Genomic DNA, 108,314 nt, shown 5'->3' with positions numbered 1-108,314 from the left:
GAGAAATAGCTCTGACTCATGATTATAGAAATTCATTTGTTGTAGGTAATAGACCGAAAGTAAATGGTTCAAAATACAGGATGCGTTACCTTAAGAAGGAAAATTTATAGCAGAAAGATTGATCCTGCCTATAGGCAATTGATCCTAACCGAAGATATAATTGGATTAGCTTCCAATATATTTTTATTGTCTGGAAATGAATAAAAATCAGACAAACAATGCCTGATTAAACAATAAGTTATGATTAAAGTTCGGCAAGGGACAGCGCTAGTCAAAAAGTTTTACAAAATGATTGACATCCGAGCTGTCACTATATAGGTATCCTCAATCAGCTGCAGATTGATATTGTATTTCTCATCCACATTGAGTGATACCAGCCCTTCCTCATCAGGCTCGAAAGCAGCTATTCCTGTGTTCTTTTTTACTTCTGCTAAAAAGGCCCTGTAGGCATCCATGTTTGTCATTTATACTCCCCGGGTAAATTGAATATTATTCAGCTGTATAAAATAATGTGCACAGTTTAAGTATAAATCGTTTAAACAAAATTGCACTACAAATATTAAAGGTATTGTAAATTATGTGATCCCTGCCTGAATAAATAATTACAGCTAACAGCTCCACCATGTGGTAAATATTTGACCAGATCTGTGCTGCAGCAAAACTCTACTGAGAATCACACAATATTAATACAGTCGAAATTCTCTTTTTTTCTATTTTTCTGTACTGTTTTGGTGAGGTAAATCTCTTTTTTTTTATTACCGAGGTCAAAATGCAAAAAAGTCAATGGAGAATTAAAGAGAGCATTCTTATTTAGTTTTTTGAAAGGAAAATTGTTTTCACTTTTAGACCTAAATCTAACATTTAAGATTAAAAGTTATTTAATTAGTATCTAAAATGGAAAACACGTCCCATAAATGCTAAAATCATTGCGAACACTTGTCTGCATAGAAAATGTGATTTTTTTTAATAAAAAAAGATCATGTTTTTTTATGTCATCGGCATGTAGGTAACTAGGATAAGTCTCCTTAATTAAATTTATTGGAACCGTCTATGATTAACATCAAAAAAGGATTGGATCTGCCTATTGGCGGCAAGCCTGAACAGTCGGTGAATGAGGGACCACAGGTAAAGCATGTTGCTTTAATCGGCACTGATTACATTGGTCTTCGTCCATCAATGGCTGTTGAAGCTGGTCAGAAAGTCAAGAAAGGTCAGGTTCTCTTTGAAGATAAGAAAAATCCTGGAACCCGTTTCACCGCTCCTGCAGCAGGTACAGTTGTAGCTGTTAACAGAGGCGAGCGTCGCGCTTTCCAGTCTTTAGTAATTGAAGTAGATCCTAACGGTGAGAGTGTTGAGTTTAAGAAAACTTCCTCTGACAATCTGTTAGGCCTGTCCTCAAAAGAAGTTGTTGATGAGCTTGTTGAGTCTGGTATGTGGACAGCATTCCGTACTCGTCCTTTTGACAAGGTACCTGTAATCGGCTCATTACCTCATTCTATTTTCGTCACAGCTATGGATACCAATCCTCTTGCTGCTGATCCTAAAGTAATCATCGATGCAGAAGCTCAGGCTTTCGCTGATGGTCTTAAGGTATTAAGCCGCATAGGCGATTTCAAGGTATACGTATGTAAGGGCGCTTATGAGCTTCCTTCTGTAAACCTTCCAAATGTACAAGAGGAAACCTTCGTAGGTCAGCATCCAGCAGGTTTAGCTGGTGTTCACATCCACAACCTTGATCCTGTTTCAGAAACCAAGACTGTATGGCATATCGGCTATCAGGATGTGATCGCAATCGGTCACCTGTTTGTTGAAGGTGAACTGTATAACGCTCGCGTTATTTCAATTGCTGGTCCTCAGGCTAAGAATCCTCGTTTAGTAAAGACCCTGATGGGTGCATCAACTGCTGAATTAGTTGCAGATGAAATCCTACCATCAGCTTCAGGCGTTCGCGTAATTTCTGGAACTGTTCTATGGGGTAACATCGCAGTTGGTCCATATGCATACATGGGTAGATATCACCAGGGAATCGCTCTTCTGGAAGAAGGCAAGAACAACGAGTTCTTCCTTGCAAACTGGATGGGTCTAGGTGCACGTCGTCACTCAGCAACCCGCGCTTTCCTTGCAAACTTTATCAAACCAAGTTCTTACATTTTCAATACCGCTTTAAATGGCGGCCCTCGTTCAATCCTACCTATCGGCTGTTACGAGAAGGTTCTTGCTCCATATGATGTAGAAGCTATTATGTTATGTAGAGCTATCGATATGAACGATACCGACCAGGCTAAGCTTTTAGGTATTCTTGAATTTTCTGAAGAAGATATTGCATTGGCTACTTATGTTTGCCCAGGCAAAAATGACTTCGGTCCAATGCTTCGCAGAAGCTTAACCAAGATCGAAGTGGAGGGTTAATAAGTGTTATTAGATGCATTAAAGAAATTCTCCCTTCTATTTACTAAAGGTGGACTATTATCATGGTTCTATCCTTTATATGAGGGTACTTTCACTTTCTTATACAGTTCAGGCCGTGTAACAACTGGCAGAACCCACGTTCGTGATTTCGCTGAATTCAAGCGTATCATGATTATCGTTTGGTTCGCAGTTTTCCCTGCTATGTTCTGGGGTTTCTATAACATTGGTAATCAGACAGTAACCGCTATTGCCTCACTGCCAAATGCTATGGATATCGTTTCACAGAGCTACAGCCTGTTCAGCGGTGACTGGCACTATGCTATCGCACAGTTATTCGGTGCTTCTCTAGGTGCTGATGCCGGTCTGTATTCAAAGATGGTAATTGGTGCGGTTTACTTCCTTCCAATTTACATCGTTGTATTCGCTGTAGGCGGTTTCTGGGAAGTTCTATTCTGCCTGGTTCGTCACCATGAAATTAACGAAGGTTTCTTCGTAACTTCTATCGTGTTCGCTCTGGTTGTTCCACCAACCATGCCATTATGGCAGGCTGCTTTAGGTATTTCTTTCGGTGTTCTAATCGGTAAAGAAGTATTCGGTGGTACTGGTAGAAACTTCGTAAACCCTGCTCTATGCGGTCGTGCTTTCCTATTCTTCGCATATCCTGCTTCAATTTCTGGTACCAACTGCTGGATTCCAGTAGATGGCTTCTCAGGTGCTACTCCTCTAGCTCAGTGGGCTTCAGGCGGTGAAAAGGCATTAGTTGACGCAGCTGGTAATGCAATCAACTGGATGGACGCATTCCTAGGTAATATCCCAGGTTCAATCGGTGAAGGTTCAACACTAATGATTCTTGTTGGTGCTGCTATCATCCTTGCAACCGGTGTTGCTTCATTCCGCATTATGGCTGGTATCCTAATCGGCGCATTCCTGACAGCTACATTGTTCAACTCAATTGGTTCAGTAACCAATAACATGTTCTCAATGCCATTCGCATGGCACGCTGTTTTAGGTGGTTTTGCCTTTGGTACTGTATTTATGGCAACCGATCCTGTATCAAGTTCATTCACCAACAAAGGTAAGTGGGCATTTGGTGTACTGATTGGTGTAATGGTTATCCTAATCCGTACCGTAAATCCAGCTTATCCAGAAGGTATGATGCTTGCTATTCTGTTCGCAAACTGCTGGGCACCTCTGTTTGACTACCTAGCAACTTCACGCGATATTAAGAGGAGAGCTGCCCGTGTCAAAGCTTAATAAAGACTCAGTATTAGGTACCTTTGTTATCATTGTTACCTTCTGCTTGGTATGCTCAGTGCTGGTTTCATCTGCTGTTGTTGCACTAGATCCGTTCAAGGCTGCAGCTGTAGCAAATGACCGTCAGGTTAATATCCTGAAGGTTTCTGGCTTTGAGGTTAAAGGCTCAGTTGCCAAAACCTTCAAAGAGCATATCGAATCACATCTGATTGATGTTGAAACCGGTTCTCTTGCAGATGACGTTGTTCCTGCTTCTCAGATCGAGGGCTACAACTTCGCTTCATTAGCAAAGAAGCCAGCTTCATCAGTTAAGATTCCTAAGGACCGTGATGTTGCAGGTATCTTAAGCCGTGCTAAGTACATGCCTGTTTACTTCGCAAAGGATGAAAACGGCAAGGTTGCCCGTGTAATTCTTCCTTTCTATGGTCAGGCTCTATGGTCTACCGTATATGGTTATGTTGCACTATCTCCTGTTGATGCTAACACCATCCTAGGTGTTACCTTCTACTCACACGGTGAGACTCCAGGTTTAGGTGGTGAGATTGATAACCCACGCTGGCAGGCACAATGGGTTGATAAGAAGTTAACCAATGAGAACGGCGAGTACAAGTTCCATATTGTTAAGAATGCTGCTGATAAGAATCATGAAATTGATGCTCTGTCAGGCGCAACCTTAACTTCAGTTGGCGTAGATAAGACTGCTGCTTTCTGGTTGGGTGACGCTTACAAACCATTCTTAGAGAAACTAAGCAAAGGGGAGATCATTGTAAATGAGTAAGGGTCCAAGTCTAAAGGAGATATTCCTAACTCCAATCATTGCAAATAACCCTGTAATGATTCAGATCTTAGGTATCTGTTCTTCTCTAGCTGTTACCTCTAGCATGAAGACTGCTTTTGTTATGGGTTTATCTGTAACTGCTGTATGTTCATTAGCAAACCTTGCTATTTCAATCGTACGCAATTACATCCCTAACTCAGTACGTATTATTGCTCAGATGACAGTTATCGCATCACTGGTTATTCTGGTTGACCAGATTCTGAAAGCTTTCGCTTACGATCTGTCAAAGCAGCTATCAGTGTATGTTGGTCTGATTATTACCAACTGTATCGTTATGGGTAGAACCGAAGGTTTCGCTCTTAAGTCAGCTCCTCTTCCATCACTATTAGATGGTCTTGGAAATGGTTTAGGCTATATGCTGGTTCTATGCGTTGTTGCAACTATCCGTGAATTATTCGGTGCTGGCACTTGGTTTGGTATGACCGTATTAGAGTCCGTTAACAACGGAGGCTGGTATGTTCCATGCGGACTGTTAGTAATGCCACCATGCTCATTCTTCCTATTAGGTCTTCTAATCTGGGGTGTTAAGTCATTCCGTAAAGATCTTCAGGAACCTCTTGAGTACGATACTCACAGGGAGGATTACTAATAATGTTAGAACATTATCTATCCCTCTTTATTAAGAGTGTTTTCGTTGAAAACATGGCTCTTGCCTTCTTCCTGGGTATGTGTACCTTCTTGGCAGTTTCCAAGAAAGTTACCACTTCTGCAGGTTTAGGTGCAGCCGTTATTATGGTTCAGCTGTTAGCAGTTCCTGTTAATAACTTAATCAATACTTACATCCTGAAGCCAGATGCACTTGTAGTAGGTCTTGATCTTTCATTCCTAAGCTTCATTACCTACATCGGTGTTATCGCAGCCTTAGTTCAGATTCTGGAAATCTTCCTGGATAAATACGTACCTTCACTGTACGCTGCTCTGGGTATCTTCCTGCCTCTGATTACCGTAAACTGCGTTATCTTCGCTGGTGTATCATTCATGGTACAGCGTGAATATACCTTCACCGAATCAGTTGTATACGCTTTAGGTTCTGGTTCCTCATGGGCTCTTGCTATTATCATCTTAGCTGCTATTAACGAGAAGCTTAAGTATGCTAATGCTCCAGGCGGTCTGCGTGGTTTACCTCTAACCTTTATCACAGCAGGTCTGATGGCTGTTGCCTTCATGTCCTTCTCTGGTATTCAGTTATAAGGGGGATTCATGTTTACAATCGTATCTGGTGTTGCAATGTTCGTTGCTATCGTTGTTGTTCTGGTAGCATTGATTCTTGTAGCAAGAAAGTTCCTGGTTCAGTCAGGTGACATCACCATTGGTGTTAATGACGATCCAAAGCTGGACATGAAGTGTCCTGCAGGCGGCAAGCTTCTAAACGATCTATCTGAGAAGGGCATTTTCGTTTCTTCTGCTTGTGGTGGTCGTGGTGCTTGCGGTCAGTGTAAAGTTAAGGTTACTGAAGGTGGTGGTAACGTTCTGCCTATCGAGTACTCTCACTTCTCAAAGAGAGAGATTAAGGAAGGCTGGCGTTTAGCATGTCAGGTTACAGTTAAGAATGACTGTAAGATTGAGTTACCTCCTGAGGTATTCGGTGTTAAGAAGTGGGAATGTGAGGTTATTTCTAACCACAACGTTGCTACCTTCATTAAAGAGCTGCGCTTACGTATTCCAGAGGGTGAGGAAGTTCCATTCCGTGCTGGTGGTTATATTCAGATCGAAGCTCCTGCTCATACTGTTAAGTATGCAGATTTCGATATTGAGCCTCAGTTCATCGGTGCTTTCAAGCACTTCGGTTTTGATAAGCTGGTTTCAAAGGTTGATCATCCAACCATCAGAGCTTACTCAATGGCTAACTACCCAGGTGAGAAAGGTCTGATTATGCTGAATGTTCGTATTGCTACACCTCCATTTGGCAATCCATCAGCTCCTCCAGGAATCATGTCTTCATACATCTGGAGCTTGAAGCCTGGTGATAAGGTTACTATTTCTGGTCCATTCGGTGAGTTCTTCGCTCGCGATACCGACAATGAAATGGTATTCATCGGTGGTGGTGCTGGTATGGCTCCTATGCGTTCACACATTTTCGATCAGTTAAAGAGATTGAATTCAAAGCGCAAGATGTCATTCTGGTATGGTGCACGTTCATTGAACGAAGTTTTCTATGCTGACGAGTTTGATCAGTTAGCTAAGGAACATCCAAACTTCACATGGCATTTAGCTCTGTCTGATCCTCAGCCAGAAGATCACTGGACTGGTTTAACAGGCTTTATTGCTAACGTTCTGTATGAGCAGTACTTACGTGATCACAAGAATCCTGAGGATTGTGAGTACTACATGTGCGGACCTCCAATGATGTCTAAGTCAGCTGTTGATATGTTACATTCACTGGGTGTTGAAGACGAGAATATCCTATTCGATAACTTCGGTGGTTAATAATCACAGTTGCTTTAAAGCAATTTGAAACAAGGCTCAGGGGTAAAATCCTGGGCCTTTAGTTTATTTGATTTAATATTATATTTTGAAATATTATACTTGAAAATATTATATTCTAAAATATAATAATTATAGATATATTATTTAAGAGGTGCTCTATGAAATTCGTTGATAGACTGAACGAAATGGATACTTTGGATAATGAATATAGAAGAGATGGGGCATCTTTCGTTGTAGTTTATGGTCGCAGAAGAGTTGGTAAGACTGAGCTAATACGACATTTTATTAAGGATAAATCCGCAATATATTTTCTAGCAACCGAAGAGTCTGAAGCGATGAATCGTGAGGCTTTTAAAAGACAGGTTGCTGATTATCTAAATGATGAACTTTTACGAGAAGCTGTAGTAGAGCGTTGGGATTTGATATTTGAAAAGTTAGTTTCGTCTTCTAATTCGCAGAGAATTGTAATAGTAATTGACGAGTTTCAATATATTGGAAAGAATAATCCTGCATTTTTGTCTGTATTTCAACGTGTATGGGATAATCTTTTATCAAAAGAAAACGTTATGGTCATTTTGTGTGGCTCTTTAGTTTCAATGATGATGTCCCAAACTCTTAATTATGATGCTCCTCTGTACGGAAGAAGAACTGCACAAATTCGCCTTCGTCCTATCAACTTTGAATATTATAAAGAGTTTTTTGACAACAACTATTCTGAAGAGGAACTTGTAAAACGTTATAGCCTCACAGGTGGTGTCCCAAAATATATTGAAATGTTTCAAAATTCCTCTGACTTACAGAATGCTATTAAAAATAGCTTATTGAATGTTTCAAGCTTTTTGTTTGATGAGCCAAATTTTCTTTTACAGAAGGAAGTAAGCGATATTGGTAGCTATTTTTCGATTTTAAGAGTTATAGCGGAAGGAAATCATAAAATTTCCAATATAGCAGGATTGGTTCAACAGAAACAGACGAATCTTCCTCGTTATTTAAATGTGCTTATTGATCTCGACCTTTTGGAAAGAGAAGTTCCTGTTACTGAAAAGAATCCTGATAAAAGCAAAAAAGGTCAGTATCAGATACGAGATAATTTCTTACGATTCTGGTTTAAGTTTATTTATCCAAACCGTAGTTATTTAGAAATGTCTCATAGTGATGTTGTTTTAAACCTTCTTTCCAAAAATTTTGTAGATGGACATGTAAGTTATGTTTATGAACAGATCTGTCAGGAAAAGCTATGGAATCTTTCTGCAAAAGGATTATTCCCAGGTATATTAGAGCGGGTTGGTCGATGGTGGGATAATTCTCATGAGATAGATGTTGTAGGTCTTTCTGAGAAGGATGATTTAATGGTTGTTGGTGAATGTAAATTCTGGAAGGGGCCAGTTGGATCGAATATATTGTATCAACTTGAGCAGAAAACTACATTTGTTGAATGGCACAAGGCTTCGAGAAAGACAATTTACGTTATATTCAGTATCAATGGTTTTACTGATGATATTAAATCTTTAGCCCAGGGACGAGATGATGTCTTTTTGATCTGAGTTAACTATTAAAGGTTTGATTGATACTTTAATAAAAAATTAACTACATGTATAACTACTTATACAACAACTTATCCTGCTGAAAAATCTACTTTTTCTTATATTAAACATAGGCTGTTCATTGTTTCCTATCACCAAAAAGGGATTTTTTTCTGATTAAGGTATATAAACGTTTTCAATAGTAATATAATCTCTGCTGAACATTGAAAATTAACGCAAATACATATTCATATGAGGTTTCTTTCTTACTTATCTTTTCTGTTATTAACTGGAACAATCCAGGTATCTCAGGCTGCTAATATCTGGGAAGCTGGAGAGTTAACCTATCCAAATAACGAAACCGAGATAAGTGCATTTGTAAATACCGAAGGAAACACTCAGTTACAGGCTGTTCTCTGTACTAAAGATTCTTCCAATTCCTACCGCTTTACTCTTTTACTTCCAGAAAAACTTGATTCAGACTCTGTTATCAAGGTGATTATCAAGACAGACGATAATGAAGTTGAGGCTTATGCTGAAGTTTCTGGAAACAGCATGGATATTCAGATTGATGAGAGTCTGATGCTCTCCATTCCTGATTCCTCAAAGATGACCTTATCCTTTGACAAGGATGACGCTGATTATCTGAAGATCCCTGCAACTATTGAAGTAAATATGCATGGCGCAGATATGACCATCAGAAATGTAGCCTCTGAATGTACTGCTCTGTGTTTAGGAAACGGCTTTAAGTGTAATTACCCTTTACTGTCATCTCTGCTATGGCCAAGAGATCAGTACAGAAATGTTCAGATTGATGATATTGATGATCTCTGTACTACAGCAGTAATGCCAGGCTACTTTAAATTTAATCCTACAAAATCCTGTAAGCTTGCCTTAGACAGATTCTATAAGAAGGAAGGTGTTGGTCCTTTATCTTATGTTTATAAGATTTTTAAGGACAAGAATTCAATCTTCCAGCAGTATGTTAAAAACTGGAATGAAGCTGTAGCACTATGTCCTTATTCAGCATTAGATCTTCCTGTAACCGCCAGCGATAAGGAATGGTATTTGATTCTTTATTCTCTGGTTGGAAAGAATCACATCAGAGAATTTCCAAGCAGCTATTATTCAGTAAAGAAATACACAGATGATCCAACCACTCTGATTTACGATATTGATAACAGATACGAGATGGAGCTTTTAAAGTACTCATCTGTACTGTATCGAAGAGTAAAAGGTTCAGTATCTGCTGTAAATGCTGTAGAGAAGGCTTTAAAGACCTGGCAGGATTTCTACCGTCAGCTGGTTTCTGCTCTTCCTTCTATTCATCAGGCTCAGGCCGTAAGACCTGTTGTTTACAGAGAAATGATGCTCAGAGTCTGGAATCTGGCCGGAAAACCAACTGGACTTAAGATCCTGCCTGAGAACATGTTCCACCAGGGCACAAACGGCAGACCTGTAACCACTGAACCACTAGAGACACAGTGCTCCTTCTTTGAGGGCAGCGGTGGTGATCAGTTCTTCTTTGCTTCAGAGGACTGCATTAAGGGCTTCAATGATTATATGAGGACATCTCCTCTGAACAGCAAGCTGTATCAGAATGTGGTGGACTCTTGGAACAAGTTTGCCTCTAACTGGGCAGCATCTCAGTTCTACACTGATGGCATTGATGACGCGGTGGGCGAGCATCCTCAGGCTAATCTGGCTCTGACAATAATGTCTTTATTCAAGCTTTACGGCTTTGGAGACTATTTCCTGCTGCGTGAGTGTATCTCAAGTCGTGATGCTGATATCTGCGGTTATGAACAGCACAAGGCCTACAGCACCTATACCAAAGAGTTTAACAATCGTCTGGATTCAATAACCAATGCCTCTGATAAGGATGGCAGCAAGCTGAATGCCTTAAATGAGCTGTGGCTTGATTACTACCACAACCTTGAAGAGTACCTGAAAGATCTTGTACAGAGAAATATCATTCCTCTGTGGAGAGCTGAATTTGCCAAGGCTATTGCCTGTGTGGTTCAGACCAATGCTATTCTTAATTTCCCTTATGACAGGGAAGAGTTCCCTCAGTTATCTGATGATGAGGAATTTGAAGGTACCGATTCAGCAGGTAAGCGTTTCACTTTAGAGCAGAACAAACTTACTACTCCTGACGTGATCGAACCTGATCAGGACGAAGATGTCATCGACGATGACATCATCATTCCAGAATAATCATTTCTAATTAGATTTTATCCAGTGCAGCTTTCAGCTCTAATGAAAGCTCATTCTTCTGAATCAGAGAAAGTGGCAGGCCGTTGATATCGGTGATAGCAAAGTAGTCATCTGCTCTTTCACCGGTAGTGGTGATTCTGGCTGCGCTTATCTGGTAGCCAAGTTTTGCAAAGGTCAGGCCGATTCTAGCAAGCAGACCGTGTCTGTCCAGAGTGGAGATTTCAAGTTTTGTCTGCTTATCAGTTTCAGAATCCAGATACATGATTCTGGTAGGTACATCGAAAATCTTGCGCTCTGTTTTTTCTTTTGGCAGGACAAATTCGGTTGAGGTATCATCAATCTTGCTGAGAATGGTCTTTCTAAGACCATTGAGTCTCTCAGTATCAATCGGCATTCCCTGCTTATTCTGGAACATGATGGTACACAGAACATGAAGCTTGTTGGTTAGGAAAACCTGTGCACTTACCACATTAAGCTGTTTTGAGGCCATGGTCTTGGCAATATTGCCAAACAGCATTGGCGAATTGTTCTGTGAATAGATAAACAGTTCTGTACCGATGTTTGGATTCTGTGAAAACAGCAGTAAAGGTTTATTTGCAGAATCATATCTTAAGATATTCTTAAGATGCCAGGAGATATCTTCTGGCTGATAGTGCATGAAGTATTCGATAGGCAGCTGCCTTATGTATCTTAGAAGGTCTGCCTTGTTGCAGTCTTCCTGCAGCAGGGACATAACAGTCTTCTGCTTATCCAGCGCCTTGGTCTTGATACTTGCTGCAATATCGGAGCTTTCCTGACTTAAGGCAAATCTTACTGACTGGTATAGCTGTCTGAAGATGTTATCCTTCCAGGAATTCCAAACATTCTCATTGGTTGCGGAGATATCTGCAACTGTCAGACAGTAGAGCTGGTTTAGATGCTCTTCGTCTTTGACGAAATAGCAGAAATTCTTGATGACCTCGATATCCGTAATATCACGACGGGTAGCGGTGGTATTCAGCTGCAGATGTGATTCTACCAGCCATCTAACCATCTGGGTCTGATATTCGGAAAAATCATGCAGACGGCAGAACTGCTCTGCTTCTTTTGCTCCCTTGGCAGCATGACTTCCGCCACGACCTTTGGCGATATCGTGCAGAAGAGATGCTGTGATTAAGAGCTCGTGATCATTGATTCTTTTGTAGACGCTTCTGAAGAGCTGGTATTCTGGAAGTTTTGATTGGGACAGCTCATTAACATTCTTGATAACACGAATAGAGTGCTCATCCACACTGAAGAGGTGGAAACGGTCAAACTGGGCTAGCCCCTCAATTCTTGCCCACTGAGGCATATAGCTTGAGAGTACACGTGTTTCATGCATAAGATTAAGAATCTTATAGGCACTGTCGGTCATTGAAAGAATGGTTTTAAGACGATAGCGGCACTCAGGAATGGTAATCAGAGGCTCTTTGAGTTCTCGTCTTCCTTCTCTTAGGGCACGTAGACAGTTAACATGAATCTTCTCGATATTAGGCCTGGTAGCAATGGTAACAAACAGTTCCAGGATCTTGGTAGGATTGCTTTTGAAAAGCTCAGGGTCGAGAACATCGATATAGTGTCCGCGCTGAACAAAGTCTCTGTTGATAAATACTGGTTCAGCATAGTCTCTGCCTACATAGCCATGGGTCTGTAGCTGAATGAGCTGCAGAACAATATGATTGAGTTCCTTTACACGGTGGAAGGTTCTGTAAAGATCACGCATCATGGCTTCAACAGGAGAATTTCCTTCTTCACCGTAGCCCAGCATTGAGGAAACGGTCTTCTGGAAATCCAGTCTTAGGATATTGCTGTTGGAGTTGCAGTGAACCGCATATCTGACATCAAAGAGAAATCTCTGACAGGCCAGATACTCGTTATATTCAGATTTGGACAGAAGTCCTACTGAGAACAGTGTATCTGTTTCCTTAGCGTTCAGGATCTTGAGTGACAGCCACTGCATCACCTGAAGATCACGGAGTCCGCCTGGATTGTTTTTAATATCAGGCTCCAGTGAAAAGATTGTATCTCTGAAGCTGTGATATCTTTCATTCTGCTCATCATATTTAGCCAGGAAAAACTTCTCGTTATCCCAGAATCCATCTGTATCAATGGATTTTTTCAGATCATCATAAACCTCTGTTGCTCCTGCAATAAAGTGAGTTTCCAGAAGGTTTGAGCGAATGGTGATGTCGTTGCGTGAGGCAAGAATTGTTTCTTTGATGGTTCTGACAGAGGAGCCGATATCAAGTCTTAAATCCCAGAGAAAAGAAATAAAGGATTCAATTTTGCTTTTGGATTCAGCATCGATCTGATCTTCATTGCTCAAGATCAGAAGATCAATATCTGATCTTAAAAACTGTTCTCGTCGGCCATAGCCGCCAACAGCTATAAGTGCCAGGTGAGGGGAGTTCTCTCCAATAAAACTATTCCAGATGATTGTCATCAGTTCATCGATGATATCGGATGAATTTCTGATGATTTCTCGGATATCAAAGCCCTTTTTGAAACACTCGATCTGATAGAGTTCAAACAGGGAAACTCTTTCTCTGGCTTTCTTGATGTCATTAACATCGATGCCGGAGAAGGAAAATGGAAAAACTTCCTTTAGTTTTTCTTCATTGATTTTTCTTGGAATAGTTATTGATTCGAACATTAACAGCTACTTACTAGTGAGTAATTATTCTTGGGAAATCCTCATCCTTTCTTAAGGTAAGAACTTCAACACCGTTTGGAATAACCAGCAGGGTGTGCTCGTACTGTGCTGAAGGCTGCTTGTCTGCGGTTGTAACTGTCCAGCCGTCTTTTCTGTTTACCTTGACCTTGTGAGTACCCGCGTTGATCATAGGTTCAATGGTAAAGCACATGCCTTCCTCTAAAAGCAGGTTGTAATTGTTCTTGTAGTGAACAACCTGAGGTTCCTCATGGAAGCCTGCTCCGATACCGTGACCGCAGTAGTCTCTTACGATAGAGAAGCCTGCCTTGTCAGCAACCTTCTGAATTGCTGCTCCGATATCAGCCAGATTTGAACCAGGACGAACAGTCTTGATAGCCTCGTACATGCCTTCCTGAGCACATTTGCATAAAGCTTCATTTCTTGGAGAGGTTTTACCTACGATGTACATTCTGGAGCTGTCACCGTGGTACTTGTCTTTTAGAACTGTAACATCAATGTTTACGATGTCACCTTCTCTTAATTTGTGATTGTCAGGAATTCCGTGACATACCACCTCATTGATACTGATACAGGTGGCTTTTGGGTAGCCCTGATATCCTAAATCAGCACTCTTTGCGTTTTCTACCTGCTCTATATAGTCGTTCATAATCTTGTCCAGCTCGTTGGTGGTAACGCCTGGAACGATATATGGTTCGATCATTTCAAGAACACGGGCGGTTGCTGCGCCCACAATACGCATTTTTTCAATTTCACTTGGACTTTTTAAAGAGATGTTCATTGTTGATTCCTTACAAAATATTCGGTTCATTATAGTATTATTTGGCTTTAGATGCATGAAATTAGAGGGCTATTGAACAAAAATCGCACCTGTATACAGCCTTGAATATTCTCTTTTGTGAACTCTGATAGGAATGTAAGAAAAAGCCTTCAGAACAGACTGCACTGAAGGCTTGTGAGAAAAAAAAGATTCTACATGGAAATGGTTTCCAGATCCTTAGGAACAAAGATATTGCCGTTGAAATACTGTCTTCCTTCCTCAAGATAAAGCTCTTTTCTGTTTTTGATGTTCTTCTCTTCAGTATGGTAGAGGATGATGTTCTTTACGTTAAGCTCAGTTGCCAGTTCACAGGCGTCTTTAACTGTTGAGTGATGTTTCTCATATGGCTTGAAGATATCTGCCTGAGAGTACAGACAGAAGGCTTCGTGCATCAGCCACTCGGCATCTCTTGCCAGATCCTTTATTGAATCATTGCAAGGCTCATCTCCGCAGCAGACAAGTTTCTTGCCGTCAAGAGAGAAACCGAACTGTTTGGTTTTGGTGGAATGGATATCAAAGAAGGTTACGTCGTGGCTGCAGATTTTTACGGTTTCTCTGTCTGTAACCGGAATCAGCAGCAGAGACTTGCCGACAAATTTGAAATCTTTCTCTAAAAGCAGCATCTTTGCCAGATCGTAAATAGTTTTGATTACTTCATCATGACCGTATACGCGAACTACTCCGTCAAAGACTTTTTCACGGGATTTCTGGCAGATAAGACGGGTCAGCCAGACCATGCCGATAATATGATCAATATGAGTGTGGGTTACGAATATATCGTTAACCTGTTTCCAGTCTGTACCAGCGTGTTTCAGCTGACGCATGATGGTGTTGCCGCCGCCGGCGTCAACCAGAAAGTTGCCGTTTGAATCCTTCAGTAAAAAACAGGTGTTGTAGACTTCTGTAGTAAAGGCATTTCCTGTTCCTAATAGGGTAATATCCATGTGTTCACCTCTAATTCTTTTTCGTTCGGAGTATTATCGCATATTCCGACTAAAACTCTACTTTTGTGCGGTTCGGATCTGGAATAAGAGCATTCTCCTGTATACTGCAGCCTAGAAACCAGATTCTAACTCCTGCCTTGATGGCATCCCTGAAAGCTTTTTCAAATTCTGGATGAATTCTGCCGTTAGGTCGTACTTCTGTAACCTTTTGCATCTGAATGACAAAGGCCAGAGCACATATATATCCTCGCTTTTGAGCATCAATCAGTTCATATATATGTTTTACACCTCGCTGCGTAGGTGCGTCCGGAAAGTATCCTATACCGTCCTCTTCAAGAGTACAGCCTTTAACCTCAACAAGATATTTCTGGGCACCTTTTTCAAGATAGAAATCGATTCTGGAGTTGCCGTAGCTGTACTCTGGCTTTATCACATCGAATTTTCCTGTAAGCCACTCTTTCATAAGAGCATTAGGAGCCTGACTGTCGATATTTACAAGTCCGAGACCTGCTTTTTCAACGGCAATAAGATCATATTGAGTCTTACGCTCGGGATTATCAGATTTTGTCAGCACAACTTTAGAGTGAGGCAGGAGAAGCTCTCTGCAGCGACCGGTATTTTTGACATGGACGGTTTCTGTCTTTCCGTTTAAAAGCACTTTTGCAATAAAGCGGTTTGGGCGTTCAAGAAAGGTTGCCTGCACTGTGTTGGGGTACTGCATTTTTTTATCTCATATTTATAAGGTATAGCTTTGTCATGATTTTAGCGTAAAAGAGAGCCAGATTTGTATTTCTGGAAATACCAAATTGAATTTTAAGGATAAAAATTTTTCAAATTATTTTTAAAAACATGATAAAATAACGTGCCTTTTGTGTGGGTACATGAAAGGTAACTTAATACTCAGTGAGTATGGTTTTTATTTTTTTTAGAAAACGCACACTGTTTGTCAACGTCCATGACTGGGTGCCATTATATGGTTAGTCAGGCGGAACAGTGGAGGCTTAACCCTAATTTAGAGGATATTTAATATGTCTACCATCACTATGCGCGATATGCTACAGGCTGGCGTTCACTTCGGTCACCAAACTCGTTACTGGAATCCAAAAATGAAGCAGTACATCTTTGGTGCTCGCAACGGCATTCACATCATCAACCTAGAGAAGACCGTTGAGTGCTACGAGTCAGCATTGAACTTCCTGAGCAGCACTGTTGCTCACAAGGGCAAGGTTCTATTCGTTGGTACCAAGCGCGCAGCAAGCGATAAAGTAGGTCCTGCAGCAACCGCATGTGGTCAGTACTATGTTGATCACCGTTGGTTAGGCGGTATGTTAACCAACTGGAAGACCGTTCGTCAGTCAATCAAGCGTCTAAAGGAATTAGAGGCTCAGACTCAGGATGGCACTTTCGACAAGTTAACCAAGAAAGAAGCATTACTACGTACCCGTGAGCTTGAGAAGTTAAACCGTTCATTAGGCGGTATCAAGGATATGGGTGGTCTACCAGACGCATTATTCGTAATCGATGCTGAAGTAGAGCACATCGCTATCAAAGAGGCTAACAACCTAGGTATTCCTGTTGTTGCTATCGTTGATACTAACTCAAACCCAGACGGCGTAAACTACGTAATTCCTGGTAACGACGACGCAATCCGTGCTGTTGATTTATACCTAAAGGGCGCTGTTGAGACCATCAACGCTGCTCGTGCACAGGTTGTAACTCAGGAAAAGGCTGAAGTAGCTGAAGCTGCTAGCGAAGAAGCTGCAAAGGCTGAATAAGTTTGATTGGATCTTTAATATAGATCTAGATGCTATGACGCGTGATGCGCCATAGTTTACGTGAACTTTTATAAGGCCGGTTTTATCCGGCCTTTTACAGATTTAAGAGGAATAAAACATGGCTACCGTAACCGCTGCTATGGTTAAAGAACTACGTGACGCTACTGGCGCAGGTATGATGGACTGTAAGAAGGCTTTAGTTGCTGCTGACGGCAACATGCAGGCTGCTATTGACGCAATGCGTAAGAGCGGTGCTGCTAAGGCTGCTAAGAAGGCTGGTCGTACTGCTGCTGAAGGTATCATCACTGTTGCTCAGGACGGCAACAAGATTGCTTTAGTTGAAGTTAACTCAGAGACCGACTTCTGCGCAAAGAATGCAGAGTTCGTTGAGTTTGCTCAGAAGGTTGCTGACGTTGCTCTTGCAAACAGCATTTCTGACGTTGAGGCTTTAAAGAACGCTCAGTTAGATGGTCAGACTGTTGCTGAGGCTTTAACCGCTTTAGTTGCTAAGATCGGTGAGAACCTACAGGTTCGTCGTGTTTCATTAGTTAACGCAAATGCTGATGAGACTGTTGGTCTATACGTTCACTCAAACAAGCGCATCGGTGTTGCAGTTGTTCTGAAGGGTGGCGATACTGAGACTGCTAAGCACGTTGCAATGCACGTTTGTGCTGCTAAGCCACAGTTCGTTAAGCCAGAAGACGTATCAGCAGATGTTGTTGAGCACGAGCGTCAGGTTCAGATCGAGATCGCTATGAACTCAGGCAAGCCACAGAACATCGCTGAGAAGATGGTTGAAGGCCGTATGAAGAAGTTCACCGGTGAAGTTTCTCTAACCGGTCAGCAGTTCGTTATGAACCCAGAAGTTACCGTTGGTCAGATGCTGAAAGAGAAGAGCGCTGACGCTGTTTCATTCGTTCGTCTAGAGGTTGGCGAGGGAATCGAGAAGCAGGTTGTTGATTTCGCAGCTGAGGTTCAGGCTCAGGTTGCAGCCGCACAGAAGTAATTTGGCGGAGTAAACAAATAATGTCTTCGGAGCAGAAAAGTAACGTTCGTAGAATTCTACTTAAGATTTCAGGTGAAGCCTTAAGTGGAGATACCGGTTTTGGAATTGATCCTGCTGTTCTATCTCAGACTGCCAAGGCAATCAGAGAAGTTCAGAAAAAGGGTGTTCAGACCGTATTGGTAATTGGTGGCGGAAATATTTTCCGCGGAGCTGCATTACAGAAAGCAGGTTTCGACAGAGTTTCAGGTGACCAGATGGGTATGCTTGCAACTATCATGAACGGACTTGCAATGAGAGAGGAATTAAAGTCTCAGGGCGGTAAGTGTGTACTTATGAGTGCATACGGAATTCCATCCATTACAGCTCAGTACAGTGCAACTGAAGGTCGAGACCTGTTAAATCAGGGCTACAGCCTGATTGTTGCCGGTGGTACTGGTTCTCCTTTCTTTACAACTGATACAGCTGCTGTTTTACGAGCAATTGAACTTCAATGCTCTGAAGTTTTAAAAGCTACCAAGGTTGATGGTATTTACACGGCAGATCCTGTAAAAGACAAAAATGCTACCAAATTTGATGCTCTAACCTTTGATGAGGTAATTTCTAAGCAATTAGAAGTGATGGACCTCACTGCTTTTGCATTAGCACGTGAACATCACATGCCAATTAGAGTATTCTCTATGAACAAACCAGGTGCATTTGATAAGGCTGCAATTGGTGAAGCCGAAGGAACTGTGGTTAGCGATTAAGGAGTTTATATAAATGTTAAATGACGTTCATAAAAACGCAGAATCTCGTATGAACAAGGCTGTTGAGTCTTTAGATGTACGTCTTTCAAAGATTCGTACTGGACGTGCTCAGCCAGCTTTACTTGACGGCATTATGGTTGATTACTACGGCAGCCAGACCCCATTACGTCAGGTAGCACAGATCAATGTTGAAGATGCTCGTACCCTTAAGTTAAGCGTATTCGATAGAAACGCTATCAAGGCTGTAGAAAAAGCAATTCAGCAGTCAGAATTAGGATTAAATCCTGTTGTTGCAGGTGTTGAAATCCGTGTACCTCTACCTCCACTAACCGAAGAGCGTCGTAAAGAGCTGGTTAAGATTGTTAAGAACGAAGTAGAGCAGTCTAAGGTTGAAATTCGTAACATCCGCCGTGATGCTAATGCAGAAGTAAAAGATCTTCAGAAGAACAAAGAGATTTCTGAGGATGAGCAGCGTTCTGCAGAAGAAAAAATCCAGAAGCTAACTGACGCTTCAATCAAGAAGGCTGATGATCTTCTGGCAGCAAAACAGAAAGAGTTGATGGAAATTTAATTCATCTGTATGCCGATTAGTCCAAATACTCCGGGGAGCTTAACCGCTCCTCGTCATTTAGCCATAATTATGGATGGAAATGGTCGATGGGCACAATCTCGTGGAAAACAGCGAGTAAGTGGTCATCAAGAGGGTGCTAATGCTGTTAGACGAGTTATCACTGAATGTGCAAAGATGGGAGTTAAGGAATTAACTCTTTTTGCATTTTCTAGTGAGAACTGGAAACGTCCTTCCATGGAAGTTAATGCCCTTATGACTTTATTCGTCCAGGCTATCCGCAAAGAAAGCAAAAATCTTTTAGAAAACGGAATCCGTACCAGAATTGCAGGCGATATTTCCCGTTTTCCAAAAATTCTTCAGACTCAGATTAAAAAGCTTGAAAAACTGACAGCCGACTGTGATGTCATGAAGCTCAACATTGCCGCAAATTACGGCGGACGCTGGGATATTCTTCAGGCATGTAAAAAGCTTATGCACTCCTGCACTGAGGAGTCAGTGGATATTGATTCTCTGACTGAGGATCTGTTTACTGAGCAGCTTAATATTATCTCAAATGTTGATCTGATGATTAGAACTGGCGGAGAGCAGAGAATCTCAAACTTCCTTCTATGGCAGTCAGCCTATGCGGAAATGTTTTTCTCAGATACTCTGTGGCCGGATTTTGGCAAAGAAGATTTAATTCAGGCCTTTACTTTTTTCAACAGCAGAGAGCGCCGTTTCGGCATGACTTCTGCTCAGGTACAAAAAAAGGATAATCAATAATGTTTACAAGAATCTGTACAGCTGTTGTCCTGATAGTTGCAGTACTTGCATGGCTGTTTAAGGCAGATTATGCGATTTATGCCATGGGCTGTCTGTTTATGTATGCTGTAGGTGCTTATGAGATGGGACCTCTGTTAGGCTACAAGAGCAGGATCCCTTTTCTTCTGATTTCATGCGTCTGTGCAGTTCTGTCATTTATTGCTGTTGGTAATCCTGGAAATTTTATCAATACAGGCATTCCATCAACCGCTCAGTATCTAACTGTTTCCGGTATGATTGTCTGGATTGGATGTTTACCTTTATTGATAAAATATCCTGAGAATACCGGCTGGCATAAGAATATTGTTTTAAATACCATTATCGGTATTCTGCTGCTGGTTCCTTTCCTGATTGGTCTTTTGATTCTCAGAGCCAGCGAGTATGCAACTAATAATCTTGCAGGCTCTCTTCTGGTTTTAAGTGTAATGGCTCTGGTCTGGTGTGCTGATTCTGGTGCCTACTTTACCGGTTATTTCCTGGGCAAGCACAAGATGCTTCCTAATGTAAGTCCTAAAAAGACTGTTGAAGGTCTTGTTGGCGGTCTGGTTACCGCTCTTATCGGCATGTACATTTTCATGCAGCTAGGCTGGTTCGGCCAGTATGCAGAAAACAAGTTTGCTCTAACCTGTGCCTGTATCGCTGCAATTGTGTTCTCTGTAATCGGTGATCTGGTGGAGAGTATGCTTAAGAGAATCGTTGGTATCAAGGATTCAGGAAAAATCTTCCCAGGCCATGGCGGTATGCTTGATCGTATTGATTCACAGCTTGCTGCAATTCCTGTATTTTTAACCTTTATCTGGTTGATTAGCGGAGAGTTACGTTAATGAAAAGTGTTACTCTTTTAGGTGCTACCGGTTCAATCGGTACTTCAACCCTTGATGTGATAAGACGTCACAAGGATGAATTCAGGCTTCACGGTATTGTTGCCAATTCATCTGTTGAGAAAACCATCGAGATTATCCGTGAATTCAAGCCTCAGAGAGTTGCTCTTGCGGACACTCTTGCATGCAAGAAACTGCAGGAGGAGCTTAAGAAGCAGAACCTGTTTGCTGAGGTTTTAGAAGGCCAGAAAGGTGTAGAGGATTTATCCGGTGACGGTGCCTCTGAGATAGTGGTGGCTGCCATTGTCGGTGCTGCCGGACTTAAACCGATTCTTGCTGCTGTAAAGACGGGATGTATTGTGGCTCTTGCTAATAAAGAATCTTTGGTGATGTCTGGTAAGATTTTCTTTGAAGAGGCCAAAAAATACGGTGCCAAGATTCTTCCTGTAGATAGTGAGCACAGTGCAATTTTCCAGTGCCTTCCATATGAGCTTCAGACCAATCTGGGCTTCTGTGACTTAAAGAAGGCCAATGTTTCAAAGATTCTTTTAACCGGTTCCGGCGGTCCATTCAGAGATACTCCATTACCTGAGCTGCCTTCTGTAACACCAAAACAGGCAGTCTCTCATCCTGTATGGTCAATGGGTCCTAAGATTTCTGTGGACTCTGCCACCATGATGAACAAGGGACTGGAGTTTATTGAGGCTCGTTACCTGTTCAATGCAACTGACGAAGATATCAAGGTTGTAATCCATCCTCAGTCTGTTATTCATTCCATGGTTGCCTATACTGACGGTGCGGTTTTAGCACAGATGGGCCAGCCAGACATGAGAACTCCGATTGCTGTTGCGATGGGATTCCCTGAGCGAATTGAATCCGGTGTTGCTCCGCTTGATTTTGAAAAGCTTGGTGAGCTTACCTTCAGAGCTCCTGATTATGACAGATATCCTTGCCTGAAGCTTGCTATGCAGGCCAGTGTAAGCGGACAGGGGGCAACCACAGCACTTAATGCTGCAAATGAAATTGCGGTAGATGCCTTCCTTAAGGAAAAAATCAGATATACCGATATCGCAGTCGTTGTAGAGAATGTTTTAAATACCTTCGGTTCTCCTGAACTTAAGAGTGTTGATGAGGTTATGAATGCTGATTCTCAGTCAAGAGAGATTGCTCTTAAGGCTGTAAAGGAGTTAGCTAATGGTTAACTTTATAGGTGGTATCTTTTACTTCCTGTTAGCTCTGGGAATACTGGTTACCATTCATGAGCTTGGTCATTTTCTGGCTGCTCGTGCCTGTAAGGTTAAGGTCCTGCGTTTTTCGCTGGGCTTTGGTCCTGTTATTTATAAAAAAACCGGAAAAGACGGCTGTGAATATGCTGTAAGTGCAATTCCACTGGGCGGTTACGTCAAGATGGAAGGCGAGAATAATCCGGTTCAGGGTGACAAGCTGATGTCTTCAGATGAAGCTCTGCCACCTGATTCCTTTAAGGCAAAGCCTGTATGGCAGAGAGCCATAATCATTTTTGCCGGTCCTTTTTTCAATATTGCTCTGGCGGTTATCCTTTTTACCATCGTCAATATGTCAGGTATTGTCGAACGTTATGCCGTGGTAGGCGACGTTACTCCTATGTCGATTGCTCAGGATGCTGGCTTTAAGACTTTTGACCGCATTGATTCTGTTGAAGGCAAGAGCATTGAGACCTGGTCAGATTTTGTTTATACCCTGGTTGAATATACCGGCTCAAACAAGATCCTGGATGTTGTTGTCAAATCCGATATGGGAAAAGGTGCAGCCCGAACTCTGCCTCTATCCTTAAAGAATTTTACACTCAACAGAAACGAGTCTCCTTTAGATGTTCTTGGACTCAAGATTTGCTACGGAAATATCACCAATACTCTGGGGGCGGTTGTTAAAAATTCTCCTGCGGATAAAGCAGGACTTAAAGTTGGTGATAAAATTGTATTGATTGACGGTCAGGAAGTTGATTCCTGGTTCCGAATTCAGGAGATGATCGCCGATTCCGACTGCAGACCAATGGAACTTGTGGTTGAACGTGACGGAGTAAAATACAGTGCGATCGTTGTCCCAGAATTAAAAAATATCTCAAAAGCAAAGAAACCAAGACCTTTTGTTGGTGTTGCAGCTAAAGTGGAACCTCTTGAAGGTCTGAGCCGTATGGTATCATATGGACCTATAGATGCTTTTGGAAAAGCCTTAATAGATGCGGCCGGCATGTCAAAGCTGGTTGTTGTTTCAGCCTATAAGCTGATTAACGGAAGTATCTCTGCAGACAACATTTCCGGGCCTATTGCCATAGCAAAAGGAGCTCAGGAAAGTGCTCAGTTCGGCTTGATTATCTTTATAAGTTTTTTGGCTGCTATTAGTGTAAACTTAGGTATCCTGAATTTAATTCCGATTCCTGTTTTGGATGGCGGTCAGCTTTTATTTTTAGCCTATGAGGCAATTATGCACAAAGAGCCTAGTGCCAGGACACAGGCCTTTCTTACTTCAATAGGCGCAGCGGTTTTACTGACCCTGACAGTATTTGCAGTCTTTAATGACGTAAAAGGTTTATAAATTTCTAAACAAACACAATGGTTTTAAGATGAGATCTCATTTATCTATAAAAGTAGCAAGCCTCAGTCTTGCAGTTGCATCAGTATTAGGTGTGTCTTCAGCTGCATTCGCAGCAGGTGATCCTGTTATCAGCGATATTCAGATAAGAGGACTTAACCGTGTAACCAAAGGCGCTGTATTACTTGCTCTTCCGGTTAAGGAAGGAGACGTAATGTCACAGGAAAATACCGCTCTTTCTATGCAGAGACTGTATGCCACGGGCGAATTTGACGAGGTTAAGCTGTCTCGTGACGGTAATACTTTCATTGTAACTGTTCAGGAAAGACCTACTGTCGGAGCAATTGATTTCTCCGGTAACGTAAATATCAAGAAGGATGATCTTCAGAAGGTTATTGAGGATCAGGGTATCAGAATCGGTGAGCCCCTGAATAATCAGGCTTTAAATACCATTGAAAAGTCATTAGAGGATTTCTACCACTCATCCGGTATGTATCAGGCCTCTGTAAAGGCTGTGATTACCCATCTGCCACGTAACCGTGCAGATATCAAGATTGAGATTATTGAAGGCAAAGCTGCTGAAATCCAGCAGATCAACATTGTGGGCAACAACTCTTTCCCTGAGGATGTGCTGCTTGCCCAGATGGAACTTCGTGATGAGTTGCCTTGGTGGAACTTCATGGGAAACACCAAGTACAACGGACAGAAGTTCCGTGCAGACCTTGAGTCTCTGAAGTCCTTCTATATGGACAGAGGTTATGTTAACTTCAAGATTGATTCAACCTCAGTTGAACTGACACCAGATAAGAAGGGTATCTATCTGACAATTGCCATCAATGAGGGAGATCAGTACAAGATTTCAGATACTTCCGTAAGAGGCGATACCCTAAAGTATGGCGATGAACTTGCTCAGGGTGTAACTATCGAAAAGGGTGAAATCTACAATCAGCGTAAGATTACAGAAAATGAGAAAACTCTGGCTTCAATCCTAGGTAAGTACGGTTACGCCAATACTGAGGTTAAGGCTTTCCCTGTATTTAACGACAAGGATAAGACAGTTGAACTTCAGTTCAATGTAATGCCAGGCAAGCGTGTTCATGTATCTCAGGTATTTATCAGTGGTAACGACAACACCGATGATACCGTGATCAGACGTGAGCTGCGTCAGATGGACGGTTCTTGGCTGTCATCCGAGGCTCTTGACGTTTCAAAGAAACGTCTGGACAGAACCGGATTCTTCGAAAGTGCTGAACTTACCACAGAGAAGGTCGGCGGTTCAGATGATACCGTAAACGTAAATACCAAGATTAAAGAGAGACCTACTGGTTCTATTTCCGGTGGTATCGGTTTTGGTACTGACTCTGGTATGGCTCTTCAGGCTAGTGTTTCTCAGTCCAACCTGTTCGGTTTAGGTACTCAGGGTACAATCAGTGCCTATGAGAACAAATACCGTAAGCACATGGAGGTTTCCTACACTGATCCTTACTTTACTGTTGATAACGTAAGTCTGGGCGGTCGAGTATTCCTTGATCACTATAAAGGCTCAAAGGATGCAAATGTAGTCGACTATACCAACAAGACCATTGGTGCTTTTGGTTATCTGGGATATCCTTTATCCGAGACCCTATCTATTAACTATAGTCTGGGTGTTGAGCGTGCACGAATCCAGAATAACGGCGTTAATTTCCAGCAGGGTCAAGTTTTCTTTGATATGTATGGAAAGGATGGACAGAGTGCTGTTGATTTCATCAACTACAAGGCTGGTGTTGATTTAACCCGTAATTCTCTGAATCAGAAGGTATTCCCTTCAGACGGTTCTAAGCAGATCCTGTCATTAATGATTACCACTCCAAATTCAGATGTTCATTACTACAAGGCAATTGCCGAAACCTATCATTATTTCCCTCTGAATGATTACAAAGACTATATCTTCTCTGTAAGAGGTAGGGCAGGATATGGTAATGGTTACAAAAGTAAGAACGGCATGAAGGAAATTATGCCATTCTTCGATAACTTCAATTTAGGTGGTTCCGAGTGGCTGAGAGGTTTCAAGCGTAATTCTATTGGTCCAAAAGCCTTATACATGTTACCAAACGGAATCTACTATCCATCAAGCAACTCTATAGGTGGTAATGCTTTCTGGGCCGTTTCTGCTGAAATTATTTTCCCAACACCTCTAATTGCCGAGGCTTACAAGAACAGTATCAGAACATCATTCTTCTTTGATGCCGGTTCTCTTTGGGATTCACGTTCTGGAATCTATGCTGTGGATTACTCATCCCCAAGCAAGTACAGAACCTCTGCCGGTATTTCTTTAGTATGGATGTCTCCAATGGGACCTCTATCCTTTGACATTGCTAAGCCAATCAAGAAATACTCAGGCGACGATACACAACAGTTTAATTTCAATATAGGTAGCACCTTCTAAAACGAGGAGATTATTAAGATGTTAAAAAAACTAGCAATTGCTACTGCACTTACATTTGCGCTAACTCAGGTTTCATTTGCTGAAGATAAGGCTCCAGCTGCAGCCGATGCTCACAATTTTTCAATCGCCGTAGTAAATGTTCCACTAATCATGTCAGAGCTTCCTCAGGCTAAGATTGAAGCAGAGAAATTACAGAAAGAGTTTGGCCCAAGAAAGGCTGAATTAGATAAGATTCAGGAGCAGGGCGTAAAGCTAGAGCAGGAATTAAAGACAGCTAAAGAATCAAGAGCTACTGAAATTCACCGTAAGCTGGCTTCACTAAAATCAGATTTTGATCTTAAGGCTCAGGCTTTACAGGAAGATTCACAGAAGAAACAGAGAGAGGCTGAGGTTCAGTTAGGCCGTATTGTTCAGGAAGCTATTGACCGTATTGCTAAAGAGCGCGGTATTGATTTAGTTGTTCGCGGCGAAACTGTTGTATACGCAACAGATGCTGTGAATATTTCTAAGGAAGTTATTGAGCGCGCTTCAAAGTTAAAGCCAGTAAAGAAATAATAATTAATAAATAGGTTTCCTAATGTTATTAAAAGATATCGCTGATAAGATTGGCGCACAGATTATTGGAGATGGCAACATCGACATTAAGTCTGTAGCCAACCTGAAGACAGCAAAAGAAGATGAAATCAGTTTTCTCTCAGATCCAAAGTATAGAGCGGTTCTGTCAGAGAGCAACGCTGGCGCTGTAATCCTTAAACAGGCTGATGTTGAACATGCCAAGGGTGCAGCTCTGGTTTTAGATGATCCTTATGTTGGATTTGCCAAGGTTGCCCAGCTTCTGGATTCAACTCCTGCTGTTTATGAAGGAATCCATCCTACTGCAGTAGTAGATGCCACTGCAGTGCTTGGTCAGAATGTTTCATTAGGACCTGGTGTTAATGTACAGAAAGGTGCCGTTATCGGTAACAATGTACAGCTTGGTGCCAATGTTGTAATCGGACCAAACGCCAAGATTGGTGATAATACCAAGATTTATCCGAATGTAAGTGTATATCATGACTGTCAGATAGGCTCAAACTGTCTGATTCAGTCAGGAGCCGTTATTGGTTCTGACGGTTTTGGATACGCTAATGAGCGCGGAGAGTGGATCAAGATCCCTCAGACCGGTAGAGTTATCATCGGTAACCGTGTTGAAATCGGCGCCTGCACCTGTATCGACAGAGGCGCAATTGATGATACTGTTATTGCTGATAATGTAATCATTGATAACCTGTGTCAGATTGCCCATAACGACAGAATCGGCTATGGAACTGCAATTGCAGGTCAGACTACTGTTGCCGGCTCTGTAACTATCGGTAAATACTGCATTATCGGCGGAACCTCTGTAATCAATGGTCATATTGAACTGTGTGACGGTGTGACCCTGACAGGCAGTACAGCCTGCATGAGAGGCATAGATAAGCCTGGTGTATATTCATCAGTTATTCCTGCAACTTCCAACAAGGAATGGCGTCTGAATACATCAAGATTTTTGCATATCAATGATATGTACCATAGAATCGCAGCTCTTGAGGCTAAATTAAAGGCCTTAACTGAACAAGAAGAAAAATAAAGTTATTGGGGGAAAAAGTGACTGATATCGTTGAAAGTGCACATACCTTAAATGTAGAAGAGATCATGAATCTGTTACCACACAGATATCCATTCCTGATGATTGACAGAGTTCTTGACTATTCTATCGATGGTGAAAGAAAGACTCTTAAGGCAGTAAAGAATGTTTCATTTAATGAGCCATTCTTTCAGGGCCACTTCCCTGGTAAGCCAATTCTTCCTGGAGTTCTGATCCTAGAAGCTATGGCTCAGGCTACCGGTATTCTTGCTTTTACTATGGTTGGCAAGCCAAAAGATGGTGAATTATATTATTTCGCTGCAATTGACAATGCTCGTTTCAAGCGCCCTGTAGTACCAGGTGATCAGCTGATTCTTGACGTTGAGTACTTCAAGGAGAGACGTGGTATTGCTTCATTCAGCGGTGTTGCTACTGTTGATGGAAAGGTGGTTTGTACTGCAGACCTGATGTGTGCAAGACACTAATTTTTAATAAGGTGTATTACATTGACTGAATCAACTGGAATTATTGATCCAAGCGCTAAAATTGGTCCAGATGTAGTTTTAGGTAAAAATGTAACTATACGTGAAAATGTAATCATTGAAGGTAATGTTACCATTGGTGATGATTGTATTTTCGAGCCTTTTTCTATTATCAGAGGTCCAACCACTATTGGAAAGGGTAATCATTTTTACCAGTTCTGTTCCATCGGTGAAGGCTGTCAGGATCTTAAGTATGCAGGTGAGCCAACAACTCTGACCATTGGTGACAATAATGTCATCAGAGAGCATGTTTCAATGCACAGAGGTACAGTTCAGGGAAATGGAACTACTACTGTAGGCTCCAATAACCTGTTCATGATCAATACTCACATTGCCCATGACTGTGTGATTGGAGACAACTGTATCTTCTCAAACAATGCCACTCTTGCAGGTCACGTAGTGATCGACGACTGGGTTGTTTTTGGTGGTCTGGCTGCTATTCATCAGTTCGGCAGAGTAGGCTGTCACGCCATGGTAGGCGGTATGGCTGCACTGAATATGGATGTCCCTCCATATGTTATGGCTGCAGGTCACTATGCTAAGCCTTTCGGCATCAATAAGCGCGGACTTCAGAGACGAGGCTTCTCTGATGAGGCAATTTCAGCAATCTTCAAGTCATATATGCTTCTGTACAAGAAACATCTTCCTCTTGAAGAGGCAATTGTTGAGATTGAGAAAATTGCAGAAGAGTTTGCAGAAGTAAAACCTCTTGTCGACTTCCTGAAGGATCATGGTAGAGGAATCGTTCGCTAATGCCTGTAAGTGAGAATCCACATCTGTATGCACTCTTAGCCGGAGAAAGCTCCGGCGATACTCTTGGTGCCGGTCTTATGATGGCAATCAAGCGCAGAGACCCAGATGCCCAGTTTATCGGTATTGGCGGCCCTAAGATGATTCATCAGGGGCTGGTAACCTCTGCTGATATGTCTGAGCTGTCTGTGATGGGCTTCTTTGAGGTTCTCTCCAAGCTTCCTAAGATTCTGAGCATCAGAAAAAAGATCATCGGGATTCTGCTAAAGGCTAAGCCTTGTATTTTCATTGGTATTGACCTTCCTGATTTTAACCTGCATGTTGAGATGAAATTAAAACAGGCAGGTATTCCAACGGTTCATTACGTCAGTCCATCCGTGTGGGCATGGCGCGAGAAGCGTGTGGATAAAATCAAGAAAGCCTGTGATGAGATTCTTGCTCTGCTTCCTTTTGAAAAGACCTGGTATGCACAGAGAAACATGGCCTGTACCTATGTCGGTCATACTCTGGCAAACTCAATTCCTCTTGAGATTGATCCTAAAGTCTGTCGCGAAAGGATCTGTCTGCAGAAAACCAGTGTTGAGCCTGTAAAAGATAAGGTAATGGCGATCCTCCCTGGATCACGCAGGGGCATGATTTCAAGAATGCTGCCTATTTATGCTCACACTGCAAGAATAATCAAGAAGAAGCTTCCTGATACCGTATTTATCTGTACGGTGCCTAATTATTCTCTGGCAAGTCTTGTAAAGGATATCTGGCTTGAAGTAGCTCCTGATTTATCCATTACCGTTTATGTGGGTAATACTCAGGATGCAATTGCATCTGCAGATGCTGTACTTCTGACCTGCGGTACCATTGCACTTGAAACTATGCTGCTGAAGACTCCTTTTACCGTTGCGTACAAGGTAAGTTCCTTATCAGCTCTTATTGCTAAAAAACTTCTGAAAATCGATGTGTTTTCACTGCCTAACCTGATTGCAGGTCGTAAGGTGGTAAAGGAGTTTATCCAGGACGAGTGTACTCCTCAGGCTCTTGCTGAAGAGATGTACAAGCTTCTGGTTTACGATAACATCCTGATGAAGAAAGAATTTGAAAATATCCATCAGAGTATGCGCTGCAATTCTGATGAACTGGCCTGTGATGCCGTTTTCAAAATCATCAATCGTGCCTACGACTCCACTCCAAATCTTGAGAGTGTAGCTTCAATGCAGGCCCCTGAATATTCTGCTCCTGAGAATACAGAGAATCTTAAGACAGACAATTCTGAGTCTGTGGAAAAATCTGAACTTAAATCAGAATAAGAAGTTCCTTTCTAATGGCTAAAATCGTATTAGAACCTTTTGTTTATCCTGTCGATCCTGCAGTATTCAAAGTCTGCGGGGTTGATGAGGCCGGTCGTGGTCCTCTGATGGGAAATGTTGTAGCTGCCTGTGTGGTGCTTGATCCTGATAACCCTATTGAAGGCCTGAATGATTCCAAACAGCTATCCGAGAAAAAGCGTGATGCGCTGGAGCCTCTGATTAAGGAAAGAGCTCTGGCCTACGGCATAGGACAGTGTACTCCTTTGGAAATTGATTCGATGAACATCCTCAATGCCGCTCTGGAGGCAATGCGCAGAGCCTATGAGAATATGGCCCTAAAGTGTGATCTGATGCTGGTTGACGGCAATAAGGTTCCTCGCAATATGGGAATAGATACTCTGGCAGTGGTAAAGGGAGATGCCCGCGTAGCTGAGATTGCTGCGGCCTCTATCCTTGCCAAGGTTGAGCGAGACCGACAGATGTATGATCTTGACAAAAAATATCCTGAGTATCTGTTTGCAAAACACAAGGGCTATCCAACCAAAGCTCATCTGGAGCTTTTAGAAAAGCTGCCGCTTCTGGACTGCTACCGCAAAAGCTATGGTCCGGTTAAGAAAATCCTGATGGCAAACAACGGTCTGGACGAATTTTCTCTTGATTGATCTGTATCAATATTTTGAGCAAAACGTTTTTTGTAGTAAAATTAACAATCAGTCTATCTGAATAGTACCCAATGAGGTTAACTTCGTAGTGATGAACATTAATTATTTAGAGTTTGAGCAGCCAATTGCTGATCTGCTGGCTCACATTGAAGAGTTAAAGCGTTTAAGCTCAGACTCAAGCTCAAGTGTTGATTTAACAACTGAATTAAATCAGTTAGAGAAAAAGAATCTTGAATTAACAAAGAAGATTTTCTCTTCTTTATCCGACTGGCAGATTTCTCAGCTGTCACGTCATCCAATGCGTCCATATACCATGGATTACATTGATAGAATCTTTACTGACTATCATGAGCTTGCAGGTGACCGTGCCTTTGCGGATGATAAGGCTATCATCGGTGGTCTTGCACGTCTGAACGGTCAGAGTGTTATGGTAATCGGTCATCAGAAGGGCCGTGATATCAAGGAGCGTACTCTTCGCAATTTCGGTATGCCTCGTCCTGAGGGCTATCGTAAGGCAATGAGACTGATGAAACTTGCAGAGAAGTTCAACATCCCTGTAATTACCTTCATTGATACTCCAGGTGCATATCCAGGCGTTGGTGCTGAGGAACGTTCACAGGCAGGTGCAATTGCAGAAAGCTTAAAGCTTATGGCTGATCTTAAGGTTCCTGTAATCTGTACTGTTATCGGTGAGGGTGGTTCTGGCGGTGCTCTGGCTATCGGTGTCGGTGACAGAGTTAACATGCTTCAGTACTCAACCTATTCAGTTATCTCTCCTGAGGGCTGTGCTTCTATCCTATGGAAGTCTGCTGACAAGGCTTCATTAGCTGCAGAAGCTATGAATATCACTGCTCACAGAATTAAAGATCTGGGTTTAATTGATAACATTGTAACCGAGCCTTTAGGCGGCGCTCACCGTAATTACGATGAAGTTGCTGAAAGTCTGAAGCAGCGTCTTGAGGCTGATTTGTCAGATCTGCAGAATCTACCTGCAGAAAGTCTTTTAGAGCAGCGTTACGCACGTTTAATGAAGTACGGATATTGTTAAAAGAAAAAGCCGAGCAGGTTGTAACTGAACTTGCTCAGAAAATCATTTCTTCAATCGGTCCATCCAAACTAGTCGTAGGACTATCTGGCGGGGCCGATTCTACTTTAGTTCTCCTGATAGCCAAACGAGTTACAGAACTTGATCAAAGGTATTCTGCCTTAGCTGTTCATTGCATTCATGGTCTTGATGCGGATGATCCTGTATGGTTCAATCACTGTCATAAGCTTTGTGAGAGTGTCGGCGTGGAAATCAGAACTCCTAAGCTTAATATTGTCTACGGCAACGGACGTTCTCCTGAAGAGGTATCGAGAGCCGAGCGCTACAGAGCTCTTTTAGATAATCTAGATGAGCATAGTGCGCTGCTGCTGGGACATCAGGCTGATGATCAGATTGAGAGTTTTCTTCTGGCCTTAAAGCGCGGTTCCGGTCCTTATGGCCTGTCAGGCATGAGATTTATGGTTCATGATGACAGAGGGTCCCTGATAAGACCTCTATTGGAGCTTCATAAGTCTGAGATCATTGATATCATTGAATCTTTAGGCTTCTCCCATGTCTTTGATATCTCAAACACCTACATGAAGTTTGAAAGAAATTTCATTCGTCTGAAGGTGCTGCCTCTTATGCGTGAAAGATTCCCTGGAATTGACAAGGCTATCTTAAGAAGCTCTAAGCTTTGCGCCTCTGAGCATGATTTAGCCATGCGTTATGCGAAAGATGCATATGAGCGCGCTTTTGACAGGGAGAGACTTAGACTTGATATCTCAAAGCTTGATGTCAGCGATGAATCTCTGATGCTGAGTGTTCTTAGACTGTTCCTGTATGAAAAGCTGGTGATGACTCCTGATTACAATGCGGTTCTGGATGCTCTTAATCTCTGTAGGATTTCTCCAGATCAGTGTACAGTGATCCCTCTTGAAGACGGCTATGAGGTAAGACGCTTCCGAAACTATCTCTATATTGTTAAGCCTTCTGTATGCAATGCCCACGGACAGTTTGAGCTTGAGGCAGGGCAGAATCTTAGACTTGATGATTTTCTCTATTCATTAGAGCCTTGTGAGGACGGATTTGCCTGTGACAGAGTGGTTCTTGATTTTGAGTATACCGGTTCAATGAAACTGCATCCTAAGAAGAGAGTTCACAGCCGAGAAATCAAAAAGTTATTCACAGAGTACAGTGTTCCTTCTTGGGAAAGAGACTCCATCTGTCTTGTAAGAGCTAAGAATACCAATACTGTGCTTGGCCTGGGGGCACTCTTTGTAACTAAAGAAGGTGCGCTGGAGAATAGTTCAGCTTTAAGATATCGTCTGAAAATCGAGAGGGCATAAAAAAAGACCCAACGTTTTTAACGCTGGGCTTTAGGAAATATATTATGAAAAAGTCATCAGCCATTGCCATAAAAACATCTAACTGATATTACTTAGAGCGGTGGTTTTAAGAAAAGTTCAAAAAAAATTCAAAAAAATTTAAATTATTTTTATCTTTATGATTTTTAAAGAGAAAAATCTATAAAAAACTCTGAACCAATTCTAATCATCACAAAAACTGATCCTTCATCACAAATTTCCTTTGTTTTTTTTATTTAGCTTCAGAATTCTTTCCCATAATAGAAATATGGGATTGGTTTTGGTGAGCTTTTATGAAAAGATTTCTTAAAGTAATAGTTTTACTGTTTCTTTTTTGTTCCGGTTCTGTTTTTGCCAAAGAGGAAATTAAGATTTTCTTCTATAACATCAATTCTGGATTTATGTCTCATGTTCAGAACACCATGCAGAAAATGGCAAAACAGCGTGGTTATAAGATTAAGTCTTATGATGCCAAGTCTGATGCAAAAAAACAGTACGAGCAGCTTAAAAAGCATATATCCATTGGTGATATGGTGGTAATCAGTGTCTCTGATGAGGAATATCTGCCCAAGATGATACAGGAAGCCTCTGATCATGATGCAAAGGTTGTACTGTTCGGAAGCTCTCCTACCGCAAATATTGCTTCTTCCTATGATAAGGCCTGGTATGTCGGCTTTGAAATGTTTGACTCCGCCCACAAGCAGTATTCCATGATTAAGAAATACCTCAATGAATTTCCTGAATACAACAGAAATAAAAATGGTTCTCTTGATGTGGTTTTTCTGCAGGGCAGGGAAAAGGAGTATTCAACTCACGTCAGAACACAGGTAATTCTCGAGAACCTTGAAAGGTACGGGGTTAAGATTAACCCTCTTTCCTATAATTTTGACAATTACAGCTTTTCTGAGGCTTATGAAGATTTAAAGAATCAGATTAATAAATATGGAATAGAAAACATTGAGATGGTGATTGCCAATAATGATTCCATGGCCCTTGGTGCTATTAAGGCCTTAAATGAGAAAAAATATAATATGCCTTACTCATTATTCAGCGGTCACAATTATATACCGGTATTTGGCATAGATGGCATTACTGAGGCTCTAAAGAGTGTAGATTCCGGTATGCTTACAGGAACAGCAATTGCTGATTACTCTGCTCTGTCCAGAGTAATTATGCTGATATTTGAAAGTTCCTCAGATGAGGATTTCGAGAAAATAGTCTGGTACAAAGTAGATAACCGATCTATTTTTATTCCATATAGAGCATTTTCGAAAATTAAAGTCTATAATGCACAGTCACTAACGAAATAGCATATATACGGTTTTTTTATGAGAAGAATCTTTCAGCTTGCACTGAGCTTTCTTTTAATTATTCAGATCCAGTCGGTTGTAGCCTCTGACGATATTTATTCCTTTTATTATAATGGTGAGTCTGAATTTATTCGCAGATTCAATGCTTCTCTTAAGGCTTATGCCAGAACCAGAGATGCCGATCTTACACTCTTTGATGCCAAGAACAGTTCTTCATTGCAGTTAAATCAGGTTTACTCAAGCATATCATCAAAAGATCCTCTGATCATAAATCTTGTAGATCCTAAGATGTCGCCGGAGATCATTTATCACGCCAAGTCCTACCATAACCGTATTGTCTTTTTTAATCGAAAGCCTGCCGATATGGCTTTAAAGAATTACGACCATGTCTGGTATGTTGGTACCAATTCCTCTGCTGCTGGCAGATATCAGTTTGAGATTATCGAGGATTATCTCAAATCAGCAAAGGGCTATGACAGAAATAAAAACGGTGTTCTGGATATCGTTATTCTGCAGGGAGAAAAAGACCATTCCGATACTGAGGGCAGAACCGGACAGATTTTAAAGTGTCTTGATGATGCCAAAATCAAATACAGCATTGTTTCTCAGAATTTTGACAACTGGAACTCTACAGCTGCCTTTAATGATGTCAAAGATCAGGTTAAGAGAGTAGGTATCAGGAACATTGACATGATTATTGCGAACAATGATGCAATGGCAGTGGGGGCTGTTGATTATCTGAATACCGAAGGCTATAACCTTGGCAAAGAATCTAAGAATAAAACAAAATATATTCCAGTATTCGGAGTTGACGGAATTCCGGATGCGATTGAGTACATAAGACAGGACAGGATGGCAGGAACAGTCTTTGCTGATTTTTCTGCTCTGGCAAAGGTCTGTATAGACATTGCTCTTGAGGATTCAGAGGATGATTCGGAGCTTACACGTAAGGTCTGGTATAAGGTTACAGACAGACAGGTCTCAATTCCTTTTGTGAAATACGCAAGCTTCAAGACTTATGCCAAGAGATACCGTTAAGAGTCCTTTACGTTGTTATTTTCTGTTTTTCTCATGATGAAGCAAAAATCGCCCAGTGGGCGATTTTTTGTTTAACACGAGGAGTTGCCTTTTTTTTAAGAGGCTTTTTGAAGATTTCCGTCCTTATCGTTCGAATTATCTGAACTCTTCAGTACCTCTTTAAACGCATTATCCAGATCTTCGATAATGTCATCAATGTTCTCGGTACCGATGGATAGTCTGATGGTGCTCTGGAAGATTCCCTGATCAGCAAGCTCACTATCTAATAGCTGTGAGTGAGTGGTGGTTGCAGGGTGAATCACCAGACTCTTAACATCAGCAACATTAGCCAGAAGAGAGAAGATCTTAAGTGAATCAATAAACTTGTGAGCCTCTCTCTGACCTCCCTTGATATCAAAGGTAAATATTGAACCGCCACCGTTAGGGAAGTATCTCTTGTACAGTTCATGCTGAGGATGATCCTCTAATGATGGATGATTTACCTTCTTAACCTGAGGGTGATTCTTCAGGAACTCAATAACCTTCTGTGTATTCTGTGCATGACGCTCGATGCGCAGTGACAAGGTTTCAACTCCCTGAAGCAGCAGGAAGGCATTGAATGGAGAGATTGTGGCTCCGGTATCACGCAGCAGAATTGCTCTTAGGTAAACAGCAAAAGCTGCTGGACCAACTGCGTCCACAAAGGAGATCCCATGGTAGCTTGGGTTACTTTTGGCGATATGTGGGAATTTATCACTGGACAGCCAGTCGAATTTACCTGAATCAACAATCACACCTCCAAGAGTGGTTCCATGACCGCCTATGAACTTGGTGGCAGAATGTACTACGATATCTGCGCCATGTTCTATTGGTCTTAGCTGGAATGGTGTAGCAAAGGTGTTATCTACAACCAGCGGGATGCTGTTCTGATGTGCAATTTCAGAGAGGGCTTCAATATCCGGTATATCTGAGTTTGGATTACCTAAAGTCTCAATATAGATTGCTCTGGTGTTCTCCTGAATTGCAGCTTCAACTTCTTCCTGATTATGAATATCCACGAAAGTGGTGGTGATTCCATATAAAGGAAGTGTGTGTGCTAAAAGATTATAGGAACCTCCGTAGATGGATTTCTGGGCCACAATATGACCGCCATTGGCACCTAGAGCCTGAATAACGTACGATATTGCTGCGGCACCGGATGCAACTGCCAGTGCTGCGACACCACCTTCAAGAGCAGCAAGTCTCTTCTCTAATACATCCTGGGTTGAATTGGTCAGTCTGCCGTAAATATTTCCTGCATCTCTAAGACCGAATCTGTCGGCTGCGTGCTGTGAGTTATGGAATACGTAGGAGGTTGTCTGGTAAATAGGCACTGCTCTTGAGTCTGTTGCCTTGTCTGCTTCTTCCTGACCAACGTGTAACTGTAAAGTTTCGAATTTATATGCCATTTTATTTGCCTCTTAATGTGAATTTTTGTTACTGAATAAAAAAAACGAAAAATAAATAAATTAAATTAAAAATATAACTAAATTCACATTCGACAGCTGTAATATAAATATTTACGCATACTAACTTCTCCTTACCTAGATGCTAAATCATCTTGTATGATTAAATATTAAGATTATTATGGTTTAATATCAACAAGTTAGTAATACTATATTTTTATGCTCTGTTATAAGTTTTAACTATAGGTGACTTGTATATTTGTATTCTGATTGAAATATTCAGGTGGACATAAGCCGCTAACGCAGAACTTGGATTGTTTACAAAGAGAATAATAATGGAAAATAGGCAATGTTAAATTTGCACTGTTCTTTAGGGAAAATTTTGTAGAACTTAGGCAAATGGCTTAGATAAGCCATTTGTATGAGGAAATTATCAGACTCAGAATAAAACTGGGGTTTCGTTAAGAGCTGAGTAACCTTTAAGGAGATATATTATGAAAAACTGTTTTATTAGACTTCTTCCATTACGCTCTTGATTAAGCCTAATGGGCTCTTGTCCTTGTAGGAAATCTCGTGAAGCTTGCATGCGTTCTTTGCGCTTACGAACTGAACGGTCTGGTTCTCAGTATCCAGTTTGATTTCGATCTGTGAGCAGGTAGCAATGCTGAAGATTTTGTTTAAAGGTGCCAGCATCTGCTTTATATCATTCATTTGGTCTAATTTTAGATTATCAATAAACTCTGTCATTTTATCATCCTGTGTATTCATTCTTAATTCGCTTAGTTATTCTTAATCGTTCTCTTATTATTTTTGATTCTGCATAACCGGGAAAGATTGTTCTCGGAATTTTTATGTCAAATCTAAAGCGCAAGAATTATACCAAAATTCTTTGAAAGTGATCACATTAATTCTTTGTATAATATATTATTTTCCTTATCTTTATGAATTTCAATGATAAAAAGTTGCATATCAGATTTAATGACATATTTCAAGATATAGTCAGCAGTTGTTGCGTTATATGAAAATATTTATATTATCTGTTGCTATTTTTTATTTGAAAAAAAGAAAAAATACAGAAAAACTCAAAAAGATAGTAAATAACGTGCCCTCTGTATAAAAAAGAAAATCTGCCAACACTTTAAGTTTGATTTTCCCTGATCCATAACATAACCTTAAAACTGTTATGACAACAAAAAAATAAACATAAGGAGTCAATTTATGGCTGATTTTACTTTACCACCTCTGCCTTATTCCAAGAATGCATTAGAAGGCTTTCTTTCCGAGCAGACACTTACTTTTCATCATGACAAGCACTTAAATGCCTATGTTGAAACCTCCAACAAACTGAAGAAGGGCACTTCTTTTGAGAATGAATCACTTGAGACCATTATTAAAAAGGCTCAGCCTGGTCCTCTGTTCAATAACGCAGCTCAGGTTTTCAATCATACCTTCTACTTCAACTGTCTGTGTGCAGAGAGCAAGAAACCATCATCTAATCTAATGGCTTTAATTGAAAAAAGCTTCACCTCCTATGAGGATTTTCTAGATCTCTTTAAATCTTCTGCTGTTGGCAACTTTGGGTCCGGCTGGACCTGGCTGTGTGCTTCTAACGGCACATTAGAGATTATCAACACCTCAAATGCCGCCAACCCTCTGACAATGGGCAAAACACCTATTCTGTGCGTGGATGTATGGGAGCATGCCTATTACCTTGATTATCAGAACAGAAGGGCAGATTACCTTAAGGATTTTGTAAATCACATCAACTGGGATTTCGTAGAATCAAATCTTCCTTAGTAACCTGTTGATAATACATAAAAAAATACCCAGTGAATTCTAGCTCACTGGGTTTATGTATTCGGGACATAAAAATGAAGAAAGCTGAAGAAATACTTTCTCCATGTAATATATTAGATTATCTCGCCTCAAAAAAGTTCATATTTTGTATAATTTTACACAAAATTTTTTTAACTCTTTGATAAACCACAATATTTTGTTATATTTTTTAGTTTAAAATTGAATAATAAAATTAACTGCTTGCAATCTAATAAAAAATAAGTTAGCATATACTAACACGAGTTACCTAATACTAATGAAGGTTAGTATGGCAAGCAAATGACTCGTTTGCATGTGTTCTAAATAAGGTGGTACATAACCTTTAAAGCGGTTTTGAGATTCTTCTTGAAACCGCATTTTTTTTCTCTTTAGAATCCAGTTGGCCCCGGCAATAGGCTGGTTGTATCTTTGTTTCCTGAATTCTATTTTCTTTTAATTCTTTTATTAAACTGCTTTTTCTTGAGATCTGTGAATAAAATGTTTTATTATGCGACGTAGTTGTAATTTGTGTAAAACAATTAGTTTTTTTTCATTCATTCTATGAACTAATATCGAAATACAGCTTTCTTTTTTTTCACTGTCAAAATTGCGTTTTTTTTCTGGATATAAATAGAGAGTAAGGTTGCAGACTCCATTGTGGCTTTAGTGCTTCTGGAGTTTTGTAAATCATATGTCTGGCAGGGATTGTAAACAGACAGCCTAGGAATCATACATGAATCTGTTGTTTAAAGAAATAATTTCTGAGCAGCAACAGGAAAAGCTTTTGGTAGTTTAGTCCTGATGGTAACGCTGATGCAAAATGTGAATTTACGCTGAATATGGACGAAAATGGGGGCCTTCAGCTTACAATTGATGTAAATCAGAAATGTAAGCAGCTGATTGTCAATGGTCAGGAATTTGAAACCGATCCAGAGTCGGTTATAAGACAAAAAACTTTCCTGTTCTATTTATTCGACGGAATTAGATAGACTGGCAGGTCTTGATCTTAATAAATTCGATGATACCAAAATAAATGAAGCTCTTGGTAAGACTGGTGCTTATGAAGGTCAGAATAAAAATGTACTTTTAAATGCACGTAAAGAAATACAGTCTGAAATGAGAATTCAGTCTATCATGAAGGCAGAAATGGAAGTTGATATCAAGTCACCTAATCCAAATGCCATAAATTAGCAAATTAATTTAAAAGATCGCTCTCTTCTGATCAGGACAGGGGGGGCGATTTTTTTTGAAAAAAATATCTCTGATAAAAATCAAAGCTACTCTTCAATTGTTCTACTCTGAACTTTTCTATACAGCTCAGATCCGCTAGAATTAGCGTATCTTTTTTTTGTTTGTTCCCAGTTAAGATTCAGACAGATAATAAAACATAATTTTTGCGGATAATTCATGAAATACATTTCGGTAAAACAGGCTTCAGTAAAATTCGGCATCTCAGAGGAACAAACCTTAGCTCTGTGTGAACAGGGAAAATTCAGATACGCTCAGAATGTTGACGATTTCTGGATTATTCCTGAAAGTGCCAAACTTCCAGGCCAGAAAACCAGAAGAAAGGTGCGTGATCTGAGCAACTATCTGACCCTGTCTCAGGCCTGTGCGGAGCTGTCTGTATCCGTTGCTACCGGCTATAACTGGATCAAGCTTAACAAGCTGGTACCGGATCATATTGAGAACAAGAAGAATTACTTTACCGCAAGCTATATCAGCAGACTGAAAAAGGAAATCAAATCCGGTAAGAATCTTTCATTGAAGAGTCGCAGAAACAAGAAGTTCATCAGCGGTTCATACATCTACAATTCCTATGTATCAAAGGACAGCAGCTCCATTGAGATTATTGCTAAACTTTTAGAGAATGTTGACTCTCACAAACTGGATATTGATACTGATCATCTGAGAATGATCATGGCGGAAACCGCTCTGTCTCTAATTGTTAAAAGACTTAAGCTTAGATATGTTCCTCCTTATCTGCCATCCTTCTTTGAAGGTAAGCTCAAGCTGGGCTGCTATGAGAGACTGATTGGTGAACTTGTCGGCTCCCGTTCTAAAATCAGAAAGCTTATTGATAAGTATGGCTATCTTCTGAATCTGAATTTTGATTATCAGGAAAATGAGGATACCTTGGGCCTTGTCTATATTTCCTGTCGAAATATCGAAAACAGAAAGGCTACCGGAACCTATTACACTCCAGCCAAGGTTGTGGATAAGATTGTAAATATAGTGCTGTCCTCAGAGTCCTATCATAAGGGGGATAATCTTTTAGATCCCTGCTGCGGTACCGGTAACTTCCTTTTAAAGCTGCCATCAGAGGTAAAGGTTGAGAACATTTATGGCAATGACATTGATGATATTGCAGTAACTCTTACCAGAATCAATCTTGCGTTAAAGTACCGACTTGATAACACGGATATTCTTTACAAGAACATCACTAACAGTGATTATCTGACAGAATTCAACAACCCTAAGATTACTCATATTCTGGGAAATCCTCCTTGGGGCTATGCCTATACCAGCGAGGATAAGAATGTCTTAAAGCATCTATTCTCCTCAGCTCAGGGCTCAACCATCGAGTCCTATGACGTGTTCCTGGAGAAATCCATAATGCACGCCAAAAACAAGGGAACAATAACCTTTGTGCTGCCAGAGGCGATACTTAATGTAAAGACTCATCATCCGGTACGAGAGAAGCTTATTGAGAATACCTCAATTCTTTCTCTAAACTATCTGGGTAATGCCTTTGACAAGGTTCAGTGTCCTTGTATCATTATGCAGCTTGAAAAGACATCCAAGCCTATCTCCTGCATCAATATGAAGGTTTCTGACGGTCAGAGAAACTTTGTGATTAGAAAGGAGCGCTATGTCGATCCTCAGTATCTGAATTTCAAGACCGACGATGATGAAGAGCAGATCCTCTCAAAGATTTTCTCTCTTGATAACCTCAGATTCCTAAAGGATAACGCGCAGTTTGCCCTGGGAATTGTTACCGGTAATAACAACCTGTATATCTCAAGCAGAAAATCTTCAGATAACGAGGTTATTCTGAAGGGCTCAGATGTATTCAAATACCGTATTGATCTGCCAAAACGCTTTATTACCTTCAATCCTGAGCATTTCCAGCAGGTGGCTCCTGAATCCATGTACAGAGCTAAGGAAAAGCTTATCTACAGATTCATCAGCAAGCATCTAGTGTTTGCCTATGATGATAAGCAGACTCTGTCTTTAAACAGCAGTAACATTGTTATTCCTCAGATTGAAGGTCTGAGCATCAAGTATATTCTGAGTATTCTCAATTCATCTATTGCTCAGTTTATCTATGACAAGCGCTTTAATTCAGTAAAGGTGCTTAGAGCCCACATTGAGAGTATTCCTATTCCGATGATTTCCCATGCGGAGCAGGAACCTTTCATAAGGCTGGTGGAAGAGATTATGGCCTGTAGGAATAAAGCTAAGGTTGAGTCTTTATACAGAAATCTAGATGCGATTATCTTTTCGCTGTTTAATCTTGATGAGGAGCAGAAGGCTCTGATTCTTGATGCCTGTGATATGACCAAGTTTCTATAGTATATCCGCTCGTCAGCTCTGTTGTATGGTCTACAGCAGAGCAACTCGATACTCTAGTCGATAGAAGTACTGTCTTCTGTGAGCGTAATGGTCTCGGTCTTGGTCTCATTGTTACGGAGAACCTCAAAAGACAGGGTTCTTCCTGGTTTGGACTGGGAAATCAGATCGATTAGCTGTCGTACATCCTCTATTTCAATTCCATCAACTTTCTTGATCACGTCGCCGATTTTCAGTACTCCAAAGGCTGGTCCTTCAGGATCGATGAATCCCACAGTAACACCTGAGGACTGTTCAAGAGAACTTACCTCGGCATCAGAGATTCCAAGATATCCTCTTTCAACCTTGCCGTGAGCAAGAATCTCATCTACCACCTTGGTAACCATAGATGTTGGAACAGCAAAGCCGATACCGTAAGTGTTTTCTGAATTGAAGGATGCGGTGTTAATACCGATTAAAAGTCCCTGAGAGTTAATCAGTGCTCCTCCGGAATTACCCTGATTGATAGGAGCATCGGTCTGAATTAACTCCTGAACGCCCTGACGGATATTCATCTGATCTTTTGTCAGAAGACCTGATCCTGAGCGCGAAAGGGCAGAAACGATGCCATGGGTTACTGTCTGACCAAGATTGTTTGGATTACCAATGGCCAGAACAATATCGCCAACCTTCGGATCTTTTTTTACTTTATTGATAGGAGGTAGATCGCTGGTTTCAACCTTGAGTACTGCGAGATCGGTTCGTCTGTCTGTTCCTACCACAAAAGCCTTGAAGATTTTTCCGTCACGGGTCTGTGCCCAGATGCCATTATCCGGTTCATTACCTGCGGTAACCACATGATAGTTGGTTACGATAATACCGTTTTTGTAGTAGACCACTCCTGAGGCTGAGGTAATTATATTGTCGGTATCCGGTTTGGTGTAGTCGTCGTTAAGATGTGCCACATAGATATTCATAACTGAAGGTGCAGCTCTGCCCACAGCGTACGAATAGCTTTCTACTGAAACTCCGCTTGAATAGATGATATCTCCAAGCTTCTTTCCTGTTGAAGGATGAATAATCAGAACTACAGAACCTATGATAAGACCTGTGATTACAGGAATAAGAAAAGGTAATAGCTTTTTATTGATTTTCATAAATATGCTCCTCAACTATGCAGGAGGGAGTGGATTATTATTTTTGGGATTACTATTTAATTTTAGAGGATTTTTTTCTTTTGTTAGAATATTAGCAAAAAAAATCTGAGAAATATTAAATAATTGCAAAAAGAAGGTTATTTTTGTGCGTTTTTTGTAGGTAATCTAGCAAAAAGCAGAGAAATCGGTTCGATAAAGTATAGCTGAGTAACTTCTTTTTTCTGGTTTTGAAAAGCGTTAGCGGAGGACCGCATGAAGAGAGAGGATTTTGAGATTGAAAATACAGTTGTTACCTTATTCTGTGCTGAAAAGGCAGATGCGCCTCTTGTAATCTTTAACACCTTTGACTCTGACGGTTCGCAGATTATGGAACTGCTGTCTTCCATGAATGTTCCTGCCTTTAATTTTCTGAATATAAGAGTTAATGACTGGAATCACAACCTGTCTCCATGGATCTGTCCGTCGCTTTATCACAGCGAACCTCCTTTTGACGGTGGTGCTGATGATTTTCTCTCTCTAATAGAAAATACAATAATTCCCAAGGCGTTGTCTAGCATAAAAGGAACTCCTGCCTATATGGCTATAAGTGGATATTCTCTGGCAGGTCTGTTTGGCCTATATGCTATATGTAAAACCGATATCTTTGACAGGGTGGCAAGCATGTCAGGCTCATTGTGGTTTCCGGATTTTGTGGAATTTTTCAAGACAAATAATCCTAAAAGGAAACCTTCAAAAATATATTTGTCTCTAGGTGATAAGGAAAGCTCTGCCAGAAACAGTTACTTAAGAACTGTGAAAGATAAGACACTAGAGCTTTATGAGGTTCTGAAAGGGCAGGGAATAAACAGTGTTTTTGAGAGTAATCCTGGCAATCACTTTTTTGAGACCGATAAGCGCTGTGCCAAAGGAATTGCCTGGATTCTTAAGTAGTAGCTTTTCTGAACTGAATTAGAACAGCTGTCCGTTCCATCCCCATTCGTTAATGGACTGGAAGGTTACATATACCTTGTCAGAAGGTGTTCCCAGAGTCTTCTGAAGACAATCACAGATACGCTGAGTGATGGCGTTGTATGCATCGCGGTTGGCACTTCCAAACTGCTGTACTGAAATCATGGCACCGTTATCAAGTCTGCTCTCGCCTAGCCAGAGATTATAGCTAGCTTCAATTCCTACCATGATAAAGCCTGCAGGCTTGTGCAGTTCATCCTTGATGATTGCGGTAAGCTCTTTCTGTAGTGCTGTCTTTTCTGAATCGGAAAGGTCTTTTGAAATTCTTGCTTGTACGAAAGGCATAGATACTCCTTATTTTTTAATAAAAAAAATCTGCAGATAGCTAATAAGATACTACCTGCAGATTCCATGATCAATTATGAGTTAACTAATGAATGGTGATAGCAGTCTTTTTCTGTTCCTGTTTCTGTTTGTTAATTCTGATATCAAGTTCTCCTCCTGCAAATGCAGCGTTGATTTCTTTTGGATCTGCATCGTTAAAGTGCAGAGTTCTCTGGTATACACCTGAGCTGCGTTCTTTGATGATGTAACCTTCAGCATCTTTCTTTTCTTTCTCTGTGTGATGCTCTGCCTTAATCATCAGATTGCCTTCATCAAAATCAAGTTTGATATCCTCTTTCTTTACACCAGGCATATCAGCCTTGATCTGGTAGTGGTCGCCGCAGTCCTGTACGTCTAATCTGATGTTCTCCTCTGTCATCTGAGGGAATATGTTTTCAAAGTCGGTTAATGGTCTTGAGAAAAGATCAAAGATTGTTGGCATACCATAATTGTGACGATTCATATTCTGATGACGATTTTCGTATCTTGCTAAAGCGTTCATAATAAATCTCCTTAAGGTAAGAACCTTTCATATTTTCCTTTCACTTCTATACGTAAGGTCTTTTTTTCAGATTTAAAGAGAAATGAGTTTTGTTCTCAACAAGGAGAAAAAGGCTTTAAAAAGCTTTTTTTGTCCCCATGTAAGAGATGATATGCTCGCCTTTTTTTTCTTATGAGGAAAGGGTAGAGGAAACTATCTTTTGATGATTTACTTCTATAATTTTGAATAAGAGGCAGGAATTGCTCATCGGAGATAGGGTATGAATGGAAATCTTGATTTTCTTATTGAGATAATTTTAGTTATCCTATTAGTCTATATTGCATACAAGATTTTCACTATTCCGATTAGCATTGCAAAATGCCGACATCTTTCATCTAATGATGTATGCCTGATTCGTATACTTACGTGGTGTGGGCTCTTATGTGGAATTACCTGGTTTATCGCTTTTGTTATAGCGTTGACATTTTCTCGAAAAGATTGAGATTCCCTTCTTCTTTATAATTAGCTGTTATTTTCTACTTCTTTTAAGCTCCCTTGTGTTATTGCAGCTATCCTTATCAAGTCCGTAGCCTCTGCATCCCCAGAATTTGCTGCCGTTTTTATTATTTGTTCGTAAAACCATTTCTCTTCCGCATCGTTCACAGATTTGAATTGTGTTCTGGCAACGTGGATTCATACATTTACTCTCTGTTTTCTCATCTAACATAGGAGAGCCACATTTTGGGCAGATTCTTGGTCTGATTCTACACATTCCAGAATTGCATACATAGAATTCACCGTATTTTCCATGTATAAGCTGAAAATATCCATTTTTACAGCAAGGACATTTAAATATACTTCGATTTTCTGAATCGAAACCTTTTGATCTAATGTCTATGTCGTAATTAGGTGATAGTAGTTCTTCAACAAATGATGACGGCTGTTTATCCAGAGCAAAGAGATAAGTATGTTTTCTTGCACGAGTAAGCGCTACATAGAATAATCTTCTTTCCTCAGAGTAGGGATATGTATCTGTTGTCGGTAATAGAGCCTCAACAACCTTTTCATCCTGTTCTTCTGCAGGAAAGGATCTTACACCTCTGCTCTGTAGTCCAATAATAAAGGTATAATCCGCCTCTAAGCCTTTTGAGCCATGAAAAGTCCAATAGTTTATTTTTACATTCAGATGATTATTTCGTGTTTTATTTTCATAATCAAAATAGCTTTTGAATTCAGTTAAAAACTGGTTGTAGCGGGCCATTACTGCTATTGCGGCATTAGGAACTTTCTGATCTAAAGTAAGAATTGATTGTCGAACCTGATAAAACAAACTTTGGGGACTGTAGGGGGCGTTTGTCTCTTCTATATAGGAGAATAAATGGATCTTTGAATCTTCTGTCTTATCTGCCGTTTCAATTTTCTTTCTATATTGCTCGGGATTTTTCATAATAAAGTCTCCCGCTACATCGGCAATATTTCTTGGATAACGGAAGGTTTTATCCAATTTTGTCAAAGTGTTAGATCCAAAATATTCGGAGAATCTTGTTGTTAAGTCTAGTTTGCCCCCGTTAAATCTGTATATAGCCTGCCAGTCATCTCCAACCATGGTGCAGCTGACATCAGAATGTTGGGAGTAAATTGCCTTGATAAGCTCATAGCGTGCTCCAGAAATATCCTGAAATTCATCTATAAGAATGTATTTGTATGGCGGTTTCCATTCTCCTTTATTTATTAACTCAGTTGCAGTTAATATCATGTCATCAAAATCAATTTCATTGTTGTCTTTTAGGGTACGAACATAATCATCAACAAGATTTTGGATATATTCTGTTATGTTTTTTGCGAAGCTAAAACCAGCTGCTTTGAGTCTTTGGAGGATCTGTTCTCTGTTAAGATTCTCGACACGTATGGCCTTAAGACAGTTCAATAAGAGCTTATGTAGAGATGAGAATTGATTATTATTCAGTTTTTCGACAAAGAGATTCTTTATTTCTTCTTCTGATTTTTCTTTAAACTTAAAGCCAAGGTCTAGGAGTTTCTTCTCTAATTTGTCAAATAATGTATCCTCCTGCATTTCATACCAGTAAAGATCTATAAGGGTAGTTCCCATTTCTTTATGTAACTGGATCTTTTTTTGCATAAAGTCATTGTAATTTTCTTTATCAATGTCTTCTCGAGTATTACCTTTGCGGTCGATTCCGAAAAATTCAATATAGATATCATCTGTTAATTTGAAATCCGGACTATAGTCAAAGCTGTTTTCAATACGTCTCTTGAATACATAGGGAGCTTCATAGGTGTATGGAACTCCATGGAGGTAAAGCCAGTCTGCTATTCTTACTTCAGAATTACTCTTTACCAATTCATCATTGAGCGTTCTCATCGGTGAATTGTTATCCACAATTTCTATTCCATTTTTTTCTCGGACATGAAGGGCCTTGTAGAAAGAAAGATAATCTAAAGGATGTGCATAAAGAGAATTCTCCTCCCAGTTTTCTACCCACTGCCAGAGTTTTTTCTCATCTTCACTTAGCTTTGAGATGTGAACAGACTGTTTGCATTCGAGAAGAATTTTTCTTCCCAAAGCATGGAATGTTGATATTTGAGGTGTCTCTGTATTTATGCCAAGTATTTTTGCTCTTTCTTTAATTCTGTCCTGAAGTTCTTCTGCCGCATTTCTGTTATAGGAAAGTATCAACAGTTCATCACTTTTGATGTTAAGGAATTTCATCAAATAAAGAGCCTTTGCAACCATTACTGATGTTTTTCCTGTCCCTGCGGCTGCAAGGACCAGATTAAAGTCATTATTCCTGATTACGGCAAGCCTCTGTCTTTGTGTTAATGGATTTTTTTCTGCATTATCAAAGAAGCCCTTGTGTTTATACAGCATAGACTCTTCGTATTTTTCCCTGATTTGTTCTATAACATATGAATCATTTAATAAAGAGTCGTTTTTGCAGTAATCAAGTATTATTGAGAGGTATTTTTTTACTTCTTCTGGGATAGGTTCAGATTCTAGGAAATAATCTTTTTCGATTTGTTCGACGAGTGAGTCTTCTTTTTTATTTAATTCAGCTATGTTCTTTTTTAGCAGCTGGATATTGTTTTTAAGTTTATTTGCCTTTGAGTCACGGAGATACTCTTCTTTAAGAGTGTTTTGAATTATTGAGATTTCTTTTTTTATGCTATTAGAAAGATAATCGATAATAAACTCTTTAAGTTTCTGTTCACATCTTAGAGCATCACTTTTAACAATATAACCATATGTATAGAGGTGATCATCTATGCTGATCTGAAGTGTTGCGCTAAATACTCCATAGTCAAAAATAATGGAAGCGTTACTGCCTAATTTGTGCTGAATAACGTCTAACTTATAAAGACATAAAACATCGTCTATTGTTTTAAATGAAAGTGTTGCTTGACCAAGAATCCTTCCTAAAAAGGTTCTTCTCAGTTCATCTATAAGCATTATCTGTTTCATTTCTGAAAAGTTTTATATCCCTGGTAATTTTTTTTGTCTATTGCGGAGTGTTATTAAATAAATTGTAGTATAGAAAGATTCTTTCTTTGGCTAATTGCTATGAGAAATGAGGTAAATATAAGAAAAATGTTGTAAGCAACAAAAAAGCCGAATCTTTTGGATCCGGCTTTTGAGAATTGAGGATAGCTACTATCTTAAGGTAATGTACAGGATAGTTCCGTTACGATTGATCTTTATAGCGGAGATCTTTCCTTTTTCCTTATCAAGAGTAGTCTTTAAGTCGTGAAGAGTGTTGATATCGGTTCTGTTAACACCGATGATGATGTCACCCTTGCGCAGACCAAACATGCTTGCAACTGAGCCCTTGGCTACATCAGTAACCTCAACGCCACCCTTCTCAGAGTTAGCAAAGGATGCACCTGCAAAGGCAGGGGAGATTTCCTGTGAATCCTTGGCTGAAACCTTCTGAGTTGCATCAGAGCTTAGCTTAACCTTGATATCCTGATACTTGCCATCACGGAATACGGTAACGGTAATCTCATTGCCGGCTCTCTGAGTTGCAATTTCAGCTCTCAAAGCTGCAAAGGACTTAACCTTCTTGCCGTTAATAGCGGTGATGATATCACCTGACTTGATACCAGCCTTATCTGCGCCTGAATCCTTGATAACCTCGTTAACAAAGGCACCGGTTGACTGATCATAGCCGAAGCTGTTTGCAAGATCTGCATTAAGCTCTGTACCCTGAACACCAAGCAGACCACGCTTAACTTCACCGTACTTTAAGATCTGAGCGGTTACAGTCTTAACCATGTTTGCAGGGATTGCAAAGCCAATACCGATGTTGCCGCCTGATGGAGCCATAATAGCGGTATTGATACCAATCAGCTTGCCTGAAAGGTTGATTAAGGCACCGCCTGAGTTACCAGAGTTGATAGCTGCATCAGTCTGGATGAAGTTTTCGATATTCTCGATATTAAGGCCGGTTCTGCCTAAAGCTGAAACGATACCTGAGGTTACAGTCTGACCCAGACCGTATGGGTTACCGATGGCAATTGCAAAGTCACCAACCTCCAGCTCGTCTGAATCAGCCATATCAATCTGAGTCAGATTCTTTGCATTCTCAAGCTTTAATAACGCAAGATCGGTGTGGCTGTCACGGCCGATAAGTTTTGCTGTGAATTCACGGCTGTCAGACAGCTGAACCTTGATTTCATCAGCACCGTCGATAACGTGGTTGTTGGTTACAACAAGTGCTTCATCTGCATTGATGATTACACCAGAACCTAATGCTCTGAATTCTCTCTGCTGAGTTCTGCCGTCACCGAAGCCGAAAGCATCGCCCATTCCTGGGAACATGAACTTGAACTCATCAGGAATTGAGAATCCCTGAACATCTTTTTTACCTTTTACTGAAATATTAACAACACCAGGAAGTACTTGTTTTAGCATTGGAGCCAGGGATGGAGTGTCTCCCTTGGCTAGAAGATCTCCTAAAATTGGAGCTGAGGCATTTGCGGTGTTGATTGTTGAAAAGACTGCTGCCGATGATATAGCGATAATTGCGGTAGCGGTTCTTAGCTTATTTAGCATGTAATAGACTCCTAACGGAAAAAAATATCATACCTTAAGCGGTTCCTCCTCCTTTATCTCTTTCTTAGGCTCTTCAACAGGGACTTTTGGATTTTCTGATGTTTCAGTATCTTCAGCATCAATTGTATCCTCTGTCTGAAGTATCGGATTCTTAAGAACATCCGGAGCAGGAATTGAGCTCTTTATTGTTTCAATCTTATCTTCAGTTTCAATTTGTTTTGCAGGTGCTTTTTCTTCTTTACCTCTATAAACAGGCATTGGTCCCATATCATCTTCTAGAAAATGATGTAAACCGGATTCCTTTGGGGCAATCTTCTGTGTAGTTTCTCTTAGAAACTGCAGATATTGCCTATGGGTAGTATCTAGTTCACCGAACATATCCAGAGATGTCTTAACGAATCTGTCCAGTGTTCTATGAGCTTTTATGGCTGCACGTTTGGACTTTAGAAGCTCATCCTTGACTCGTTTATGTTTATAAATCTGAGCCATGACGACATAGCAAACTAAAGCTCCTACGACGAATCCCCCGACAAACAGGGTTATTCCAATTACGTAAAAGTTCATATTTCACCTTTATATGCAAAGTGGTTAAATCCCAAGTGGCTAATCACTTTGTACGAATGAAGATTAGATTTTATTTCTTAGAAGAAACTTAGATTTGAACATGCAATTATTTCAAAAATGTTTTCACTCTATTCCTATTTTTATTATGAATTATTTTTAATAACATTAGTATTTGATTTTGTTAAAAATATGAGACGTTGCTAAACATTTTTACTAATTGTTTCTTAAAATATCTATCGTTAATAAAAATTCTCAGACGATAAAGATGATCGAGGCTTTAAATGATCATAAAAAATGGTTCGGTTTTTACTCCTGAAGGGACCTTTGAGGAGCGTGAGGTTTATATACACAGGGACCGCTTTGTAGAGTCAGCAGAGGATAGTTATTCAGTCGATGCTTCAGATTGCTATGTGCTGCCTGGTTTTATTGATATCCATTTACATGGCTGTATGAACTCTGATTTTATGGATGGTGATGAGTCATCCCTAAAGACTATCTGCCGCTATGAGGCTCATCATGGAATTACTTCTGTAACTCCTGCCTCTATGACTATGGATGAGAGCAGTATTTCAAAGGCTCTTAAGTGCGCTGCAAAATTTAAGGCAGAGGAGGATATGGCTTCTCTGGAGGGCGTGTATCTTGAAGGTCCGTTTATCAGTCCTAAAAAGCTTGGAGCTCAGAATTCCCTGTATGTAAGAGAACCGGATGAGACGCTTTTAGAGAAGTTTATGAGTGATTCCCAGGGGCTGATTAAGACTGTTGCCATTGCCCCTGAAGTGAATAATGCCTTAAAGCTGATTTGCTTGTTTAAGGATAGAGTTAACTTCTCAGTGGCTCATACCGATGCTGATTATGATGCTGCCCATAAGGGCTTTGAGGCCGGTGCAAGGGAGCTTACCCACTGTTTTAATGCCATGAATTCAATTCATCACAGAGCTCCAGGACCAATCTGTGCAGCTGCGGAATTTTCTGATGTATTCTCTGAGCTTATCTGCGATGGCGTTCATATTCATAAGGGCGCTGTAAGACTTGCCTTCAGAGTATTTGAGAATATCGTGATGATCTCTGATTCCATGGAAGCTACAGGCCTTGAAAACGGAGTCTATGCCCTAGGCGGTCAGAAGGTTGAGGTTAAAGGCAAACTTGCAACTCTGGAGAATGGTGTGATAGCAGGTTCTGTAACCAATCTTTTTGAGTGTTTCAGAACTGCAGTAAAGGAGATGGATATTCCTCTTGAGAAAGCTATACTTGCCTGTACCAGAAATCCAGCAAAAGCAGTCAGGATCTTTGATAAGGCCGGCTCCATTGAGACAGGCAAGAGAGCCGATGTCCTTATTGTTGATAAAAAGAGCTTAGAGCTTAAGCATGTGGTATTAAGAGGAAAGCTCCTCTTCTAAGGAGCATCTTCTCCAACATAGTTGTCCTGCAGAGTTTCGTACTGAAGTTTTGTCAGATCAGCTGCGAAATTCAGATATACCATGCTGAAGATAGTGCCATCTCGGTACATGGAGTATTTCTCCATATGCTTGAGCATGGATTCCTTGTATTTAACAAAATTGCGTTCAGCTTCTTTGAGCTCTTCTCTGCAGAGCTTTGGATTCTCACTTTCACTGCATTTTGCCAGTGACTTTTTGTAGGCTATGTTGAGCTGTGCATCGTAGGCTTCGAGTCTTTTGGAGCTGCACTCGTTGATCTCAACGGTGTTATCTGCCTTATTCCTGCACTTGTTGTAGATGCCTTCTATATCTGGTGGAACTTCTGCGTATGAGAGTCCTGATAGTAGCAGTAATGAGAGTAGGGAATATTTAAAAAAATCCTTCATCTTTATATTTCTCTTTTTGTTTGATGTGTGGCTTAACTCTGTAGCTAATTGTATGGTTTTGTTGCCATAATATAACGATTCTTTTTTAAAGTGAGATAAATCTTGATAATATAATGTCAGTTACCAATAGTTGAGATTTTTTTATCGGATAGTACGAAAAAGATGCAAAATCCAGAAAGGCTTCCTACTTCAAACAATAGATTTGAAGATTTACGTAATTCCAATCAAATTTACGTAGATCACACCGATTTACTGTATGAAGCTGTAAGATTCAAAAGACCAACATTTTTATCAAGACCTCGTCGTTTTGGCAAGTCGTTGCTAGTCTCAACTTTAGAATCTCTGTTCTCAAAGGGAACTGAATTCTTTCATGGTCTTAAGATTGAAAAACTATGGGAAGAATCGGAAAAAGGCAGAACATATAAAGTTATTCATCTGGATTTTTCATCTTTAACATATTCTGACAAAAATGAGTTTGATTTTAGGCTTAGTGAAAGATTAAAGGATATTATCCTTACTCAACAAATTAAAGTAAGAGAGATTCTTCCTTCAGATGATGCGGGAACAATTCTTTATAAAATTGTTTCTGACAATCCTGCACAAACGGTTCTTTTAATTGATGAATATGACTATCCGTTAACTCATTCTTTGGAAAACAAAGAATTATTTGAATCATACCGACAGTACCTGCAGGGATTATTTGGTGCCATCAAAGGTGTAACCGGTGATATGAGATTCATCTTTATCACTGGTGTTGGCAGATTTGCTAAAACCTCTGTATTCTCACAGCTGAACAATCTAAGAGACCTTGGTCTTGAAAGTAAGTTCGCTCCATTGTTAGGCTATACAGATGAAGATATGCATCAGTACTTTGATGAGTATGTAGAAAATGCAGCAAAGACTCTTAATATCTCCAAAGAAGAGTGCTATTCTCAAATCAAGTCTCACTATGATGGCTACAGATTCCATGTAGATAACGAAACCACTCTCCATAATCCATGGTCAGTACTAAACTACCTAACTGCACCGGAGGAAGGTTTTAGAAACTTCTGGTATGAGACCGGTGGTGCATATCCAACTCTGATTTCAAAATACATTAAGTCTATTCAGAATACTCCATTGGAGAATCTTTTAAAAACCAAGTGCAGTACTAAAACACTTAGTGAGTTCTATGATTATTTTGATGTAACTCCACTAAGCATTCTTTATCAGAGTGGATATTTGTCTGTAAGAGATGAACCTAATTCTTTAGGAGGAAAGAGCTTTTTTCTGGTACCTCCAAACCTTGAGGTGCGTTCATCTTTAATTCAGCTTTACTACAGAGATGTAAGAAAGAATGCTTTATCTGAAGATATCTTTGATGATTTCTCAACAGCTCTGAAAGCAAACTTTGAGAATCTTTGCTATGAGGATTTAATCAGAACCTTCAGCGCGGCCCTGAATACCTTTGGCTATGATGACAATGAAGCCTTCAAATCAGAGCATTACTGCAGAGATATCGTTTACTTTACTTTGACCTTATCCGGTATCAATGCTCAAAGAGAAGTTATCAGTGCAGACGGCAGAGCTGACCTGGTAGTAGAACTGACAGATAAAAGATTTGTATTTGAATTTAAACTAGCCAAATCCAAATCATCTGAAGATAAGCTTCTAAAAGAAGCAGAAAATCAGATTCTGGATAAACGCTACGGAGAGATTCTTCCTCTAAAAGATCTAATCAGAATTCCAATTGTCATAAGTTCAAAAGATAAAGCCATTGCTTCATGGAAGCTTATGTAGGACAGAAAAAATTTCTGACACTTTTCATTAAATTAATGATCTAGAATGATTCTTCTTTTTTATTTTTGAGGTCAGATGTCGTTAATAGTCATATGAATATAGTTGTATAATTGCTATAGTATTCAATGTGCTTTAATTTTCATCGGATAGTTAAGAATAAAGATGCCAGATCCAGAAAGTCTTCCTATTGCTAATAATAGCTTTGAAGCCTTGCGTAATAATAATCAGAAATATGTTGACCATACTGATTTAGTTTATGAATTTGCATCTCTTTATAGACCAGTTCTTCTGACAAGACCACGTCGTTTTGGAAAATCACTTCTTCTATCTGCTTTAAAATCGTTGTTTTCTCATGGAACAGAGTATTTCAAAGGGCTGAAAATTGAAAAGCTTTGGAAGGAAAAAGAACAGGGAAGAACCTATAAGGTTATTCATCTGGATTTTTCTACATTTTCATTTGAAGATAAAAATGAACTAAACAATCAGATTACTTACATCCTGGCAGATTGCGCAAAACGAGATGGAGTGAATCTTCCTGATGATTACAAAGATCGCGGTGCAGGCTTAAACCTAAAGACCATAATTGAATCTGCTCCTGCTGAATATGTTCTTTTAATTGATGAATATGATTATCCATTAACTCACTCTTTAGGAAACAAGGAATTATTTGAATCATATCGACAGTACATGCAGGGATTCTTTGGAGCAATTAAAGGAGTGACCGGTGATATGCGATTTATCTTTATCACTGGTGTTGGTAGATTTGCTAAAACCTCTGTATTCTCTCAGCTGAACAATCTAAGAGACCTTGGCCTTGAGAGTGATTTTTCTCCATTACTAGGCTATACCGATGATGATATACATCAGTACTTTGATGAATATGTTGAGAATGCAGCAAAGACACTTAATATATCCAAAGAAGAGTGTTATTCCCAGATAAAAGCTCATTATGATGGCTACAGATTCCATGTCGAAAATGAGTCTACTCTTTATAATCCATGGTCAGTACTAAACTTCCTATCTGCCCCTAAAAATGGATTCAAGAATTTCTGGTATGAAACAGGTGGTGCGTATCCGACTCTGGTTGCAAACTATATCGAGAATATTCAAAACGTTCCTCTTGAAAGTATTCAGAAAATAGAAATCGGTGCTGATGAATTATCAACATTCTATGATTACTTTACTGTTACTCCTCTAAGTATTCTTTACCAGTCAGGATATCTGTCACTAAAAGTTGAGGAAAATGAATTAGGAGGACAGAGTCTGTTTTTAGTATCTCCTAATCTCGAAGTTAAATCATCTTTAACCAAACTTTATTACGTTGCTGTAAGGAAGGACGCTGTAGAGACCAAAACAATTCAGAATATCTCATCTGCAATTGTAAGTAATTTTGATAAATCTGATTACGAGAAGCTTATTAAGACTTTCTCAGCTGCCTTGAATACCTTTGGCTATGATGACAATGAAGCATTCAAGTCAGAGCATTACTGCAGAGATATCGTTTACTTTACTTTGACCTTATCAGGAATCAATGCTCAAAGAGAAGTTATCAGTGCAGACGGCAGAGCAGATCTGGTAGTAGAGCTGACAGATAAAAGATTTGTTTTTGAATTTAAACTAGCCAAAACAAAATCTTCTGAAGATAAACTTCTAAAAGAAGCAGAAAATCAGATTCTGGATAAACGCTATGGAGAGATTCTTCCTCTAAAAGATCTAATCAGAATTCCAATTGTCATAAGTTCAAAAAATAAAGCCATTGCTTCATGGAAACTTTTGTAGGAAAGAAAATTTTTTCTAGCAATTCTCACGAATTGAATGTCCTAGAATGATTCTTTTTTAATCAGATCTCTGCTTTTTTATTTGATGTTTATCGCATCTTTTTACTGTTGTTTGAAAAAAAGCTCTAACATCCTTTTGAATCCTTGATTAGAGCAGGGGTTATCACTATATTGTAATTGACAGTCGCATTTAATGGCTGTTGGTAAACTCTTCAAAACAAAAGGAATGATAGTATGAACAAAACAGAATTAGTTGATGCAATTGCTAAAAAGTCTGGTCTGACAAAAGTTGCTTCTAAGAGCGCACTTGATGCAGTTCTTGAAGCTGTAACCAAGTCCTTAAAGAAAGGCGAGCCAGTTCAGTTAATCGGCTTTGGTACTTTCAAAGTTAATTCAAGAAAGGCTAGAGAGGGAAGAAATCCTCGTACAGGACAGACCATTAAGATTGCAGCCTGCAAAGTTCCTGCATTCAGTGCAGGTCAGGCATTAAAAGATGCTGTAAACAAGAAGAAATAATAAAGATTCTTAAGACCAGGCCTCCACTCAAATTGGAGGCTTTGTTTTTTTTGAAGTCTGACAAAACCATATTTCCTGCCTCTTTCTTGGGCATATTCTTCTTAAATCCTGCGATTTTTGGAATTCCCTCAGAAATTTGAAGTAATTACAGTAATTGTTCTTGCTCTTACCTTAATTTGGTATCAATAATATTCCTATCGACATAGGAGTACTGCTCATGAAAAAAATGATAAAGCTTGTTTCTGCAATTACTGGTTTAATGATTGCATCTAATGCCTTAGCTGATGCAAATCATGCAAAGGTTTCCATTAACTTCCCAACAGCATCCGCATCCGGAGCCCTGTATGCAGTAGGCGCTGCCATTACTCATCTGTGGGATGAGAAAATTGATTATGTGAGTGCCTCAAGTCAGGCTTCAGCAGGCGGTATTGATAATCTTAATCAGGTTGCTGAAGGTGAGGCTCAGGTTTCAATTGCAATCTCCAGCAACTGTTATCAGGCTTTGAACGGTACAGACAGTTTTGAGGGCTACGCATATCCTGATCTGAAGGTTATAGCAGGTCTTTACTTCAATCCAAATCAGGTTGTAGTAACCGGAAAATCAGGAATCAAGACCTTAGAGGATGTTAAAGGTAAGCATTTTGCTGTAGCTTCAGCAGGCTCCAGTGTATACGGTGAGTGTCAGAATCACTTTGAGGCTGCCGGTCTTAAATTCCCTGATGACCTAAATGCCGAGTACATTACCTTTACCGACGCTGCTGATATGTTACAGAACAATACCATTGACGGTGCCTGGATTATGTCAGGTGTTCCAGCCTCAGCTGTAACTCAGGCCCTAAGTTCAGGCAGCAAACTTATTCCAATTGAGGATAAGATCCTGAACACTCTAAAAGAGAAGTTCCCTTGGTATGCCTCTTATACAATACCTGCAGGAACCTACCCAGGACAGGATCAGGCAGTTAAGACTACAGCAATTAAGATGGTAATGTTCTGTCGTGGTGATCTTGATGAGCAGACTGTTTATGATCTGACCAAGACCTTCTGGACCAACATTAAAGAGTTAGGTCAGGCCCAGTCAAACCTAAAAGGTTTAGATCCTAAGAACGCTGTAAAGGATATTGCTAATCTTCCACTGCACAGCGGAGCTGAGAAATTCTATAAGGAAATCGGCGCTCTTTAATTTTTAAACTCAGGCATCTGAATTCTCAGGTGCCTGAAAAATCTCCCACTTTTCTACCACTTCCAGCCTTAACTTTTTCTTTTTGGGTAAAGCGCATAAATAAGCCAATCGTGTGACTTGCTCAGCATTTACATAAATATCTTTTCTCTTTCTCTTTTGTAAAATATATTTAACTTACTGATTTTCAATCTGAAATCTAATTCTCCTCATTATTAATTTCCTTGAAAAACTGCAATCTTTTGATAAACTTAATGGGTGAAAGTGGGAATTTGTGGGTGAATTGTATCTAACCCATAAGGAATCGGGATGTTTGCAGGCCTTCTCTTAAGTGGCACCAATGATGTCAGCCTTGATCTTAAAGGCAGAATGGCTATCCCTGCCCGTTACAAGGATGTCATTAAGGATGAATCTGATGGTCAGCTGATAGTCACCAGATCTCTTTTTGACAAATGCCTGTGGATTTATCCAACCTCCGAGTGGGAGAACGTGGTGGAATCCCTGGGTGCCTTACCTACTATCACTGACCCGCTTTGTAGAACTATTCAGCGTATTGTACTTGGAAGTGCCGTTTTCTGTAGTCTTGATGCTCAGGGAAGAATTCTGATTCCACAGGAATTAAGAACTGAAGCTTCACTAGAGAAAAAAGCATTTCTGATTGGCTTTAACAATAAATTTGAGCTTTGGTCCGAAGAGAACTTTAAAGCTCAGCGTGAGATTGACAATAATCTGCTTATGGATGCCTGCAAATCAATGGAATCCCATAGCCTGCTTGCCAATCTTAAGCTGTAACTTAACTTTAGAAGGTTGTAGATGGCTTTTTCCCATATTCCTGTTTTATTGAATGAAGTCTTAGATGGTCTTGATATCAAGCCAGACGGGATATATGTTGATGCTACCTTCGGTAGGGGAGGGCACTCAAGAAAGATCTTGGAGAGACTTGGCCCTTCAGGAAGATTATACGGACTGGACAGAGATTTAACAGCCGTTGAAGCCGCTAAAGAGATTAAAGACGAACGTTTCTGCATTACCCACAGTGCCTTTTCAAATATTCTTGAAGTCTGTGAAAGACTTGGAATAGCCGGCAAGGTTGACGGTATTCTGATGGATATTGGTGTTTCATCTCCTCAGATTGATGATCCATCACGTGGTTTCTCCTTTGATAAGGACGGCCCTCTGGATATGAGAATGGATCAGAGTGCCAAGCTTGATGCAAAGACTATTGTTAATACCTATTCAAAACAGGATTTAGCTTATATTTTCAAGGTCTACGGCGAGGAGAACTTTGCCTCAAAGGTTGCCGCTGCAATTGTAAGAGACCGTGAAAAGAAACCTTTTGAAACCACTTTGGAACTCTCAGAATTCATTAAGAGAGTAATCGGTGGCAAGCCAACACCTAAGCACAAGGCTACCCGCTGTTTCCAGGCACTGAGAATCGCCGTGAACGGTGAGCTTGATGAGCTGAAAAAAGCTCTGGACAGCAGTCTTGAGGTATTGGCAGACAATGGAAGATTATGTGTAATCAGCTTCCATTCATTAGAAGACAGAATTGTAAAAACATTTATAAAAGATAAGTCTCAGGGCCAGAAGGTTCCTAATGGATTACCTCTGACTTTCGAAGAAACAGAAAAAATGAGACTAGCTACAGCAAAGGTGGAGCCCGTTGGTGGTGCCATAAAGGCAACCGCAGAAGAAATAGAGTCAAATGTAAGATCTCGAAGTGCAACTTTGAGAGTCTGCAGAAGACTTAAGAGGCAACCTTAAATGCAAGAGTCATCAGCATTACGAAAATTAGAAGAAGACAATCTGCCGGTTGAGGAAGAAAAAGAACCCCAATTTGGCGATAGATCGACTCACAAACATAAAGCAAACAGTAAATTACAGGCTCCTGATGTTGCAAAGATTCAGATCAATGCACCTAAGGAAGACAAGCAGGAAGAAAAAACTGTTGTAACGAAAGTTACAGAGCAGAGAATTCTTCGTATCGCCAATGCAGACATTCAGAATGAAGATCTGTCTACTGAGATTCTGGCTATCCCTTTATACACAGGTGAGCTTGAACCCGCTAAGAAAACAGCATTGGTTCCAACAATACTGAAAGACGTTTTCGCACATTCTTTATCTTTTGTGTTAATCTTAGTAGCAACATGTTTATCAGTTTATAAGGTACATATTGTTCAGCAGACACGTGATATTACAATTGAGCTGAATGAAGTTACCCAGAAAAATGAACTGATGCATAGGGAATGGCTTTCATTGCTTTCTGAGAGAGAAGTACTGACAGAGTATTCAGTAGTCAGAAAGTCCGCTATAAATAAACTAGCCATGGTTCAGCCAAAAACAGAAGACGAAGTTGTAATTGATTTAAGATAAAATGGCCCTAATCCACGAACAAGGGAGCAGTCGCCTACAAATAAGCAAATTCCGCATTTTCAGTGTGTGGAGTGTTGCTTTTTTAATTATGGCAGCCTTAATTGGAAGGCTACTGTGGATCCAGATCCTATATCCTGAAAAACTTATCGCTGAAGGAAATGCTCGAGTTGTCAGAAATTATCATTATGAGCCTCCTCGCGGTCTAATCACAGACAGAAACGGCAGAATTCTGGCTATTTCTGTTCCTGTCAAAACAGTAGATGCCGATCCTAAATTCCTTCATGAAGAAGGTGTTTATGCTGATAAGAAGAGAATGACAGAGATTGCCAAGATTCTTGAGATCGACGTCAACACCTTATATAAGAGAACCGCAGATCAGACTAAACGCTTTGTTCACTTAAAACGTTACCTTGAGGTTGATAAGGCCAAAAAGCTCAAGTCACTGGGCAAGAACGGCATTATTCTGGGTGACAGCTACCGTCGTCATTATCCAACCGGTGCCATGAACGCCACCCTGATCGGTATTTTAAACGGTGAAGGTGCAGGTGTTTACGGCGTTGAGCAGAGCTTTAACTCATTTTTGACCTCAACGGCCTCCACCAGACTTGCAAAAAAGGACAAATACAATCACATTGTCGAGAATCTGGGGACTGTTAAAAAGGGTACTCAGGGCGGAAGCCTTGTTTTAAGTATTGATAACAGACTTCAGGAAGTTGCCTATGCCGCTCTTGAAAATACTGTAAAGGAAAATGATGCGGACAGCGGAACTGCTGTGCTGATGGATGTTAAGACCGGTGAGGTTCTGGCCATTGCCAACTCTCCATCCTTTGATCCTAACGACAGAAAGAAGTTTGACAGTACTAATGCCAAAAATAGGGCAGTAACAGATATTTTCGAACCTGGTTCAACCATGAAGCCACTAGTGGCTCTGGCTGCTTTAGAGGCTAAAACAACCAATTGGAATGAAGTTTTTGATACCCGTCCATTCATAGTTGATGGTAAAATGGTAAGGGATTCTCATGCCATGAGTCAGGGAACTCTTGCTGATATTATCAAGTACTCTTCAAATACCGGTATGGCCCGTATCTCAATGAGACTTGGTCCTCATAAGATTATGTCGGTACTGGACAGATTCGGCTTTGGAAGTAAAACCGCATCTGGTCTTGCAGGTGAAAGCCCTGGCAGACTAAATGAAAACAGACCTTTCTGGTCTGAGATTGATAAGGCAACACTAGGTTTCGGATATGGTGTTGCGGTTACCAATATTCAGCTGACTTCTGCATATGCCACACTGGCTAATGGCGGAAACAGATTGCCTGTATCAATTCTAAGAGTTCCAAAGGCGCCTCAGAGCACAAATGTCATGTCTCCGAAGCTGGTTGTAAATATGCAGCGAGCCCTGGAATCAGTAGTTAACAACGGTACCGGTGGAAAAGCGGCAATTGATCGCTATCGTGTTGCAGGTAAGACTGGTACTGCAAAAATTGCATCAGGTGGAACTTACGGTAAGTTCTATATGGCAACCTTCGCCGGATTTGCTCCGATTTCAAATCCTCGATTTGCTCTTGTTGTAGTTATCAATGCACCTAAGGCAGGTAAATTCTATGGCGGTACCGTATCAGGTCCTGCCTTCAGTGAGATTATGTCCAGAGCATTGCAGTTATATAACATTAAACCAGACGTACCTCTGGAAAAAGAAAATAAAAAAGATAAGTAAAAAATGAAAAAATTAAAACAGATTGTAAGCTTCCTAGGTTTAAAGAAAAAGGTCGAGGATATTGAGGTTCTCGACCTTGAAATTGATTCAAGAAAGATAAAGAACGGTTCTGCTTTTTTAGCTTTAAAGGGCACCAGAACCAACGGCCTTAAATACATGCGCTCTGCTCAGGATGCAGGTGCTGTGGCTATTTTATATCAGGATAAGAATCCTCCATCAGACGAGGATTTAGAAGGTATCACCATCCCTGTCATCAAGATCCCTAAGGATAAGAAAATCGGTCTTCTGGCAAGCTGGTTCTATGATAACCCTTCCAACAAAATCGGTCTTATCGGTATTACCGGCACCAACGGCAAGAGCACTATTACTCAGCTTATTGCCCAGTGGCTGTCCTTTGGCCTGGATACCAAGTGTGCTGTTTTAGGTACCTTAGGTTTCGGTTTCCTGCCTGATCTTCAGAAAAGTTCAAATACAACCCTGGATGCAGTAACTCTTCAGAAAACCCTCAATGAGATGGTTCATCAGGGTGCTCATTATGCTGCTTTGGAGGTTTCATCTATCGGAGCGGTTGAAGGTCGTATTGACGGCTGTACCTTCAGTGCAGGTGGCTATACCAATCTGACCCGTGATCATCTGGATTATCACCAGACCATGGAGAAATATGCCGAGGCTAAACTGAATTTCCTGAAGAGAGTTCCTCCTAAGCGTATTGTTCTGAATGTTGATAATGAGCAGGGCATCAAGTACAGCGAGGAATTACACGGATGTGTAGCCTACAGCTGCAAGAGTGATTTCTTCAGCTCAACAAATTCTCTTTTATTCAACCGCTATGTCTGGATCAAGTCTGCAACCTATAAGGCTCACTCAATTGCTATCGAGGTTGAGTCAAGCTATGGTTCAGGCAAATGTGAAATCGGCCTTTTAGGCGGTTTTAATGTAGAGAACTTTGCCTGTGCTCTTACTGTGCTTTTAAATCTGGGCTTCCCATTGGACAAGCTTTTAGCTACAGCTTCAAAGCTCAAACCAATCAAGGGCAGAATGGAGTGTTTTGTTGCCGAGCACAAGCCTCATATCGTGGTTGACTATGCACATACCCCTGATGGTGTGGAACAGGTGCTTCGCGGTGTTAGAGAGCATCATCCTGACGGTGATGTATGGTGTGTATTAGGCTGCGGCGGTGACAGAGATAAAGGCAAGCGTCCGATTATGGCTATCAAGGCCTCTGTATTTGCCGACCATGCGGTCTTCACCTCAGATAATCCAAGAACCGAAGATCCAAAGGCAATTTTAGATGATATGCAGAACGGTGTAATTGCCGAAGCTCATAACTACATCTGTATTGAGGATCGTGAGAAGGCAATCAAGTACGCCTTTGAGCATGCGTCCGAGAAAGACTGTATCGTGATTGCCGGTAAAGGCCATGAGGATTATCAGATTTTCAAGGATAAGACCATTCATTTCTCAGACAGAGAGATTGCCTGCAAGCTTTTAGGAGTTAAGTGTGATTAGTTTTAAATTAAGTGAGCTTGCAGTATACGCAAACTATAAGCTATTAGGTGACGACAGAGTAATCAGTGCAGTAAGCACAGATTCCCGCAACTGTAAGGATGCTCTCTTTGTTGCTCTTATCGGTGAGCGTTTCGACGGTCACGACTTTATTGAAAAGGCAATCGACAACGGTGCGGTTGCAGTGGTTTCCTCAAAGGTTCTGCCACAGAGTATTGTAAGCAGGGTACCTGTAATTCTCTGTAATGATACCCAGAAGGCTTTAGGCTACTGCGGTTATCTTGTAAGACGTCAGTCCAAGGCTAAAATTGCAAGTCTTACCGGTTCCTGCGGCAAGACCACAGTGAAGGAATTTACACATTCAATCCTTTCTCTATGTGGAAAGAGCATGTGTACCAACGGCAATTTCAACAACGACATCGGTGTTCCTCTAACTCTTTTAAGACTTGAGAAGGATACCGATTTTGCTGTTATAGAACAGGGCGCAAGTCATCTTTTCGATATTGCTCATACCTGTGAATTTGTTAAGGCTGACACCGCAATCATTAATAATGTCGGCGGAGCTCATATTGAAGGCTTCGGCTCATATGACGGTGTCTACAAGGGCAAATCAGAAATTCTTGAGGATGTTCTGTCCCGTGGCGGTATGGCTGCAGTTCCATCCGACAACAAGTATTTTGAGCGCTGGAAGTCTGACTACAAATCTGCTTTTGCAAGCGGAAAACTTCTGTCCTTCGGTTCTCATGATTTTGACTTTGTACGTTTTTCAGATGTTAAGAATTCTGCAGACGGACTGAGCTTTACCTTAACCTGTCCTAATCAGACTTTTGATATCAGCATGAATGTTATGGGAGCTCACAATGCCTCAAATGCAGCTGCAGCCTGTACTCTGGCTTTAATCAGTGGTGCTGATGAGTCAAAGCTTAAGGAAGGTCTTTTGGCCTCCGGCGCTATCAAGGGCAGACTCTTTGCAAGCACCTTCAAGAACATGAGTGTTATTGATGATGCCTACAATGCAAGCTATAACGCTGTAATCGCCGCTTTGGATACCCTGAATCTTCAGTCAGGCCACAAGGTTATGATTTTCGGTGACATGGGCGAGCTTGGTGATGCAGCCGTAGAACTGCATGAAAGTGTCGGAGAGCACGCCGCCTCAAAGGTTGATGAACTTTTATGTGTTGGTCCTCTGACCGAACACACCTGTAAAAAGGCAGGAAATAAAGCAAAACATTTTAATTGTCACGCAGATCTCGTACAATATGCACGCACTGTAATTAACAATCACCCATATACAAGCTTTTTAGTTAAAGGCTCACACTCAATGCATATGGAAGAGATTACCAGGGAACTTATCGCTCTAGGGGCAAACTAAATGATAGTTTATTTATCAGATTACTTAAGTCAGTACATTTCATCATTTCGTGTTTTTGAGTACCTGACATTCAGAGCTGTACTGTCACTGTTTACAGCTTTATTCCTTTCTCTGTTTTTTGGTTCTTATGTAATCAGAAAACTGCAGCTGTTACATTTCGGTCAGGTTGTTAGAAATGATGGTCCTGAGTCTCATCTGAAAAAGAACGGCACCCCAACCATGGGCGGTATTCTGATTGTGGGCTCAATTGCCTTATCAATGCTTTTATGGTGTAAGCTTGATAACGTCTATGTCTGGTATACACTGGCAACTCTGATCTGCTATTCCCTCATCGGTTTTGCAGATGACTTCCTGAAGGTTGTTCGTCACGATCCTCATGGACTTAGAGCAAAATACAAGTATTTCTGGCAGTCTGCATGTGCTATCACTTTAGCCTGCTGTATTTATGGTACCGCCTCAACTCCTGCTGAGACAACCTTAGTGGTTCCTTTCTTTAAGGATTTCATGCCTGACTTAGGCTTCCTGATTATTCCTCTGGCTTACTTCGTTCTGACCGGTTCCTCAAATGCGGTTAACCTGACAGACGGTCTGGATGGACTTGCAATTATCACCACCATTACTGTGGCCTCAGGTCTTGCTTTTGTTGCCTGGGTAACCTCAAATTCAAACTTTGCAAGCTATCTGTATATCCCATATGTTCCAAAGGCTTCAGAAATCACTATTGTCTGCACAGCTATCATTGGTGCAGGTTTAGGTTTCCTATGGTTCAACTCCTACCCAGCACAGGTTTTCATGGGTGACGTTGGTTCCTTATCCCTAGGTGCAGTTTTAGGTATTATCGCAATTCTGATCAGACAGGAATTCCTGCTGTTCATTATGGGCGGTATCTTTGTTCTTGAGACTGTGAGTGTGATTCTTCAGGTTGGCTCCTATAAGTGGAGAGGCCGCAGAATCTTCAGAATGGCACCTATTCATCATCATTTTGAAAAAGGTGGTTGGCCTGAGCCACGTGTAATGGCACGTTTCTGGATTATTACCATCGTGCTGGTTCTGATTGGTATTATCACCTTGAAATTAAGATAATTATTAGAAAAATATGAATAAAAATCTAGATGGAAAGAAAGTAGCTGTAATAGGTTTAGGTATTTCAAATATTTCAGCTATCAAATATTTAATCAAACATGACCTTAAGGTTCTGACTGTTTTTGATACCAGACACAATCCTCCTCACGTAGGTGATCTTCCAACTGGTATTGACTTAAGATTAGGCCCTATCAGTGCAGACGTTTTAGTCGAGTACGATATGGTGGTCATCAGCCCTGGCATCAGTATCTATGATGAAGAGATTTCCAAGGTTATTGCTGCAGGTGTTGAAGTTGTCGGTGATATTGAGCTGTTTGCAAGAGAGGCAAAGGCTCCTATCGTAGGTATCACCGGTTCCAACGGTAAATCAACCGTTACTGCTCTGACCGGTTTTATGGCTGACACTGCCGGTATCAAAGTTGCTGTCGGTGCAAATATCGGTGTGCCTGTATTTGATATTCTTGCTGATGACGTTGAGCTTTATGTACTTGAGCTTTCAAGTTTTGAGCTTGAAACCACCAAGTCTCTGAAGCTTGCTGCCTGTACAATTCTTAATGTATCTGAGGATCATCTGGACAGATATCACGGTGATATTGAGGAATATGCTCTTGCCAAAAAGGCAATCTTCAAGAACTGCAAGAACGTGATCGTAAATCGTGAAGATCCTCGTACCTATCCACATGAGTCAGAGCTTGATAAATACAATATCACTTCCTTCGGTCTTGATAACAAGGGAACCTATGGTATTGAAAGAGCTCGTGACGGTATCTTTCTGACAAAGAACAAGCAGAGAATCATGAACGTAAATGAGCTTCGTATCTACGGCGTTCATAATTATCTCAATGCTCTTGCCTGTCTGGCATTAACTGACTGTGTAAATGTTTCAAAGTCCTCTCAGATAAAGGCTCTGCGCCGCTTCACCGGTCTGCCTCATCGCTGCCAGCTGGTAAAAACCATTAAAAAAGTCTGTTACTACAACGATTCTAAGGCAACTAATGTAGCATCATCCGAGGCCGCAATCATCGGTCTTCGTGATATCCACAGCAAGGGCATCATTCTTCTGGCAGGCGGTCTTGGCAAAGGTCAGGATTTCACTCCGCTTAAGAAATACATCGGCAACGAGGTAAAGTCTGTTTTCTGCTTCGGTAAGGATAAGCAGAAGCTTTTAGAGCTGAATTCTGAACTCTGCTTTGATGTTGAAACCATGGAAGAAGGTTTAAACAAGGCCTATGAGATTGCCAAGGAAGGGCAGGCTGTACTGTTATCTCCTGCCTGTGCCTCATTTGATCAGTTCAAAGGCTTTGAGGATCGCGGACAGGTATTTGTTGAGCTGGTAGGCAAACTTCAAGAGTAGTAAATGCAGTTATTCAAAAAGGGTAATCCCGGCTATGACAGAATCATTCTGATTACCACTGTGATTCTGCTGGCTCTGGGAGTTGTGATTATTAGTTCTGCTTCAATTATGGAGTCAACCATGAAATATGGTGATTCCATGTATCAGACTAAACGTCACCTTTTTGGTATCGGCATTGCTTTTTTCTGTGCTCTGGTTGCAACCATGACACCAACTGCATTCTGGAAAAAGCGCTCTTTAATCCTTCTGTTCTTTGTACTGTGTCTGATGATTCTGGTTCTGATTGTAGGACGTGAAATCAACGGTGCAAAACGCTGGCTGAATCTTGGACTGATGAATCTTCAGCCTGCTGAGCTTTTAAAGCTCATCTGGATCCTTTATTTTTCAGATTATGTAAGCAGAAAGATTGAGGCAATCTCCAAAACCATTCAGGGTTTTTTAAGACCGATTGTCTTTCTTGCAATTATGACCGTTCTGCTGTTACTGCAGCCGGATATGGGCTCTTTCTTTGTACTGGCTGTAATCACCTTTGCCATCATGTTTGTGGCAGGTGTGGGACTTTTAAAGTACATTGTGGTCGGAGTTATTATGGGCATTATCTGTGTCCTGTTAATTAAATTCTCCCCATACAGAGCAAGACGTGTGACCTCCTTTTTAGACCCATGGTCTGACGAGTTCGGTTCAGGTTATCAGCTGACACAGTCTCTTATGGCATATGGCAGAGGCGGACTCTCTGGTGAAGGGCTGGGTAATTCCTATCAGAAACTGGGGTATCTGCCTGAAGCTCATACTGACTTTGTGACTGCGATTTTCGGTGAGGAATTCGGCTTTATCGGAATGTGTGTCCTCATTCTGCTTGAGTTTGTAATTGTTTATAAAGCTATATCCCTTGGAATCAAGATCCTCAAAGAGGATGCCATTTATCAGGGATATGTTGCTGTAGGAATCGGAGCCTGGATAGCTCTTCAGACCTTCATCAACATAGGTGCCGCCTCAGGCGGTCTGCCAACAAAAGGTCTGACTCTGCCATTTATCAGTTACGGCGGTTCATCTCTTATGGTGTTCTGTACAGCAATTGGAATTCTTCTAAGAATTGATTTTGAATGGCGTAATAAGGTTATATCTAATAAAAGATAAGATTTAAGCGCATATATATGAAAGCTAAAAAAGTATTGGTAATGGCCGGAGGCACTGGCGGCCATGTGTTCCCTGCAATTGCAATTGCTAAGAAAATGCAGGAGGAAGGTGCAAAGATTCTATGGCTTGGAACCCGTGGAAGAATGGAAGAACAGCTGGTTCCAAAGCATGGTTTTGATATCAGATATATAGACGTAAAGGGAATCAGACGTAACGGCTTAAAGCGTTTAATCGGTGCTCCTTTTATGATTATGAAGGCTGTGCTGCAGGCACGTGCCGTAATTAAGGATTTCAAGCCTGATGTGGTTTTGGGGATGGGCGGATATGCCTCAGGTCCAGGCGGACTTGCTGCCTATCTGCAGAAGATTCCGGTTGTTCTGCATGAGCAGAATGCTGCTGCCGGTATGACCAACAAGCTTTTATACAAGGTGGCCTCCTCTGTAATGCTGGGATTCCCTGGAGCTTTCAGCGGTGATAAGGTTCAGGTGGTAGGCAATCCTGTACGTAAAGAGATTATCGAGCTTCATGATTATCCTCGTGACTACACTTCAGGCAAAATCAGAATCTCTATTGTGGGCGGCTCTCTTGGAGCCAGAGCCTTAAATGAGCTGGTACCTGTTGCTTTAAAGAAGTTTACTGAAAACTCCATCAAGGTTGTTCATCAGTGCGGCAAGGGAAACAGCGATGCTGTGAAGAAGCTGTACGAGGGTGCAGTCTTTGACTATGAGGCAACTGACTTTATCGATGACATGAATTCTTTATACAAGAATACTGATCTGATTATCTGCAGAGCCGGAGCTCTGACAGTTGCGGAAACCTGCACTGCCTCTCTGCCTGCAATCTTTGTCCCTCTGCCTACAGCAGTGGATGATCATCAGACCAAGAATGCCCAGTTCCTAAAAGATGCTGGAGCTGCTTTTGTATTTGCTCAAAAGGATTTATCTGCGGATAAGTTATATGAGACAATAAAGGATTTAATTGATCATCGTGCAAAATTAAAGGCAATGTCTGATGCTGCCAGAAATGCTGCCAGCATTGATTCTACCGAGAAGGCCGTTGCCATTATTGACAGCGTAGTAAAGAATTAAAATAAACTGAAAACAAAAAACTAAACAAAGATAAAATGACAACAACAAATAATATTCATACAGTTCCTCTGATGCATAAGGTCAAGAGGATTCATTTCATCGGTATCGGCGGTGCCGGTATGTGCGGTATTGCAGAAGTACTTTTAAACCGCGGTTATGCTATCTCGGGCTCTGATATCGCCAAATCTAAAGTTACTGAAAGATTAGAAAAGCTGGGTATTACCGTATTTATCGGTCATGCTGCTGAAAATGTCAACGGCTCTTCAGTAGTTGTTGTTTCCTCTGCTATTCACGAGGATAATCCAGAGATTCAGAAGGCAAGAGAGCTTCATATTCCTGTTGTTCGCCGTGCTGAGATGCTAGGTGAGCTGATGCGATACAGAAACGGTATCGCTGTTTCCGGAACTCACGGTAAAACCACTACAACCTCTCTTATTGCTTCAATTTTTGCTCAGGCCAAACTTGACCCAACCTTTGTTATCGGCGGTCTTTTAAACAGCGCCGGCACAAACGCAAGATTAGGTACCGGCAACTACCTTATTGCCGAGGCTGACGAGTCAGATGCTTCATTCCTGCATCTGCTGCCTATGATGACTGTGGTTACCAACATTGAGCCTGATCATCTTGATACCTACGGCGGTGATTTCAACTGCCTTAAAAAGACCTTTGTGGAATTCCTGCACAATCTTCCTTTCTACGGTGTTGCTGTAGTCTGCCTGGATGATCCTAATGTTAAGGAGATTATTCCTAAGATTGGACGTACCGTACTTACCTACGGTGAATCTGAAAAGGCTGATTTCAGAGTTGTAGACTTTAAGGAAGTCGGCCCAAGATCTGAGTTCAAGGTTGTTCGTAAGGATCATGCTCCTCTAAGCATTGAGCTGCCTGTTCCTGGAATTCATATGGCCAAGAACGCTGCAGCAGCTGTTGCTGTTGCCATTGAGGCCGGTATTGAAGAGTCAGTTATTGTTGAAGCCCTGAAGAACTTCAAGGGTGTAGGCCGCAGATTCCAGAATTACGGCAACTTTAAGACCAAGTCAGGTAAGATTATTACTCTGGTGGATGATTATGGTCATCATCCAACTGAGGTTGAGGCAACCATCAAGGCAGCAAGACTTGCTTATCCTGAGAAGGAGCTGGTTATGGTATTCCAGCCTCACCGCTATACCAGAACCCGTGACTGCTATGAGGATTTCGTAAGAGTACTGCAGCTTGTGGACAAGCTGGTGCTGGTAGATGTATATCCTGCAGGTGAAGAACCTATTGCCGGTGCAGACGGTAGACACCTGTGCATGTCCATCAGATTGAAGGGTAAGCTGGAGCCTCATTTTGTGGAGACTGTAAACGAGGTTCCTGAGATCCTGGAGAATCTTTTAGATGACGGAGCACTGCTCTTAACTCAGGGTGCAGGTAATGTAGTACAGGTTGCAAGAAATCTTTCTTCAATATTTGAAAAAGTTTAAGGAACACCATGTCGAAAACAAGACACAGCCGCGGTTATTTTATCGCAGGCATCATTTTTGTGATGCTGCTGGTAGGTCTTGTTATCAAAGGTGATCTTTTAATCAAGCACTTTCTGTCTCAGTCAAATGCGCTGCCGGTAAAAGCGGTTCAGATTGACGGAGTTTTCAAGAATATCACCAAGAAGAAGATTGCGGATATTACCGGCAGGGTGTGCGCAGGTCAGAACATTGCCACTTTAGATGTTAAGGTTCTCAAGCAGGAGCTGATGAAGGAACCATGGATTGCTCAGGTAGCTGTTCAGAAGAAAATGCCGGATACTCTGGTGCTTTCAGTGATTGAACATGTTCCTGCCGCTTACTGGAATGACAACGGAATCTATGATGCCAAAACCAGAAGCATCTTTTATCCGGATATGACAAATTTTGCACTTCCTCTGGTCAAACTTGGAGCATACCGAGACAATCTGTGTTCAGATGTGTATGACAGCGCAGTTTCTTTTATAAGAGTTATGACGGACTCCCCATATCAGATGATTGAGTTATATCTTGATAATGTCCGTTGTTATACAATAACACTTGATAATGGAACCAAGCTTATTTTAGGGCGCGGTCAGAAAGATGGTATTGAAAGACTGAAAAGATTCATACGTTCATTTAAACACTCTGGTCTTGATATAAATGACGTAGAGTATGTGGATTTAAGATATGATGTCGGATTTGCAGTAGGAAAGAAATCCGCATCAGAACAGAATAAGAATAATTAAGGGGACTTTTTTATGGCAATCATGAAAAAGAAGGGGAGCAGTCCTGTAACTATCAGTGATTCAGAACAGCAGATCTACGCACTGGACATTGGCAGTTCCTATATACGTCTGGTCTCAGGCATCGTTGAACCAAACAAGCAGATCAAGATACAGGGAATGAGAGAATGTGTCAGCAATGGTATGGTTCAGGGGCACATTTCCGATATTAACAGCCTAGCAAAACAGATTGCCTATCTAATTCAGGATTATCAGAAAACCTACGGTGTCACCATTGAGAAGATCGTAACCGGTGTACCAGGTTGTTTCATTGTTGCAGAAAATCAGCAGGGACATTCCACCATTCAGTCCGGCACCATTGACAAGTCAGACCGTAACAAGGCTGTAAGAATGGCTATGGCCGGTGTTAAGTTCAATGCTGCTGATTACTCCATCATTCATGCAATTCCTCAGCAGTATGTAACTGAAAGCTCAGAGCAGGTAACCAATCCTATCGGCATGTATGCAAAGCGTCTATCCGCAAGTGTTCATGTTATCGGATGCAGCTTTATGTACAAGAACAATATTGAAAAAGCCATCCGCATGACCAATCCTGATCTGGATGTCTGCTCAATTATCTATGCCGGTAATGCAGCATCAAGCGCTGTTTTAACCGATGCAGAAAAGGAAATCGGTGTAATTCACGTGGATATCGGCGGCGGTACCGTTAACGTAACTGTTTACGAGGGCAAGCGTCAGCTTCTATCCTTCGGTATTGATGACGGCGGCAACTATATCACCAAGATGATTGCCAAGGAATTTTCAATTTCCATGCATAACGCCGAGTACATCAAGTGCAACTATGGATGTGCCGACTCAAGATTCCTCTCAGAGGACAATGCAAACATTTCCATCAGAATTCCTGATAACGAGTCTAATACAACTCAGGTAAGCTCCAATGAGGTTGCCATCCGCAACGGTACTCTGGCTGATGTTATCAACCGCGGTATCAGAAGCATGTGTGAGCTTATCTTCCAGCGTATCAATTTCTACGGCAGCTCTACTTTAAAGAGTCTGGAAATCGGCGGTGGTATTGTTCTGACCGGCGGTACCTCAAAGCTGCCTGGTATTGAGCAGGTATTCTCAGACTGGGTACGTGACTACAATTTCCAGGATAACACCTTCCTAAAGTGCAACACCAAAGTCAGGGTAGGTCATCCTATCGGTATCGGTCTGTTTGAAAATGCCGGTGCCCCTGAGGTGATCTCTGACTCAGATAAGGCTGTTGCAATAGGATTATTAAGATCCGCAAGATTTGATGATCTTAAGCAGTACACCGATGATGAACGCAATGAGAAGGGAAAAAACCGCAAGGGCTTTTTTGGAACCGTTGCTGAATGGATCTCCCGCGAGCTGTAGGCCTGTTCTTACGGTTTTACGTAGTGCGTGAGCTACTACAAAAAATTAGGGTTTAATTTATACAATAAGTCATATTTATTGGTATGATTTAGAAAAGATTTTTGCAGAGAGAATAAAAATGAGCGATTTTCGTGTTGAGTCAGTAGCAAATGCAGGTGCAGGAACCACTATTACACCATCAGGTTCCTGTGTTATTCGTGTATTAGGTATCGGCGGTGGCGGTGGTAACTCACTGCAGCATATGATCAATGAAAGCCTGTCTGGAGTTGAATTCATTGCCGTTAATACAGATTCACAGGCTCTGGTTAACTCAACCTCACCTCTAAAGGTTCAGATTGGTGTTAAATTAACCAACGGTTTAGGTGCAGGATGTGATCCTAACAAGGGCCGCAAGGCTGCAGAAGAGTCAAAGGAAGACATCAAGAAATTGATTCAGGGCTCAGACATGGTATTCATTACCGCTGGTATGGGCGGTGGTACCGGTACCGGTGCAGCTCCTATCATTGCAGAGATTGCAAAGGAGACTGGTGCTTTAACTGTTGCTGTTGTAACCAAGCCATTCAAGTTTGAAGGCAAGCGTCACATGGTAAATGCCGAGTCAGGTATTACCGAGCTTTCAAAACACGTAGATTCTCTGATTGTTATCGATAATGACAAGCTTCTAAAGAATCTTGGTGCAAATATTTCTATCGTTAATGCTTTCAATGCTGCTAACGACATTCTGTTAAATGCAGTTAAGGGTATTACCGATGCAATTACCAACCCAGGCTTCATTAACCTTGACTTCGCTGACGTTGTAACCGTAATGCGCGGTCGTGGTCATGCAATGATCGGTAACGGTGTTGGTCAGGGTGCAAACTTCGTTGAGGACGCAGTTGACAGAGCAATTCATTCACCTCTGATTGAGCAGGTTGATATCAAGTCTGCTGCAGGTCTGTTAGCTAATGTTCGTGTAAATCCAAACTTCCCAATTACCAAGTGGGAGGAAATCTGTAACGCTATTCAGTCATATGCTGATGAGGAAGCAGATTGCAAGTTTGGTATGAGCTTTGATGAGTCAATCTCTGAGGATCAGGTTTCAATTACCATTCTGATCACCGGCATCAGCGCAACTGATACCAACAATCCAGCCAACAAGGCTCGTTCTCAGATTGCCAAGGGGGCAGCAGAGGCTGCTAAGCCAAACTTCTTTGGTAACATTAACAGCGGCAATAACAACTTTGGTTTCCAGCGTCAGAACCCTCAGCCTATGCAGAATCAGGCTCCTCAGCCTCAGATGAATCAGCAGATGGATAATTCTGGATTCTCACGTCAGCACCAGCAGAACGGCTTCTCCGGTTTCGGTTCAGCAAATCAGGAACCATCCTTTAGAAATGTTAACGAAATTGCTGAGGTACCAGTTGATACCTTTGGCAAGAGCCCAGTAGAGGATTCAAAGGATGATTTATGGAATCTTCCTCCAATCCTTCGTTCTAAGTCAGAATAATAAATAACCAGAGCTTAACCTGGTTAAAAGGTTCCCTTTCCGTTCAGGTCTGGGAACTTTTGTTTTTGAACTGTATTATTTTTAGATCTGCGCACTTTTTTCTCCCATTTCTGAAATTTCCTTTCCTAGTTTTTTGATCTTTTCTGCAAAAGTCATAACTTATAAATATTTCATCTTTTCTTTATTTCTATACTTAGTTAGATGCGGGAGATTTTCCGACCTATAAGCATATCTTCAATAAATACATTTAGTTTCTAGGGGGCGTCATGGTTTCCTGTCTGTTAAGGATTGTTTTTGGCGTTATTCTGCTGTTTTTTAGTACGATGCAGGTTATGGCTTTCGACCTGCCAAGAATCAAGGTCACCATGCTGATGGAGCATGAGGGCTTTTTAATGTGGTATGCAGTAAAGCAGGGGTATGATAAGAAGGTTGGAGTCAATATCGACCTTACCATCCTGGATACCAACGGTATCGATATAATGAACCGTCATCGTCAGGATCCTAAAAGCTGGGATGTAACCTGTGTCACCAGTATTCCTCTGATTGTGGGCTCAAATCAGATGCCTCTTGAAATCGTTGGTATCGCCAATGATGAGTCAAATACCACCGGTATATATGTACAGCCTGACAGTGATATCTTAAAAGAAAAGGGCTGGAACGAGGATTATCCTGAAATCTACGGTTCTCCTGAAACCATCAAAGGCAAGACTTTTGCTATCAAGACTCTGACCTCTGGTGCCTTCATGCTGGTTAAGTATCTGGAAATTTTTGATATGGACTTCTCTGACGTTAAGGTTGTTGATCTTGCCGGTAAGGATGCAATTTTAGCTCTGGAAAACGGAAAGGTTGACGGTATTGCGCTGTGGTCTCCTGATACCTATCTTGCTGAAAGAAAGGGCATGAAGCAGGTTGCAACCGCTGATGATGTTGAGGCTGAAATTCCTCTGATGTTTATGGTGGATAAGGAGTATACCGAGGATCATGAGGATGTGATTGCAAAGATGCTTGCCGCATACCTTCTTGCTGTTGAAAAGCAGATTGAAAATCCTCGTTCTCTAACCAAGGATTATCAGAAGTTCTTAAGACAGTATTCAACCTATGAATTCTCCAAGGAGTTCTGTGAGTATGACATTCTTCGTCATTCTGTAATTCCGCTTGAAACTCAGCTGAAACTTTTTGAGAAGAAGGGTGCGGGAAAAAGCTCAATTCAGAAGCTTGAGACAAATATAGCAAGTAGTCTGATGCTGATTCTGTATGACAGTCATACCAACGACTTTACCATGACTTCAAGGCAGGTTAAGAATCCGCGATTTATTACAGACAAATATCTAAAGCAGGCCCGACGAATCCTGTCTAATCTGAAGAAATAGTTTGGAGAGCTTGATATGAAAAGGTTTATCGCGAAATTTGTAGGCGTTTTTGTTCTGCTTCTAAGTTTTGTCTGTAGTGCATCAGAGCTCCCAAAGGTTAAGGCCACCTTTCTTTTAGAGCATGAAGGATTTCTTCTGTGGTATGCTGAGCAGCAGGGATGGGATAGGAAGCTGGGCTTTGAGCTGGATTTAACCATTACCAACTACAATGGACTTGCGATTATGAAGCAGTATCGTAAGGATCCAACCTCCTGGAATATCTCCTGCACCGGACACGTTCCTTTTATCATGGGCGGCAAAGATGTATTTGTGGAAGTTATCGCCATTGCCAATGACGAAGCTGCTGCAACTTCAGTTCTGGCTATGGAGAACAGTGAGATCTTCAAGACCCAGGGCTATGATGAGTATTTCCCAAAGGTCTATGGCACACCTGAGGCAATCAAGGGTAAGACCTTTGCGATTAAAGGTGTTGGAGCCGGTATCTACACACTTGCAAGATGGCTTGATATCTTCGGGCTGGACCTGCATGATATTAAGATGATTAAATTCCCTGATTCGGATATTACCGGTGAGCTTCAGAAAAACAAATACTACGGACTTGCACTGTGGTCTCCTGATCTGAATGATGCCTTAAAGGTTGGCTATAAAGAGGTGGTTACCGCAGAACAGCTTGGTGAAGTTCTTCCAACAACCATTAAGGTTAATGAAGCCTTTGGACATGCAAATCCTGATCTGGTGGCAAAGTTTCTGGCCATGTATTTCAAGGCACTGCAGCTTCAGATTGATAATGTCGAATCCCTGGTTGATGATTACCAGCTTTTCTACAAGCAGCTCTCTGGAAAGGAGTACACCAAAGAAGAGTGTCTTGAGGATCTGAAGAAACATCATGTAACTTCTCTTGACGAGCAGATTAAGCTGTTTGATCATCAGGGTAACCGCAGAAGCTGGATACAGAATCTTGAAAAGGATTTGACCAGCAATACGCTGATTGTGCTGAAGTCTCTGGATACAAACGATGTGCAGATAAGTAACCGCATCAAATCCCAGAAATACATCAACAATGAATACATAAAGCTTGCAAAGAAATATTTCGACCAGCTTTAAAGCTCTCGCCACCACTTCAAAAAAGTGGTGGTGTCGTTTATGGGCTCCGTGTTTTTGAGGGCAGGAGACTCAAAGATCGCCTTAAAAGGGCATTTTTAGAGTATTTTTAACAAAAGTTTGATATTACTCAATTTTTTTCGTAAGTGAACTATGTCTGTTTTAAGACTTGAGTGCTACTATTGAAGTATAAGTGGATTTTTTTTGGAGATTGCCATGAGCGACGATTATTCAGTACTGGATTCTACTGAAACTAATAAAATTTATAACGCTAAAATTATCGTTGTTGGTGTAGGTGGCGGTGGCTGCAATACCATTCAGCACATGATTGATAATGATCTGAAGAATGTTGAATTCATTGCAGTAAATACTGATGCTAATTCTCTGACCAGATCAACCTCCGATATTAAAGTTCAGATCGGTGTAAAGCTGACCTCAGGTCTTGGTTCAGGCTGTGATCCCAACAAGGGTAGAAAGGCAGCTGAAGAGTCTGCAGAAGATATCAAGAAGCTCCTGCAGGGCGCAGACATGATCTTTATTACCGCCGGTATGGGCGGTGGTACCGGTACCGGTGCGGCTCCAATCATTGCCCAGATTGCAAAGGAAGTCGGGGCTCTGACTGTTGCTGTGGTTACCAAACCATTTACCTTTGAGGGTAAACGTCATGCTGTAAATGCCGAGTCAGGTATCACTGAGCTTTCAAAGCACGTGGATTCTCTGATTGTTATTGATAATGACAAGCTTCTGCGTAATCTTGGAGCCAACATTGCCATCATCAAGGCTTTTGAGTGTGCAAACGATGTGCTTTTAAATGCTGTAAGAGGCATTACTGACGCTATTACTGTTCCTGCCTTCATCAACCTTGACTTCGCTGACGTGGTTACCATTATGCGTGGCAGAGGCCATGCCGTTATCTGCAACGGCTTTGGTAAAGGTCCTAACATGGTTGAGGATGCTGTTGACAAGGCAATCAATTCTCCTCTGGTTGATCAGGTAGATATCAAGTCAGCCTCAGGTGTGATGGCTTATGTGAAGATCAATCCGAACTTCCCGATTATCCAGCTGGATAACGTCTGTTCCGCAATTCAGGCTTATGCCGATGAGGATGCTGACTGCAAGACCGGTATCTTCTTTGATGAGAACTTGGCAGAAGATGAGGTTTCTCTGACTCTGCTGATTGCAGGTATCAGTGCTGTTGATCCTAAGAAGCCTGCCAATATGGCAAAGCGCGAACTGAGAAATCTGAATGAGCGGGAGGCTAACAAAGCTGCTATGTTTGCTGATAATACCATACAGAATCAGACCTTAGCTCAGACAGCCAATACCAAGATTTTCGAGGGAGGTGGAATCAATCCTCAGGATAATCAGGGGCAGAGCTCCGATGCCTGGAATCTTCCTCCTATCTTAAATTCAAGAAATGAATTTTAATCCGTAGGGTCAGCGTCAGCTGACCCTTCTTTTTGGGTAAGAGCTAAAGTGGAGGATGAATCTTAAACATGTAGAATACAGAAAGATGAATGTTAACAGAACGTTGGAAATACTGCTAAGTTATCGCTAAGGGATGCATCCTAAGATGTGTGACAGTGAAGTTCGAGATATAAAATATTCTTTGACGAGTTTCACATATCTGAAAGATGTACTATAATTACACTCAGAAAATTGTGAGGTATTTTGATGATCAATCAGCGTACAATTCTAAAGCCAGTATCCATGACTGGTATCGGTTTACATTCAGGTGCTAAGGTTGAGGTGGCTTTCAGACCAGCTCCAGCAGATACCGGTATTGTTTATACAAGAACCGATCTGAATCCTAATGTTACAATGAAATGTACAGCGGATAACGTTAAGGATACTCAGCTGTGTACCGCACTGGTAAATGATTCCGGTGTCCGTATTTCTACCGTTGAACATCTGACTGCCGCACTTTCTGCTTTAGGTATTGATAATCTGTTTGTAGATGTTAATGCCCCAGAGATTCCTGTAATGGATGGTTCAGCTCAGCCATTCATTTATCTGTTTGCTTCCATCGGTATTCAGGAACTGTCTGTTCCTAAGAAATTCCTGCGTGTAGTCCGCAAGGTTCGCGTTGAGAATGATGGCAAGTGGGCAGAGCTTACTCCATCAGAGAGCGGCTTCAATCTTGATTTGCAGATTGACTTCAACCATCCTGCAATGGACAAGGACAAGCAGCATTATGCCATGTCCTTTACTGGCGAGGCTTTTGCTCGTAACGTTTCAAGAGCAAGAACCTTCTGCTTCATGAGAGATGTTGAGTATATGCACGCTCATAATCTGGCCTTAGGCGGTTCTTTAGAGAATGCTGTGGTTATGGATGATCACAGAGTTATCAACCCAGAAGGCCTTCGTTATGAGGATGAGTTTGTTAAGCACAAGCTTTTAGATGCAATCGGTGATCTGTACATGGATGGTCACAGTATTCTTGCTAACTTCAAGGCTTACAAGACCGGTCATGATCTGAACAACCGTCTGCTCAGAGCTTTACTGTCCGATTCATCAAACTATGAAGTAATTCAGTTTGCTGATACTCACAAAGCTAAGTCTCATGTTATTAACTTTCTTGACACCAAAAAGACTTTAACCGCCTTCTAAAAGGAGGTATCTGTGTTTCAAATCAAGTCAGGATGGCTATATTCTGACGATATAAACATCCGTAAAGTCCCTGTTGACAGGTTTGGAAAAAGACCTGAAGGGATTAAAATCTCTCTTATCGTAATTCACTGTATTTCTCTTCCACCTCGCCAGTTCGGCGGTCCCTACGTTGATGACATTTTCAAGGGAACTTTAGATCCAGACGCTCATCCTTACTTCAAGGAAGTTGCTCATCTTGAGGTTTCAACTCATCTTTTCATCAACCGTCAGGGCGTAATCACTCAGTACGTATCCTTCCTGGACAGAGCCTGGCACGCAGGCAGATCATCATATAATGGGCACAAAGAGTGCAATGATTACTCAATTGGTATCGAACTTGAGGGCTGTGATGATCTTGAATACACTATAGAGCAGTATTCAACTCTTAAGGAAGTAATTGCTGTCCTTAAGGAAACCTATCCGGATATTGGAAACAATATAGCCGGACATAATGAAGTAGCACCAGGCAGAAAAACCGATCCGGGTAAGTTCTTTGACTGGAGCCAGATACGATAATTACTACAGGTGTACCGCTTATATGGAAAAGTATTTAACTGAGTATTTTGAGCAGGCCAAAGAGCGTGCTCGTCTTGGTGTAGAGCCTCTGCCTTTAAATGCAGATTTTACAAAAGAGCTCTGTGAGCTTTTAAAGAATCCTCCAGTAGGTTCAGAGAATGAACTGCTGCACCTTTTAAAGGACAGAATCAATCCTGGTGTAGATGAGTCATCTGCTATCAAGGCTGAGTTCCTGTACAACATTGCATCCGGCAAGGCAGTAAGTCCGATTATGGACAAGACTCTTGCTGTAAAGCTTTTAGGAACCATGAAGGGCGGCTTCAATGTAGGTTATCTCATCAAGCTGCTTGAAGACTCAGCTATGGCCCAAGAGGCTGAAAGTGCACTTGAGCATACTCTGCTTATCTACAATGCCTTTGATGAGATTGCAGATCTTGCTGACAAGGGCAACTCCAATGCCTTAAGCCTGATTAAAAAATGGGCTGATGCCACCTGGTTTACTTCAAAAGACAGTTTCCCATCAAAGGTGACTCTGACCGTATTCAAGGTTGCAGGTGAAACCAATACCGATGATTTCTCTCCTGCTCCAGATGCCTGGTCACGTCCTGATATTCCTCTGCATGCACTTGCCATGTACAAGATGTCACGTGATGATCTCAAGGCTGATGTGGAAGGCGTTAAGGGCCCTGTTTCTACTATCGAAGAGCTTAAGAGCAAAGGTTATCCACTGATTTTCGTAGGTGACGTGGTTGGTACCGGCTCCTCAAGAAAATCTGCTGCAAATTCTCTTTTATGGCATATCGGTCATGATATTGAAGGAGTACCTAACAAGAGAGCTGGCGGTATAGTTGTTGGTGGCAAGATTGCCCCAATCTTTTACAATACCTTGGAGGATTCAGGTGCTCTGCCTTTAGAGGCTGATGTATCCAAGCTAAACCGCGGTGATGTGGTTGATCTGAACGTATACGACGGTACCATCACAAGCCATGAGAGCGGTGAGGTTCTATGCAGCTTCGCACTTAAGACTCCTACTTTATTAGATGAAGTTCGTGCCGGCGGTAGAATTCCTCTGATTATCGGCAAGGATCTGACTGACCGAGCAAGAGCCTATCTGAAGCTTGGTCCAACTGATGTATTTGCTAAAGCTTCAGAGGTTAAGGCCTCAGGCGGCTTTACCCGTGCCCAGAAGATTGTCGGTCGTGCCTGCGGTGTTGAAGGTATCCGCCCAGGTCAGTACTGTCAGCCTGTAATTACTACTGTAGGTTCTCAGGATACTACAGGTCCTATGACCCGTGATGAGCTGGTGGATTTAGCCTGTCTGAAGTTTACCGCTCCAATGGTTATGCAGTCCTTCTGTCATACTGCTGCCTATCCTAAGAGTGTTGATGTTAAGACCCACTCAACTCTGCCAAAGTTTATCCACTCACGCGGCGGTGTTGCTCTAAATCCTGGTGACGGTGTAATCCATACCTGGCTTAACAGAATGTGTCTGCCTGATACCGTAGGTACCGGCGGTGATTCTCATACCCGTATGCCTTTAGGTATTTCCTTTGCTGCAGGTTCCGGTCTGGTTGCCTTTGCTGCTGCTACCGGAATTATGCCTCTGGATATGCCTGAGTCTGTACTGGTTAAATTTACCGGTAAGCGTAAGGCTGGTATCACACTTCGTGATCTGGTTCACGCTATTCCTTACTTTGCAATTAAGAAAGGTCTTCTGACAGTAGAGAAGAAGGGCAAGAAGAACGTATTCTCCGGCAAGATTATCGAGATTGAAGGTCTTGAGGATTTAAGCGTAGAACACGCCTTTGAGCTTGCCGATGCTTCAGCTGAACGTTCCGCTGCAGCCTGTGCTATCAAGCTCTCTCAGGCATCTGTCGAGAAATACCTGAAGTCAAATATTGCTCTTTTAAGACAGATGGCAAAGGATGGCTACGAGTCAAAGGATGCTCTGTTAAAGCGTGCTGATGCTATGCAGCAGTGGCTTGATAACCCATCTCTGATTGAGGCTGATAAGGACTGCTCCTATGCTGAGGTTCTGGAAATCAACCTAGACGAGATTAACGAGCCAATCCTGTGTGCTCCTAATGATCCTGATGATGCAAGACTACTCTCTGAGGTTGCTGGCACCAAGATTGATGAAGTCTTCATCGGCTCCTGCATGACCAATATCGGTCATTACCGTGCTGCTGCCGAAATCTTCAGGGACTTAAAGAGTGAGGCTAAGGTAAGACTGTGGATGGCACCTCCAACCCGTATGGACAGACAGCAGCTTTCAGATGAAGGTTTACTGTCAATCCTGGGCAAGGCCGGCGCTCGTATTGAGATCCCTGGCTGTTCACTGTGTATGGGTAATCAGGCCCGTGTTGCAGATAACGCCACCGTGATTTCAACTTCAACCCGAAATTTCCCTAACCGACTCGGTAATGGTGCAAATGTGTTCCTTGGAAGTGCAGAGCTTGCTGCAGTAACCGCAAAACTGGGAAGACTGCCATCAGTTGAAGAGTATTTTGACAGCACCAGATGCCTTGATGGAAAGGAAGACTCAATATATTCTCTGTTGGATTTCTCCAAGGGCGAATAATCTGTAGTTTTTGGTGCAGCCTATTATACAAAATGCAGAGGTATGCTCTATATCTCTGCATTTTTCTATTAATATCACATAATCACGTTGTATACTGTGCAGATTAAACAAAGACTATTTCGTGTTTGGTATAATCACGGAATACACAAAAATTTTTATTTATGACGTAGACGTAGTTTCTACCTTTTTCATTTTGTTAGGAGTAACACATGAAAGTTGCAGTTTTAGGTGCAGCAGGCGGTATTGGCCAGCCTTTATCAATGATTTTAAAGAATTCATTACCAGCAGGTTCAAAGTTAGGTTTATTTGACGTTGCACCATTTACCCCAGGTGTAGCAGTTGATCTAAGCCACATCCCAACAGACGTTGAAGTTCAGGGTTACACTGGCGATGATCTTCCAAAGGCTTTAGAGGGCGCTGACGTTGTTGTAATTCCAGCAGGTGTTGCACGTAAGCCAGGTATGACCCGTGATGATCTGTTCAACATCAACGCAGGTATCATTGCTAACTTAGTTCGCAACTGTGCACGTGTATGTCCAAAGGCATGCATCTGCATCATCACCAACCCAGTTAACTCAACTGTACCTCTAGCAGCTGAAGTTCTAAAGGCTGAGGGTGTATACGACAAGCACCGTCTATTCGGTGTTTCAGCTCTTGACGTTCTACGTTCAGAGACCTTCTTAGCAGCTGAGCTAGGCATTTCTAACCAGAGAATCCTGGTTCCAGTAATCGGCGGTCACTCAGGCACCACCATTATCCCTCTATTATCAAAGGTTATCGGTCACGAGAAGATTGCTGACGACCGTATCAAGGCTCTAACCGATCGTATCCAGAACGCTGGTACTGAGGTTGTTGAGGCTAAGGCTGGTGCTGGTTCAGCAACTCTATCAATGGCAACTGCTGGTGCACGTTTTGCTCTTAAGGTTGTTAAGGGCTTAATGGGTGAGCCAGGCGTTAACGAGTACGCATACGTTGAAGGCGGCTCAAAGGTTGCTCCATTCTTCGCTCAGGCAGTTCGTTTCGGTAAGAACGGTTGGGATGAGGTTATCGACTACGGTACCGTTTCAGAGTTCGAGCAGAAGTTAATTGACGAGGCAGCTCCTCAGTTAGCAACCAACATCAAGAAGGGTGTTGATTTTGCTCAGAAGTGGTTATCAGAGAACAAGTAATCTCAAATCCATTTAGAAAATGATTTAAAGGGCGATACTTAAAAAATTAAAGTATCGCCTTTTTTATTTCTAAATTTTTTTAGGATCCTGCCGTAAATATATATGGGACAAGAGTAGCGCAGGTTTTCAGAGTGATCTGAAGATTTGACTTTGTATATATGTTCTATAATTAAATAATAACGTTAAGCCAAGGAGGAACCCAATGGTTAAATACTCTAAGTTTAGTGCAATCGCACTGGCCCTTGGCTTAGCTATCTATTCCTATTCAGGAGAAGTTTCTGCTGCCAAGTATGAGGTCGTGACCTCAACCAGAGCCATGGTGGCACGAGATACTCTGGCAAACATCGATTTCAGCGGTCTCACCAATGCAGCTCCTAATGCCAATACTGAAATGTATTCTCCTGACAAAATGAATTCCATTATTGAAAACAGCAGACTTGCTGCTGTTGTAAGAGATCAGGACCGCTGTCAGTTCACCGCCGATATTGAAGATCGTGCCCGTATTGTTAAAGTCCCTGTATTCATGTATGCCTGGGGTCAGATGCTGATGAACGGTATCTGCGTTCGAGAAGATAAGGAACTTGGCTTAGGTTACATCAGACATTCAGCTGATGACGGTTATGCTCCTGCAATGATGCAGATGTCGGTATTCTATGAGCGCGGTTCCGGTATGGGTAAGAGTCTTAATATGTCTGAGCAGTACATGCATACTGCTGCAGCTTTAGGTTCGAAGACCGCCAGATTGAACTGGGCTGATATGCTGGTTCGAGGCTTTGGCTCTCCAATCATGTATGAAGAGGCTTATGGCTGGCTTTATCACTGTGACTTTGATGATGAGTATTCCAAGGCTAAAAAGCTATATCTTCAGGAGCAGCTCAAAAAGTTTCTTCCTCCAAATGTGGTTGCCAGAAATGAGGCTTTTGCTCCGGATTTCTAAATTACCTCCGAAAAAAGCTAAGAAGAGGCCTGCTATATTGCAAGTCTCTTTTTTTCGTACAGATAAGCAGCAAACATAATTGAAAAGCCTACAATCCAGCCTATAGGCATGATGGCACAGACCCCTATATAGGCGAATTTCTCCAGCAGCAGATCAATTATGAAAAAGCGCAGGCCAAGCTCAAAGAAGCTTGAGATGAGAGGGTATCTGGCAAGACCAAGTCCCAACAGTGTATTCTTCAGAACCATGATCATGCCGAAGAAGATATAGAAACACACATAGACGTATAATGTCTCCTGTGCGAGTCTTATAATCGTGAGGTTGTTACTTTCAATGAAAACCTCAATGAGGGGCTTAGAGAACAGTAATACCAGCGCTGCCAGAAATACGGTGATTCCGATATTGAGTATAAATCCCTTTTTAACACCGTCGGTTATTCTCTGATAATAGCAGGCTCCATAGTTCTGTGCTGTAAAGACAGATATTACCGAACCTAGGGCAATATAAAGCTGGGTGAAGATCTGATCAACAATAATCGCTGTGGCAAAGGCTGCTACAGCATTGGTTCCCAGACGATTGATACCGCTCTGCAGAACGAGAGTACAAAGAGATATCACACATAGCTGCAGTCCCATAGGAATTCCAATCCTGATGTGCTTAAAGAAAAAATCAAATCTGAATCTGAAATCCTCTAAGGACAGTCTTAATTCTGGAAATCTTCTGTGAATATAGATGTAGCAGAGAATGTCAGAAACTGTCCAGGCTACAACTGTGGCATAGGCGGCACCGGCAATTCCCAGCTTGAAAACCAGGATAAAGACCAGGTCAAGACATAGATTTAAAACCGAGGAGATAATAAGAAAATAAAGCGGAGTCTTACTGTCTCCCAATGCTCTCATGATGCAGGCTAAAAGATTGTATAGAATCAGTGGTAGAGTTCCTGCCACGATTATATACATATAGGTATGTGCCAGCTCCATGATTTCTTCCGGAGTATGCAGCAACCTCAGTATACGGTAGGAGAGGGGAAGAATCAGAAGGGTTACTCCTATGGCGATGATAACCGAGAGAATGGTTGAGATGGCATAGGATTTTTTTATGAGATCATAATTCTTCTCGCCGAACTTCTGGGCGGTTACAATCGTAAAGCCCTGAGTGGAGGCAAAGATAAAGCCGAAAACCAGAAAGAATATTGGACCGGTGGCGCCACAGGCAGCAAGAGCATCAAGTCCAATGATTCTGCCCACGATTAGCATATCGAAGAAATTGTATAACTGCTGAACACTGTTGCCGATGATAATCGGAATAGCGTAGACAATTATCGATCTGTAGATATTGCCGCGGGTCAGAATGTCTGAATGCATGTAATCCTACTACTGTTTCTACTGATTTTTGAGCTCATAAAACCTGGTCATAATATTCTTGAGCCAGGCAACTGAGGTGTTCACTGAATCAATATCCAGCCATTCTCTGTCAGTATGACAGTCACCGCCAATCGGACCGAAGGAATCTAAAACCGGAAGTCCGCACTGGGAGATATGATTGCCGTCTGATACACCACCGGATGACTGGAAGGTACACTTAAAGCCGACCTTCTGGGCAGATTCACTTACAATCTTTTTGAGATCATCTATACCATCAACCATAATCATTGGTGGATTTAAGACCAGAATCTTATATTCGGCTTTTATATCCTTACCAAATGGTTTTTCAAATTCAGCCTTGAACTTGCTAAAGAAATCTTCCCACTGCTCGTTGGTCCAGAAACGGACATCAATTCGTGCACTGCATTCCTGAGCAATTGCATTGGCAATGCTTCCTCCCTGAATAGTACCGAAATTAACGGTAATATCTTTGGTGGCAAGAGAATTGATTCTGAAGATACAGTTGGCCATGGCGTTAATGGCACTTCTTCCCTTTTCAGGACAGAAGCCTGCATGAGCACCTACACCGTGCATGAAGACATCAATGTGGGATATACCTTTGCGTCTTTCGGTTATAAGTCCGAGTTTTTCCTGTGACTCAAAGACCAGGGCATAGGTTGATTTTTTTGCATAGGAATCAATCCATGGGGTTGAAGCAGGACTTCCTATCTCTTCATCTGGATTGAAAAGAACTGCTATTGAAAGTGAGTTCAGAATTTCCTTTTTCAGGGTACATAAGGCAAAAAGAATAGCAAGACAGCCATTCTTCATGTCGGCTACGCCTGGGCCGTAGGCTATGCCTTCTTCAATTCTGAAAGGTCTCTCCTTTGCGGTTCCTTTGGCAAAAACTGTATCAAGATGTCCTGACAGCAGCAGATCATAATGTTCTGCACCTGGTTTATTGGTGGCAAACATTCCATGGCCAACCTTATCACCAAGGTCAACCTCTTCAACATGAAAACCGCTGTCTTTGAATAGATTGCAGAAAATACGGCAGACAGTGGTAACTCCCTCAGGATCAGTACTGCCGCAATCGATATTGACTACCTTTTCGAGTGCTCCAAGGTAGTCTTTAAGATTTAAGATCATGCGTTGGCTCTATTTAACAAATCCGCCCTTAGCGCCTGCCCATGCAGGAAGGAAAGCGCCCTTGTAAGCCTCAAGAATGGTGTCGGCAACAGCATCAGTCTGGTAAGCCTCTACAACCTTCTTGAGATCAGCATCGTTTGCTCTGTCCTTTTTAGCTGCAATTACGTTGATAAGCACAGCTGCAGCTGGATTTACCTTAGGATCTATATTTTCCTGATAGATTGAATCGGTGCTTGGATTCAGCTTTGCTGTGTATGCATTGCCACCGTTGATTAGAGCAGCACTTACGTCAGGAAGAATTCTGGCCAGAATACCTGACTCAGCTTCACGAATCTTAATCTTCTTAACGTATTCGGTGATATCAGCCTTGGTTGGTGTGTAACCCTTAGCAGGATCAACCTTGATTAGACCTGCAGACTCCAGAACCTTAAGGGCACGGCCGCCGTTGGTTAAATCAGATGGAATAGCAATGATATCGCCATCCTTGATATCCTCAACAGATTTAATCTTATCCTTGTTGTTGAAGATGCAAAGAGGGGTAATAATGGTGTCGCCGATATCTACAATTTCGTAACCGTTGCGTTCGATGTCATTCTTTAGGAATGCCTTGTGCTGGAATGCATTCAGATCGATTTCACCATCATGCAGAGCGCGGTTTGGAGTAGCATAGTCAGAATATCTAACCAGCTTAACCTTCAGATTATCCTTCTTAAGAATCTCATTTACGGTATCCCACTGTGCAACATAGTCGCCAACAACGCCTACCTTAATCTCTTTTAGATCAGCTGCATTTGATGCAAAGGCTGTAACTGAAAGCACAGATGCAAGAAGGATTGATTTGAAATTGAATCTCATATTTTTACCCTATATTTACTGATTGTAATCTTAAAAAAAATCGCACTGAATAAGGATGTAACTTATTTAGTCGTCTGCTGTTAATGTATAATTCTACAGTTAATATTTCAACAAGCTATACCAAAATGATCAAACTTGAACACATAAGTAAAACATTTATTCAGAAAAAAAGAAGAGTTGAGGCTCTAAAGGACGTTAATCTTGAGATTAACGACGGTGAGATTTTCGGAATCATCGGTTTTTCCGGAGCAGGAAAATCAACTCTGGTAAGATGTATCAATCTTCTGGAACGTCCAACCGAGGGCAGGGTAATCATTGGTGATACCGAACTGACCTCTCTTGAAGACAGTAAGCTTCGTAAAATCCGTCAGCGAATCGGCATGATCTTTCAGCATTTCAATCTGATGCCATCCAGAACTGTCTTTGAAAACATCGACCTTCCTTTAAAAAGAACAGGAATGGAGAAGAAGGAGCGAGTAAAAAAAATCGAGTCCTTACTGGAAATGGTTGATCTTTCTGATCGCCGAGATGCCTACCCATCTCAGCTTTCTGGTGGTCAGAAACAGCGTGTTGCCATTGCCAGAGCCCTTGCCTGTGATCCTGAAGTGCTGTTGTGCGATGAGGCTACCTCAGCCCTTGATCCACAAACTACAGAGCAGATCATAACTCTGCTGAAAGAGCTTAATAAGAAGCTCAATCTGACTATTGTGGTAATTACCCATCAGATGTCTGTTGTAAAAGATCTCTGTGACCGAGCTGCGGTTATGGAAAACGGAAGTGTGGTTGAGTGCGGTAGGGTTTATGACCTCTTTGCAGATCCTAAGGCTCCATTAACCAAACGATTCCTGGATACCGCCTCTAACGTTAAAGCTTTTATGGATATTCTCCATCAGAAAGGTTCTCTAGCAGATATCAAGGAAGGTACAAATATCTGGTCTCTAACCTATACTGGAGAGTCTACCGGTGAGGATCTGATGACTCAGATCTGTGATTTATTCAAGGTAAGAGTCAACATTCTCTATGCAAATATCGATTATATAAAAGGAGTGCCACTGGGCAGACTTGCAGTGCATTTGACAGGAGAGCCTTCAAAGATTGAAGAGTCAGTTGCGTATATAAAGGATAAAGGCGTTAAAGTGGAGATTCTAAAATAATGAACATGATAAATACATTAATGCCTAACTTTGAAAGGCTTGCTGAGGAATTCTACGAGTGCCTGTATCAGACCATCATTATGGTGCTGGTATCAGGAACCATTGCCTGGGTACTGGGTGTTGCTCTTGGTGTAACACTGGTTGTGACCCGCTCTGGCGGCATCATGCGCAACAGACTGGTATTCAATACTCTTGATCGCTGCATTGATGTTATCCGTTCAATCCCTTTCATTATTCTGATGGTGCTTCTGATCCCTCTGTCCCGTTTTATTGTAGGTACAGGTTCCGGTCTTGAAGGCTCCTTCGTTGCTCTGGTATTTGGAACTGTTCCTTTCTTTTCAAGACAGATTGAACAGGTTCTATCCGAGATTGACGGAGGTCTTGTTGAAGCTGCTCAGTCAATGGGGCTTTCTCCATGGGAGATTATCTTCAGTGTCTATCTTAAGGAAAGTATTCCTAGTATCACCCGTGTAACCATGATTACCTTTGTTTCCTTCATCGGTATTACTGCTATCGCAGGTGCCATCGGTGCCGGCGGTCTTGGTGATTTTGCCATAAGATACGGTTATCAGATGGGCTATCGTGACATGATCTGGCTGACAGTGATTGTTATCCTGCTTATGATCAGTATCTTCCAGTTTGTGGGAAATTACATCATTAAGAAGACCACTCACTAATATCTACTATCTGCAGATGCACCTTGGTTTTCTCATCTAGTGCATCTGCGATATCAAGCTCATCTAATCCTCTCCGGCTGCTTTTCAGGATTTGTGCAAAATTTCAAAATCATTTTGTATCTGTTATAATTCAAAATTCCGTAGTTTAGTTTTTTTTTAAGAGCTGATTTCAATGTTCGAGAATTTAACCCAGAGATTAACCCGTACCCTTAAGAATATAAGCGGTAAAGGCCGTATTACTGAAGATAACATCAAAGATACCTTACGTGAGGTTCGTACTGCTTTATTAGAAGCTGATGTTGCTCTTCCTGTTGTTAAAAGCTTTACCAACAGAGTAAAGGAAAGAGCTTTAGGCGCTGAAGTTAATCTGAGTCTGTCTCCTGGTCAGGAATTTATCAAGGCTGTTCATGCTGAACTGATTGAGACTCTGGGCGGACAGATAAGTGAAATCAATCTTGCTCATCAGCCTCCTGCTGTTATTCTTCTGGCAGGTCTACAGGGTGCTGGTAAAACTACTTCAGCAGCTAAATTAGCTCTGTTCTTAAAAGAGCGTATGAACAAGAAGGTTCTTCTGGTTTCTGTTGATACCTACAGACCTGCAGCTATGGATCAGTTAAAGACTCTGGCTGTTGAGATTGGTGTTGACTACTATCCATCTGATCCTAAGAACAAGCCAGAGGATATCGCTACAGCTGCATTAAAAGAAGCTAAATTACGCGCTTATGATGTAATGATTCTTGATACTGCCGGTCGTCTTGCAGTGGATGAGGAAATGATGAATGAGGTTAAGAGACTTCATGCTCTGACCGATCCTATTGAAACCTTTTTCACTGTTGATGCTATGACTGGTCAGGATGCTGCCAATACAGCAAAAGCCTTTGGTGAAGCTCTGGATCTGACCGGTGTAATTCTGACCAAGGCAGACGGTGACGCCCGTGGTGGTGCTGCACTGAGTGTTAAGGAAATTACTGGTAAGCCAATCAAGTTTATCGGTCTTGGTGAAAAGATTGTTCCTTTGGAGCCATTCCACCCTGATCGTATTGCCAGCCGTATTCTTGATATGGGCGATGTGCTGTCTCTTATTGAAGATCTGCAGCGTAACACCGATATTGAACAGGCAAAGAAGGTTGCTCAGAAGATTAAGTCCGGTGAGGGCTTTACCTTCGATGATTTCAGAGATCAGATTGCTCAGATGAAGAAGATGGGCGGTATGTCAGGTCTTCTGGATAAGCTTCCTGGTATGGGAAATATTTCCGATCAGATTAAGGATAAAGTTAACGACAAGTCTCTTCTGCACATGGAAGCAATCATCAACTCCATGACCAAGAAAGAGAGAGTACATCCTGAGATTATCAAAGGCTCAAGAAAGAAGAGAATCGCTATGGGTGCAGGTGTAGAAATTCACGAGGTTAATGTGCTTCTACGCCAGTTTGAAATGACCCAGAAGATGATGAAGAAGATGGGTAAAGGCGGAATCCGTAAGATGGCTGGTGCTATGAAAGGCATGATGGGCCAGATGGGCGGTATGGGAGGCATGGGCGGAATGGGTAACTTCTTCCGCAGATAGTCTTTAACTGCCAACTATAACTTCAGCTTCGACCAGTAATCGAAGCTGAAATATTTTTTTTCTCCCCAAATAATCTTTAATCTCTATAAAATCTTAACCAATCTCTCTTAACAATTTGATTTGTCGATATAAATCTAAAACAGTTCGATTTATTCACCATGATATTTCCCTTCAATTACAGAAGGTTAAAAATAATTTCTCAATAGTGATGTTGATCTTGTTTTTTTCTCCAAAAGGTGTAAAATACTGCAACTGTTTTTGTATGATGACTTTTCATCATGATTGTTTAACTAAATATAGGTAATGCGAAATGGTAGTCATTCGTTTACGTCGCTTAGGTGCGAAAAAGCGTCCATTTTATCACGTAATTGTTGCAGACAAGCGTTTTGCTGCAACTGGTCGTTTTATTCAGCAGGTTGGTATTTTCAACCCAATCGCTAGAGGTAAAGAGATTCGTCTTCGTCTAGATCTAGAAGCAATCAATGCTTGGATTGCTAAAGGTGCACAGCCTTCAGATCGTGTAAAGCGTCTTCTTGTTGAGAACGAGATGGGCGAAGAGGCAGTTTTAAAGGCTAAGGCTGATAAGCACGCAGCAGCTGTAGCAGCTAAGAAAGCAGCTGCAGAGGCAAAGGCTAAGGCAGAAGCTGAAGCTGCAGCATCTGAGTCAGCTGAGGCTTAATAAGCTTTGACTGATACACCGCGTCCAATGGGAGCCTTAGGCTCATCATTTGGAGTATATGGATGGATGAAGGTTCGTTCATATACGCAGCAACCCGAGGACCTTTTTGACTACTCGCCATGGTTTATACGTCAGCGCGGGGCGGAATGGCGTGAGGTCCAGGTTGAAGAATATAAGCCACACGGTAATGATTTTATTGTTAAGCTTGATGTGGCATCAACTCCTGAAGAAGCAAAGCTTTATGCAGGAGCTGAAATTGGGATTAGGCGCTCAAGCCTACCTCCTGTACCAGAAGGTACCGTATATCTGGCTGACCTTGTAGGTTGTCAGGTTATTGGACTGGAAGGTGTAATGCTCGGTAAAGTATCGAGAATTAGGGATTACGGAGCTGCTCCCTTAATGGAAGTGTCTCCCTCTGACCACCTGGCAAAGGAACGTAAAGAGAAATTCTTGATTCCTTATGTCGTTGGCCCGATTGTTAAGGCAGTTGATCTCAATGCAAAAACAATCGAGGTTGAGTGGGGCGTAGATTACTAATGTATTTTGGTGTCATTACGCTCTTTCCTGAGATGATTGACGCTGTAACTAAATTCGGCGTAACTCGAAGAGCTTGTGAAAACGGTCTTATTAAGGTCGATTGCATAAATCCTCGAGATTATACTGAAGATAAATTCGGCAATGTGGACGATAAACCTTATGGTGGTGGTCCAGGAATGCTGATGCAGGTACAGCCATTAAGAGATGCTCTTAGAGTTGCTCGAAGTCAAGCACCGAAGGATACTAAAGTTGTTTGTATGTCTCCTCAAGGCGTACAGCTCAATCACTCGTTGGTCACAGATATCCACAGTTGGGGCTCTGTAATTCTCATAGCGGGACGCTATGAGGGTATTGATGAGCGTGTCCTTCAGAAGGAAGTCGATCTGGAGGTTTCTGTCGGTGACTACGTCCTCTCAGGGGGTGAACTCCCTGCCATGTGTATCATCGATGCTGTTTCAAGAATGGTTCCTGGTGTTTTAGGAAACATTCAGAATGCGCAAGAAGATTCTTTTGCTCAAGGCTTACTGCATTTTCCGCAGTACACACGTCCAGAAGAAATTGACGGAATGAGAGTTCCTGAAGTTCTGATGAGCGGTAACCATGAGAAGATAAGAAACTGGCGCCTGCAGCAATGTCTTGGTCGTACATATGAAAGAAGACCTGATTTGCTGAAGAATCGTGAGCTTACCAAGTTAGAACGTAAGCTGCTTGATGAATATCTTCAAGAACACGATTTAAAATAGTTTTTTTGTTTATCCTTATTAATGGAAGGTACTAAAAATGGCTAGCAATCCAATTATTGACCAGCTAGAGAAAGAGCAGATTCGTACTGATATTCCTGAGTTCAACCCAGGTGATACCGTACGTGTTGAGGTTAAGGTTGTTGAAGGTGACAAGACCCGTCTTCAGGCTTTCGAAGGCAACGTTATTGCAAAGCGTAACCGCGGTTTAAATTCATCTTTCACCGTTCGTAAGATGTCATCAGGCGAGGGTGTTGAGCGTGTATTCCAGACTCACTCTCCAATGATTGCTTCTGTTAAGGTAACCCGTCGCGGTGACGTTCGTCGCGCTAAGCTATACTACTTACGTGACCGTACCGGTAAGGCTGCACGTATCCGTGAGAAGATTAACTAATCAGATAATCTTTTCTCTGAATACAGATCCCTTGTCTTATGGCAGGGGATTTTTGTATCCGTTCATGTCTTTTTCAGTCCAGATATTACTTTTCTAAAACCTCTTAAACTTTCACGCTTTTTCTATTTCTCCTATTTTGCGTTGAAATAAATAAAGCAAAGAGTTTTTTTGTCATAATTTTTGTTTCAATATCTGAAATCAATTTTTGTGATATTACTCTTAACCAATTTTAAATAAGATGACGCTTTTATAGTTTTTGTCCAAAAGTGTTTTGGATTTAATTCATCTTGTGGCATTCTAATCCGAGTTAAATTTCTCCTCATTACAGGGGAAATTTTTTCTGATAACAATTAAACAAACATTAAGGATCTACATAACTATGAAATTGAAGAACATCATTTTAGCTACAATGCTAGTATCAACCGCAACTTTTGCTGCTCACAACGACGTAAGAACAGCTCCTGAGAAGTATTACCTGAATGCTTCTGACGTTGCAGACAGCTTAGCTTTATTACCTCCTCCACCAGCAATGGACAGCGTAACCTTCCTAAATGATCAGGCTCAGTACAACAAGGGCTTCATGTTACGTAAGACTGAAAGAGGTGCTCAGGCTGCAAGAGATGCTGATGTTGATGCTCAGGGTGTTTCAGCTGCATTATCTGAAGCATTTGGCATGAAGATTTCAAAGAGCAATACTCCTCAGATCTACAAGTTAATCAGCAAGATGGTTGAAGACGCTGGTGACTTATCAACCAGATCTGCAAAAGAGCATTACATGAGAGTTCGTCCTTTTGCTTTCTATGGTGTTAATACCTGCAATATGAAAGACCAGAAGACCTTATCTTCAAATGGTTCATATCCATCAGGCCACACTGCAATCGGCTGGGCTGAGGCTTTAGTTCTTGCAGAAATCAATCCTTTCAGACAGAACGAGATTCTAAAGAGAGGTTTTGAGATGGGCCAGAGCCGTGTAATCTGTGGTTACCACTGGCAGTCAGACGTTGATGCTGCTCGTGTTGTAGCTTCAGCTGTTGTTGCACGTTTACACGCAAATGATGAGTTTATGGCTCAGTTAAAGCTTGCTAAAGAAGAGTTCAAGCAGAAGTCAGAAGTTAAACAGTAATATCTGATTTACTCCGGATAATTTAAAAGCTCAGATCTCTGGTCTGAGCTTTTTTCGTAATAAAAAGAAGCAGCTAATTAGTATGCTTCAATTTAAGTTATGAGAATTAGTCAGTTTTGACTACTCAATGTTCTGATAGTTGTTCTTCTGATACTTAAGAGCTTCTTTCAGATATTCACTGGTTGTTTCTCTCTTGTACTTCTTTCCAAAGAAACTTAATGGAATAGCACTCTTGGTTGGCAGCTTCTCAAATTTCTTTGCAATATTCTGCTCCAGATTTTCCATACCGCTTGTGTATTCTTTCGTACTTGTAAACATAGTAATCTGTTCACTAATACTGTAGGTAGGGTGTGATTTCAGATCATAAATGCAGAAATCCTCGTTAAACACTTTTCCTGTATAAAGCATTAGGAACTGCTTATAACTTAAAATCAGTTTGAATACATCATCATTCTGGATCTGAACTACACGATCATACAGAGCCAGAACCTTTGCCAGCACGTCAGGGTGTTTTTCCGCATAGTCATAATCTGCAACGAATATCACAGGAACAAATGCTCCAACCTGAGCTGCATGAGCAACAATCTGATGGCCCTGTTTTAGAGCTTCATAGTTTTCTGGAGCCCATAGAACCATACCGTCACCTTCTCGGTTGTTCATTTTTTCAATGGCATCGCTTAGAGAACTGTCCACAATGTTTACATCATCTTCTTTAAGACCAAAGATATTAAGCCAGTTTGATAGAGTATAGATACTTGATGTACCGTACCTTAAGAAAAAGGTTTTTCCTCTGATGGATTCAGGATCACCATACACATTAGGATACTCACGGGACCAGCCTTTTACATTCAGGATCTCACTGTCACTCTGTACCATGATATCTGTTGCATAGGATTCGTCATTGGCAATACCGAAAATCTTGATAGGGACATCCTCTGAGGCTATGATTGCTGGGACTGCTCCTATACAGGTAAGTTCCCAGCGGTTAGGATGGTCTCTTTTGTCATTGATGATATCAAGACCGGAGGTATTAACTATTGATAGTTCCAGATCTAAGCCCAGATCGCGATCCCAGCCCTGCTGCTTTGCATACCATACTAGAAAACCTTCATGCTCCATGAGCATTGTCATTTTTACATGCTCAAGTGCATCATTGTTCTCTGATTCAAGTGCCTGTACAGGAGAAATAAGAATTGCTGATATTAATCCTACAAAAAAACTGCTAGTGATTTTGCCAAGCATAATATTTCCGTAAATGTTAGATGATGTTGTTTTGTAATTCTGTAAACGCTTATATTTTTAAGTTTAGGTTATAAAGAATATTAGATAGGACCTAACAGACTGAATATACAGGATAGTTTTAGTAATTGCGAGAAAAATCAAAGAATATGTTTTTTTGGGGTAAAAAAAAAGTTCGCATAAGCGAACCTGTTTCTGATTGGTTGCGGGGGCAGGATTTGAACCTACGACCTTCGGGTTATGAGCCCGACGAGCTACCGAACTGCTCCACCCCGCGTCAACGATGTATATAATATTCATTTCGCCATTTAATGTCAAGCATTTTGTGACATAAATTAAATTTTTTTTACTGGATAAAAACGCAAATGCTTATAAAACAATATGTTATCTAAAAAGAAATTTTAAACTACAACATGATTTGCCAAAAGATTCTGAAAGCATGATGCAGGATTATATGTTCCAGAAGAGTCTTGATACTCTTGCCAGACTGAAAGAAGAAGAGCCTGCTTTAAAAGCTAAGTGTGACAAGTGTGAGAACATACGTGATCAGATTATGCTTTGCGGTTATCGTCACCCTGCAGTTATGTCTGCAGTTGCAGATCTGATTATTGAGAATGGTATGTCTGATACTAACAGTGAAATCTACAAGACCTTTAAAGAGAAATTTCCTACATTCAATCCAAATGATTACAGTTATTTGGTTGACATCCTCCTCTTGCTTTAGCAAGAGGAGGATGTCAAGGAGAGCTTAAATCTTTCCTCTTATTTCTCCTAAACAACCTCTCAATTTTTTGTAAATACAATTAAACAGTCGTGCCTACTTTATACAGAAAAGAGGGGATTCGATATTTTTTGCAGAGATAATCACGATTTCATATTTATTAGACAAAAAACAGTATAAAAAGTGAAAATAATACAAGTTGTATAACATAATGGTATGTTTTTACTGTTTTTTACACTAAAGTCAATATGCGAGGCCTTTATATAAGCGGATTTTGAAAAATGACAGATTGGTTTAATATTGTGTAGTTTTGGGGTAATAAAAAACCGATGTATTTTATTACATCGGTTCTTCTAATTCTGTTTACAGATTGTAATTAATCACGAACAGCTGAGAAAACTGAGTTGTCTCCGCCGAAAGGATTTGATACATACTGCTCTGCATCCCAGTCGTTGTCATACTTTACAGAGTTGTCTTCAAAAGTGTACTTGAATCTGTACTGGTATGATGGCTTCTCGCCTTCTGGAACAGTGATCATGCCTTTGAAAGTGCCGTTCTTCTGTGGTTTCATAGCAACAGCCTGCCAGCCGTTGTGCTCACATAGAAGATCAATTTTAACAGCACCCTGTGCTGCAGCTTTCTTAATAGTGAAAGTTACATTTACCTTTGCGTCTTTTGTAAATTTCTTAGAAACGCTCATCGATAATTTCCCCTTTAAAAATGTTAAGTACCGATCTTTGTAAGTAGCAAACACTAAAACGGTACTCCACTAAATTTCGATTTCATTGTAATCCCAAACAGTACAAAAATAGTAATATTTTTAAACAGATAGAATATATACATATCAAATCTGTGACGAACAAGGAATTTTTAAAAATACATAAAAATGAAAATTATTTACTTTTTTGATATTTAACATATTGATATTACATATAAAATTATTATAAAAATGAGCCGTTATGAGGTAAATATAGACACATATAGTGTGATATAACTAACATTTTAGTTTATATAAATTCTTTATAAAACAAATAAATAACAATTTCAATAAAGACGATTGATCAGTGGATGGGATGTGATTGCACAATAATGGTGAGGCTTAATGTGACTTTTTAGCATAAACCAGAATAGCCATGTTTCTATTCCACACTTAAATTCTGTTGAATAAGCTTTTGGGTGAATGCTCTTCTCATGTAAAAACCTCTAGGTCGTGTGCGGATAATTTCTCCGTTCGGGCCGATGCATTCAGTTAGAACTTTTCCGCTGGCTCCTTTGGGTCTCATCTGAATAATCTGTCCGATACGTGCATTGATTTTTTCAACGTTGCCGGTTTTTACAAGTTCATATAATTCGTTAAAGTCGTTTCTGACAGTGTTGAGTTCGTCCTCTGATGGAGTGTAGAAGAAATACCCCAGAACCACTCTCTGAGAAAAGTCCAGCTCTCTGGAGGCCCTTATCAGCACAAACAGTACGCGAGTGATTTTTGAGTAGAGTGGAGAGGACTCAAAAGAGTAATGTCTAATCCCGGTGAGGGGAGCATAGCATAGAAAAGTTGATTCTAATGGACATAGATTGTCATCAACAGGAATTGATTTGAGCTCAAGTCCAAGCTCAGGAAAATCTGGAATCGACTGATTGGCCGCACTGGCTCCAAGACATTTTTCTATTAGCTCCCCGGTGAAACCTTTTCCGTGCAGTGTATCAATAGGTACCGGTATCTTTGCAAATTCAGCAAGTTCAGTCAGAGATTTACCGACAATGAAATTTAAATTGGCGATTAGTTCGTCAAAATTCTGAGGTGGGGTAATCTTGGTATTTTTTTTGTTTTCTGACCCCATAGATGAACCTTGGAAATAATGCCTGAAGAATAGTTGTAAAAAAAGGATTTTACGTGATCTACAAAGAGCTTTGTGAGGCCCCTATCTGCTATAATAGCACACAGTATAACTTTGCAGATTGCAATAAGTTTAAAAGATAAAGATCAGGCGGTTTTTTGTGATTGATAAAGACGGATTTAGACCTAATGTAGGTATCGTAATCTGCAACCGCTCAGGTCAGGTTTTATGGGCTCGAAGAATCAGGCAGAATTCCTGGCAGTTTCCTCAGGGAGGAGTAGATTCAGGTGAATCTCCAGAGAATGCCATGTATCGAGAGCTCTATGAGGAGCTTGGTTTAACCAGGAATGATGTAAAGCTTCTGGCTAGTACAAAGTTCTGGCTTAAGTACCGACTCCCCAAAAGACTGGTCCGCTGGAATGAGAAACCTTTATGTATCGGACAGAAACAGAAATGGTATTTACTCTGTTTGAATAAAGACAAATCTGAACATATAGAATTTAACCGCAAAGGTCATCCTGAATTTGATGACTGGCGCTGGGTAAGTTACTGGTATCCGGTACGACAGGTGGTTGCATTTAAAAGAGATGTGTATCGACAGGTCCTGAGTATATTCTCTCAGGTGGCTCTGTTCGGTCCGCATTCAGTGAATTATAAAAAGAATACGCGAACAACGAGGAGGGTAAGGTAGCTATGTCTGAAAGTCAGAATTCAATATTGCTAGCCCTACGAAAAATTATTCAGGAGGTATCTTCTAAGAAGTCCTTTGAGGATGCCATAAATACACTTGTAGATTTGATACGTGATGCGACAAACGCCAACTGCTGTTCGCTTTATCTGGTTTCTTCAAGAAAGAATATTTTAAAGCTTGCCGCAACTGAAGGTCTGCAGAAAGACTCCATCGGCAAGGCTACACTGGCGATAGGTGAAGGTCTGGTTGGTCTTGTGGCTCAGAAGCAGGAACTTATAAATCTTGCCAATGCGCCGGATCATCCTAATTTCAAATATCTTCCGGATGTGGGAGAGGATGAGTATCAGTCGTTTCTAGGTGTACCTGTAATCAATCAGGGGGAGCTACTTGGAGTTCTGGTTATTCAGTGTAAGGAAAACCGAGTATTCGGTGAACAGGAAGAAACCTTACTTATTACTCTTTCAGCTCAGATAGCCTCAATTATTTCCATCACTAGAACCATAAAGGAAAATGAGGATTTCAGAGTATCCCGATACAAGGGTAAGACAGGCTCAGGTTCAATCGCCATTGCTCAGGCTGTGGTCTGGAAACCACCTGTAACCTTTGAAACCATTCAGATTATGTATTCTGATGAGAAGGATATTCAGTCAGAGCTTTTCCATCAGACAATCTTCCAGCTGCAGATGGAAATGGATAGAGCAAATCTCTATCTTCAGGAGAACTCTCATTCAAAGGCTTCTTCAGGCTATATGTCAGGTTATGGCAGTATGCTTGATGATCCAACATTTGAGGATGAGGTTGATAACGAGATTTTTGAGAATGGTTACGTTGCAGCTTCTGCAATCAAGGTAGTAACCATGAGAAGAATCAAAGCTGCAGAAGAGGATGGACATAAGGAAAAGATTAGGGATATGCGGGATTTCGCTTCAATCCTGATTACAAGACTGGTTCATCTGGCTCCTAAGGAGACAGAACTGTCATCTCCTGTAGTCTTAGTCGTGCAGAGTATGCCAGCGGCTTTAGTTGCAGAGATGACCAAGGATAAGATAGCCGGCTTTATCTGTGTTGACAGCGCAACTTCCTCTCATACAGCAATTCTGGCAAGAGATCTAGGTATCCCTGCTGTTATCGGCGTTAATATCGATATTAACGATGTGGACGGCAGAACCATTATTGTCGATGGTCAGAATGCAGAAGTACTGATTGATCCTTCATCAAGTGTGATTGATGAGTATATGCAGCTTGTTGCGGCATCTAAAAAGCAGAACGATCTCTTTAATGCCGGCAAGTATGAAAAGGCTGTTACCCAGGATAACAAGGAAATCTGTATTCAGCTGAATGCAGGTCTGAACCACGATGATGACGATCTTCCTGAACAGACTGACGGTATCGGTCTGTACAGAACAGAGATTTCCTTTATGCTGTGTGAGTCTCTGCCATCTGAGGAGCAGCAGGTTGGCTGGTACAGGAAGCTTCTGTCTCAGTTCAAAGGACTCCCTGTATGTATGAGAACATTGGATGTCGGCGGAGACAAGGCTTTATCCTATCTCCCAATTGAGGAGAACAATCCAGCCTTAGGATGGAGAGGTGTTCGTGTCTGCATCGACCAGCCAAACATTCTGAAGACTCAGCTTCGAGCAATGCTGATTGCCAACAAGGATTTTGGAAACCTGGAGATTATGATTCCAATGGTTTCAAGACTTGAGGAAGTTGTAATCGTTAAGAGAATTCTGAATGAGGCTTTCTATGAAATCGAGGAGGAAACTGGAACCAAGATCCCTCGCCCAAGATTCGGCGTGATGATCGAGGTGCCTTGTGTGGCCTTTATGCTTGATGAGCTGGCCAGCGAGTGTGATTTCTTCTCAATCGGTTCAAACGATCTGATTTCATATCTGTTTGCCGCGGACAGGGCAAATCCAAAGGTATCAAAGTTGTTTGATGCATTTAATCCTGCTGCGGTAAGATACTTCAAGTATCTTATCGACAGAGCAAATTCTCTGCAGAGACCTATTGCGGTCTGCGGTGAAATTGCAGGATCCCCAATCGGCTGTATGCTGCTGATGTCATTGGGATATACCAGGCTTTCAATGAATTACTCTCAGATTTCTATGGTTAAGTATATCGTTAAGAATATTAACCTTCAGGATCTGCAGGCTGTAGGAAAGCAGGCAATGGCATTGAATTCAAGTGTCAAAATCAAGCAGTTGTATATTGAATATGCAAAGTCCAAGGGACTGTATTCAATAATTGACACTTTATCTTTAGGCAAGAATCGTTAATTTTTAGGAGCAACAGGTGCAGGTATATCTTGATTTATTAAAGAAAATCATGGAAGAGGGAACCGACCGTGAGGACAGAACCGGAACCGGTACCAGATCAATCTTTGGTACCCAGATGCGTTTTGATCTGTCAAAGGGCTTTCCTCTGGTAACCACCAAAAAGTGTCACTTAAAGTCAATTATTCACGAGCTTTTATGGTTCATCTCCGGTTCAACCAACATCAAGTATCTGCAGGAGAACGGTGTTCGTATCTGGAATGAATGGGCTGATGAGAATGGTGATTTAGGTCCTGTATACGGCAAGCAGTGGCGTGATTTTGAAACTCCTGACGGACGTCATATCGACCAGCTTTCAAATGCTATTGATATGATTAAACATAATCCAGAGTCCCGTAGAATCATCGTATGTGCCTGGAATCCTTCAGATGTTGACAGAATGGCTCTGCCTCCATGTCACACTCTGTATCAGTTCTACGTTGCAAACGGAAAGCTGAGCTGTCAGCTGTATCAGCGTTCTGCTGATATGTTCCTGGGCGTTCCTTTCAATATTGCCAGCTACTCTCTTCTAACCATGATGATTGCCAAGGAATGCAATCTTGAGTATGGCGATTTTGTATGGTCAGGCGGTGATACCCATATCTACAAGAATCATTTTGAGCAGGTTCAGCTGCAGCTGACACGTGAGCCAAGAGCGCTTCCTCAGATGAATATTCTGCGCAAGGCTCCATCTATTTTTGATTACAAGTATGAAGATTTTGAGCTGGTAGGGTATGATCCACATCCTGCTATTAAGGGAGTTGTATCTGTCTGATGATTGAAGTTTCAGGAAAAGTTAAATGGCAGTCAAGACGCGGTATGCGCGAACTTGATCTGATGCTGCTGCCATTTGTTGAGCACGATTTGCAGAATTGCGATGAAAAGTTCCTTGCAGATTACGTTGATCTGCTTGAAGCCTCTGATCTTGAACTGGTCAGATGGTTCAACGGTACAGAAATGGCTGATACACAGTCACGCAGAGATGTGATTGCTTTTATTAAAAAATGCCATGCCACACGCATGGGTAAAGAGGGCGTTTAATGCTATTTTCCGAATTAGGTCTACCAGAATTTTTAGTTGAGAACATAAAAAAATTAGGTTGGGAAACACCAACCCCTGTCCAGACTCTGGTTCTGCCAAAGGCTCTGGAAGGTTTTGATATCTTAGGCGGGGCACCTACCGGTACCGGTAAGTCTGCTGCTTTTTTACTGCCAATCATTGCCAGACTGTCTCTTGAGAAGAAGGACGGAATCCGTGCAATTATTCTGGAGCCTACCAGAGAACTTGCTATGCAGGTTGAAAGTGTCTGCTCTGAGCTTATCGGCGGCTTTAACGATCTGTCTGCCGGTACGATTATCGGTGGTGGTTCAAGAGAAGTTCAGCGAGAGAATCCTAGCTCTATTATTGCTGCAACTCCTGGCCGTCTTATTGAGTACATTGAAAAGGGCTGGATTGATACCTCCTCTGTAGAGATGTACGTTATTGATGAAGCCGACAGAATGCTGGATATGGGCTTTAGAGATGATGTTGCTAAAATCACTCGTGAGCTTTACAACCGCTATCAGACTCTGCTGTTCTCCGCTACCCTGGAAGGTTCAGGTATTGATGAGTTTGCCTCCTCAGTTCTTAATGATCCTATTGAAGTCCGTTTAGGCGTAGGTGGAGAAGAGGATGAGGTTCTACCTGAATTTTTGCAGTCCCGCGCATATTATGCAGCAGGAGATCCTCAGAAAATTAGAATTCTTCACCATCTGTTGACTACTATTAAAGGTAAGTCAATTGTTTTTGTTAAGACCAAGGAACGTTTACAGAGACTTGATGCAAGTCTGCGCCGTTTAGGTTTCAAGTGTGCCTCCATTCAGGGTGATCTGTCCATGAATGAGAGAAAGGCTGCCATCAAGAATTTCTCCGGCGGTGACAAGGATATTCTGATTGCAACTGATGTTGCTGCAAGAGGTCTTGATCTTCCTGATGTAACTCATGTTTACAACTTTGATATGCCGGCCAATGCCGCTATCTATGTTCACAGAGCAGGAAGAACTGCCAGAGCCGGTGAAAAGGGTGTAGTAACCACTCTGGTTATGGCGAATGAAATCTCATTCCTTGAGAAGCTTGAACGTTATACCGGCAAGGATATTGAGAAACGAGCCATCAAGAATGTCTGTGCTGAGTTCCCAACTGAGAAGACCACAGGTCATCATCAGTCAGAGAAGAAACGTTCACGTGCCTCTATTGGCGGCAACGGTGGCTTTGACAAGAAAAAGAAAGAAGAAGACAAGAAGACTCACAAGAAAGTCAGACTGCGTGACAAGAAGAACAAGGGTAAGCCGGACTTTGCAGCAAAGCGTGCTAAGAAGGCTGCCAGAGCCCGCAGTGAATAGAATAACCTACATACAGATATAAGGATTTATTATGGCTGTTACCGTTATAAGAAATGCTCAGCTGCATATAACCTCAGAAGAGTTTGTGGATGTTGATACCGTTGCGATTATGGATCATAGAATTGTTCCTATGAATCCGGCTCTTCTTGAAGACGGTACAGCCGAAGAGATCGATGTCAAAGGCTGCCATGTCTGTCCTGGCTTCATCGATCTTCTGGTAAACGGATGTGCCGGTGTTTCCTTCTCTCAGAATCCATCCATTGATACTCTTGAATCAATGAGACGCTGGCAGACTTCTCACGGTACCACAACCTTTGTGCCTACCATGATTTCAGGTCCTCGTGAGAATCTCTCCAAGGCCATTGCCGCTGTTGCTGAATTTAAGGAAAAGCATCCTACAGTATGTCCTGGTCTGCACATGGAAGGACCTTTCATTTCAAGCTCTCACCCTGGTTTCCAGCCTTCAGGCTATATCAGACCATATACTCCGGCGGATTTTGATTTCTTCCTGGAAAACAGAGATACCCTGGCATATGTGACTATCGCTCCTGAGGTGGTAAGACCAAAGGGAATTGTTGAGCTTCTGTCCAACAAGATAAAGCTTTCAATCGGTCATAGCTCTGCTACCTACTATGAGGCTATGCAGGCTTTCAAGGCCGGTATAACCAACGTTACCCATCTTTACAACGGTATGAAGGCCCCAGTAGGACGTGAGCCTGGTCTTGTAGGCGCCGCTCTTCAGAGTGAGAAGGTTTTCGCTTCCGTGATTGCTGACGGTAAACATGTTCATCCTGCACTGGTAAATCTTGCACATAAGGTTTTGGGGGACAGATTCTATATTGTTTCTGATGCCCAGTCTGTTGCCGGTATGTCCAAGGCTCCATCAAGCTTTGTTCTTGGCGGTACAGAAATCTTTGTGGATCATAAGCGCGGTCTTATTGATGCTAAAGGTTCATATGCCGGAACTACTATCTCCATGTTCGACGGTGTCAAATTCCTGGTTCAAAGCTGCGGCTTCTCTCTTGATGATGCTCTGTATGCTGCAACTACAGCGCCTGCAAGAGCATTGGGCCTTAACGAATACGGTCGTATCGAAGGCGGCTTTATTGCTGACATGGTTGTATTCGATGATGAATTTAAGATTCAGTATGTTGTACAGAATGGATATGTAAAGAATAGTTTAGAGTTGATTTAAAAATATGGCTTCAAATATCTTAGACAGAATTGCAAATGAAACTGAACTTACAAAATCAGAACGTAAATTAGCCTCAATTATTCTGAAGAATCCTGCCTCAGTTATTAACGAGAACATTGCACAGCTGGCCAAAAGGGCCGGTGTTTCAGAACCTTCTGTATTCAGATTCTGTAAGCGCTTCGGCGCAGAAGGCTTTCCTGCCTTCAAGCTGGTATTAAGTTCTCTGGTCTCATCTCAGAATCTGAAAAAGATTGAGAGTGTTAAGCAGGGCGATACTGTAGGAGACATTGCCTCAAAGGTTATTGACGGAGCTAAGGTCAGTGTTTCTGCAACCGAGAGAAACGTTGATGAGTCAATGCTGGCCCGTGTTATTGATGTTGTAAGTCAGTCCCACCGTATCGTGGTTTTATCACAGGGACTGTCTTCCTTCATAGCCGTTGATTTTGTAACCAGAATGCTTAATCTTGGTTTTGCCTGCGAGTCCTACACCGACAGAAATTCAATGCTGCTGGCTCTATCAACCCTGCGTCTTGGTGATGTGGTTATATCCTTCTCATCTACAGGCTGCAACAAGGATATCCTTGATATGGTTGATATTATCAAGGCCAACAGTGCCTGTCTGATTGGTGTTTGTCCTGACGAATCCAAACTCTCTGAAAAGGTTGATCTCATCTTAAAGTCTTCCGACAGTATTGATATTGCCAATGATTCTGTTTTCAGCAACCGCTTATCATTGCTACTTTTATCTCAGATGATTATTGGTGGAGTGATGCTTCGTCGCGGTATTGCAATCTCTGATCTCAAAGACAAGGTTGTTCATGCCAGAAAGAAGGCCTATGCCTACGAGATAGCCCCTGAGGATGATGTACCTCCTGCAAAGGAAGAGGTTGATGACGGTTCTATCAAACCTGGTGCACCTATTACAACCTTAGACTGGAGATACTGATAAAAAGTATTTATTGGAGAATGGGGGGGGAAGTAATCAGAATCATTCTCCGATAATTTTACAGGTCAATAGCAACTGTTAAAGCCATGAGCTGTGACTCTAACAGGCTAGATTACTCTCCTGCAGATACCGCATTTCTTTAATCTTCCTTTTTAAGAATAATCCTTTGTATAACATATGGTTAATCATATGCTTTCGTTATTTTTCTCTAATTCCTCAATATAAAATCAAAAGCTTTTATACGTTATTTTGCGTATGTGAATAGTGTGTTCTGCTGATTCATAAGCTACCCAGAAAATCTAATAATAGAACCCAGAGAAGGTTGAAACAACTTTCCAAGTTTAACCATCAGTATTAGTAAGAGGTGATTATTATGGGTAGTACAGGTTCAGTAAGTTCATGGGAAGAATCTCTATTAGTTGCAGCAATTCAGTATCCAGTTCCTGTTGTAACAGGTCCTGCTGATATCAAGGTAAATGTCGAGAAAATCTGCAAGGCAGTCGCTAATACCAAAGCAGGTTACCCTGGTTTAGATCTGATTGTATTTCCAGAGTATTCAACTCAGGGCCTGAATACTTCAATCTGGTCATATGATGAAATGCTTTTAACCTTAGACAGTCCAGAAGTTGGCTGTTTCAAAGAAGCATGTAAGAAGAGCCAGGTCTGGGGCGTATTCAGTATTATGGAGAAAAATCCTGAAGGTGGCGCTCCATATAATACAGCTATCATTATCAATGATAAGGGTGAAATTGCTCTGCATTACCGTAAGTTACAGCCATGGGTTCCAGTAGAACCTTGGGCTCCTGGTAATCTTGGTATGCCTGTATGTGATGGCCCTAAGGGTGCTAAATTAGCAGTTTGTATCTGTCACGACGGTATGTTCCCTGAGCTGGCTAGAGAGGCTGCATATAAAGGATGTAACGTATATATCAGAATTTCCGGTTACTCAACACAGGTTAACGATCAGTGGATTATCACTAACAGAACCAATGCATGGCAGAACCTGATGTATACAGTTGCCGTAAACCTGGCAGGTTACGATAACGTCTTCTATTACTTCGGTGAAGGTACAATCTGTAACTATGACGGTAATGTAATTCAGCAGGGGCAGAGAAATCCTTGGGAAATTGTTACCGCAGAACTCTTCCCTCGTATGGCTGATAAGGCTCGTGAGAACTGGGCTCTTGAGAACAATATCTTCAACCTTGGCTGCCGTGCTTATGTTGGCAAACCAGGTGGCGAGAAGGCAAACTACCTGACCTGGGTTAAGGATCTGGCTGAAGGCAAATACAAGCTGCCATGGGATGAGAAGATTAAGATCCGTGATGGCTGGAAGTACTATCCAAACGGTGGTCAGTACGGTCCTATGCCAGACAGCTTAAAAGTTAAATAGTCATTACATTCACTTTAGCCCCAACCTCCGCAGATCATAGTTACTAATTTTTGATCTGCTTCTTTGGGAAGGGTACACAGAATAATTCAAAGAGATCTCTAGTTTTTTTAGGGATCTCTTTTGTTATATATATACCTCTTCCTGCAGGTTTTGTGGCCTGCAGTTTCTTCAGCTGCAACATTGCCTTTTCAAGTGATTCTCCTGGTAATACCTTTCCTTCTGCTTTATGAGCGGCAGCAGATACACTTAGCATCATTCTCAGTGTTTGTGCCAGCAGGTGTATAAAAATCTTTCCTTTATAGGAAGAACCTGTTGCATTAAGGCGTTCACCATCATTTAAAACCTTAAACTGTTTAAAAGCCGTTTCTACAATATTTCTTTCACGATAGA

94 protein-coding genes, 1 tRNA gene and 2 pseudogenes are annotated in these 108,314 nt (G+C 41.4%); 75 read left to right on the top strand and 22 right to left on the bottom strand.

The genetic code is table 11. From position 1 onward, the window contains the following. Nucleotides 1-281: 281 nt before the first annotated feature. A complete protein-coding gene (locus BM308_RS03395) occupies nucleotides 282-464 on the bottom strand; it encodes a type III secretion system chaperone (RefSeq protein ID WP_074942883.1) in 183 nt (60 codons plus the stop codon). Nucleotides 465-1,050: 586 nt separating this feature from the next. Between BM308_RS03395 and BM308_RS03390 the strand changes: the two genes are divergently transcribed. From BM308_RS03390 to BM308_RS03355, 8 genes are all read left to right on the top strand, one after another. Beyond that, nucleotides 1,051-2,409 carry a Na(+)-translocating NADH-quinone reductase subunit A gene (locus BM308_RS03390; protein ID WP_074942882.1) on the top strand — a complete coding sequence of 453 codons (1,359 nt, stop codon included), beginning with the start codon at nucleotides 1,051-1,053 and terminating at the stop codon, nucleotides 2,407-2,409. A gap of 3 nt (nucleotides 2,410-2,412) precedes the next feature. Further along, nucleotides 2,413-3,663: an NADH:ubiquinone reductase (Na(+)-transporting) subunit B gene (locus tag BM308_RS03385; RefSeq protein WP_074942881.1), complete on the top strand. Its 1,251-nt coding sequence runs from the start codon at nucleotides 2,413-2,415 to the stop codon at nucleotides 3,661-3,663. Beyond that, nucleotides 3,650-4,441: a Na(+)-translocating NADH-quinone reductase subunit C gene (locus tag BM308_RS03380; RefSeq protein ID WP_074942880.1), complete on the top strand. Its 792-nt coding sequence runs from the start codon at nucleotides 3,650-3,652 to the stop codon at nucleotides 4,439-4,441. Before BM308_RS03385 ends, BM308_RS03380 begins: the two co-directional genes overlap by 14 nt. After that, nucleotides 4,434-5,090, top strand: coding sequence for an NADH:ubiquinone reductase (Na(+)-transporting) subunit D (locus BM308_RS03375; RefSeq protein WP_031491364.1), 657 nt, complete (start codon nucleotides 4,434-4,436; stop codon nucleotides 5,088-5,090). The genes BM308_RS03380 and BM308_RS03375 overlap by 8 nt, the downstream gene beginning before the upstream one ends. A 2-nt stretch (nucleotides 5,091-5,092) precedes the next feature. Beyond that, nucleotides 5,093-5,692, top strand: coding sequence for an NADH:ubiquinone reductase (Na(+)-transporting) subunit E (gene nqrE / locus BM308_RS03370; RefSeq protein WP_074942879.1), 600 nt, complete (start codon nucleotides 5,093-5,095; stop codon nucleotides 5,690-5,692). A gap of 9 nt (nucleotides 5,693-5,701) precedes the next feature. Beyond that, nucleotides 5,702-6,928 carry an NADH:ubiquinone reductase (Na(+)-transporting) subunit F gene (gene nqrF / locus BM308_RS03365; protein WP_074942878.1) on the top strand — a complete coding sequence of 409 codons (1,227 nt, stop codon included), beginning with the start codon at nucleotides 5,702-5,704 and terminating at the stop codon, nucleotides 6,926-6,928. 158 nt (nucleotides 6,929-7,086) lie between these two features. Continuing rightward, a complete protein-coding gene (locus BM308_RS03360; protein WP_074942877.1) occupies nucleotides 7,087-8,472 on the top strand; it encodes an ATP-binding protein in 1,386 nt (461 codons plus the stop codon). Between the two features lie 231 nt (nucleotides 8,473-8,703). Beyond that, a complete protein-coding gene (locus tag BM308_RS03355; protein WP_074942876.1) occupies nucleotides 8,704-10,668 on the top strand; it encodes a hypothetical protein in 1,965 nt (654 codons plus the stop codon). A 10-nt stretch (nucleotides 10,669-10,678) separates the two neighbouring features. On the opposite strand, the gene glnD is transcribed toward BM308_RS03355, so the two are convergent. From glnD to sfsA, 4 genes are all read right to left on the bottom strand, one after another. After that, entirely contained in the window at nucleotides 10,679-13,339 is a 2,661-nt protein-coding gene (gene glnD / locus BM308_RS03350; protein ID WP_083425421.1) for a [protein-PII] uridylyltransferase, read from the bottom strand. A gap of 13 nt (nucleotides 13,340-13,352) precedes the next feature. Next, nucleotides 13,353-14,138 carry a type I methionyl aminopeptidase gene (gene map / locus BM308_RS03345; RefSeq protein ID WP_074942875.1) on the bottom strand — a complete coding sequence of 262 codons (786 nt, stop codon included), beginning with the start codon at nucleotides 14,136-14,138 and terminating at the stop codon, nucleotides 13,353-13,355. 191 nt (nucleotides 14,139-14,329) lie between these two features. Further along, entirely contained in the window at nucleotides 14,330-15,121 is a 792-nt protein-coding gene (locus BM308_RS03340; RefSeq protein WP_074942874.1) for an MBL fold metallo-hydrolase, read from the bottom strand. A gap of 49 nt (nucleotides 15,122-15,170) precedes the next feature. Then, a complete protein-coding gene (gene sfsA, locus BM308_RS03335) occupies nucleotides 15,171-15,842 on the bottom strand; it encodes a DNA/RNA nuclease SfsA (RefSeq protein WP_074942873.1) in 672 nt (223 codons plus the stop codon). Between the two features lie 307 nt (nucleotides 15,843-16,149). Here sfsA and rpsB point away from each other — a divergent pair, with 307 nt between their 5' ends. The 19 genes from rpsB to BM308_RS03240 all read left to right on the top strand — a co-directional run bounded on the left by rpsB (nucleotide 16,150) and on the right by BM308_RS03240 (nucleotide 35,440). Continuing rightward, nucleotides 16,150-16,896: a 30S ribosomal protein S2 gene (rpsB, locus tag BM308_RS03330; protein ID WP_074942872.1), complete on the top strand. Its 747-nt coding sequence runs from the start codon at nucleotides 16,150-16,152 to the stop codon at nucleotides 16,894-16,896. Between the two features lie 118 nt (nucleotides 16,897-17,014). Continuing rightward, nucleotides 17,015-17,902: a translation elongation factor Ts gene (gene tsf, locus BM308_RS03325; RefSeq protein WP_074942871.1), complete on the top strand. Its 888-nt coding sequence runs from the start codon at nucleotides 17,015-17,017 to the stop codon at nucleotides 17,900-17,902. Nucleotides 17,903-17,922: 20 nt separating this feature from the next. Next, nucleotides 17,923-18,648: a UMP kinase gene (gene pyrH, locus BM308_RS03320; RefSeq protein ID WP_074942870.1), complete on the top strand. Its 726-nt coding sequence runs from the start codon at nucleotides 17,923-17,925 to the stop codon at nucleotides 18,646-18,648. 13 nt (nucleotides 18,649-18,661) lie between these two features. Next, nucleotides 18,662-19,219, top strand: a complete 558-nt coding sequence (gene frr, locus BM308_RS03315) for a ribosome recycling factor (RefSeq protein WP_074942869.1) — start codon at nucleotides 18,662-18,664, stop codon at nucleotides 19,217-19,219. Nucleotides 19,220-19,228: 9 nt separating this feature from the next. Next, a complete protein-coding gene (uppS, locus tag BM308_RS03310; protein WP_074942868.1) occupies nucleotides 19,229-19,981 on the top strand; it encodes a polyprenyl diphosphate synthase in 753 nt (250 codons plus the stop codon). Further along, entirely contained in the window at nucleotides 19,981-20,844 is an 864-nt protein-coding gene (locus BM308_RS03305; RefSeq protein WP_074942867.1) for a phosphatidate cytidylyltransferase, read from the top strand. The genes uppS and BM308_RS03305 overlap by 1 nt, the downstream gene beginning before the upstream one ends. Next, entirely contained in the window at nucleotides 20,844-22,043 is a 1,200-nt protein-coding gene (ispC, locus tag BM308_RS03300) for a 1-deoxy-D-xylulose-5-phosphate reductoisomerase (protein WP_074942866.1), read from the top strand. The genes BM308_RS03305 and ispC overlap by 1 nt, the downstream gene beginning before the upstream one ends. Then, nucleotides 22,036-23,415 carry an RIP metalloprotease RseP gene (gene rseP / locus BM308_RS03295; protein WP_074942865.1) on the top strand — a complete coding sequence of 460 codons (1,380 nt, stop codon included), beginning with the start codon at nucleotides 22,036-22,038 and terminating at the stop codon, nucleotides 23,413-23,415. Before ispC ends, rseP begins: the two co-directional genes overlap by 8 nt. Nucleotides 23,416-23,443: 28 nt before the next feature. After that, nucleotides 23,444-25,840 carry an outer membrane protein assembly factor BamA gene (gene bamA / locus BM308_RS03290; protein WP_074942864.1) on the top strand — a complete coding sequence of 799 codons (2,397 nt, stop codon included), beginning with the start codon at nucleotides 23,444-23,446 and terminating at the stop codon, nucleotides 25,838-25,840. Nucleotides 25,841-25,858: 18 nt separating this feature from the next. Next, entirely contained in the window at nucleotides 25,859-26,395 is a 537-nt protein-coding gene (locus BM308_RS03285) for an OmpH/Skp family outer membrane protein (protein ID WP_074942863.1), read from the top strand. A gap of 22 nt (nucleotides 26,396-26,417) precedes the next feature. Further along, a complete protein-coding gene (gene lpxD / locus BM308_RS03280; protein WP_074942862.1) occupies nucleotides 26,418-27,449 on the top strand; it encodes a UDP-3-O-(3-hydroxymyristoyl)glucosamine N-acyltransferase in 1,032 nt (343 codons plus the stop codon). A gap of 26 nt (nucleotides 27,450-27,475) precedes the next feature. Further along, nucleotides 27,476-27,931, top strand: coding sequence for a 3-hydroxyacyl-ACP dehydratase FabZ (gene fabZ / locus BM308_RS03275; RefSeq protein ID WP_074942888.1), 456 nt, complete (start codon nucleotides 27,476-27,478; stop codon nucleotides 27,929-27,931). 21 nt (nucleotides 27,932-27,952) lie between these two features. After that, on the top strand, nucleotides 27,953-28,741 hold the full coding sequence (gene lpxA / locus BM308_RS03270; RefSeq protein WP_074942861.1) for an acyl-ACP--UDP-N-acetylglucosamine O-acyltransferase: 789 nt from the start codon (nucleotides 27,953-27,955) through the stop codon (nucleotides 28,739-28,741). Further along, on the top strand, nucleotides 28,741-30,039 hold the full coding sequence (lpxB, locus tag BM308_RS03265; RefSeq protein WP_074942860.1) for a lipid-A-disaccharide synthase: 1,299 nt from the start codon (nucleotides 28,741-28,743) through the stop codon (nucleotides 30,037-30,039). The genes lpxA and lpxB overlap by 1 nt, the downstream gene beginning before the upstream one ends. A 14-nt stretch (nucleotides 30,040-30,053) precedes the next feature. After that, on the top strand, nucleotides 30,054-30,701 hold the full coding sequence (gene rnhB, locus BM308_RS03260; RefSeq protein ID WP_074942859.1) for a ribonuclease HII: 648 nt from the start codon (nucleotides 30,054-30,056) through the stop codon (nucleotides 30,699-30,701). 91 nt (nucleotides 30,702-30,792) lie between these two features. Continuing rightward, on the top strand, nucleotides 30,793-31,749 hold the full coding sequence (gene accA, locus BM308_RS03255; RefSeq protein ID WP_074942858.1) for an acetyl-CoA carboxylase carboxyl transferase subunit alpha: 957 nt from the start codon (nucleotides 30,793-30,795) through the stop codon (nucleotides 31,747-31,749). Then, nucleotides 31,743-33,074 carry a tRNA lysidine(34) synthetase TilS gene (tilS, locus tag BM308_RS03250; RefSeq protein ID WP_074942857.1) on the top strand — a complete coding sequence of 444 codons (1,332 nt, stop codon included), beginning with the start codon at nucleotides 31,743-31,745 and terminating at the stop codon, nucleotides 33,072-33,074. The genes accA and tilS overlap by 7 nt, the downstream gene beginning before the upstream one ends. A 311-nt stretch (nucleotides 33,075-33,385) precedes the next feature. Further along, nucleotides 33,386-34,402 (top strand): galactose ABC transporter substrate-binding protein, encoded by a 1,017-nt coding sequence (locus tag BM308_RS03245; RefSeq protein WP_074942856.1) that lies wholly within the window; start codon nucleotides 33,386-33,388, stop codon nucleotides 34,400-34,402. Nucleotides 34,403-34,420: 18 nt separating this feature from the next. Then, nucleotides 34,421-35,440, top strand: coding sequence for a galactose ABC transporter substrate-binding protein (locus BM308_RS03240; RefSeq protein ID WP_074942855.1), 1,020 nt, complete (start codon nucleotides 34,421-34,423; stop codon nucleotides 35,438-35,440). 95 nt (nucleotides 35,441-35,535) lie between these two features. Here BM308_RS03240 and BM308_RS03235 read toward each other — a convergent pair whose 3' ends face one another. Next, entirely contained in the window at nucleotides 35,536-36,867 is a 1,332-nt protein-coding gene (locus BM308_RS03235) for an O-acetylhomoserine aminocarboxypropyltransferase/cysteine synthase family protein (RefSeq protein ID WP_074942854.1), read from the bottom strand. Between the two features lie 507 nt (nucleotides 36,868-37,374). After that, nucleotides 37,375-37,611, bottom strand: a complete 237-nt coding sequence (locus tag BM308_RS03230; protein WP_074942853.1) for a hypothetical protein — start codon at nucleotides 37,609-37,611, stop codon at nucleotides 37,375-37,377. A gap of 471 nt (nucleotides 37,612-38,082) precedes the next feature. Here BM308_RS03230 and BM308_RS03225 point away from each other — a divergent pair, with 471 nt between their 5' ends. From BM308_RS03225 to BM308_RS03220, 3 genes are all read left to right on the top strand, one after another. Then, complete coding sequence (locus BM308_RS03225) at nucleotides 38,083-38,661, top strand: superoxide dismutase (protein ID WP_074942852.1); 579 nt, start codon at nucleotides 38,083-38,085, stop codon at nucleotides 38,659-38,661. Between the two features lie 857 nt (nucleotides 38,662-39,518). Beyond that, nucleotides 39,519-39,668, top strand: a complete 150-nt coding sequence (locus BM308_RS13310; RefSeq protein WP_177214408.1) for a hypothetical protein — start codon at nucleotides 39,519-39,521, stop codon at nucleotides 39,666-39,668. A gap of 418 nt (nucleotides 39,669-40,086) precedes the next feature. Then, nucleotides 40,087-42,255, top strand: coding sequence for a TaqI-like C-terminal specificity domain-containing protein (locus BM308_RS03220; protein WP_074942851.1), 2,169 nt, complete (start codon nucleotides 40,087-40,089; stop codon nucleotides 42,253-42,255). Nucleotides 42,256-42,308: 53 nt separating this feature from the next. Here BM308_RS03220 and BM308_RS03215 read toward each other — a convergent pair whose 3' ends face one another. After that, on the bottom strand, nucleotides 42,309-43,388 hold the full coding sequence (locus BM308_RS03215; RefSeq protein WP_074942850.1) for a S1C family serine protease: 1,080 nt from the start codon (nucleotides 43,386-43,388) through the stop codon (nucleotides 42,309-42,311). Between the two features lie 252 nt (nucleotides 43,389-43,640). Here BM308_RS03215 and BM308_RS03210 point away from each other — a divergent pair, with 252 nt between their 5' ends. Then, nucleotides 43,641-44,318: an alpha/beta hydrolase gene (locus tag BM308_RS03210; RefSeq protein WP_074942849.1), complete on the top strand. Its 678-nt coding sequence runs from the start codon at nucleotides 43,641-43,643 to the stop codon at nucleotides 44,316-44,318. Nucleotides 44,319-44,336: 18 nt separating this feature from the next. Here the strand turns inward: BM308_RS03210 and BM308_RS03205 are convergent, their stop codons facing one another. The 5 genes from BM308_RS03205 to BM308_RS03185 form a co-directional block, all read right to left on the bottom strand. Next, nucleotides 44,337-44,681 (bottom strand): phenylpyruvate tautomerase MIF-related protein, encoded by a 345-nt coding sequence (locus BM308_RS03205; protein WP_074942848.1) that lies wholly within the window; start codon nucleotides 44,679-44,681, stop codon nucleotides 44,337-44,339. An 85-nt stretch (nucleotides 44,682-44,766) separates the two neighbouring features. Further along, nucleotides 44,767-45,222, bottom strand: coding sequence for an Hsp20 family protein (locus BM308_RS03200; RefSeq protein WP_074942847.1), 456 nt, complete (start codon nucleotides 45,220-45,222; stop codon nucleotides 44,767-44,769). 508 nt (nucleotides 45,223-45,730) lie between these two features. Beyond that, complete coding sequence (locus BM308_RS03195) at nucleotides 45,731-48,670, bottom strand: UvrD-helicase domain-containing protein (protein WP_177214407.1); 2,940 nt, start codon at nucleotides 48,668-48,670, stop codon at nucleotides 45,731-45,733. 201 nt (nucleotides 48,671-48,871) lie between these two features. Beyond that, the gene (locus tag BM308_RS03190) at nucleotides 48,872-50,272 is read right to left on the bottom strand and encodes a DegQ family serine endoprotease (protein WP_074942845.1); all 1,401 of its coding nucleotides are present in this window, start codon (nucleotides 50,270-50,272) and stop codon (nucleotides 48,872-48,874) included. 27 nt (nucleotides 50,273-50,299) lie between these two features. Beyond that, complete coding sequence (locus tag BM308_RS03185) at nucleotides 50,300-50,836, bottom strand: ZapG family protein (protein WP_074942844.1); 537 nt, start codon at nucleotides 50,834-50,836, stop codon at nucleotides 50,300-50,302. Between the two features lie 281 nt (nucleotides 50,837-51,117). Between BM308_RS03185 and nagA (BM308_RS03180) the strand changes: the two genes are divergently transcribed. Continuing rightward, on the top strand, nucleotides 51,118-52,233 hold the full coding sequence (gene nagA, locus BM308_RS03180) for an N-acetylglucosamine-6-phosphate deacetylase (RefSeq protein WP_074942843.1): 1,116 nt from the start codon (nucleotides 51,118-51,120) through the stop codon (nucleotides 52,231-52,233). Here the strand turns inward: nagA (BM308_RS03180) and BM308_RS03175 are convergent. Further along, complete coding sequence (locus BM308_RS03175; RefSeq protein WP_074942842.1) at nucleotides 52,230-52,658, bottom strand: lysozyme inhibitor LprI family protein; 429 nt, start codon at nucleotides 52,656-52,658, stop codon at nucleotides 52,230-52,232. The two genes, nagA (BM308_RS03180) and BM308_RS03175, sit on opposite strands and share 4 nt — an antisense overlap. 162 nt (nucleotides 52,659-52,820) lie before the next feature. On the opposite strand from BM308_RS03175, the gene BM308_RS03170 reads away from it, so the two are divergent. The 26 genes and pseudogenes from BM308_RS03170 (at nucleotide 52,821) to BM308_RS03045 (ending at nucleotide 84,969) form a co-directional block, all read left to right on the top strand. After that, nucleotides 52,821-54,437, top strand: coding sequence for an AAA family ATPase (locus tag BM308_RS03170; protein ID WP_074942841.1), 1,617 nt, complete (start codon nucleotides 52,821-52,823; stop codon nucleotides 54,435-54,437). Between the two features lie 162 nt (nucleotides 54,438-54,599). After that, nucleotides 54,600-56,216 (top strand): AAA family ATPase, encoded by a 1,617-nt coding sequence (locus BM308_RS03165; RefSeq protein ID WP_074942840.1) that lies wholly within the window; start codon nucleotides 54,600-54,602, stop codon nucleotides 56,214-56,216. A 209-nt stretch (nucleotides 56,217-56,425) separates the two neighbouring features. After that, nucleotides 56,426-56,731 (top strand): annotated as a pseudogene (locus BM308_RS03160) (HU family DNA-binding protein); the annotation flags it as partial. A 217-nt stretch (nucleotides 56,732-56,948) separates the two neighbouring features. Next, nucleotides 56,949-57,911, top strand: a complete 963-nt coding sequence (locus tag BM308_RS03155) for a TAXI family TRAP transporter solute-binding subunit (RefSeq protein ID WP_074942838.1) — start codon at nucleotides 56,949-56,951, stop codon at nucleotides 57,909-57,911. A gap of 306 nt (nucleotides 57,912-58,217) precedes the next feature. Next, nucleotides 58,218-58,700, top strand: coding sequence for a division/cell wall cluster transcriptional repressor MraZ (gene mraZ / locus BM308_RS03150; protein WP_074942837.1), 483 nt, complete (start codon nucleotides 58,218-58,220; stop codon nucleotides 58,698-58,700). A gap of 21 nt (nucleotides 58,701-58,721) precedes the next feature. Next, the gene (gene rsmH / locus BM308_RS03145; RefSeq protein WP_074942836.1) at nucleotides 58,722-59,672 is read left to right on the top strand and encodes a 16S rRNA (cytosine(1402)-N(4))-methyltransferase RsmH; all 951 of its coding nucleotides are present in this window, start codon (nucleotides 58,722-58,724) and stop codon (nucleotides 59,670-59,672) included. After that, on the top strand, nucleotides 59,673-60,281 hold the full coding sequence (locus BM308_RS03140; RefSeq protein WP_074942835.1) for a cell division protein FtsL: 609 nt from the start codon (nucleotides 59,673-59,675) through the stop codon (nucleotides 60,279-60,281). A gap of 88 nt (nucleotides 60,282-60,369) precedes the next feature. Next, nucleotides 60,370-61,998, top strand: a complete 1,629-nt coding sequence (locus BM308_RS03135) for a peptidoglycan D,D-transpeptidase FtsI family protein (protein ID WP_177214406.1) — start codon at nucleotides 60,370-60,372, stop codon at nucleotides 61,996-61,998. A 3-nt stretch (nucleotides 61,999-62,001) separates the two neighbouring features. Next, complete coding sequence (locus BM308_RS03130; RefSeq protein WP_074942833.1) at nucleotides 62,002-63,507, top strand: UDP-N-acetylmuramoyl-L-alanyl-D-glutamate--2,6-diaminopimelate ligase; 1,506 nt, start codon at nucleotides 62,002-62,004, stop codon at nucleotides 63,505-63,507. After that, nucleotides 63,500-64,876, top strand: a complete 1,377-nt coding sequence (locus tag BM308_RS03125) for a UDP-N-acetylmuramoyl-tripeptide--D-alanyl-D-alanine ligase (protein WP_074942832.1) — start codon at nucleotides 63,500-63,502, stop codon at nucleotides 64,874-64,876. The genes BM308_RS03130 and BM308_RS03125 overlap by 8 nt, the downstream gene beginning before the upstream one ends. Then, nucleotides 64,877-65,959, top strand: coding sequence for a phospho-N-acetylmuramoyl-pentapeptide-transferase (gene mraY, locus BM308_RS03120; protein ID WP_074942831.1), 1,083 nt, complete (start codon nucleotides 64,877-64,879; stop codon nucleotides 65,957-65,959). Between the two features lie 13 nt (nucleotides 65,960-65,972). Next, nucleotides 65,973-67,313: a UDP-N-acetylmuramoyl-L-alanine--D-glutamate ligase gene (gene murD / locus BM308_RS03115; RefSeq protein ID WP_074942830.1), complete on the top strand. Its 1,341-nt coding sequence runs from the start codon at nucleotides 65,973-65,975 to the stop codon at nucleotides 67,311-67,313. A gap of 3 nt (nucleotides 67,314-67,316) precedes the next feature. Beyond that, nucleotides 67,317-68,450, top strand: a complete 1,134-nt coding sequence (gene ftsW / locus BM308_RS03110; RefSeq protein ID WP_074942829.1) for a putative lipid II flippase FtsW — start codon at nucleotides 67,317-67,319, stop codon at nucleotides 68,448-68,450. 17 nt (nucleotides 68,451-68,467) lie between these two features. Continuing rightward, a complete protein-coding gene (gene murG, locus BM308_RS03105) occupies nucleotides 68,468-69,538 on the top strand; it encodes an undecaprenyldiphospho-muramoylpentapeptide beta-N-acetylglucosaminyltransferase (RefSeq protein WP_074942828.1) in 1,071 nt (356 codons plus the stop codon). Nucleotides 69,539-69,573: 35 nt separating this feature from the next. Beyond that, nucleotides 69,574-71,001: a UDP-N-acetylmuramate--L-alanine ligase gene (gene murC / locus BM308_RS03100; RefSeq protein WP_074942827.1), complete on the top strand. Its 1,428-nt coding sequence runs from the start codon at nucleotides 69,574-69,576 to the stop codon at nucleotides 70,999-71,001. Nucleotides 71,002-71,009: 8 nt separating this feature from the next. Further along, entirely contained in the window at nucleotides 71,010-71,765 is a 756-nt protein-coding gene (locus BM308_RS03095; protein WP_074942826.1) for a cell division protein FtsQ/DivIB, read from the top strand. Nucleotides 71,766-71,777: 12 nt separating this feature from the next. Beyond that, nucleotides 71,778-73,160: a cell division protein FtsA gene (gene ftsA, locus BM308_RS03090; RefSeq protein ID WP_074942825.1), complete on the top strand. Its 1,383-nt coding sequence runs from the start codon at nucleotides 71,778-71,780 to the stop codon at nucleotides 73,158-73,160. Between the two features lie 118 nt (nucleotides 73,161-73,278). Next, complete coding sequence (ftsZ, locus tag BM308_RS03085) at nucleotides 73,279-74,646, top strand: cell division protein FtsZ (RefSeq protein ID WP_074942824.1); 1,368 nt, start codon at nucleotides 73,279-73,281, stop codon at nucleotides 74,644-74,646. Nucleotides 74,647-74,978: 332 nt separating this feature from the next. After that, nucleotides 74,979-76,016 (top strand): ABC transporter substrate-binding protein, encoded by a 1,038-nt coding sequence (locus BM308_RS03080; protein ID WP_177214405.1) that lies wholly within the window; start codon nucleotides 74,979-74,981, stop codon nucleotides 76,014-76,016. A gap of 15 nt (nucleotides 76,017-76,031) precedes the next feature. Then, nucleotides 76,032-77,120: an ABC transporter substrate-binding protein gene (locus BM308_RS03075; RefSeq protein ID WP_074942822.1), complete on the top strand. Its 1,089-nt coding sequence runs from the start codon at nucleotides 76,032-76,034 to the stop codon at nucleotides 77,118-77,120. A gap of 213 nt (nucleotides 77,121-77,333) precedes the next feature. Further along, nucleotides 77,334-78,545 carry a cell division protein FtsZ gene (ftsZ, locus tag BM308_RS03070; protein ID WP_074942821.1) on the top strand — a complete coding sequence of 404 codons (1,212 nt, stop codon included), beginning with the start codon at nucleotides 77,334-77,336 and terminating at the stop codon, nucleotides 78,543-78,545. Between the two features lie 246 nt (nucleotides 78,546-78,791). Beyond that, on the top strand, nucleotides 78,792-79,727 hold the full coding sequence (gene lpxC / locus BM308_RS03065) for a UDP-3-O-acyl-N-acetylglucosamine deacetylase (RefSeq protein ID WP_074942820.1): 936 nt from the start codon (nucleotides 78,792-78,794) through the stop codon (nucleotides 79,725-79,727). 12 nt (nucleotides 79,728-79,739) lie between these two features. Further along, entirely contained in the window at nucleotides 79,740-80,282 is a 543-nt protein-coding gene (ampD, locus tag BM308_RS03060) for a 1,6-anhydro-N-acetylmuramyl-L-alanine amidase AmpD (RefSeq protein WP_074942819.1), read from the top strand. Between the two features lie 22 nt (nucleotides 80,283-80,304). Beyond that, nucleotides 80,305-82,863 (top strand): bifunctional aconitate hydratase 2/2-methylisocitrate dehydratase, encoded by a 2,559-nt coding sequence (locus tag BM308_RS03055; RefSeq protein WP_074942818.1) that lies wholly within the window; start codon nucleotides 80,305-80,307, stop codon nucleotides 82,861-82,863. Between the two features lie 209 nt (nucleotides 82,864-83,072). Beyond that, entirely contained in the window at nucleotides 83,073-84,032 is a 960-nt protein-coding gene (gene mdh / locus BM308_RS03050) for a malate dehydrogenase (RefSeq protein ID WP_074942817.1), read from the top strand. A gap of 202 nt (nucleotides 84,033-84,234) precedes the next feature. Further along, complete coding sequence (locus tag BM308_RS03045; protein ID WP_083425420.1) at nucleotides 84,235-84,969, top strand: tetratricopeptide repeat protein; 735 nt, start codon at nucleotides 84,235-84,237, stop codon at nucleotides 84,967-84,969. A gap of 32 nt (nucleotides 84,970-85,001) precedes the next feature. Here BM308_RS03045 and BM308_RS03040 read toward each other — a convergent pair whose 3' ends face one another. Genes BM308_RS03040 through BM308_RS03030 form a run of 3 tightly spaced genes read right to left on the bottom strand, consistent with a single transcriptional unit; the run spans nucleotide 85,002 to nucleotide 88,337 of the window. After that, the gene (locus tag BM308_RS03040) at nucleotides 85,002-86,333 is read right to left on the bottom strand and encodes an MATE family efflux transporter (RefSeq protein WP_074942816.1); all 1,332 of its coding nucleotides are present in this window, start codon (nucleotides 86,331-86,333) and stop codon (nucleotides 85,002-85,004) included. An 18-nt stretch (nucleotides 86,334-86,351) separates the two neighbouring features. Continuing rightward, complete coding sequence (locus tag BM308_RS03035) at nucleotides 86,352-87,482, bottom strand: M20 family metallopeptidase (protein WP_074942815.1); 1,131 nt, start codon at nucleotides 87,480-87,482, stop codon at nucleotides 86,352-86,354. 9 nt (nucleotides 87,483-87,491) lie between these two features. Continuing rightward, nucleotides 87,492-88,337 (bottom strand): MetQ/NlpA family ABC transporter substrate-binding protein, encoded by an 846-nt coding sequence (locus BM308_RS03030; RefSeq protein WP_074942814.1) that lies wholly within the window; start codon nucleotides 88,335-88,337, stop codon nucleotides 87,492-87,494. 125 nt (nucleotides 88,338-88,462) lie between these two features. Between BM308_RS03030 and BM308_RS03025 the strand changes: the two genes are divergently transcribed. The 8 genes and pseudogenes from BM308_RS03025 (at nucleotide 88,463) to BM308_RS02990 (ending at nucleotide 95,208) form a co-directional block, all read left to right on the top strand. Further along, the gene (locus BM308_RS03025) at nucleotides 88,463-89,491 is read left to right on the top strand and encodes a methionine ABC transporter ATP-binding protein (protein WP_074942885.1); all 1,029 of its coding nucleotides are present in this window, start codon (nucleotides 88,463-88,465) and stop codon (nucleotides 89,489-89,491) included. Then, nucleotides 89,491-90,168 (top strand): methionine ABC transporter permease, encoded by a 678-nt coding sequence (locus tag BM308_RS03020; RefSeq protein ID WP_074942813.1) that lies wholly within the window; start codon nucleotides 89,491-89,493, stop codon nucleotides 90,166-90,168. The genes BM308_RS03025 and BM308_RS03020 overlap by 1 nt, the downstream gene beginning before the upstream one ends. A 172-nt stretch (nucleotides 90,169-90,340) precedes the next feature. After that, entirely contained in the window at nucleotides 90,341-91,735 is a 1,395-nt protein-coding gene (ffh, locus tag BM308_RS03015) for a signal recognition particle protein (RefSeq protein WP_074942812.1), read from the top strand. Nucleotides 91,736-92,045: 310 nt separating this feature from the next. After that, nucleotides 92,046-92,270, top strand: a pseudogene (gene rpsP / locus BM308_RS13580) (30S ribosomal protein S16); the annotation flags it as partial. A 150-nt stretch (nucleotides 92,271-92,420) separates the two neighbouring features. Beyond that, nucleotides 92,421-92,951 (top strand): ribosome maturation factor RimM, encoded by a 531-nt coding sequence (rimM, locus tag BM308_RS03005; protein WP_143075466.1) that lies wholly within the window; start codon nucleotides 92,421-92,423, stop codon nucleotides 92,949-92,951. After that, the gene (gene trmD, locus BM308_RS03000; protein ID WP_074942810.1) at nucleotides 92,951-93,694 is read left to right on the top strand and encodes a tRNA (guanosine(37)-N1)-methyltransferase TrmD; all 744 of its coding nucleotides are present in this window, start codon (nucleotides 92,951-92,953) and stop codon (nucleotides 93,692-93,694) included. The genes rimM and trmD overlap by 1 nt, the downstream gene beginning before the upstream one ends. A gap of 37 nt (nucleotides 93,695-93,731) precedes the next feature. Next, nucleotides 93,732-94,085, top strand: coding sequence for a 50S ribosomal protein L19 (gene rplS, locus BM308_RS02995; protein WP_031491129.1), 354 nt, complete (start codon nucleotides 93,732-93,734; stop codon nucleotides 94,083-94,085). 379 nt (nucleotides 94,086-94,464) lie between these two features. After that, nucleotides 94,465-95,208 carry an acid phosphatase gene (locus BM308_RS02990; protein ID WP_074942809.1) on the top strand — a complete coding sequence of 248 codons (744 nt, stop codon included), beginning with the start codon at nucleotides 94,465-94,467 and terminating at the stop codon, nucleotides 95,206-95,208. 120 nt (nucleotides 95,209-95,328) lie between these two features. On the opposite strand, the gene BM308_RS02985 is transcribed toward BM308_RS02990, so the two are convergent. Together BM308_RS02985 and BM308_RS02980 are read right to left on the bottom strand one after the other, a co-directional pair. Next, nucleotides 95,329-96,450, bottom strand: a complete 1,122-nt coding sequence (locus BM308_RS02985; RefSeq protein ID WP_074942808.1) for an ABC transporter substrate-binding protein — start codon at nucleotides 96,448-96,450, stop codon at nucleotides 95,329-95,331. A gap of 197 nt (nucleotides 96,451-96,647) precedes the next feature. Continuing rightward, nucleotides 96,648-96,724 (bottom strand) — tRNA-Met (locus BM308_RS02980). A 162-nt stretch (nucleotides 96,725-96,886) separates the two neighbouring features. On the opposite strand from BM308_RS02980, the gene BM308_RS02975 reads away from it, so the two are divergent. Continuing rightward, nucleotides 96,887-97,171: a hypothetical protein gene (locus BM308_RS02975; RefSeq protein WP_074942807.1), complete on the top strand. Its 285-nt coding sequence runs from the start codon at nucleotides 96,887-96,889 to the stop codon at nucleotides 97,169-97,171. Nucleotides 97,172-97,544: 373 nt separating this feature from the next. On the opposite strand, the gene BM308_RS02970 is transcribed toward BM308_RS02975, so the two are convergent. After that, the gene (locus BM308_RS02970; RefSeq protein WP_074840889.1) at nucleotides 97,545-97,868 is read right to left on the bottom strand and encodes an early set domain-containing protein; all 324 of its coding nucleotides are present in this window, start codon (nucleotides 97,866-97,868) and stop codon (nucleotides 97,545-97,547) included. A gap of 439 nt (nucleotides 97,869-98,307) precedes the next feature. Further along, the gene (locus BM308_RS02965; protein WP_074942806.1) at nucleotides 98,308-99,006 is read right to left on the bottom strand and encodes a DNA mismatch repair protein MutH; all 699 of its coding nucleotides are present in this window, start codon (nucleotides 99,004-99,006) and stop codon (nucleotides 98,308-98,310) included. A gap of 157 nt (nucleotides 99,007-99,163) precedes the next feature. Here BM308_RS02965 and rppH point away from each other — a divergent pair, with 157 nt between their 5' ends. The 8 genes from rppH to BM308_RS02925 all read left to right on the top strand — a co-directional run bounded on the left by rppH (nucleotide 99,164) and on the right by BM308_RS02925 (nucleotide 107,924). Continuing rightward, on the top strand, nucleotides 99,164-99,694 hold the full coding sequence (rppH, locus tag BM308_RS02960; protein WP_074942805.1) for an RNA pyrophosphohydrolase: 531 nt from the start codon (nucleotides 99,164-99,166) through the stop codon (nucleotides 99,692-99,694). 2 nt (nucleotides 99,695-99,696) lie between these two features. Next, on the top strand, nucleotides 99,697-101,973 hold the full coding sequence (ptsP, locus tag BM308_RS02955; RefSeq protein WP_083425419.1) for a phosphoenolpyruvate--protein phosphotransferase: 2,277 nt from the start codon (nucleotides 99,697-99,699) through the stop codon (nucleotides 101,971-101,973). Between the two features lie 16 nt (nucleotides 101,974-101,989). Next, on the top strand, nucleotides 101,990-102,784 hold the full coding sequence (locus tag BM308_RS02950) for a thymidylate synthase (protein ID WP_074942804.1): 795 nt from the start codon (nucleotides 101,990-101,992) through the stop codon (nucleotides 102,782-102,784). Then, nucleotides 102,784-103,050 (top strand): FAD assembly factor SdhE, encoded by a 267-nt coding sequence (locus tag BM308_RS02945; protein WP_074942803.1) that lies wholly within the window; start codon nucleotides 102,784-102,786, stop codon nucleotides 103,048-103,050. Before BM308_RS02950 ends, BM308_RS02945 begins: the two co-directional genes overlap by 1 nt. Next, nucleotides 103,050-104,390: a DEAD/DEAH box helicase gene (locus BM308_RS02940; protein WP_074942802.1), complete on the top strand. Its 1,341-nt coding sequence runs from the start codon at nucleotides 103,050-103,052 to the stop codon at nucleotides 104,388-104,390. The genes BM308_RS02945 and BM308_RS02940 overlap by 1 nt, the downstream gene beginning before the upstream one ends. Before the next feature lie 31 nt (nucleotides 104,391-104,421). After that, nucleotides 104,422-105,585 (top strand): N-acetylglucosamine-6-phosphate deacetylase, encoded by a 1,164-nt coding sequence (nagA, locus tag BM308_RS02935; protein WP_074942801.1) that lies wholly within the window; start codon nucleotides 104,422-104,424, stop codon nucleotides 105,583-105,585. A gap of 4 nt (nucleotides 105,586-105,589) precedes the next feature. Further along, nucleotides 105,590-106,531, top strand: a complete 942-nt coding sequence (locus BM308_RS02930) for a MurR/RpiR family transcriptional regulator (RefSeq protein WP_074942800.1) — start codon at nucleotides 105,590-105,592, stop codon at nucleotides 106,529-106,531. 373 nt (nucleotides 106,532-106,904) lie between these two features. Beyond that, nucleotides 106,905-107,924, top strand: a complete 1,020-nt coding sequence (locus tag BM308_RS02925; RefSeq protein ID WP_074942799.1) for a formamidase — start codon at nucleotides 106,905-106,907, stop codon at nucleotides 107,922-107,924. 43 nt (nucleotides 107,925-107,967) lie between these two features. Here the strand turns inward: BM308_RS02925 and BM308_RS13305 are convergent. Next, nucleotides 107,968-108,314: hypothetical protein (locus tag BM308_RS13305; protein WP_074942798.1), on the bottom strand; the 347-nt coding region annotated here is incomplete at its 5' end.

This window comes from Succinivibrio dextrinosolvens, assembly GCF_900116345.1.
GTDB lineage: Bacteria > Pseudomonadota > Gammaproteobacteria > Enterobacterales > Succinivibrionaceae > Succinivibrio > Succinivibrio dextrinosolvens_B.
The sequence above is the reverse complement of the archived record's forward strand: the minus strand, read 5'-3'. Positions and strand labels throughout refer to the sequence as shown.

Coding starts and splice junctions, on each gene's coding strand:
- BM308_RS03395 (WP_074942883.1), bottom strand. CDS start 464: ATGACAAACATGGATGCCTACAGGGCCTTTTTAGCAGAAGTAAAAAAG.
- BM308_RS03390 (WP_074942882.1), top strand. CDS start 1,051: ATGATTAACATCAAAAAAGGATTGGATCTGCCTATTGGCGGCAAGCCT.
- BM308_RS03375 (WP_031491364.1), top strand. CDS start 4,434: ATGAGTAAGGGTCCAAGTCTAAAGGAGATATTCCTAACTCCAATCATT.
- nqrE (WP_074942879.1), top strand. CDS start 5,093: ATGTTAGAACATTATCTATCCCTCTTTATTAAGAGTGTTTTCGTTGAA.
- nqrF (WP_074942878.1), top strand. CDS start 5,702: ATGTTTACAATCGTATCTGGTGTTGCAATGTTCGTTGCTATCGTTGTT.
- BM308_RS03360 (WP_074942877.1), top strand. CDS start 7,087: ATGAAATTCGTTGATAGACTGAACGAAATGGATACTTTGGATAATGAA.
- BM308_RS03355 (WP_074942876.1), top strand. CDS start 8,704: ATGAGGTTTCTTTCTTACTTATCTTTTCTGTTATTAACTGGAACAATC.
- glnD (WP_083425421.1), bottom strand. CDS start 13,339: ATGTTCGAATCAATAACTATTCCAAGAAAAATCAATGAAGAAAAACTA.
- map (WP_074942875.1), bottom strand. CDS start 14,138: ATGAACATCTCTTTAAAAAGTCCAAGTGAAATTGAAAAAATGCGTATT.
- BM308_RS03340 (WP_074942874.1), bottom strand. CDS start 15,121: ATGGATATTACCCTATTAGGAACAGGAAATGCCTTTACTACAGAAGTC.
- sfsA (WP_074942873.1), bottom strand. CDS start 15,842: ATGCAGTACCCCAACACAGTGCAGGCAACCTTTCTTGAACGCCCAAAC.
- rpsB (WP_074942872.1), top strand. CDS start 16,150: ATGTCTACCATCACTATGCGCGATATGCTACAGGCTGGCGTTCACTTC.
- tsf (WP_074942871.1), top strand. CDS start 17,015: ATGGCTACCGTAACCGCTGCTATGGTTAAAGAACTACGTGACGCTACT.
- pyrH (WP_074942870.1), top strand. CDS start 17,923: ATGTCTTCGGAGCAGAAAAGTAACGTTCGTAGAATTCTACTTAAGATT.
- frr (WP_074942869.1), top strand. CDS start 18,662: ATGTTAAATGACGTTCATAAAAACGCAGAATCTCGTATGAACAAGGCT.
- uppS (WP_074942868.1), top strand. CDS start 19,229: ATGCCGATTAGTCCAAATACTCCGGGGAGCTTAACCGCTCCTCGTCAT.
- BM308_RS03305 (WP_074942867.1), top strand. CDS start 19,981: ATGTTTACAAGAATCTGTACAGCTGTTGTCCTGATAGTTGCAGTACTT.
- ispC (WP_074942866.1), top strand. CDS start 20,844: ATGAAAAGTGTTACTCTTTTAGGTGCTACCGGTTCAATCGGTACTTCA.
- rseP (WP_074942865.1), top strand. CDS start 22,036: ATGGTTAACTTTATAGGTGGTATCTTTTACTTCCTGTTAGCTCTGGGA.
- bamA (WP_074942864.1), top strand. CDS start 23,444: ATGAGATCTCATTTATCTATAAAAGTAGCAAGCCTCAGTCTTGCAGTT.
- BM308_RS03285 (WP_074942863.1), top strand. CDS start 25,859: ATGTTAAAAAAACTAGCAATTGCTACTGCACTTACATTTGCGCTAACT.
- lpxD (WP_074942862.1), top strand. CDS start 26,418: ATGTTATTAAAAGATATCGCTGATAAGATTGGCGCACAGATTATTGGA.
- lpxB (WP_074942860.1), top strand. CDS start 28,741: ATGCCTGTAAGTGAGAATCCACATCTGTATGCACTCTTAGCCGGAGAA.
- rnhB (WP_074942859.1), top strand. CDS start 30,054: ATGGCTAAAATCGTATTAGAACCTTTTGTTTATCCTGTCGATCCTGCA.
- accA (WP_074942858.1), top strand. CDS start 30,793: ATGAACATTAATTATTTAGAGTTTGAGCAGCCAATTGCTGATCTGCTG.
- BM308_RS03245 (WP_074942856.1), top strand. CDS start 33,386: ATGAAAAGATTTCTTAAAGTAATAGTTTTACTGTTTCTTTTTTGTTCC.
- BM308_RS03240 (WP_074942855.1), top strand. CDS start 34,421: ATGAGAAGAATCTTTCAGCTTGCACTGAGCTTTCTTTTAATTATTCAG.
- BM308_RS03235 (WP_074942854.1), bottom strand. CDS start 36,867: ATGGCATATAAATTCGAAACTTTACAGTTACACGTTGGTCAGGAAGAA.
- BM308_RS03230 (WP_074942853.1), bottom strand. CDS start 37,611: ATGACAGAGTTTATTGATAATCTAAAATTAGACCAAATGAATGATATA.
- BM308_RS03225 (WP_074942852.1), top strand. CDS start 38,083: ATGGCTGATTTTACTTTACCACCTCTGCCTTATTCCAAGAATGCATTA.
- BM308_RS13310 (WP_177214408.1), top strand. CDS start 39,519: ATGGACGAAAATGGGGGCCTTCAGCTTACAATTGATGTAAATCAGAAA.
- BM308_RS03220 (WP_074942851.1), top strand. CDS start 40,087: ATGAAATACATTTCGGTAAAACAGGCTTCAGTAAAATTCGGCATCTCA.
- BM308_RS03215 (WP_074942850.1), bottom strand. CDS start 43,388: ATGAAAATCAATAAAAAGCTATTACCTTTTCTTATTCCTGTAATCACA.
- BM308_RS03210 (WP_074942849.1), top strand. CDS start 43,641: ATGAAGAGAGAGGATTTTGAGATTGAAAATACAGTTGTTACCTTATTC.
- BM308_RS03205 (WP_074942848.1), bottom strand. CDS start 44,681: ATGCCTTTCGTACAAGCAAGAATTTCAAAAGACCTTTCCGATTCAGAA.
- BM308_RS03200 (WP_074942847.1), bottom strand. CDS start 45,222: ATGAACGCTTTAGCAAGATACGAAAATCGTCATCAGAATATGAATCGT.
- BM308_RS03195 (WP_177214407.1), bottom strand. CDS start 48,670: ATGCTTATAGATGAACTGAGAAGAACCTTTTTAGGAAGGATTCTTGGT.
- BM308_RS03190 (WP_074942845.1), bottom strand. CDS start 50,272: ATGCTAAATAAGCTAAGAACCGCTACCGCAATTATCGCTATATCATCG.
- BM308_RS03185 (WP_074942844.1), bottom strand. CDS start 50,836: ATGAACTTTTACGTAATTGGAATAACCCTGTTTGTCGGGGGATTCGTC.
- nagA (WP_074942843.1), top strand. CDS start 51,118: ATGATCATAAAAAATGGTTCGGTTTTTACTCCTGAAGGGACCTTTGAG.
- BM308_RS03175 (WP_074942842.1), bottom strand. CDS start 52,658: ATGAAGGATTTTTTTAAATATTCCCTACTCTCATTACTGCTACTATCA.
- BM308_RS03170 (WP_074942841.1), top strand. CDS start 52,821: ATGCAAAATCCAGAAAGGCTTCCTACTTCAAACAATAGATTTGAAGAT.
- BM308_RS03165 (WP_074942840.1), top strand. CDS start 54,600: ATGCCAGATCCAGAAAGTCTTCCTATTGCTAATAATAGCTTTGAAGCC.
- BM308_RS03155 (WP_074942838.1), top strand. CDS start 56,949: ATGAAAAAAATGATAAAGCTTGTTTCTGCAATTACTGGTTTAATGATT.
- mraZ (WP_074942837.1), top strand. CDS start 58,218: ATGTTTGCAGGCCTTCTCTTAAGTGGCACCAATGATGTCAGCCTTGAT.
- rsmH (WP_074942836.1), top strand. CDS start 58,722: ATGGCTTTTTCCCATATTCCTGTTTTATTGAATGAAGTCTTAGATGGT.
- BM308_RS03140 (WP_074942835.1), top strand. CDS start 59,673: ATGCAAGAGTCATCAGCATTACGAAAATTAGAAGAAGACAATCTGCCG.
- BM308_RS03135 (WP_177214406.1), top strand. CDS start 60,370: ATGGCAGCCTTAATTGGAAGGCTACTGTGGATCCAGATCCTATATCCT.
- BM308_RS03130 (WP_074942833.1), top strand. CDS start 62,002: ATGAAAAAATTAAAACAGATTGTAAGCTTCCTAGGTTTAAAGAAAAAG.
- mraY (WP_074942831.1), top strand. CDS start 64,877: ATGATAGTTTATTTATCAGATTACTTAAGTCAGTACATTTCATCATTT.
- murD (WP_074942830.1), top strand. CDS start 65,973: ATGAATAAAAATCTAGATGGAAAGAAAGTAGCTGTAATAGGTTTAGGT.
- ftsW (WP_074942829.1), top strand. CDS start 67,317: ATGCAGTTATTCAAAAAGGGTAATCCCGGCTATGACAGAATCATTCTG.
- murG (WP_074942828.1), top strand. CDS start 68,468: ATGAAAGCTAAAAAAGTATTGGTAATGGCCGGAGGCACTGGCGGCCAT.
- murC (WP_074942827.1), top strand. CDS start 69,574: ATGACAACAACAAATAATATTCATACAGTTCCTCTGATGCATAAGGTC.
- BM308_RS03095 (WP_074942826.1), top strand. CDS start 71,010: ATGTCGAAAACAAGACACAGCCGCGGTTATTTTATCGCAGGCATCATT.
- ftsA (WP_074942825.1), top strand. CDS start 71,778: ATGGCAATCATGAAAAAGAAGGGGAGCAGTCCTGTAACTATCAGTGAT.
- ftsZ (WP_074942824.1), top strand. CDS start 73,279: ATGAGCGATTTTCGTGTTGAGTCAGTAGCAAATGCAGGTGCAGGAACC.
- BM308_RS03080 (WP_177214405.1), top strand. CDS start 74,979: ATGGCTTTCGACCTGCCAAGAATCAAGGTCACCATGCTGATGGAGCAT.
- BM308_RS03075 (WP_074942822.1), top strand. CDS start 76,032: ATGAAAAGGTTTATCGCGAAATTTGTAGGCGTTTTTGTTCTGCTTCTA.
- ftsZ (WP_074942821.1), top strand. CDS start 77,334: ATGAGCGACGATTATTCAGTACTGGATTCTACTGAAACTAATAAAATT.
- lpxC (WP_074942820.1), top strand. CDS start 78,792: ATGATCAATCAGCGTACAATTCTAAAGCCAGTATCCATGACTGGTATC.
- BM308_RS03055 (WP_074942818.1), top strand. CDS start 80,305: ATGGAAAAGTATTTAACTGAGTATTTTGAGCAGGCCAAAGAGCGTGCT.
- mdh (WP_074942817.1), top strand. CDS start 83,073: ATGAAAGTTGCAGTTTTAGGTGCAGCAGGCGGTATTGGCCAGCCTTTA.
- BM308_RS03045 (WP_083425420.1), top strand. CDS start 84,235: ATGGTTAAATACTCTAAGTTTAGTGCAATCGCACTGGCCCTTGGCTTA.
- BM308_RS03040 (WP_074942816.1), bottom strand. CDS start 86,333: ATGCATTCAGACATTCTGACCCGCGGCAATATCTACAGATCGATAATT.
- BM308_RS03035 (WP_074942815.1), bottom strand. CDS start 87,482: ATGATCTTAAATCTTAAAGACTACCTTGGAGCACTCGAAAAGGTAGTC.
- BM308_RS03030 (WP_074942814.1), bottom strand. CDS start 88,337: ATGAGATTCAATTTCAAATCAATCCTTCTTGCATCTGTGCTTTCAGTT.
- BM308_RS03025 (WP_074942885.1), top strand. CDS start 88,463: ATGATCAAACTTGAACACATAAGTAAAACATTTATTCAGAAAAAAAGA.
- BM308_RS03020 (WP_074942813.1), top strand. CDS start 89,491: ATGAACATGATAAATACATTAATGCCTAACTTTGAAAGGCTTGCTGAG.
- ffh (WP_074942812.1), top strand. CDS start 90,341: ATGTTCGAGAATTTAACCCAGAGATTAACCCGTACCCTTAAGAATATA.
- trmD (WP_074942810.1), top strand. CDS start 92,951: ATGTATTTTGGTGTCATTACGCTCTTTCCTGAGATGATTGACGCTGTA.
- rplS (WP_031491129.1), top strand. CDS start 93,732: ATGGCTAGCAATCCAATTATTGACCAGCTAGAGAAAGAGCAGATTCGT.
- BM308_RS02990 (WP_074942809.1), top strand. CDS start 94,465: ATGAAATTGAAGAACATCATTTTAGCTACAATGCTAGTATCAACCGCA.
- BM308_RS02985 (WP_074942808.1), bottom strand. CDS start 96,450: ATGCTTGGCAAAATCACTAGCAGTTTTTTTGTAGGATTAATATCAGCA.
- BM308_RS02975 (WP_074942807.1), top strand. CDS start 96,887: ATGATGCAGGATTATATGTTCCAGAAGAGTCTTGATACTCTTGCCAGA.
- BM308_RS02970 (WP_074840889.1), bottom strand. CDS start 97,868: ATGAGCGTTTCTAAGAAATTTACAAAAGACGCAAAGGTAAATGTAACT.
- BM308_RS02965 (WP_074942806.1), bottom strand. CDS start 99,006: ATGGGGTCAGAAAACAAAAAAAATACCAAGATTACCCCACCTCAGAAT.
- ptsP (WP_083425419.1), top strand. CDS start 99,697: ATGTCTGAAAGTCAGAATTCAATATTGCTAGCCCTACGAAAAATTATT.
- BM308_RS02945 (WP_074942803.1), top strand. CDS start 102,784: ATGATTGAAGTTTCAGGAAAAGTTAAATGGCAGTCAAGACGCGGTATG.
- BM308_RS02940 (WP_074942802.1), top strand. CDS start 103,050: ATGCTATTTTCCGAATTAGGTCTACCAGAATTTTTAGTTGAGAACATA.
- nagA (WP_074942801.1), top strand. CDS start 104,422: ATGGCTGTTACCGTTATAAGAAATGCTCAGCTGCATATAACCTCAGAA.
- BM308_RS02930 (WP_074942800.1), top strand. CDS start 105,590: ATGGCTTCAAATATCTTAGACAGAATTGCAAATGAAACTGAACTTACA.
- BM308_RS02925 (WP_074942799.1), top strand. CDS start 106,905: ATGGGTAGTACAGGTTCAGTAAGTTCATGGGAAGAATCTCTATTAGTT.